The organism is Microbacterium sp. NPDC078428 (genome assembly GCF_044542535.1).
Classification (GTDB): domain Bacteria; phylum Actinomycetota; class Actinomycetes; order Actinomycetales; family Microbacteriaceae; genus Microbacterium; species Microbacterium limosum.
Genome location: NZ_JBITUP010000001.1, coordinates 401,512 through 512,730 on the forward strand (window position 1 = coordinate 401,512; position 111,219 = coordinate 512,730).

The window sequence follows — 111,219 nt, forward strand, 5'->3', positions numbered from 1 at the left end:
GTTGTTTGTGTTGCTGCAACTGGCGGGGCAAGTCGCAGGGATTGCCGTTTCGTATCATGCGCTCTTTCGGCGGTACCGGGGTCCACGACACCGGATCCGCGTTCAGGACGTTGTTGAGACTTATCGCACCGGCTTCTACGGTCTAGTCTCCTCCGCTGTGACGACCGCTTATCAGAACTCTCCGCTGCTCATTGCCGCGGCGGTGATTCCCAACGTCGTGACGGTCTTCGCCATGTGTGACCGGCTCTATCGCATCGCACAACTGTCGCTGGTCCCGGTCACTCAGATCGCCCAGGGGTACGTGCCGGCTGCCTCCAGTCCCCTCGAGTTGGTTCGCCGGATGAGGGTTGCGCTCTTCGCGTCCATCATGTGCGGGGTCGTTGCATGGGTAGCGTTCGCGGGGCTCGCTCGACCGGCTTCCTTGCTGCTGTCGGACAGCCAAATCGCGGTGCCTCCTGCTGCCGCGGTTTTTCTTGGCGCTTCCGTCGCGATCACACTGCTCTCATCCGTATCGAGTCGAGCGTGCCTAGTGGCAATCGGACGTGTAGGCGCAGTCGCTGCATCCGCTGTCGCGGGGGCTGCGGTAGCTATGGTCGGTGTTTATGTCGGTGCGGTGCTATGGGGGGTGGATGGCGCCGCACTCGGTGTCTTGGCAGCAGAAGCTGTGGCATTCTTCGTGCTGATCTCGACTCTGATCCGGGGAGCAAAGCAACTCTTGTCTGGCGCGACCGAAGGCAACCATGAAGCGTAACTATCGGCGTGACCTCGCTGTGATCCTGGCTGGGTTGGCGCTCTTGCCGCACAGGCTTCGCCCGCACGTCTTACGGCTGGGGGGAGTACGTATACCGCCAACAACGCTCATCTACGAGGGGCTACGTCTGACGGGCGCCGCTTCTGTGACAATCGGAACTGACGTCTTCATAAACGTCAACTGCTACTTCGATGTGGCCGCGCCGATTCGAATCGGGGCGGGGGCGCGGGTGGGGGATCACGTCCGCCTCATTACTTCGAGCCACCTTATCGGCGGTCCGGAACGACGAGGGGGAGCAGGGGTGGCTCGGGAGATTGAGGTAGGGGAGGGAGTCTGGCTGGGTAGCGGTGCCTCCGTCCTGGGCGTGAGTATCGCGCCGGGATGCATCATCGCCGCTGGCGCCGTCGTTAATCGGCCCACGGAGCGCAACGGCCTTTACGCGGGAGTGCCCGCAAGACGTATCCGAGACCTTCCGGAGGTTGGAGCCGGATGAGAACCACTTCGAGTCGAGCTTCTAGTGCGTCGAGGACACGTATGGCGTTCGTGGCGTTGGTTGCGCTTGCGGCATTCACCAGTTCATGGACGGGGATCGCGCTTGGCCCGTTGAAGGTATCCGACGCCTTCGCCGTGCTGGCACTGTTGCTCGGTGTGCTCGGCCCGTTTCGTCGGGAACTTAATGTACGGCCCTGGATGTTTGTGCCCATTGCGGGTGCCGCGGCGGTGCTTGTGGTTCATATCATTTTCGGGAGCGCGCCAGCCGAAGTAGGGGTCATCGACTTGGGGAGAACCTTCCTAGGCCTCACGGTCGTTGCGCTTCTTTCGCTGTCGCTCCACTACGCAGAAGCTGTGTTGACACTCAAGTTCTGGGTTCTTGGGGCCGCCGCCAACGCGTTGGCGATCCCCCTAACTAGCGCGGGGTTCTTGCCGGCGTCGGGTTTGGCAAGTGATATCGACATCTCGCAAAGGGCCGTTGGGTTAGCGTTTCACCCTAACTCTCTCGCTTTCTCCACAGTTGTTGCCATCCCGTTTGCCTGCATGTTGCTCTTCCGCCATTCGCGAGGATCTGAGCGTTTGGTGTGGACAGCGGTGCTCGCGCTGTACGTCAACGGGCTTATTGCCGCCGACTCTCGTGCAGGTTTGGGGATCGGGCTCACGGTGCTCTTCATATCGCTGGTCATCGCTATGGCAGCTACGCGCTGGGCGGCGCTAGTGGTCCCTATCGGTATCTTGTCACTAGTGGGTGTCATTGCCTGGCTCCTTCCTTACTTGCAATCGACCACCCGTTTGGGTGGGCAGCTCGGCCTACTGAGTGACGCCGGCAGGGACGCATATAACGCTGAAGGTATGCATCGATTCGCTCAGAACGTGTGGTTCGGCGCTGGGTTCGATGAGGCAATTGGCACCTCCATGTATGTTCACCTGTTGTCCAAATTCGGACTTGTAGGCGCGCTAAGTTACTTTCTTTTCATCGGGGCCGTAGTTGTATTGATGATCAGCTGTGCGCGCGGCGTAGATCGAGCGCTAGGGCTTCTCGGTGTCGTTGCCGCTCTGGCATTCGGTGTTCTCCAGCCGGGCGCGACGGAGCGAGCGACATACTGGGGCGCGATGTTGGTCATCGCTGCATGGCACAGTCGCCGCGATACAAGCTCTCCGTTGGCGCGGCTGCGGTCAGTTAGGCCTGATAGCCGCCAACTGATGCGGCGTGGTTTCGCTGGTGGTGTTTAGGTCTTGGCTCCTGACCGCGTAATCGTTCGCGCGGTTGCAGACTGAGACTAAGGGCAAAGGCGTCGGTGTCACTTTTTCGTGCAGGAACTTCCCGAGAAAACAGCGCGCGGCCTTCGATCCTCTGAATCGCCTCGAGTGTCCTCGCCGGTGAAAGATCGCCTCAGCGAGCGGTGGGGCCAGGTGCGCCGGCCGCCCTTGCCGTCTTGACGAGAATGAGTACGTCGCCGAGCATGTTCCAGTTCTCGACGTACGAGAGATCCAGCCTTACGGACTCCTCCCATGAGAGCGTCGACCGACCGCTCACCTGCCAGAGCCCTGTCACTCCCGGCTTCACGAGGAAACGACGGTGGACGTGGTCCGCGTACCGCTCGACTTCTGACGGAAGCGGGGGGCGCGGCCCCACGAGCGACATCGAGCCCGCGAACACATTGAACAGCTGGGGCAACTCGTCGAGGCTGTATTTGCGCATGAAGCGGCCCACCCGCGTGGCCCGCGGGTCATTGACCATCTTGAAGAGGATCTCGTTGCCGGCATCCTGCTTCGCCTGAAGGGCGGGCAGCAACGCCTCGGCGTTCTGCACCATGGAGCGGAACTTGAGCATGCGGAAGGTCTTGCCCGCGTAGCCGACCCGCGTCTGCATGAAGAGCACGGGGCCCGGGCTCGAGAGCCTCACGATGAGCGCCAGCACGAGCAGCAACGGGCTCAGCACGATGATGCCGAGGGCGCTGAGCACGAGGTCGGTCGCGCGCTTTGCGACGCGCTGCCCGCGGCTGAAGCGCGGGGTCTCGACGTGGATGAGCGGCAGACCCGCGACCGGCCGCGTGTGGATGCGGGGGCCCGCGATGTCGGCGATGCTGGGCGCGAGCACGAGGTGCTGCTGGCCCTGCTCGAGGCTCCACGAGATGTGCTTCACCTTGTCGGGCGGCAGGTCGTCGGTGCTCGTCACGACGACTGTGTCGGCCTGCGTGGCCTGCAGGGCTTGGTCGATCGCGTTCACGTTGCCCATGATCGGGATGTCGGTTCCCTCGATCGTGTCGGCGACGCGGCCGGTGGGCACGCAGCATCCCACCACCTGGTAGCCGGCGCCCCACGCGCGCTTGAGTTCGCGCGCCACCTGGGCGACCGACGCCTCAGACCCGACGAGCAGCACCTTCGCCGAGTACTCGCCCTGGGCGCGCTTGACCATGAGCCACTGGCGCCACATCCATCGGGAGAGGAGAAGGAAGAGGACGCCCATGGGCAGGGAGACGAGCAGGAACCCGCGCGCCACATCGATCTGCGCAAGGAAGGCGATGATGGCGATGCAGCCGAACAGCACGAAACTGGCGTCGAAGATGCGCTTGTACTCCTGCGATCCGCTGCCGATGACGCGGTAGCTGCGGGTGTCGTTGAGCATCAGGGCGCCCATCCAGAGCACGACGAGCAGGGTGGAGAAGATCCAGTAGTCGATCGCCGGGATGGGCGATCCCTCACGGGTGACGACGTTGGCCTCGAGACCGAGCCACGCAATCTGCGTGCCGAAGACGACCCACACGATGACGATGAAGTCGGTGACTGCGACGCGGCGGGCGTAGCGGCTGCGCCAGTCGTCGTGGGCTGGACGCGCGGAGGCGGCGCCCCCGGTGAACGCGGGGGAGAAGGAGCGCTGGTACTGCGCGACGGCGGGCGCGGCGTCGGTGTGCGGTGTCGCATCGGGCGGAAGGGCCACGGCAGGTACGTCGGTTCGCGGTGCCGCGATGGGCTCCGGTGTCGTTCCGATGTTCTGGGGATTCACGTGGCTGGGGACTTCCGCGTGCGAGGGTGGGGCCCCTCTTCGGGACGAGGGGCTCCCATCACCGTATCAGTGGTATATGACGCCTCTGTAAATCCCGGGGTGGTTCGGGGGTGTGGGGGGTGATGTTGGGTGCGGGCGACCGGACGAACCGCACACGCTACGGTCATGGTCATGGACAAGAACGAACCCGTCGTCGTGACCGCTGCCTTCCGTCCGCTCCCCGGGCACCGCGAGCAGGTGATGGAAGCTCTGCGGACCGCGATCCCGCGGGTGCACGAGGAGCCGGGCTGCGAGCTCTATGCGATCGTCGCGGCATCCGATGACGACATCCTCATGCTCGAGAAGTGGACGCGCGTCGCCGACCTCGACATCCACAGCGAGGGCGAGGCGGTCGCCGACCTGAAGCAGGCCATCGAGGGTCATCTGCGCGAGCCCATCGACGTCGCGTGGTACTCGCCCATCCCTCTCGGCCACGCCGACAAGGGTCAGCTGTAGGCCTATCCGGCGGGCTCGCCCGTGACTAGCCGCGCCTTTCGCGCGTGATGAGCCGCCCGGGGCCCTCAGATACCCCGCGCGGCCATTGCCTCGGGGGAGCCCGGGTCGAGGTGGTCGAGGCCGTCGACGCCGGCGAACGCGCGGTCAGCCGAGGCCAGAGCCGTCACGTGTTCGCGTCGCATCGCCGCGGCGGCCAGCACGGCATCGAAGGCGCCCAGACGCTCGTGCGTGCGGAAGAGTCGCAGGCCGTCGGCGAGGTCTGCTGCGTCGATCGAGACAAGCGGCGCCAGGAGTGTGGCGTAGTGGGCGGTGAGCTCTGCGGCATCCTGTCGCCCCCGGCGACGCGCGCGGACGTGGGCGAACTCTTGCAGCACCTCGACCGTGCTGGTGGCGGCCACGCGCCCGTCGCCCACCGCCGCGATGATCGAGCGGCACGGATCGCGGAGGGGATGATCGGTGCCGACGGCGTAGAGCAGCACCGTCGTGTCGAGCAGGATCACGCGCGACGCCCGCGCACATCGTCCAGTTCGGAGAGAAGTTCGGCGACGCTGGGGGCCGGAGTCGGATCTGCCGCGAGCAGGGCCTCGGCGGCCGCGGCGCGGGAGGTCGCGCGCGGCGGGTAGACGACGTCGATCGCTGTGCGCACGAGAGACGCCACAGAAACGCCCCGTTCCGCCGCCGCCCGCTCGAGCCTCTCGCGCTGGCCCTTATCGACGAGCACCTGCAGCCGCTCCGTCTTCATGTGCATACATTAGCATGTGCATGTTTGCAGCGGGCCCGGGTCAAGCCGTCTCCAGGGCCACCCCGCCGTCGCGCAGCGCGTCCCTGACCGCGCGGGCGAGTGCCGGGGCATCCGCGGTGTCGCTGTGCACGCACACCGTCTCGACCGCGTCGAACGCGGGGTCGGACAGCATCCGGGACACCCGCGCTGCCGCCCCCTGCACGCCGCCCAGCTGCTCGTACGTCCACCCGAACATCACCACGTCGGCGCCCTCGTAGGGCCGGTCGGCGAAGAACTCCCGCCGCACGGTGAGGCCGGCATCCGCGGCGGCGAGATAGGAGTGAGACCCCGGCAGCGCGTAGAGCGCGAGCGAGGGGTCGAAGTCGCGCACGGCGGCACTGATCGCCGCCGCGAGGTCGGGTCGCTCGGCCGCCATCATGTACAGCGCGCCGTGCGGCTTCACGTGCCGCATGCGCGCGCCCGCCGCCCGCACGAACCCGTCGAGCGCGGCCAGCTGGTACAGGCTGTACTCGTAGGCGTCGGCCGCGCTGATGGCCATCTCGCGGCGCCCGAACCCGAGCCGGTCGGGAAGCCCCACGTGTGCGCCGATCGCGACCCCGTGTTCGACCGCGCTCTGCACCGCCCGCCGCATGCTCGCCGGGTCGCCGGCGTGGAAGCCGCACGCGATGTTGGCGGACGTGATGAGCGGCATCAGCTCGTCGTCGTTGCCGTAGCGGTAGACGCCGAAGCTCTCGCCGAGGTCGGCGTTGATGTCCATCCGCCGCAGCGCCGGCCGCTCGGACGCGGCCGGCGGCTGCAGCGACGTCGCGTCAGTCAAGGACCGGCGCCCGACGCGCGTCGACCAGGGGAGCCAGCGCGGCCGCGAACTGCAGCAGGCGCGCCTCGGCGAAGGGCGTTCCCAGCACCTCGAGCCCGACCGCCAGCCCGCCCGGGGTGAACCCGACCGGGATGGAGATGGCGGGGAAGCCCGCCTGCGAGGCGATGACCGTGTTGGTCGGGAACGTCAGCGCCGTGTACTCGCCCGCACGGAGCCCCTCGTGCGTGGGTGCCGGGACCTGCACCGTCGGGTAGACGATGACGTCGGCATCCGCCCCCGCGAACAGCGTGCGCAGCAGCCGCCGGAAGTGCTCCTGGTTGAGGCGCAGCCGAGTGACCTCGGCGTCGCCCTCGATGTCTGCGGGCCCCTCGGCGATCGCGGGGATGAGGTCGTTGAGCGCCTCGAACCGCCCGGACTCGGTGAGCTCGTCGAAGGAGGAAACGGGCCCCTTGCGCGACCCGAGGAAGCGGTTGAGGTCGCTGCGCGACTGACGCACGTAGACGGAGGTGTCGGAGATCCACTGCGGCAGCCCGTCGATCTCGAGGCCCTCGACGATCGTCGAGCCGGCGGCCGCGATGGCGGCGATCGCCTCGCGCACCACGGCGTTGACCTCCTGCGCCTCCTCCCCGGCGCCGAACGCCGTCTCCAGCACGCCGACGCGCCACCGCGACAGGGGCGGGGCGTCGGCGACGGCCGCCGCGTACCCGCCGACCGCCGACTCCGTGGCCGCCACCGCCGTGTACTCGTCGGCGGGGTCGTAACCGACCATCACCTCGAGCAGGGTCGCGAGGTCGTCGACCGTGCGGGCCATCGGGCCCGGGGTGTCCTGGAAGTGCACGAGGGGGGAGAAGCCCGTGCGGCTGATCAGCCCGGTGGTGACCCGCAGGCCGTAGATGTTGTTGAACGACGCGGGGATGCGGATGGACCCGCCGGTGTCTTCGCCCACCCCGACCAGGCCGAAGTCGACCGAGACTCCCGCGCCGGTGCCCGCGCTCGAGCCGCCCGAGTCGCGCGACGCGTCGTAGGCGTTGAGCGTGTGCCCCGTGCGCGACGACGACGAGAACCAGCCGGCCGCGAAGTCGCACATCGCCGTCTTGGCGAGGATCACCGCGCCGGCCTCGCGCAGCAGCTCGATCACGCGCGCATCGGCCTCGGGGACGTAGTCGGCGAACGCCGCGGAGCCGAACGCGGTGGGGATGCCGGCGGTCTCCGCCTGATCCTTCACCAGCACCGGCACGCCGTGCAGCGGGCCGGTGAGCTGCCCCGAGGCGGAGAACGCGGCGTCCCGCGCCTCCGCCTCGGCGAGCGCCGACGGGTTGACCGTGACCACGGCGTTGATCGCGGCCCCGTCGACGTTGTGTGCCGCGATGCGGTCGAGATACCACCGGGTGAGTTCGCGGGAGCTCATCCGTCCCTCGCGCACCCCCTCGTGGAATCGAGCGATGGTGAGCTCTTCGACGTCGTGGTTCTCGGGCATCTGCGGAGTCCTTTCGGGAGTGGATCTGGGTCAGACCGCGGCGCGGGTGGGGGCCGGGGCCTCGGACGACGAGCGCGTCAGCATGCTGAGCGCCAGGTACGCGATCGCCGACACCGCGATGCCCACGACGACGGTCGACCAGGAGGGAGCTGCGATGTTCACCACGAGCGCCGCGCCCGAGCCGATGGCCCACGCCGCGAAGGGCTGCCAGCGGAAGGCGGCCACGGCATCCGTCGTCACGCCGCGACGCACCACGAGCTGGTCGACGATGATGATCGCGCCGATGGGCGGCACGATGACGCCCAGCAGGTTGAGCCAGTCGATGAAGAAGCCCCACACGCCCAGGGCCGCGGCGATGACGCCGACGGCGCCGAGGATGACGGTGAGCACGCGCATCTTGCCGCCGACGATCGTCGACCAGCCCACGGCGCCGTTGTAGAGGCAGTGCGTGCACACCGAGCCGAGGTTGATGACGAGGAAGGCGATCGCGATGATCGGGAAGATGCCGCCCTGGCCGGCGATGATGCCGAAGAGGTCGCCGGTGCCCGCGGTGGCGGCGGCGATGATGCCGCCGATGACCATCGCGAAGAGGTTGCCGACGGGGAACGCGGTGGATGTCGCGATCCACGCCTGGCGCGGGGTCTTCGCCCAGCGGGTGAAGTCGGCCGTCATGGTGCCCGAGTCGGCGAACAGGGCGAAGACCAGGGTCACTCCGACGCCCAGCGCGAGCGAGGTCGCGCCGTCGCCCTCGTAGCTCCAGACATCCACCCCGCCGGAGGTGGCCTGCGCCGCGGCATAGATGCCGAGCACGAGGAACAGCGGCACCGAGATCGCGCCGATGATGGCGAGGGCGCGGATGCCGAGCAGGGTGAACAGCGTGAAGAGAACGCCCGCGATCAGCGCGACGACCGCCGCGTTGAGGCCGAACGCGCTCTCCATGCTCGCGCCGACGAGACCGGTCTGCACGGCGAACCAGCCGATGACGAGCGTGGAGAGGAGGGCGGAGCAGACGATGTAGCCCGTGCGGCCGAACGTGCGGGAGGCCTGGAGCGAGAAGTTGAAGCCGGTCTTGGCGCCGAGGCCCGAGAGCAGCCCGACGTAGACGAACAGCAGCGCGTTGCCGATCAGCATCGCGACCAGGCCCCCGCCGAAGCCGAGGCCGTGCACGAGGGTCGCGCCGGTCATCGCGCCCGTGATGATCATGGGGAATCCGGCCCACACCGACGACACCGACAGCAGCGACTTGCGCTTGTCTGCGGGGACGGGGGTGGACTCGTACTCGTCTTGGAAGACTTCCTTTTCGAGCGTCTGAGACATGGTGACGTAAACCTCCGGTGGGCAGGCGGAACCTGCGAAGGGGTGGATGCGCTCACCCGCGGATGCGGGCGCAGCGGTGGAGCACGTGCCGGGTACGCCGCGCCGGCACGTCGGTGGTTCAGGAGACGGGTGGATCCTCCAGGGCGGAGACGACGGTCCTCGCCGTGTAATCCAGGTGGTGCGCGGTTGCGACGAGGAGCCCCGAGAGGTCGCCTCGCCGGATGAGATCGAGCATGAATCGGTGCTGCTGCTGCGCCTCGGCGAAGTCGTCGACCCGTGAGGCATAGATCGCCATGTAGGGCTCGACCTTGCTCCACACGTCGCGGATGAGCCTCAGCAGGTGGTCGCTTTCGGCCCTCTCGTAGAAGCGCAGGTGGAACCGCTGGTTGAGCACCCGCCACTGCTCGGCCGACAGGGCGGGCTCGTCCATCTGGGCGAGGATCTGCTCGAGATCGTCGAGATCGTGCGGTCCGATCCGGGAGATCGCCCACTCGGCCGCGAGCTGCTCCAGCCGCAGCCGGATCTGGAAGACCTGCTCGACCTCGTCAGGCGAGAGCAGGGTGACGGTCACGCTCCGGCGGCCGAACACGACGAGGCCGCTGGCCTCGAGTCGGCGCAGCGCATCGCGCACCGGCATCGTGCTGACCTGGAACGAATCGGCGATCGATCGGATCGTCAGCTTCATCCCCGGCATGAGCGCACCGCTCGTGATCGCCTGGTGCAGACGGGTGTAGACCTCGTCGTTGACCGTTGCGACCTTGATCGGCTGCGCGTCCATGTGACCTCCGTGATTTGTGATCACAAGTATCTTGTCGCGGACGTGCGACGCGCGCAGGTCGCGGTCGTTACGGTCGTGTTACGGGGTGGGGTGGCGGGGTCTCGGAGGCCGGGATTCGGGGTTTGGGGTGCGCCGCGGCATCCGCGTGAGGACTTCGCCGCCGCGTGAGGACTTTTCTTCGCGAAGAGTCCTCATGCCGGCGCGAAGTCCTCTTCCGGGTGCGGGGGGAGGGGGTGAAGGGGGTGCGGAACGGCGGCGCGCGCCCCGCTCAGCCCGAGCGGACGGCCCGCAGGCGCAGCAGCAGGTCGGGCGCGGTGCGGTCGAGGATGCGGCCGCCCACGAGGATGCCGGCGACGAACAGCGCCGTGCCCAGCACGAGGCCCGACGCCAGGGCCGCCCAGCCGAACGAGCCGCCACCGAGCACCGCCTCGAGGATCGCGAGCACGACCTCGGGTGCGGCCAGCGCCGCCGCGACGATCCAGATCACGAGGAAGGCCAGGAACACCTGGAACGTCGCGCCCGGAACCCGCTTGAACGGGCTGTCGCCGGGCGCCGGAACGGGCACCGTCAGCCACGCCGACGTCACCGCGCAGATGCCGTATGCCGTCATGAGCATGCCGTACGCCGCGCCGAGGATCGCGGGCAGCAGGTCCCACCGCCCGCTGATGCCGGAGGTGAGCAGCGCCGCAGCGACCACGACGGGCAGGCCGACGGTCGCGGCCCCCAGCATCCGTCCCGCCCGCTCGGCGCGGCCCCGCACCCCCGTCGCGAGCAGCGTGCCGAAGGCGGTGCCGTCGTAGGACACGTCGGCGTAGGGCACGATGCCGAGGAAGAACGCGATGAGCGGAGCGGAGAACAGGAGGGCGGGGTGCGCGGCATCCCCCTGCGTCCACACCCACACGAGCACCGGCAGGAGCGGCACGAACAGCAGCTGTCGCAGGTAGCGCGGGTCGTGCAGCCAATACGTCAGCGAGCGCGCCCAGCCGGCGCCCACCGGACCCGTGGGCATGCGGCCGAACCAGCCGAGCCTGCCCGCGGCGACGGTGCGTGCGGCGCGGGCCGGCGGGGCGACGAGGGATGCCGCGAGGCTGCGCCGCCACAGCAGCCAGAGCACGGCGAGGGTCGCCCCGGCGATCGCGAGCTTGGCCACCGCGGGGATCCACGCGCCGATCGCGACATCGCCGGGAACGGCCCACGCCGCGGCGACGGGCGTCCACGACGCGACCTCGACGACGCGCAGGATCGTCGCGCCCGCCGAGGTGCCCGCGGCATCCGCGACCGCCGAGACCAGCGCCTGCGCGCCGATCGCGATCGGTCCCGCGAGCACGAGCAGGGCGAAGACGACGGCGCCGATGATCTCGCGCGTGCGGCGGCCCCCCGTCACGCTCGTCGAGAGCGTGCCGAGGGTGCGCGATGCCACGACGCAGACGAGCACACCGACGGGTACCGCCACGACGGCTGCCAGTGCGGCGAGCGGCCACCGCCACCAGGCGGCGAAGGTGGCAAGAGCCGCCAGCGTCGTCGCGATGCCCGGCACGCCCGTGAGTCCCGCCGCCGTGAGCGCGAGCATCATGCGCTCCGTGCCGATGGGGAAGGGTGCGAGGCGTGACGGATCGAGGGTCGTGTCGAGGCCCGCCGCGAAGATGGGCGCGAGCACCCAGCCGAGGGTCAGCAGCGCGCCGCCGCCGATGATCGCCGCCCGCGTCGTCTCGGCCCCCGCGCCGCCGAGGAAGAACAGGGCGACCCCCACCATGAACAGCACCCCGGCCGCCCACAGCGAGCCGACGATGAAGCCGATCAGCTGCCAGACGGAGGTGGAGAGGGTGTTCGCGAGTACGCGCCAGCGCAGCCTCAGGAGAGTCGCAACCACGCCGGGCCCTCCGTGTGGTGGCGTCCGCCGACGAGCTCGACGAAGCGGTCCTGCAGGGTCGCCTCGCCACGGACTTCGGCCACGGTGCCCGCCGCGAGCACCCGCCCCGCCGCGAGGACGGCGACGTGGTCGCACATGCGCTGCACGAGGTCCATCGAGTGGCTCGAGACGATCACGGTGCCGCCGTCGCGCGTGTAGGCGCGGAGGATGTCCTCGATGTTGGCGGCGGACACGGGGTCGACCGACTCGAACGGCTCGTCCAGCACCAGCAGGCGCGGGGCGTGCACGAGGGCGCACGCGAGCGCGATCTTCTTCGTCATGCCGGCGGAGTAGTCCACCACGGCGGTGCCCGCGGCGGCGGTGAGGTCCATCATCTGCAGCAGGTCGGCGGTGCGGCGCGCGACCTCGGCGCGGTCGAGGCCGAACAGCATCCCCGTGTACGTCACGAGCTGCTCACCGGTGAGGCGGTCGAACAGGCGGATGCCGTCTGCCAGGTTGCCGATCATCGCCTTGGCCGCGACGGGGTCGGCCCAGACATCCACGCCGTGGATCGTCGCCGTGCCCGCGTCGGGCCGGAGCAGGCCCGTCGCCATCGACAGGGTCGTGGTCTTGCCGGCACCGTTCGGGCCGACGAGCCCGTAGAACGACCCGGCCGGCACCTCGAGGCTCAGCCGGTCGACGGCGAGCTTGTCGCCGAAGCGCTTCACCAGCCCGCTCAGGCTCATGGCGGGCCCGGCGGGCTCGGCGGCGGGCGGTCGGGACGGCTGGGGAAGGGGTGTCGTCACCGGCTTCAATATATCTCCGGGCCCTGTCGGGGGCGATCCCGGGCAAGCGCCGCCTCAGGGCCTCCTCCGGGAGGGTTCCTCAGGGCCTCCTTCGGGAGATTCCTCTGCCGAGCAGAGGGTGGATGCCGAGGAGAGGGCGCATTCGGCGGATTCGGTCCTCTGCCCGGCAATACCCCTCTGCCGAGCAGAGGATCGGCGACGGGGGCGGGCGGCCGAAGCGCGGCGTGCGGCCGAACCGCGGCGTGCGGAAGTGTCAAGGGCGTTCGCCGCGGGGGCGTTCGGGGGGAGGATGGAGGCATGGTCAGCATCCCTCAGGTCACGCTCAACGACGGCACGTGGTTTCCCCAGCTCGGGCTCGGCACGTACAACCTGCGCGGAGAGGAGGGGATCGACGCGATGGTCGCCGCGATCGAGGGCGGGTATCGCCTGCTCGACTCCGCCGTCAACTACGAGAACGAGGTCGAGGTCGGCGAGGCCGTGCGCCGGTCGGGCCTCGACCGCGACGAGCTGCTCGTGACCACGAAGGTGCCGGGCCGCCATCACGGCCGCGACGAGGTCACCGCGAGCGCCGCGGAGTCGCTCGAGCGACTGGGGCTCGATCGCATCGACCTGTACCTCATCCACTGGCCGAACCCGCGGGTGGACCGCTACGTCGAGACGTTCCGCGGGATGCTCGACCTGCAGGAGCGGGGCCTCGTGCGTTCGGTGGGCGTCTCCAACTTCACGATCCCGATGCTCGAGCGGGTCGCCGCCGAGACGGGCGTCACGCCCGCCGTCAACCAGGTGGAGCTGCACCCGTACTTCCCGCAGACGCAGCTGCGCGAGTTCCACGATGCCCACGGCATCCGCACGGAGAGCTGGAGCCCGCTCGCCCGCCGCAGCGAGCTGCTGTCGGAGCCCCTCGTGGAGGACCTCGCCGAGGCCTACCGCGTCACCCCCACGCAGGTCGTGCTGCGCTGGCACGTGCAGGGCGGCAGCACGCCGATCCCCAAGTCGGCCGACCCGGAGCGCCAGCGCGAGAACGCCGACGTGTTCGGGTTCGAGCTCGACGGCGAGGCCGTCTCGGCGCTGACGGCGCTGGAGCGCGGCCGGCTGTGGGACGGCGACCCCGACACGCACGAGGAGTTCTGAGCGAGATCATGACGCGGATGCCGGGGGCCCCGCGGCTGCTCGCGGCCACGCTCGGCGTGCTGGCGCTGACGGGCTGCGCGGGTGCGAGCGAGGACCCCGCCACGCCGCGGGTCGCTCCGGCGCAGACGGCGGTGCCGAGCGCGTCGGCCTCGATGCTGCCCGCGGAGCCGGCCGACGTGCTCACGGGGCTGTCGGCGCCGTGGTCGGTCGTCGTGCTCTCCGACGGCTCGGCGCTGGTCTCCGAGCGCGATTCCGCCCGCATCCTCGAGTTCGCGCCCGGGGGAGAGGTCCGCGAGGTCGGCATCGTCCAGGGCGTCGCGCCGGGCGGCGAGGGCGGCCTGCTGGGCCTCGCGGTCTCCGCCGACGAGAGCGCGCTCTACGCGTACTCGACCTCGGCGAGCGACAACCGCGTGCAGAGGTTCGCGCTCGAGGGCGGCGCGGGCGCGCGGGGCCTCGGTGCGGCGACGACCATCATCGACGGGCTGCCGCGCGCCGGCATCCACAACGGCGGGCGCATCGCCTTCGGCCCCGACGGGATGCTCTACGTCGCGACGGGAGACGCGGGGGAGCCCGGCGCGGCGCAGGACCGCGACACGCTCGCGGGCAAGATCCTCCGGCTCACGGCGGAGGGGGACATCCCCTCCGACAACCCCTTCCCGGGCTCGGCGGTCTACAGCCTGGGGCACCGCAACGTGCAGGGGATCGCGTGGTCGGCGGACGGCCGCATGTTCGCGAGCGAGTTCGGTCAGGACGCCGCCGACGAGCTCAACGTCATCGAGCCCGGCGGCAACTACGGGTGGCCGCAGGTGGAGGGCAGCGGCGGTGCCGCGAGCGGCTTCATCGACCCGGTGCAGGAATGGCCGACGGATGCCGCGAGCCCCTCGGGCATCGCCGTCATCGGCGACACCCTCTACATCGCGAACCTGCGCGGCCGCGTGCTGCGCGCCGTGCCGGTGGAGGACCCGTCCATCTCGACCGAGCACTACGCCGGCGCGTACGGGCGCCTCCGCGCCGTGACCGAGGCGCCGGACGGCGCCCTGTGGATCGTCACGAACAACACCGACGGCCGGGGCGATCCCCGGGACGGGGACGACCGCATCCTCGCCGTCGATCCCACCGTCGTGCGCTGACCCGGCGCCTACTCCTGCGGCGCGTTGAGCGCGACCATCCAGTCCACCCCGAACCGGTCGGTGAGCATGCCGAAGCGGCCGCCCCACGGGGGCGTGTCGAAGGGCATCGTCACGGTGCCGCCCTCGGTGAGACGATTCCAGTACCGGTCGAGGACGGCCTCGTCGTCGCCGCTGACGGAGACGGCGAAGCCCGCCGGCTCGCGGTAGGGCATGCTGCTCGGGGTGTCGGCGGCCATGAGGGTGAAGCCCTCGTCGGTCTCCAGCTGCGCGTGCATGACGAGGTCGTTCTCGGCGGGATCCTGACCCATGTCGAACGACCCGAAGGTGGAGACCGACAGCTCTCCGCCGAAGACGCTCTGGTAGAACTCCATCGCGGGACGGGCGGTGTCGCGGAAGCTGAGGGAGGGGTTCAGGCGGCTCAGTGTCCTCGCGGCCCCCGGCGTCCGCAAGGGGGCCGGTCAGTGCGGCGCGTGGTACTCCGCGCTGTCGCGCTTCCAGTAGCCCTTCACGACGATCTGCTCCGCGTCGAGCCCCCAGCGATCGAGGAGCAGCGCGCGGCCGGATCGCACGACGGACTGCTCGGCCGCGACGAACCCGAACACGTCGCCGGCGGGGCGCTCCGCGGCGGCGACGGCGTCGAGCCGCTCGATGAGGGCCGACCCCGGCGCCTCGGCACCGCGGTGCACGTACTCGACGGCGACGCCCGCGGGGGCCTCGATCGACACCTCGTGGGCGGCGCCGGGCACCTCGAGGACGACGCGGCCCGCGGCATCCTCGTCCATCTGAGCGCAGAAGCGGCGGACCGCGGGGATCGCGGTCTCGTCGCCCGCGAGGAACCACGCGTCGGGCCGACCCTCGATCACCATCGAGCCGCGGGGGCCGCCGACCCCGGCCTCCGACCCGAGGGGCGCCGTGTCGGCCCACACCCCCGCGACGCCGTGGGGGCCGTGCACGACGAACTCGAGGTCGAGCCAGTCGTCGCCCCATGCGAGGGGCGTGTACTCGCGGCTCGGCGCCGCGCGCATCTCCTCGACCGTCTCGACCGGCGCGGCGGGGAAGAACACCCGGATGTGGTCGTCGGCGCCCAGCGAGACGAAGTCGCGCAGCTGCTCGCCCTGCAGGCGCACCCGCACGTAATGGGGGGCGAGGCGCTCGCGCGACACGAGCGCCGCGCGCCGGAAGCGCAGGTCGAGCGGGCGGCGGGCCAGCGAGAAGGCGGCGGTCGCGGGGTTGGACGTGCTCATGGGAGTTAGGCTAACCTACCCACGGCTTCATTAGGTAAGCCTTACCTGCATCCGAGAAACCCTGGAGACAATCGATGAGAACCTCGCGCGCCCTGATCGCGACCTCGTTCACCCTCGCCGCCGGCGTCGCGCTGGCCGGCTGCGCAAGCGGCACCCCCGGTGCGTCCGAGAGCCCCGCGCCGGAGGACGAGATCCTCACGATCGAGCACGCGCAGGGCCAGACCGAGGTCGCCGCCGACCCCGAGACCGTCATCGTGCTCGACCTGGCGAGCCTCGACACGCTCGACGCCCTCGGTGTCGACGTCACGGGGGTCGCCAAGGGCAACCTGCCGAGCTACCTCGACGACTACGAGGGGGACGAGTACCTCAACGCGGGCACCCTCTTCGAGCCCGACTTCGCCGAGATCGAGGCGGCATCGCCCGACCTGATCATCGTGGCCAACCGCTCGAGCGAGGCGTACCCCGAGCTGGCCGAGATCGCCCCGACGATCGACCTCACGCTCGACTGGACCGACTACCTCGGCAGCTTCGAGGCGAACACGCGCACGCTCGGCGAGATCTTCGGCAAGCAGGACGAGGTCGATGCCGCGCTCGCCGAGATCGAGGACAAGATCGCCCAGACGCAGGATGCCGCGGCCGACGCCGGCACCGGACTCATCGTCCTCACGAGCGGCGGCGAGGTCACCGCGTTCGGCCCCGGATCCCGCTTCGGCTGGCTGCACGACGAACTGGGCGTCACCCCCGCCATCGAGGACGTCGAGGCGGCCACGCACGGCGACCCCGTCTCGTTCGAGTTCCTGCTCGAGACCGACCCCGACTGGCTCTTCGTCATCGACCGCGACGCCGCCACCGGCGAGGGCACGCAGAGCGCCGAGCAGATCCTCGACAACGAGATCGTCGCGCAGACCACCGCATGGTCGGCGGGCCAGGTCGTCTACCTCGACCCCGCCCCCTGGTACATCGTCATGAGCGGCCTGACCTCGGTGGGCACGATGATCGACCAGATCCAGGGCGGCCTGTCCTGACGCAGGTGCTCCACGCCGTCACCCCCGCCCCGGCGCGTGTCCGACGCCGCGGGGCGGGGGTGGCGGCCGTGCTCGTCGTCGCCGCCCTCGCCGCCCTGAGCGTGTTCGTCGGGGTCGCCGACGTCTCGCCCGCGGCGCTGTTCGCCGGCGGCCCCGACTCGGATGCCGCGCTGCTGCTGTTCGCCAGCCGCATCCCGCGCACGCTGGCGGTGCTGCTCGCGGGGGCGGCGATGGCGATCGCGGGGCTCATCATGCAGATGATCGTGCGCAACAGGTTCGTCGAGCCGGGAACGGCCAGCACGGGGGAGTCGGCGGCCCTCGGCATCCTGGCCGTCACGCTCCTCGCCCCCGGGATGCCGCTCGTGGGCAAGATGGCCGTCGCCGCCGTGTTCGCCCTCGCGGGCACCGCGCTGTTCCTCGCGATCCTGCGCCGCGTGCCGAGCCGCCAGATCATGCTCGTGCCACTCGTGGGCATCATGCTCGGCGGGATCATCGGCGCCGTCACGACCTTCCTCGCCTACCGCTTCGACCTGCTGCAGACGCTCGGCACGTGGATGACGGGCGACTTCTCCGGTGTCATGCGCGGCCGCTACGAGTTCCTCTGGATCGCCGCCGCCATGGTGGTCATCGCGTGGATCGCCGCCGACCGCTTCAGCGTCGCGGGGCTCGGGAAGGAGTTCACCACCAACCTCGGCCTGAACTACGGCAGGGTCGTCGCGACCGGACTCGTCATCATCGCGGTGATCACCTCGGCCGTCATCGTCACGGCCGGCATGATCCCGTTCCTGGGGCTCGTCGTGCCCAACATCGTCAGCCTCGTGCGGGGCGACAACGTGCGCCGCTCGCTGCCGTGGGTCGCCCTGCTGGGCGCCGGCTTCATCCTCGTGTGCGACCTCATCGGCCGGCTCGTGCGCTTCCCCTACGAGATCCCGCTCGGCGTCGTCGTCGGAACGGTGGGTGCCGCGCTCTTCCTGTGGCTGCTCCTTCGAAGGGGATCCCGTGCGCACTGACCTCGCCCCCGCCCGCGCCGGCACGCTCACCGGCGAGCGGATGCCGCGGCGCCTGGCCGCCCGCGCCGGCGCGCTCTGGCGGCATCCGTGGGCGCGCATCGCGCTCGCCGGGGCGATCGTCGTCGTGCTCGTCGGGCTGTACCTGTTCACCGACGTCCCCGGATCGCTCGACTACGCGCTGAAGATCCGCGGGCGCACGGTGCTGGCGATGCTCGTCGTCGCGGCCGCGATCGGCGCCTCGACCGTCGTGTTCCAGACGATCACCGACAACCGCATCCTCACGCCCGGGATCATGGGCTTCGACGCGCTCTACATCCTCATCCAGACCGTCGTCGTCTTCGTCTTCGGGTCCATGGCGCTCGCGACCGCCGACCCCGCGACGATGTGGATCGTCGAGATGGCCGTCATGACCGGCTTCGCGATGCTGCTGTTCCGATGGCTGTTCGGCGGGCGCCGGCGTTCGGGCGGGGCGGTGCGCAGCATCCACCTCATGCTGCTCGTGGGGATCGTGTTCGGGGTGTTCTTCCGCAGCCTCTCGCAGTGGATGCAGCGCATGATCGACCCCGCCGAGTTCGCCGTGCTGCAGGACGCGTTCTTCGCGAGCTTCTCCCGACCCGACCCGCAGCTGCTGGTGTTCACCCTCGTGATCGTCGCGCTCGCGCTCGCCGCCCTCGGGCCGCTGCTGCACGTCCTCGACGTCCTCGCCCTGGGCGAGGCGACCGCGATCGGGCTCGGCGTGCGGCACCGGGCGGTGGTCACCGCGCTGTTCGGGCTCGTCGCGGTCATGGTCGCGGCATCCACCGCGCTCGTCGGCCCGATCATGTTCTTCGGCCTGATCGTCGCGAACCTCGCCTACGGCCTCGCCGGGTCGTTCCGGCACCGGCACGTGCTGCCGCTCGCGATCCTGCTCGGGCTCGTGTGCCTCGTCGGCGGGCAGCTCGTGCTCGAGCGCATCTTCGCGCTGCAGACCACGCTGAGCGTCATCATCGAGTTCGCCGGCGGAATCCTCTTCCTCTTCCTCGTCCTCCGAAAGGGAGCCCGATGATCGAGCTGACCTCCGTGACCAAGCGCTATGGCACCACCGCCGTCGTCGACGAGGTGACGCTCGCACTCGGCGACGTCGGCGTCACGTCGATCATCGGGCCCAACGGCGCGGGCAAGTCGACGCTCTTCGGGATCGTCGGGCGGCTGCTCGCCCCGGATGCCGGGCACGTCACGATCGACGGCCTGCCCGCGGCATCCGCCCCGCCCGGCGAGCTCGCCCGGCGGATCGCCCTGCTGCGGCAGGACAACCACCTGACCGCGCGGCTGAGCGTCGCCGATCTCGTGGAGTTCGGCCGCTATCCGCACTCGCGGGGGCGGCTCGGGCCCGCCGACCGCGACGCCGTGGAGCGCGCGATCGCGTACCTCGACCTCGATGCGCTGCGCGGCCGGTTCCTCGACGAGCTCTCGGGCGGCCAGCGCCAGCGGGCGTTCATCGCCATGGTGCTCGCGCAGGACACCCGCTACGTGCTGCTCGACGAGCCGCTCAACAACCTCGACCTCAAGCACGCCGTCGAGATCATGCGGCTGCTGCGGCGCATGGCCGACGACCTCGGCAAGCGCATCATCGTCGTGCTGCACGACATCAACTTCGCCGCGACGCACTCCGACCGCATCGTCGCGATGCGAAACGGTCGCGTCGTGGCGGATGCCGCGGCATCCGCCGTCATGACGCCCGAGCTGCTCTCGGACATCTACGACCTGCCCGTGGACGTGCGCGAGATCGACGGCCGTCCCGTCGCGCTGTACTACGCCTGAGGCGGGGGCGTGCGACCCGGCTAGAGCTGGATGCCCTTGTCGTCGTCGTTCACGCCGACGTTGCGCCCGCGCCACGACTCGTAGGCGATCAGCCAGCCGAGGGAGACGACCACTCCGAGCGTGAGCCCGAGCACCCAGTTCTGCAGCAGCACCCCGACGACCAGGCCGGCGACGAGGAGGCCGGCCGTGCCCAGGAGCCAGGTGCGGCGGCCGCGGGGCCAGGGGGAGCGCTGCGTCATCCCGCCAGCCTACGTCCCCCGCCCACCCCGCCCACGCCGCCCCCCCCGCCCCGCCGAGACACCGTATCTGCGCCGACGCACCATCCGACGGATGGGGTTTCGCCGCGGATGTGGTGTCTCGGCGGGGGGTGCCCCTATGTGGTTAGTCAAGCGAAGTGTTCTAGAGCAGCGATCCGAGGTCGGAGCCGAGGGACGGGTAGGTGGCGGTGGCGGATTTGAGTTGCTGGGTGGTGAGGCCGAGCTTGATGGCGAGTCCGAAGGTGTTGATGAGTTCGGAGTAGTCCAGGCCGAGGAGATGTGCGCCGAGGATCCGGTCGGAGGCGGTGTCGATTATGATCTTCGCGGCCGCGGTGGTTTCGGCGACTCGGTAGGTGGAGTACCAGTGGCTGGTGTCGGTGAACCGGACCGCAATGTCGTGCCCGGCTTCGACCGCTTCGTGCTCGAGGAGTCCGACACGGCTCAGTTCGGGGATGGTGAACACAGTGGTGGGCACGCCGGTGTAGTCGGGAGCGATCGTGGTGCCTCTGATCATGTTGGATGCGGCTACTTTGCCTTCGAACACGGCAACGGGGGTGAGGGGGTGGCCAGGAGTGTCTGCGGCGTCGCCGGCGGCGTACACGGCCGGGTTGGTGGTGCTTTGCAGGTGGGGGGCGACCGTGACGCCGCGGCGGCCGCTGGCGATCCCGGCGGCGTCTAGATGCAGGCTGGCGAGGTTGGGGACCCTGCCGGCGCCGTGAACGACGAGGCCGGTGTCGATGCTGCCCGCGCTGCCGGTGGTGTCAATGCCGACCCGGTGGCCGGCCGGCGTGGCTTCGATTCCGGTGACGGTCGTGTTGCGAAGGACACGGATGCCGGCCTGCTCGGTTCGGCTGATGAGGAGTTCGACGAGGTCTGGATCGAACTGGCGCAGCGGGCGCGAACCTCGGTCGATGATCACGCAGTCGGCGCCCGCACGGGCGGCGATGTGGGCGAATTCGAACGAGATGAAGCCGCCGCCGATGAACACGATTTTTTGCGGTAGCTGATCGAGATCGAGGAACCCGGTGCTGTCGATGAGATTCCCGGCACCGGGGAAGTCCAGGGGGCGCGGGGTCGCACCGGAGGCGATGAGGAACCTGTCCGATCGATGGGCGGTGCCGTCGATGGTGAGCTCGTTGGCCCCGGTGAACTCGGCGTGCCCGTGGAAGGTGGTGACGCCATTGCCGGTGAGTTCGTTCTCCATCCGCTTCGGGACACGATCCGTGAAGCCGCGTTTCCGCTCCATCAGCGCTGGCCAATCCAGGGCCATCCCGTTCTGGTCGATACCGGTGCCGCTCATCAGCTGAGCTGAGTCGATGACCTCTGCGCCGCGGCGCAGGATCTTTTTCGGATCGCAGCCGCGCAGCGCGCATGTTCCGCCGTAGGGGAGTTCGTCGACGATCCCGACCCGCCATCCCTGCGCGGCGCACTTGTTGGCCGAAGCGATTCCCGCCATGCCCGCGCCGATCACGATTAGGTCGAACGTGTCGCTCATTCCGCAGCTGCTTCCGCGTGGGCGATCGCGTCGCGCAACTGTTCCAGCGTCGGGGATCCGGCAAGACCGTTCGGGGTCAGGTAGACCCGGCAGGACAAGCCCGGCGGCGCATCTGGTGCCGGGAACAAGGCCGCCCCGTCGAGGAGAAGCGTGGGGGAGCCACGGAAGTCCAGCGCTTCCGCGTCCGCCTGCGTGGCTACGCGCTGACGTTTCACCGTGAGCTCAGAACGCTCCGCGGCGATCATTGCCACGCGTTCCGCGGCGGTCTCCCAGTTCGGACAGCCGTCGAAGTACTGCACCGTGATTTCCATGCACCGACCCTAAACGTTGTAGTCAGATGCAAGGTCAAGTGGTGTGATGGAGACATGCGCATCGGAGACCTCGCCGAAATGTCCGGCGTCAGCACACAGACCATCCGGTTTTACGAACGCGAAGGTCTGCTGCCGGCCCCCCACCGAGAGAGCAACGGATACCGGTCGTACGAAGACCGTACGGTCGCACGAATAGGGTTCATCCGTGCTGCGCAGGCCGCCGGCCTCAAGCTGACCGATATCGCAGGAGTTCTCGAGCTGCGAGAGGCTGGACAAGCTCCCTGCTCACATGTGGAATTCCTGCTGGCCGAGAAGCTCTCCGAGGTCCGTGCGCGGCAGGAAGAGCTTGCCCGACTCGAAGCGGAACTTGTCGGCATGATTGCGGCAAGCCGGATGCTTGACCCGGCGGAATGCTCCGCAGGCAGCGTCTGCAACCTGATCCCGCAGTAACTGCCTGCGCCATACGACGCTCTCCACGTCGAGGCCATAGACCTGGCGCCGCCTCAGCTGGCGTCTTCCCGGAGCGAGCAGCCCATAGAGTCGCGAAGCATGCTGGCCGGTAGCATCTGGCTTGTGCAGAATGCCGATATCGATCCGAAGCCAGCGGTCGCACCATGGTGCTCATGCTGCGGCCGAAGCTATCAGCGTTCGAAACTTCACGCACTGGGGGACTCGGGGGCCCTCATCTGTCGGCGCTGCGGTCTATACGTCGCGCTCCGACTTAGACACGATCCCGTCCCGCGAGCGGACAAGTAGCCCACCGCTAAGCCGGATTGTCGTGACAACCATTGCATCTCACTGTAGGCGGCGGCCCAGCGGTGCGTCTGCAGTTGATGTGCCTCAGGCGACCAGTCTCGTCGGAGACGGCTGGTAGAGGCTCCCGTCCCGGAGCATCGCGTAGAGGACGTCGCATCGTCGGCGGGCGAGAGCGAGCAGCGCTTGGTTGTGGCGTTTGCCCTGGCTGATCTTGCGGTCGTAGTAGGCGCGGGATTCGGGGTCGCGTAGCGCGGCAAAGGCGGAGAGAAACATCGCGTTCTTGAGGATCTTGTTCCCGCGGCGCGATGAGTACTCACCCCGGATCGAGGACCCCGATCTTCGAGTAACGGGTGCCAAGCCGGCGTAGGCGGCGAGGTGTCCGGCGGTGGGGAAGTGTTTGCCGGCGACTTCGGTGAGGACTCTGGCTGCGGTCCTGACGCCGACTCCGGGCATGCTCGTCAGCACGGGCTGAAAAGGGTGCGCATCAACCATCTTCTCGACCTCCGCCGCGACATCGTCACGTTGCTTCCGCAACGTCGCGAGCTGCGCGGCCAGTCGCGGGACCACCATGGCTGCCGCGTTCGTGCCGGTGACCACGACCGTCTGCTCGCCGAGTGCGGCAATGATCTCGTGCGCCCAGTCGCGACCTTTGCGCGGTGCGTGTTTCAGCATTCGCGTAGCGACCCGTTTCTCGCCGGCGGCGCGCATCGCGGCCGGTGAGGGGTATCGCTGCAGGAGGTCGAGGATCGCGGGGTGATCGAGCCGTGGCCCGATGGCGCGTTCCAGTGCGGGATGGATCTGGGTGAGCAGCCCACGGACGCGGTTGCCGACTTGGGTGATCTGGGCGGCGAGGTCGTCGTCGAAGCCGCAGAGCATCGATAGTTCCGCGACCTGCTCGTCGGTGACCTGGATCGACCGCAGGGTGTGCGGCATCGTCCGCGCGGTCTCCGCGATGATCGCCGCGTCCCTCGCGTCGGTCTTCGCTTCGCCTGGGTGAAGGTCTGCGATGCGTCGCATCGCCAGTCCCGGCAGATATCCAACCAGCGCGCCTGCGGCTTGCGCGACCGCGACCGGCAACGCGCCGATCGTTGCCGGCTGATCGACGATCAAAAGCACCACGCCGTGCCCCTGCAGGTCGGCGAGCACCGCTCTGAGTCGGCGTTCGTCGTTGGGCAGGGGTCGGTCGTATAGCTTCTTCCCGGCCCGGTCCAGAGCGACCGCGTGGTGCTCGCCCTTGCCGACGTCGAGGCCGATGAACACGTCGACCTGGTCGTAGTTCTCGATCTGGGTGACCACAGCTCCTCCGTTCGCCCGGGTTGACAGCTGCGACGGTGCGTCTCGGCATCCACGTTACGAACGACCTCGAGCGTGCTCGGGCCTGGCCCCTATCAGCGATCACCCACCGCCAACCAGGCTCGGTGACAACACCCCCCGGATCATGCGTACGACAGGGGGGACCAATCATGCCGAGCCCGGCAGGCTGCCACCGCCCAGCATGCTCACCGAACGGCTACGAAGAAAGTAACGGGGGGGGGCAAGGGCTTGTCCGCCCGCCGGCGGAGGGGTTGAGTGGGATGCGGAGAGTGATGCCATGACACGCCACCTTCTGCTGCTCTCGCGCGGACTCGGCGCTCTGCCCGACTTCGTGCACTCGCGCGTGCGCAAGCATCCCGGCGCCGTGCGCGTCGCGTACGTTCCGACGGCGGCCCGGGCCTTCCCCGACCCGAGCGTCGCCGACCACGACCGTCTTGCCCTCCGCCGCATCGGGTACGACGTGCGCGACGTCGACATCGCCGAGGTCGTGGGCGAGCGGCTCGAGGCCGAGCTCCGCGACGCGGATGTGCTCTACGTCGCGGGCGGCGACGCGTTCTTCCTCCTGCACCACCTGCGCCGGTCGGGGCTCGCCGCGCGGCTGCCGGGCCTGCTCGACGACGGACTCGTCTACGTCGGCGCGAGCGCGGGGGCCGTCGTGATGGGGCCCGACATCGCCCCGCTCACCCCGCTCAACGACCCGGCGTGCGCGCCCGGGCTCGGCTCGACCGAGGGGCTGCACCTGCTCGGCGTCGTGCCCGTCCCGCACGCGGACGGGGCGATCTTCGGCAGCGAGGCGATCGAGCGCATCCGGGCACGGTACCGCCGTGACTTCCACCTCGAGATGCTCGCCGACGACCAGGCGATCATCGTCGAGGACGACGCCGCGGCCGTCGTGGAATCCGCGGTCGTGGACCTCGAATCGGTGAACGGCTGACGCCGGCTCCGGGGCGACGGGCGGCCGCTGCGCCGCTCCTTCTCCGGGTCAGCGCGAGCGGTGATCCTCCGGGTGCAGGCGGGGCCCCCGCCGCGGTTCGCGCACGCCCGAGGCGCCGATGAGGCGGATGACGCGCTGACGCTGCCCGGCCCAGGGGGCGAGCAGCTCGAGCATCCCGGCGTCGTCCGTGCGGCGACCCGCCAGGGCGTATCCGACCTCGTGAGCGAGGTGGAAGTCGCCGACGCTCACGGCATCCGGGTCGCCCAGGGCCCGGATGCGCGTTTCGGCGGCCGTCCAGACGCCCACCCCGCGGACGCTCGTGAGCACGCGCTCCACCGCCTCCCCGTCGGAGCCCTCGCCCACCGCCCGCACGAGGGAGCGGCCCACGCGGGCGGCCTCGACGATCGTGCGCGCCTGCGGCGGCTCGAGCCCGGCGCGGTGGAACCCCCACGAGGGGATGCCGCGCCAGCCCTCGATCGGAGGCGGGGCGAACATCGGGATGGGCGTCGGCCCGGGGGCGCGCTCTCCGAACCACGTGACGAGCCGGCGCCAGGCCGCGAACGCCTGCATGCCCGTGACCTTCTGCTCGATGATCGCGCACACGAGCGAGTCGAACAGGATGCCGGTGCGGCCGAGCCGGAGCGCGGGGTTGCGCCGATGGGCCTCCGCGACGAGCGGATGCGCGCCCGGGTCGAAGCGCTCGGGGCGGTCGTCGGCGCCGCACAGGGCGGGGAGCTGGCCGAGGGCCCACTCGGCGCCCGGCCCCCACGCCGCCGCGCGCACGGCGCCGCCGCCCACCGGCCGCATCGCGAGGGTCGCGACCCCCTCGGGGGTGCGGCTGGCCCGCCAGATGACCGGACCGTCGGCGAGCATCGTGGGGTCGTTGCGCCCCCGCCGCTGGAACAGCACCGTGCGGGCGATGTCGACCGGATGCCGCGGGCGGTACTCGCTCCCGCGTCCGCGCGCCGGCGTGCGCGCGGACGCGGGAGCGGCATCCGCGGTCATCGTCATGCCGACACCCTACGTGGGGCCGGCGACAGGCGAGTCGGCCCGCGCGGGTGAGATGCCCGGCCGTCCGGCTTCGGGATCAGAAGCGGTCGGGCGAGGGCGTGCCGTGGCCGTAGCGGATCGAGACGTCGGCGTGACGATCGAAGCGGTAGCCGACGCCGCGCACCGTGCGCACGATGTCCTCGTAGCGGCCGAGCTTGGCGCGCAGGCGCCGCACGTGCACGTCGATCGTGCGCTCGCCGGGAGCCTCCTCGTCGGTGCCCGCCGCCCACAGCGACGACACGAGCTCGGTGCGCTCGATCGTGCGGCCCTCGCGCAGCACCAGGTACTGCAGCAGCTCGAACTCCTTGTAGGTGAACGCGGCGGACTCGCCGTCGAGGAGGACCTTCTTGCGCGAGATGTCGACCACCACGCCCGCGGGGGCGCGGCTGGCGTCGTCGGCGTCGGACTTGTGGCGGGCGACAGCGCTCGGCTCGTGCAGGGCGAGACGCACGACATCCACGTCGCGACCGCCGGCGCCGCTCGGGGCGAGGGCGACCGTCGCGTAGGTCTCGGCGCCGGGAGCGAGGTCGGCGAGGGTGCGGCGCAGCGCGTCGACGAGGGAGCCGAGGCTGACGCCGGCCGCCTGTGCCTTCGCCTCGTCGAGGCCGACGTAGAGCGCGAAGCCGCGCGGCGAGGTGCCGGCGGGGACGGCACGCGCGGGGGCGGCGTCCGCCGCCGCTGCTGCGGGCGGATCGGGGATCGCGGCGCCGGCGGCGGCGGGCGAGGCGGGTCCGGCGACCGGGGGGACGGCGCGGAGGGCGGGGCGGGAGACGGGGCGCTCGAGAAGGGCGGAGTTCGACATGATGGCGGTGTCCTCGGAAGGAAGGGAACCCGTGGGGTTCGGGGGTGCTGCGATGTGCCGGTGTGCGGCCGGGGACGAGGCATCGTGCTCTGCGCCGTGCGGCGACGGGAGCGATGCTCGGGGGCTCATGCGGGCTCGCTCAGATGCGGGCGGTGAGCCGGGCGGGGGTCACGTAGCGTCAGCGACACATTCGACAACACAGGACAACACGGCCGGCCATCATGGAGCCGGCACTCCCGTTCGCCTCCCAGGCGGACAGAGGGCGTGCGTTGTCGGTCATGGGGCCGATTATGACCGAACGCGTCCGAATGTGTCAAACCGCACGGATGCCGCGGCATCCGTGGGCGGTGAACGAACAGATTGCTCAGGCGGCGCCGAATCGCTCCCCCAGCCACGCGACCTGCCGCAGCCACTGGTGATGCCCGCCGCCCTCGTGGCCGTTGTACTGGTAGACCTCGATGCTCTTGTCGGTGGAGCGCAGTGCGTTGTACGCCGCGAAGACGCTGCCGGGCAGCACGATCTCGTCCATCAGCGCCACGGAGAACAGGGCGGGGGCGGTGACGCGCCGCGCGAGGATCGCGCCGTCGAAGTGCGACAGCGTGCGCAGCACCTGGGCGGAGGCGTCGCGATGGATCGACAGATACCGCGTGATCTCGGTGAACGGCGCCCCGGGTGTCTTGACGATGGAGCGGGGGAAGTCGCAGAGGAACGGCACATCGGGCATGACGGCGGAGACGAGGGGCGACAGCGCGGCCGCGGCGATCGCGGTGCCGCCGCCCTGGCTGCCGCCGGTCACGGCGATGCGCTCGCGGTCGACGCCCTCCAGCCCCGCGGCGGTCTCGACGAGCCGCACCGCGTCGGTGAACATGCGCCGGTAGTAGTACTGCGCCGGATCGAGGATGCCGCGCGTCATGACGCCGGGCACGGCGCCGTCGCTGCCGTGCGGATCCGGGGTGTGGCCGCCCGAGCCCCACGTGCTGCCCTGGCCACGGGTGTCCATCAGAATGTGGACGTAGCCGGAGGCCGCCCACTTCAGGTGCTCGCCGGGGAGCCCCCGCCCGCCCCCGTAGCCGACGTACTCGATCACGGCGGGGCGCGGCTCGCCCGTGCGCGGGCGGGAGATCCACGCGCGGATCGGGTCGCCCGCGAACCCCGAGAACTCCAGGTCCTCGATGACGATCTCGGAGATCGGGCTCGAGGCCGGCGCGATGGCGGGGGCGGATGCCGCGGCGCGCGCCTGCTCGAGCGTCTCGCTCCAGAAGGCGTCCAGGCCCTCGGGCTCGACGAGCGCGGGGGAGTACGCCCGCAGGTCCTCCAGGGGCAGGTCGGTGAACATGAGCGCCATCGGGTCCTCTGTCCGTTCAGGGGTGTGCCCCCACCCTAGGGGAGCCCGGGCGAGCCCCGGCCTATAAGTTGCTTTCGTCTGCAAATTCCGCCGTGGGGCGCGAGCGGGCAGACTGGGGTGACCGCGACGACGCCCGGCGGGCGCGCCCAGGCTCGCGGCCGACCGGACGAGGGTGACGGAGAGAGCATGGCGAACCAGGGCAACGGCGACTACCGCGACGCGGGTCTCGTCTTCCCCGACGCGTTCACGTTCGGGTCGGCGACGGCGTCGTACCAGGTGGAGGGCGCGTTCGACGAGGACGGCCGCGGGCCCTCGATCTGGGACACCTTCAGCAAGACCCCGGGCAAGGTGTGGAACGGCGACACCGGGGACGTCGCCTGCGATCACTACCACCGCACGGGCGAAGACCTCGACCTCATGAGGGACCTGGGCCTCGGCGCCTACCGGTTCTCGATCGCCTGGCCGCGCATCCAGCCCGCCGGCACGGGCGAGGTCAACCGGGCGGGCGTCGACTTCTACTCGCGCCTCGTCGACGGGCTGCTGGAGCGCGGCATCCGCCCCGTCGCGACGCTCTACCACTGGGACCTGCCGCAACCGCTCGAGGATGCCGGGGGCTGGGCCTCGCGCGCGACCACCGACGCGTTCGAGCGCTACGCCGAGATCATGGGGGCTGCGCTGGGTGACCGCGTGCACACCTGGACGACGCTCAACGAGCCGTGGTGCTCCGCCTACCTCGGCTACGGCCAGGGCGGCCACGCACCGGGCCGTCACGAGCCGGCCGCGGCGCTCGCGGCGGTGCACCACCTCAACCTCGGCCACGGCCGCGCCGTGCAGGCGCTGCGGGCCACGTCGACGGGCGACCCCGACTACTCCGTGACCCTCAACTTCCACGTGCTCCGCGGGCAGGGCGACGGGGCCGCCGAGGCGATGCGCCGCGTCGACGCGCTCGCGAACCGCGCCTTCACGGGACCCATGCTGCGCGGGGAATACCCCGCCGACCTGCTCGAGGACACGGCATCCGTCACCGACTGGTCGTTCGTGCGGGAGGGCGACCTGCAGACGATCCACCAGCCGATCGACGTGCTGGGCGTCAACTACTACTCCACGGCGACCGTGCGCCTGTGGGACGGCGTCTCGCCCAAGCAGACCCACGACGGCCACAAGGGAGCGGAGGGCGGCACCGCGTGGCCCGGCAGCAGCGAGATCGTCGAGTTCGTCGAGCAGCCCGGCCCGTACACGGCGATGGGCTGGAACATCGCTCCGGAGGCGCTCGAGGAGCTGCTGCTGTCGCTGCGCGACCAGTTCCCCGACCAGCCGCTCATGGTGACCGAGAACGGGGCCGCCTTCGACGACGTCGTCGCCGAGGACGGGTCGGTGCCCGACACCGAGCGCCTCGACTACCTGCGCCGGCATCTCACCGCCGCGCACCGGGCGATGCAGGCCGGGGTCGACCTGCGCGGATACTTCGTGTGGTCGCTGCTGGACAACTTCGAGTGGGGATACGGCTACGCCAAGCGGTTCGGCATCGTGCGGGTCGACTTCGACTCGCTCGAGCGCACCGTCAAGGACTCCGGCCTCTGGTACCGCGACCTCGCGACCACCCGGGTGCTGCCGGAGTGACGCGCTCACAGCGCGCTCGCAGGCCCGATCCGCCGGCGGGGGCTTAGTCTTCCGGGGTGACAACCCTGACCTTCGAGAAGGAGCCCGACGCCTCGCGCTGGACGCTGCGCCGCGGCGACGACCTCGTCAGCGTGCTCGACTACCGCGACGACGGCCGCACGGTCGCGATGACCCGGGCCTACACCGTCCCCACGTTCCGCGGCCACGGCTACGCCGGCGAGGTCGTCGAGCGCGCCGTCGCCGAACTGGAGGCGACGGGCGACCGCAGCGTCAGCCCCGTGTGCTGGTACGTCGCGGAGTGGTTCGACGCGCACCCGGAGCGCCGCGGCATCCTCGCGCGGCGGCGCTCGGCCTGACGCCCGCACGGCCCTAGGCTGGCCGGGTGGACATGGAGCACGTCTTCACGGCGATCGCGGTGGGCTTCGAGGCGGCGGGGGCCGCCGCGATGATCATCGGGGCGATCATCGCCCTCGTGCTCGGCGCCCGTTCGCTCTCGCGCCGGGACGGCGGGCGCGCCGCGTTCCAGACGCTGCGCAACACGCTCGGCTCGGCGATCCTGCTGGGCCTGGAGATCCTCGTCGCCGCCGACCTGATCCGCACGATCACCTCCAAGCCCTCGATCGAGGACGCCGTCATCCTGGGGCTCATCGTGCTCATCCGAACGGTGCTGTCGATGTCGATCCAGATCGAGATCGAGGGCGTCGTCCCCTGGCGCCGCGCGCTGCTGACCAGCGGCGGCCAGCTCCTCGCGCGGAACATCCGCGACGACGCCCGCGCGGCGCGCGCCGCCGACGCCGGCGAGCGGTAGTCCGCGGCATCCGCCCCGTCAACCCCCTGCGGAGTGCGCCCGGGGCGCGAGATGCTGGGGCCGACGAAAGGGGTGCGCCATGACCGCGGACCACGACCGAGACCTTCCCGACGGCGTCATCGACGCCGACCCGCCCGGCGGCTGGGAGAGCGGCGAGACCGCCGACCAGGAGAGCGCGGAGCAGAACGCCGACGCCATCGGCTCGCCCCGCCTGACCGACGCGGGGGTGCCCGTCGAGGGGCCCGAGGCGACGCAGAACAGCGATCCCGACCTCATCCGGGATGACGACCTCTCCGAAGACGAGTCATGAGCGGGAACACGCAGGACGAGCCGGCGATGGCACAGCACGACACGACGGATGCCGCGCGCCTGGCCGGCGTCGTCGATCAGACCCGTGCCGACGTCGGCGGCAAGGACGCGGATGCCGTCGAGCACGTGCTGCGCGAGCGCCTCGCGCAGACCGGGATCGAGCTCCCCGACGCCGACGTGCACGACATCGCCGGGCGCCTCTCGCGGGGCGAGCGGTGGACGCCCGCCCAGACCAGCTCCTGACCCCTCACGCCGGAGTCGGTCGGTTCACCGCCCCAGCCACTCCCGGATGAGGCGGTGGGCGGGTGCCGCGTCCCTGATCATCGTCTCGTGCCCGTGACCGGGCACCTCCGCGTAGTTGCCCTGGGGCAGGGCCGCCACGACGCGGCGGCACCACGGCTCCGGCGAGACGGGGTCCTCCGCCCCACGGACGACGAGGGCGGGCACCGCCACGCGCGGGTAGGCGTCCTCGGGCCGGTGGACGATCATCGCGCGCGTCTTCCTGATCAGGTGCGGCCTCGCGCGCAGATACTCGCGAGCCCCGAGCAGGAGGACCTTCGGGCTCTCGTCGAGCAGATCCGCCGCGAGGCGGCGCAGCTGGGTCCGCGCCCTGCGCGCGGAGTCGTCGATCGTGGGCCCGACGAGGACCACGCGTGATCCGAGCCCGTGGCGGGCGGCGACCTCGACCACGACCTGCGTTCCCATCGAGTGGCCGATGAGCACGGCATCCGTCGCACCCTCGGCGCGCAGCAGGGCCGCGACGGCGTCGGCCATGCGCTCGATCGTCGGCGTGCGGGGCGGCTCCGGGGCCTCGCCGTACCCCGGCAGATCCACCGCCAGCACACGGGCGTCGCGGGAGAGGCGCACCGCGAGATCGCCGAAGACCTTGCGCCCCATGCCGATGCCGTGGACGAGGACGAAGGTGAGCTCCCCCTGGCCGCGCTCACCGACGACGAGCGTCGACCCGTCGTGATCGAAGCGGCGCGGGGGGCGCTCCGGTGCGGGCACGCCCGTCGCATCGTCGATGGCCCGGTCGATCTCCTCGACCATCCGCTCGAGGGGTTCGATGTCGCTCGCCACCCGACGAGATTACCGACAGGTGGGACATGCCCGCCCCGGTGCGGGCGGGGGCGATATCGTTGGCGGAATGCCGTCATCGACCCCGCGACCGCCCGACGAGCCGGGGGAGCCGACGAGCACCCGCAGCATCCCGCTCGACCCGAGCCAGCGGTGGCGTGCGTTCTGGGTCTGCGTCGCCGTCGCGGCCATCACGATCCTCGACCTGTCGAAGGTCAACGTCGCCCTGCCCTCCATCGAGACGGCGCTCGGATCGGGGCCGACCGAGCTCCAGCTCATCGTCTCCGGCTTCGTCCTGACCTTCGGCCTCGTGCTCGTGCCGATGGGGCGCCTGGGCGACCAGCGCTCGCGCCGGGCGCTGTTCATCGTCGGCCTGACGCTGTTCACGCTCACGAGCCTCGTCTGCGCGCTCGCCCCGAACTCCGAGGTGCTACTCGTCGGGCGACTCCTGCAGGGCGTCGCGGCGGGAACGCAGATGCCGCAGGTGCTGGGCATGATCCAGCAGCTCTTCCAGGGCAGGGAGCGGGGCCGCGCGTTCGGTCTCTTCGGCGCCACGATCGGCGTCGCGACGGCTTTCGGGCCGACCCTCGGCGGGCTCCTGATCGCGATCGGCGGCCCCACCGACGGCTGGCGCCTGATCTTCTGGATGAACGTCCCCCTCGGGATCGTCGCGATCGCGCTCGCGGCCTGGGTGCTGCCCAGCACGCGTCTCTCCGCCCCCGGGCGGCTCCAGCTCGATCCCGTGGGCGTCGTGCTGTTCGGGCTCACGGTGCTCGCCCTCATGTGGCCGTTCCTCTTCACGACGGGCTCGCCGGAGGACGACCCGGCCCGCTGGTGGCTGCTCGTGGTCTTCGCCGTCTTCGGTCTCGCGTTCGTGCTGTGGGAGCGGCGGTACGCCTCGCTCGGGCGGGCGCCCCTCATCCCGTTCTCGCTCTTCGCCATCACGTCGTTCCGAGACGGCACCCTCATCTCCACCGCGTACTTCGCGGCCCTTCCGGCGCTCTTCCTGCTCACGACGCTCTTCCTGCAGAGCGGGGTGGGGCTCGAGCCGGTTTTCGCCGGGATGGTCTCGATCGGATTCGCGCTGGCCAGCGCCGCGGCGTCCTGGGCCGGCGGGCTCCTCGTCGCGCATTTCGGGCGGCGCCTCGTCGTGATCGGCCTGGCGGCGATGCTCGCGGGGGTCATCGGGCTCGTGCTCGCGGCGGTCTTCGTGCCGCCGGGCGTCGTCGTCTACGTCATGGCGGCGATCATGGCCGTCGCGGGGGTGGGCGGCGGCCTCGTGGTCTCGCCCAACCAGACCCTCGCGCTGGCGGACGTCCCCGTGCGCGGGGGCGGACTCGCCGGCTCCGTCGGCCAGCTCGGGCAGCGGATCGGCACCGCCGTGGGCACCGCGGTGGGGCTGTCGCTGTTCTACGCCGCCGTGTACCGGGAGGACGGCTCTGGGCCGACCGACGTGATCTACCACGACGCCTACATGTACGGGATGGCCGCCGTCGGGCTGTTCCTCGCCGGGGCGTTCCTCGTGTCGGTCATCGACCTCTTCGGCCGCCGCCGCGGCGAGATCCCCGCGTTCGACCCCGTGGACTGATCAGGCGAGCGCGCAGCGCTCCTCCTCGACGACGGTCGCGAGGTCGGCGCCGAACGTGTATCGGGCCGCGACCGTGCCGCCGCGCAGGACGTCGGGGAGCCACCGGGCCGCGTCATCCCACATCCGGCCGTACGGCACGTCGTCGAGGGAGAACCACCGGGGCACGATCTCGTCGGTCTCGACGGGCTCCCCGTGCCACCGGGTGCAGGTGAAGACGTGCGAGCGCTGCGAGAGGGCGGGCTGCGCGGGGAAGAGGTAGTCCAGCACGCCCGCGGGAACGAGGTCGCCGGGAGCGAGGTGCAGACCGGTCTCCTCGTGCACCTCCCGCACGGCCCCGTCGCGGACGCTCTCGCCCGGCTCGATCTTGCCGCCGATCCCCACGACGCGCCCCAGGCGGGGGCCCTGGCGCTTGTACCCGAGCAGGACGTCGGTGCCGCCGGCGGCGCCGGGCCGGAGCAGGTAGACGGCGCTGACATCGGGCAGAGACATGCCCGCAGGCTACCCGGGCCGTGTTTCGCGGGCGTGTCGCGGATGCCGCGGCATCCGCTCTCGGCGAACCGCCCGCCCGCCTCACGGGCGATGTCGGGGGCCCGATCTACCGTGTGAGCATGCGCATCCTGCACACCTCGGACTGGCACATCGGGCGCACCTTCCACGGGCACTCGACGCTGCCGGCGCTGCGCACCGTGCTGGGCGCGCTGGCCGAGCAGGTGCGCAGCCACGACGTCGACGTCGTGATCGTCGCGGGCGACGTGTTCGACTCCGCCGCGCCCGCCGCCGACTGCTACACGCTCCTCGCCGACACGCTCGCCGAGCTGCGCGACGCCGGCGCCCAGGTCGTGCTCACGAGCGGCAACCACGACTCCGCCGCACGGCTGGGCTTCCTGTCCCGGTTCGTCGCGCTCGCCGGCATCCACGTGCGCACCCAGCCGCTCGAGGCCGCCGACCCCGTCACGGTCCACGACGAGCACGGCCCCGTGCATCTGTACGGCATCCCCTTCCTCGAGCCCGCCCTCGTGCGGCACCTGTGGCCCGACGCGACCCTGCGCACGCAGGCGCAGACGCTCGCGCACGTCATGGACCTGGTCGCCGCCGACCGCGCCGTGCGGGGTGGCCGCTCCGTCGCGATCGCCCACTGCTTCGCCGCCGACGTCGAGCCCACGCCCGGCGTCGAGCGCGAGATCCGGCAGGGCACGCTCGACGTCGTGCCGCTGTCGGTCTTCGGCGGCCACGACTACGTCGCGCTCGGCCACATCCACGGTCGCAACACCCTCGCCGAGGGCGTCCGCTACGCCGGGGCGCCCCTGCACTACTCGTTCGGCGAGCAGCACAAGCCGCGCGGCTCGTGGCTGGTCGACCTCGACGAGTCGGGGCTCGCGGGCACCCGGTGGCTCCCCCTCCCCGTGCCGCGTCGGCTCGTCACCCTCACCGGCACGTTCGACGACCTGCTCTCCGACGCGCGCTTCGACGCCGAGACGGATGCCTGGGTCTGCGCCCAGTACACCGACACCACCCCGCAGCCCGACCCCATGCGCCGGCTGCTCGCGCGCTTCCCGCACTGCGCGGCCGTCGTGCATCAGCCCGCCGAGCGCCGCGAGCGCGACGGGGTCAGCTACGCCGCGCGCGTGGGGGCGACCCGCACCGACGAGGAGCTCGTGGACGCCTTCCTCGCCCACGTGCGCGAGGGCGAGGGCGCGAGCGCCGCCGAGGCCGAGATCATCGCCGAGACCGTCCGCGGCCGCGTCGCCGCCGAGGTGCGGGTGTGAGAATCCACCGCATCGAGGTCGAGGGCTTCGGTCCGTTCCGTCAGCGACAGATCGTCGACATCGACGAGTACGCGGACGACGGCATCTTCCTCATCTCCGGGCGCACGGGCGCGGGCAAGTCGAGCCTTCTGGATGCGATCTGCTTCGCGCTGTACGGGGGCGTGCCGCGCTACGACGGAGGCGAGAAGCGCTTGCGCAGCGACCACTGCGCGCCCGCCGACGCGACGGAGGTCGCCCTCGAGTTCACGGCCGGCGACGCGCGCTGGCGCGTCGAGCGCTCGCCGGAGTACCAGAGGGCGAAGAAGAACGGCACGGGGATGACCACGGCGGCGCCCCAGGCGCGCCTGTTCCGGTGGGAGGACGGCGGCTGGCAGGGGGTCGCCGCGCGTCCGCGCGACGTCGGCGAGGCGCTGCACGAGATCCTGCCGCTCACGCAGGGTCAGTTCCTCCAGGTGATCCTGCTCGCGCAGAACCGCTTCGCCCGCTTCCTCCTCGCCGGCGGCGGCGAGCGCCAGGCCCTGCTGCGCTCGCTCTTCGACAGCGAGCGCTTCGAGCAGTACGAGGCCGACCTCGACGAGCGGCGCAGGCGTTCCGAGGCCCGCTCGAGCGAGAGCGTCGCCCTCCTCGATCGCGTGCTCGCCGAGGCCGAGCGGGTGTCCGCCGACCTCGCCGACGATGCCGAGGTCGATCCCGAGGGCGGCGCCGTCTCGGGCTCGGCCGGTGTCGCCACCGATCCGGCGTCGCGCATCGCGGCGCTCGAGCGGACGGTGGACCGCGCGCGGTACCGCGCCGAGACCACCGACAACGCCGTGGATGCCGCGGCCGCCGCTCGCGAGGCCGCCGAGACCGTCCACACCCGCGCCGAGCGGGCGCGCGAGAAGCAGGAGCGACGCGGCGCCGCCCGCGCGCGGCTGCGCGGGCTCGAGGAGCGGGGCGACAGCATCGACGAGGCCCGGGCGGAGCTCGCGGCCGCCCTCCGCGCCGAACCCGTCCGCACGGCGGCGACGGCGGCAGACCAGGCGCGCGACGCGGCGATCCGCGCCGACGCGGCGGCGGAGGCGGCGCTCCGGGAGGCCACGAAGGCTCGGATCGGCATCGACCTCGACGCCGGTCCCGCGGCGCTTTGGGCGGTCGCCGACGAGCGTGCCGGTGCGCTGCCCGCCCTTCGCGAGGCGGCCGAGGCCGAGCACGCGCTCCCGCGTCGCCGCGACGAGCGCGACCGCCTGCGCGACGAGGACGCCGACCGCGCGCGGGACGAGGCCGCCGCGGTGCGGCGCGCCGCGGAGCTCGACGCGCGCATCGCCGAGATCGACGCCCTGCTGCCGGCTCTGGGCGAGGCGGCGGCGCTGGCCGCCGCGGCGCGAGCAGACCTCGTCGATGCCGGCGAACGCCTCGCCGCGTGCGCCGAAGCGGAGGAGTGCGAGGCCCTCCGGGCGCAGGCCGACGCTCGGGCGCTGGCGCGTTCCGCCGAGCTCGACGCCGCCAACCGGGAGCTGCGCACCCTGCGCGAGCACCGGCTGCGCGGCAACGCGGCCGACCTCGCCGCGCAGCTGGTGCCGGGGGAGCCCTGCGCGGTCTGCGGGGCGACCGAGCACCCGCAACCGGCCGCGGCGGCAGACGATGCCGTGTCCGACGAGCAGATCGATGGCGCCGAGCAGCGCCTGGATGCCGCGATGGCGGCCCTGCGCGACGCGAACCAGGCCGCCGCGGCGCTGGCGGAGAACGCCGCTCGCGCGCGCGGGCGCGCGGGCGGCGAGACGGCAGATGCGATCGGCGCCCGCCGGGCGGAGGCCCTGACGCGCGTCGAGGCCGCCGAGGACGCCGCGCGCCGGCGGGACGCGCTGACGGCGGAGAAGGCGAGTGCGCTCGACGAGCGGCGGCGACTGCGCGAGCTGACGGACGCCTTCTCGGCCGAGCGCGCCGACCGCGCGAGCCGCATCGCGGTGCTCGACGCGTCGATCCGCGAGCAGGAACGCGCGGTCGAGGCCGCGCGGGGCTCCGCCGCCTCCGCCGCCCTGCGGGTGGCCGAGAGCGAATCCGCCGTGCGGCACCTGCGTGTTCTCGCCGACGCGCGCGCCGAGCGGGAGGCGCGCGCCGCCCTGCACGGGGAGGCGCTCGCGCGGCTCGCCGACGCGCTGGAGACGGCGGGGTTCGAGAGCGCGGATGCCGCGGCATCCGCGCTGCGGAGCGAGCAGGAGCGGGAGGCGCTGGCCGCCCGCGTGCGCGGCCACGAGGCGGCCCTCGCGGCGGAGAAGGCGACGCTGCTGGAGCTGGAGCTGGAGGCGCTGCCGGAGGAGCCGGTCGACACGTCCGAGACGGAGCGGGCCCGGGACGACGCGAGGGCGGCGTGGGCCGCGGCGGTGCAGGCCGCCCTCGCGGCGGAGCAGCTGGTGACGCGTCTGTCGCAGCTGCTGACCGACGCGCGCGCCGCGCACGCGACGCTCGGGGCCCTCGCGGAGGAGCACGCCGTCATCGTGCGGCTCGCCGACACCATCGCCGGGCGCGCCCCCAACACGCACCGCATGAAGCTCGAGACCTTCGTGCTCGCGGCCGAGCTCGAGCAGATCGTCGCGGCCGCCAACGTGCGGCTGGCCGACATGTCCGACGGGCGCTACCGCCTGCGGCACAGCGACGCGCTGGCCGCGCGCGGCGCCGCCTCGGGGCTGTCGATCGAGGTGTTCGACGCCTATACGGGGCTCTCGCGACCCGCGCAGTCGCTCTCCGGGGGCGAGACGTTCCTCGCCTCGCTCGCCCTCGCCCTCGGTCTTGCCGAAGTGGTCACCGCGCGGGCGGGCGGCGTGCGGCTGGACACCCTCTTCATCGACGAGGGCTTCGGCTCGCTCGACGCGGAGACCCTCGAGACGGCGATGCGCACGCTCGACGAGCTGCGCCAGGGGGGCCGCACCGTGGGCCTCATCAGCCACGTCGAGGCGATGCGCGAGCAGATCCCCGCGCAGCTGCGGGTCGAGGCGCTCCCCGGCGGCCCGAGTCTCGTGCACCAGACGGTTAGGCTCGAGGTATGAAAAGCGGCACGATCTGGACCGTCCTCGGCGTCATCGTCGCCATCGTCATCGCCTGGTGGCTCGTGAACATCCTGTTCTCGGTGCTGGCGTTCATCGTCAAGCTCATCGTCGTCGCGGTGGTCGCGGTGATCGTGTTCTTCGTCCTGCGCGCCGTCTTCTCGCGCTCGCGCGACTGAGCCGGCCCCGCAGAAGGGGGGCCCCGATCCTCAGGCGGCGAACTCCCGGGAGAAGCGGTCCCACAGCTGCGCACTGCACGCCGCGACCGTGGTGCGCCAGTCGGTGATCGCATCGTCCTGCGCCCGATCGGAGACGGACTTCAGGATGCGGATGGGCACGCCGTACTCCTGGGCCACCCAGATGTAGGCGTAGGTCTCCATGTCGACCATGCCCGCCCCGAGCGAGCGGATGCCGGCGACGGCGAGGGCGTCGTCGACGAAGTGGTCGCCCGTCGCGATCACGATGCCCTCGCCGGGAACGTCGACGCGCGCCGGCAGGGAGACGTGCTGCCCGACGATCCCGTCGATGTCGGTGACGTCGTGCTGGATCGCGCCCGTCACCTCGTACACCTCGGCCTCGAGCACGGGGTCGATGCCACCGCCCGTTCCCACCACGACGATCTCCTCGTACGTCCCGCGCTCGAGCGCGCGGGTGAGGGCGACGGCCGCCTGGAGCTTGCCGGGGCCGGTGACGAGGCGGTCGAAGCCGTCGAGTTCGGCGGGGAAGGCGACGAGTTCGGCGTCCAGCGCCGCCACGAGGAGTCTCACGAGGGACCATTCTCCCCCACCCGCCGTTACGGGCGGGAAACATGGGTGCGCCAGGGTGGAGGGATGGACCTGGCCTACTTCGCCACCGGGTACGACGTGCAGCTTCCCGAGTGGATCTCCGACGAGCTCGCCGGCGTGCCCGACATCATCCCCGACGTCGCCGAGCGCATGGCGCTCGTGCACCGCCTCGCCGATCGCAACTGGCGCGAGGGCAACGGAGGCCCGTTCGCGGCGCTCGTGGCCGAGACGGAGACCGGTCGGATCGTCTCCGTCGGCGTCAACGTCGTGCTCGGCAGCGGGGTCTCCTCGGCCCACGCCGAGGTCACCGCCCTCGGCACGGCGCAGCGCCGTGCCGGCTCGTGGGACCTGGGCGGCGACGACCAGCCCGAGCACGAGCTCGTGGTCAACTGGCGCCCCTGCGTGCAGTGCTACGGCGCGACGATGTGGTCCGGCGTCCGCTCGCTCGTCGTGGCGGGCTCGGGACCGGAGCTCGAGGAGATCACGACGTTCGACGAGGGCCCCATGGTGACCGACTGGGCCGAGCAGTTCGAGGCCCGCGGCATCCGCGTCACGCAGGATGTGCTGCGAGACGAGGCCCTGGCCGTCTTCCGCGCCTACCGCGCGGCGGTGGATGCCGCCGAGGTGACCGTCTACAACGCCCGGGCCGGCGACTGACCCGGGAGCCGGCATCCGCGTGTCACGACACGAGAACGATCGGCCGCGGTCACCCGCCGGCAACACGCCCCGACGTACGCTGGATCATGGCGCACAGCATCGACACCGACCCCTCGGGAACGGTCATCGCGATCGTCGGAGCGGCCGCGGAGGAGGCGATCGCCTCCCTGGAAGGGCTCGACGGCGTCGAGTCGCTCTCGCTGCGGGACAGCGATCCGCAGCTGGCCTCCCGCCGCATTGCGGCCTGCCGCACGCCCTGGATCGTGCACGACGCCGATCCGCTCGAGCACGTCGCCGCGGCGTGGGTGGAGCTGTTCGAGGAACGCGCGACGCTCGGCACCCTCGAGATCGAGGTGGACGTCGCCCTCGCGCACTTCCGCGACGACGGTGCGCTGATGCCGGACTACTACGTTGTGCTCGACCCGGACGGCGCGGAGGGCACCTGGCGGCACTGGTGGTGCGGGGCGCTCGGCCATCGCGCGCCCCGGCGGGTGCTTCCGGCGGCCCTGCCCGCGGGCGGCTCCGGCGAGGCGATGGGTGCCGCCCTGCGCCGGCTTCTCACGGCGCTGCCGACGTCGCGGCCATGGCCCGACCCGGGCACGTGGCTTCCCGGTCTCGCCTTCGAGATCCCCGACCGGGTGGGTCTGCGCGACCGGCGCGCGTAGGCGGAACCCGCACTAGCGTGGGTGGATGAGCGCACGCGAGTACGACGTCATCGTGATCGGTGCCGGCGCCGTCGGCGAGAACGTCGCCGACAGCGCCGTGCAGGGCGGCCTGTCGACGGTCATCGTCGAGGCGGAGCTGGTCGGCGGCGAGTGCTCCTACTGGGCCTGCATGCCCTCGAAGGTGCTGCTGCGCAGCGCCGCCGCCCTCCGAGCCGCACGCGCGGTGGACGGTGCCGCTCAGGCCGTGACGGGAGACGTCGACGTCGCCGCCGTGCTGCGGCGCCGCGACAGCTTCACCCACGACTGGAACGACTCCTCGCAGGTCGAATGGCTGAACGGCGCGGGCATCGATCTCGTCCGCGGCCACGGGCGCCTGACGGGCGAGCGAACGGTGCGGGTCGAGCAGGAGGACGGCTCGGTCGATCTCTCCGCCCGGCACGCCGTCGTCGTCGCGACGGGGTCCGCCGCGCTGCTTCCCCCGATCCCGGGCCTCATCGACGTCGACCCCTGGACCAGCCGCGACGCGACGAGCGTGAGCGAGCCCCCGGCATCCCTCGCGATCCTGGGGGCCGGCGTCGTGGGCGTCGAGATGGCCACGGCGTTCTCCGGATTCGGCACGCGCGTCACCCTGATCGCGCGGTCGGGGCTGCTCGGCACCGTCGAGCCGTTCGCGGGGGAGCTCGTGACGGAGGCGCTCCGCGAGCAGGGCGTCGAGATCCGCACCGGCGCCGGGGTGGACGCGGCGCGCCGCGACGAGGCGGGCGTCGTGCTCTCCCTCTCGGACGGCGGCGAGGTGCGCGCGGACGAGGTGCTCGTCGCGACCGGTCGCGTTCCGCACACGGGCGACCTGGGCCTGGAGAGCGTCGGCCTCGAGGCCGGCGACTGGCTCACGACCGACGACACCCTGCGTGTCGGGGGCTTCGAGTGGCTCTACGCGGTGGGCGATGTCACCCACCGCGCGCTCCTGACCCACCAGGGCAAGTACCAGGCTCGCGCCGCGGGCGATGTCATCGCGGCGCGGGCACGCGGGGGAGCCGTCGACGACGCGCCCTGGGGGGCGCACGTCGCGACGGCGGACCACTCGGCCGTGCCGCAGGTGGTCTTCAGCGATCCCGAGGTCGCCTCGGTCGGGATGACGCTGGCCCAGGCCGAGAAGGCCGGCATCAGGGTCCGCGCGCTCGACTACGACCTCTCCGCGGTCGCCGGCGCCTCGACGCGCAGCGACGACTACCGGGGTCGCGCGCTCGCGGTCGTCGACGAGGACCGCGGGGTGCTCGTCGGCGCCACGTTCGTCGGCCCGGACGTCGCCGAACTGCTGCACGCCGCCACGATCGCCATCGTCGGGGAGGTGCCGATCGACCGGCTGTGGCACGCCGTCCCCGCCTATCCGACCGTCAGCGAGGTGTGGCTGCGGTGGCTCGAGGCCTACAGGCGGCCCGCCCGCTGACCCGGGGCAACGGGCCGGGTCACTCCGACACGAGGTCGGGCAGCGCGCTGCGCAGCTCGTCGAGCCATGCCCGCGCGTTTCCGTCCGAGGGCGCGCGCCAGTCGCCGCGCGGCGAGAGGGAGCCCGCGGGCGACACCTTGGGGCCGTTGGGGATCGCGGAGCGCTTGAACTGCGCGAACGCGAAGTATCGGCGCAGGAACACCTCGAGCCACCGCACGATCGTCGGCAGGTCGTAGCTGTAGCGCTCGTCGTCCGGGAAGCCGGGCGGCCACGCCCCGGCATCCGCGTCGCGCCATGCCTCGTGCGCGATGAACGCGATCTTCGAGGGCCGCATCCCGTAGCGCAGGATGTGGAAGAGGGTGACGTCGTGCAGCGCGTACGGGCCGACCCTGTCCTGGGTCGACTGCATCTTCCCGTCCTCGCCGGCCGGGACCAGCTCGGGCGAGATCTCGGTGTCGAGGACGGACTGCAGCACGGCCGCCTCCGCGGCATCCACGCCCTCACCCGCCGAGATCACCCAGCGGATGAGGTGCTGCACGAGCGTCTTGGGCACACCGGTGTTGACGGCGTAGTGGCTCATCTGGTCGCCGACGCCGTAGGTGGCCCAGCCGAGGGCGAGCTCCGACAGGTCGGACGTGCCGATGACCATGCCGCCGTTCTGGTTGGCCAGACGGAAGAGGAAGTCGGTGCGCAGCCCGGCCTGCACGTTCTCGAAGGTCACGTCGTACACCGGCTCGCCGCCCGAGAACGGGTGGCCGATCTCCGCGAGCATGAGAGCGGCGCTCTCGCGGATGTCGATCGTCTCGATGCTCGCGCCCACCGACTCCGCCAGCGCGATCGCGTTCGACTTCGTGCGGTCGCTCGTGGCGAACCCCGGCATCGTGTAGGCCAGGATGTCGGAGCGCGGTCGCCCCATCCGGTCCATCGCCCGCGCGACGACGAGCAGGGCGTGGGTGGAGTCGAGCCCGCCGCTCACGCCGATGACCGGCTTGGGATCGCCGATGGAGCGCATGCGCTGCACGAGGCCCGAGACCTGGATGTTGAACGCCTCGTAGCAGTCCTGGGCGAGGCGCGCGGGGTCGTCGGGAACGAACGGGAAGCGGTCGATCGGCCGCCGCAGGCCGGTCGCGGAGCGGGGCACCCCCAGCGTGAACGGCACCGTGAAGAACTCGTCGGTGCGCGCGGCGTGCGTGCGACGGTTGTCGTCGAAGGTGCCCTGCCGGGCACGGTCCTGCCGCAGCCGGTCGAGGTCGACGTCGGCGATCGAGTGGCGCGGCCCGTCGGGGAAGCGCTCGGTCTCGGCGAGCAGGTTGCCCGCCTCGTAGATCATCGTCTGCCCGTCCCACGAGACGTCGTTCGTCGATTCGCCCGCGCCGGCCGCGGCGTACGCGTAGGCGGCGAGGCAGCGCAGCGACTGCGACTGGCAGAGGTCGGCGCGGTCCTCGGCCCGCGCGATCGTGATGGGGCTTCCCGAGAGGTTCAGCAGCACGGTCGCGCCCGCGAGCGCCGCCTCCGCGGAGGGCGGGATGGGAACCCACACGTCCTCGCAGACCTCGGCGTGCACGACGAGGCCCGGCACGTCCGTGGCGGAGAACAGCAGCTTGGGCCCGAACGGCGCCTCGAGCCCCGCGACGCGGATCCACCGGGCATCCGGCCCGTCGAGGTCGTCGCCGGGGGCGAACCAGCGCCGCTCGTAGAACTCCCGGTAGGTGGGCAGGTACGACTTGGGGGCGACCCCGAGCAGCTGGCCGCCCTGGATCGCGACGGCGCAGTTGTACACGCGGTTGCGGTGCCGCAGCGGGGCGCCGACGACGAAGAGCGGCGCGAGGTCGGCGGATGCCTCGACGAGCGTCTCGACGGCGGCCTCCACGGCATCCAGCACGGCGTCCTGCAGCACGAGGTCCTCGATGCTGTAGCCGCTGAGGCACAGCTCGGGGAACACCGCGACGGCGACGCCCTCGGCGGCGCACTCGCGCACGGACGCGAGCACCGTCTGCGCGTTCGTACGCGGGTCGGCCAGGGCGAGCGGGATCGTGCAGGCGGCGACGCGGGCGAACCCGTGCCGATACGGGTTGTCGAACGGCAGGCTCTCGGTCACCCGCCCAGTCTTGCATCGATGCCCCGCCGGAGATGTCGGATGCCGCGGCTAGCCTCGAAGCGATGCGATACACACCTCCCACCGCCACGTCGCCCGCCCGCCTGGTCACGAGCGCGAGCGATCTCAAGGCGGCGTCGGAGTGCGAGTTCGCGTGGCTCCGGGCGATCGACGCGAAGCTCGGGCGCACCGCCGCCGTCGAGGACCCCGACGACCCCACGCTCGAGCGCGCCGCGCGCCTCGGAGACCGGCACGAGGAGCGGATGCTCGAGGCCTACCGCGAGCGCTTCGGCGCGTCGGGCGTCGCCGAGATCGAGCGCGCCTCCTCGGCCGACGCGGCGGCGCTCGCCGAGGCCGTCGCCGCCACGGGGCGGGCCCTGCGCTCCGATGCCCGCGTGGTGTTCCAGGCGGCCTTCGCCACCGACGACTTCGTGGGCTTCGCCGACTTCCTCCTCCGCGACCCCGACGGCCGGTGGGTCGTGCAGGACACCAAGCTCGCCCGCCGTGCACGGGTGACCGCGCTCATGCAGCTCGCGGCATACGTCGATCAACTCGATCGACTCGGGGCGCCGCGCGCCGACCGCGTAGAGCTGCTCCTCGGCGACGGCACCACGAGCATCCACGCCGTCGACGACGTGCTTCCCGTGTACCGGCTCCGCCGCGCACGACTGGGCGAGCTCATCGCCGACCGCCGCATCGATCTCGGCGCCGGCGCGGCGGCCGTCGCGTGGGGCGATGACCGCTTCAGCGCGTGCGGGCGCTGCGCGACGTGTCAGATCGAGGTGGAGGCATCCCACGACCTGCTGCTCGTCGCGGGAATGCGGCCGCTGCAGCGCCGGCGCCTGCGCGCGGCGGGGATCGAGACGATCGATCGGCTCGCCGCCGCCGAGGCCGCGCCAGCCGGGATGAACCCCGAGGTCTTCGCCCTGCTGGCGACGCAGGCGCGGCTGCAACTCGAGGCCGATCCCGACGTCGCGCCGCCGTATCGCGTCGTCGAGCCGCGCGCCCTCGCGGCGCTGCCGCCCGCCGACCCCGGCGACCTCTTCTTCGACTTCGAGGGCGACCCGCTCTACACCGAGGGAGCGGGCTCGCAGTGGGGCCTCGACTACCTCTTCGGCTGGGTCGACGACCGCGAGGTGTTCTCCTCGCTGTGGGCGCACTCCTTCGAGGCCGAGAAGGCCGCGCTCGTGCGGTTCCTCGAGATCGTCGCCGCGCAGCGCGCCGCCCACCCCGGCATGCACATCTACCACTACGCCCCGTACGAGACGAGCCACCTGCTCGCGATGGCCGCGCGCTACGGCGTGGGCGAGGCCGAGGTCGACACCCTCCTGCGCGACGGAATCTTCGTCGACCTCTACCCCATCGTGCGGCGGGCGCTCCGGGTCGGGTCGCGTTCGTACTCGATCAAGAAGCTCGAGCCGCTCTACATGGGCGACGAGCACCGCTCGAGCGATGTGCAGCGCGGCGACGAGTCGATCGTGCGGTACGTCGAGGCGCGGGCGCTCGCCGATGGGGGGGACGACGCGGGCGCCGCGCGCATCCTCGACGACATCGCCGACTACAACCGCTACGACTGCGTCTCCACGAGACGCCTGCGCGACTGGCTGCGCGAGCGAGCGGCCGAGAACGGCATCGTCGCCGCCGCCGACCCCGAGGTCGAGGGGGCGGGTTACGCGCCGTCGGTACGGGCGGAGGCGCTGCTGCGTCGCGCCGAGGCGACCGCGGCGGGGCCGGTGCCGTCGGCGGATGCCGCCGCCGACGAGCGCGCGCTGCGCCTGGCCGCAGCGGCGATCGACTACTACCCGCGCGAGGCGAAGTCGTTCTGGGCGGCCCACTTCCTGCGGCTGCGGGAGCCGGTGACGGTGTGGGAGCACACGCGCGACGTCGTCGCCCTCGACCGGGCGCGCAGCGAGGTCGTCGAAGACTGGCACCGCCCCGAGCGGGCGCGCGTGGATCGCCGCGTGCTGCGGCTGCGCGGCGAGCCCGCCCCGGGCACGCGGCTCAAGGCCGGCACCGACCCGTTCGCGGTCTACGAGCTCCCCGCCCCCTTCCCGTTCGAGGCGTCACCGCGGTGGATCCACGCCGACCACCGCGTTCGGGTGATCGAGGAGACCGACGACGGGGCGATCGTGGAGGAGAGCGCGGTCGACGGGATGACGTGGGCCGAGCTCCCCGTCGCCCTCACCCCCGCAGCCCCCCCGCGCGCCGGCAACCAGCAGGCCGCGATCGACGCCTGGGCCGATCGGGTGCTCGAGGAGGGCGACGGCCTGCCGCCGGGGCCAGCCGCCGACATCCTGTGCCGCCGCGCGCCTCGCGGCGTCGGGGGCCTCCCCGAGCCGGGCGCCCCGGTGGATGCGGCCGAGATCGCGCGGGCTCTGCGCGCGCTCGATCGCAGCTACCTGGCCGTGCAGGGCCCGCCGGGCACCGGCAAGACCTACATCGGCTCGCACGTCGTCGAGGCCCTCGTGCGCGAGCACGGGTGGCGCGTGGGCGTCGTGGCCCAGTCGCACGCGGTCGTCGAGCACATGCTCGATCGCATCGTGGATGCCGGGGTCCCCGCCCGGCTCGTCGGCAAGGCCCCCAAAGACGACGCGTCCGAGGTGGCGTTCACGGCGCTGCCGAAGAACGGCGTCGCGGCGTTCGCCGCCGAGAACGCCGCGACCGGCTACGTCCTCGGCGGCACCGCGTGGGACTTCAGCCACGAGGGGCGCGTGCCGCGGGGATCGCTCGATCTCCTCGTCATCGACGAGGCCGGTCAGTTCTCGCTCGCCTCGACGATCGCGGTCTCGCTCGCGGCATCCCGGCTGCTCCTCCTCGGCGACCCGCAGCAGCTGCCGCAGGTGAGCCAGGGCACGCATCCCGAGCCCGTGGACACGTCGGCGCTCGGGTGGCTCATGGACGGCGAGGCGGTGCTGCCGGCCGGGCGCGGCTTCTTCCTGCCCGAGAGCAGGCGGATGCATCCCGCCGTCGCGGAACCCGTGTCGCACCTCGCCTACGCGGGGCGCCTGGCCTCGCATCCCTCGGCCGCCCGCCGCCGCATCGACGGGGTCGAGCCGGGCCTGCACGTCGTCCCGGTCGTGCACCACGAGAACACGACGGCGTCGATCGAGGAGGCCGCCGAGGTCGTGCGTCTCGCACGTTCGGCGATCGGTCGCCCCTACGACGACGGCGCGGGGGAGCGTCCGCTCGCGCCGGAGGACGTCATCGTCGTGGCGCCGTACAACGCCCAGGTCGCGGAGATCCGCCGCGCGCTCGACGCGGCCGGGCTCAGCGGCATCCCCGTCGGCACGGTCGATCTCTTCCAGGGACAGGAGGCGGCCGTGTCGATCCTCAGCCTCGCGGCCTCGAGCGCGCGCGACGCCCCTCGCGGTATTGACTTCCTCCTGCTGGCCAATCGCCTCAACGTGGCGATCTCCCGCGCGAAGGTCGCGGCGTACCTCGTGCACTCCCCTGGTCTGCTCGACGACCTGCCGCATACGCCCGAGGGGGTGGCGCGCCTCAGCGCGTTCAGCCGGCTGGTCGGCGGCGGGCGTGGGCCCGCGGCCCGTCAGACCGTGCCGTAGAGGCGGTCGCCGGCGTCGCCGAGGCCCGGGACGATGTAGCCCTTCTCGTTCAGGCGCTCGTCGATCGCGCCGAGCACGAGGGTCACGTCGCGGCCGTCCACCTGCCTCTCGATCGCGGCGACCCCCTCGGGTGCGCCGAGCAGGCAGATGGCGGTCACGTCCTGCGCACCGCGGCGGAAGAGGAACTCGATCGCGGCACCGAGCGAGCCGCCCGTGGCGAGCATCGGGTCGAGCACGAAGCACTGGCGGTCGCTGAGGTCCTCGGGGAGACGCTCGGCGTACGTCTGCGGCTCGAAGGTCTCCTCGTTGCGCACCATGCCGAGGAATCCGACCTCGGCGGTGGGCAGCAGTGTCACCATGCCCTCGAGCATGCCCAGTCCCGCGCGAAGGATCGGCACGACGATCGGGCGCGGATCGGCGATCCGCACACCCGTCGTCGTCGTGACGGGGGTCTGGATCTCGATCGGCTCGACCCGCACCTGGCGGGTCGCCTCGTACGCGAGCAGGGTGACCAGCTCCGAGGTCAGCTGACGGAACACCGGCGACGAGGTGCGCGCGTCGCGCAGGACCGTCAGCTTGTGGGTGATGAGGGGGTGGTCGGCGACGTGCACACGCATAGGCTCAATCTAACCGTTCCCCTCAGGAGTGCCGATGCCCGCCTTCCCGCCCGACGCCGACGATCGCGGGCTGCGGCGCGCGCTCGAGCTCGCCGGCGAGGCCGCCGCGGCGGGGGAGGTTCCCGTCGGAGCCGTCGTGATGGATGCCGCCGGCCGCGTCGTCGGTGAGGGCCGCAACGAGCGGGAGGGCACGAGCGACCCCACGGCGCACGCGGAGGTGCTCGCGCTGCGCCGGGCCGCGGCATCCACCGGGTCGTGGAACCTCGAGGGCGCGACGCTCGTCGTGACGCTCGAGCCCTGCGTCATGTGCGCCGGCGCCCTGCTGCAGGCCCGCGTCTCGCGCCTCGTCTTCGCCGCGTGGGACGAGAAGGCGGGGGCCGCCGGATCACAGTACGACCTCGTGCGCGATCGGCGGCTGCCGTACCGTGCCGAGGTCGTCGCGGGTGGGCGCGAGGAGGAGTCGCGCGCGCTGCTGCAGCGGTTCTTCGCGCCGAAGCGCTGAACGGCCTCAGTCGGCCGATCGGAGGATGATCGCCTCGGTCGGCGGGGCCGGGTCGGCCGGCATGTCGACGTACCCGATGATCTGCAGGAGCGCCCGGCGCACCTCGGCGGGACGCTCCAGGTGAGCGGAATGGCCGACCCCGTCGAGCGCGAGCTCGCGCACGACGCCGCCGTTCGCGGCGTACCGCGCGAGCACGTCCCGCGTCTGCGAGACCATCGGCTGGGCGGGGGCGACCTCCTCGCCCGGCCATTCGGGAACCACGCCGAGGGCGCCCAGGTGGTTCAGGTCGAAGAACGACGCGTCGGAGACGATCGCGTCGGCCGTGCCGTGCACCCACAGGACGGGGGGCTTGTCGGGGAGGTCGGCGATGCCCGAGACGTCGAAGTGCTTCGGCGCCATCGTGTTGAGCACGCCGATGCCGCCGGGCGCGAAGCCCGGCCAGTTCTCGCTCGAGACGGAGTCGCCGGGGTAGTTGCCCGTCGCCGTCGAGGTGGTGAGCATCGACTCCACCCAGACGTCCTCGTGCTCGCTCGTGTAGCCGGGCGCGACGTAGGAGGTGCGGAACACGCTGCGGGGCGAGGTCTGCGCCTCGTCGGTGGTGTCCTTCGCCGTGAGGCGATCGACGAAGTCGGGGTTGGCGCTGCCGGCGCCGGTGCCCGCGTCGTCGTCGGTGAGGCGGGTGCCGTCGCGCCGGGTGCCGCCGAATCCGTACGGGGAGACCGGCGACTGCAGCGTGAGGCTCAGCGCGGGGTGCTCGAGGGCGTACTGCATGATGACGCCGCCTCCCATCGCCCAGCCGACGAGGTGCGCGGCCGGGATGCCGAGGGCCGTGAGCGTCGCATGCAGGTCGTCGCTGTAGTCCCGCAGCCCGCGGGTGGCGTCGACGGGGGCGTTCTCGGTGCCGCCGAATCCGCGCAGATCCACGGCGATGACGCGCAGGTCGCCCGGCAGGTCCTGCATGATCTCCTGCCAGAGGAGGCTCGAGGCGAGGTTCCCGTGCACGAACACCACGGTGCGCTCGGGCGAGGTCTCGGGGTCGTCGGCCGTGCGCTCGAGGATGTTCACCGCGAGGCTCGGGGTCTCGACCGTGCGAGCGGCGATTCCGTCGAAGAGGGTCATGCGTTCCTCCCGTTCCTGGGGCTGCGGCACCCACACCTGCCGATCCTAGACCCGCGCGGTGAGCCCTTCCTTAGGATGGGGCGCATGAGCGTTCCCGATGCCACCCCGCCGTCCGTCGCGATCCTCGGGGCGGGGTCGATGGGGGGAGCGATCCTCCAGGGCGTCGTCGCCGCGGGCGGTGCGCGCGAGGTCGTCGTGACCAACCGCACCGCCGCCAAGGCGCGCGCGCTCGCGGGGATGCCGGGGCTCACGAGCCTCGCGCTCGAGGACGACCCCACCGCCAACGTCCGGGCCGCCGCCTCCGCCGACATCGTGCTGGTGGGGGTGAAGCCGGCGATGGTGCCCGACCTGCTGCGCGAGATCGCGCCGGCGCTTCGTGCGGGCGCCGTCGTCGTGAGCCTTGCGGCGGGGGTCACGCTGGCGACCTTCGCCCGGGAGCTCGGACCCGACCGCGCCGTCGTGCGCTCGATGCCGAACACCCCCGCGCTCGTCGGCAAGGCCGTCACGGGCCTCGCGGCGGGCGAGCGCGTGAGCGCGACTCAGCGGGCAGCGGTGCGCGCCCTCTTCGAGACCTGCGGCTCGGTCATCGAGGTGCCCGAATCCGACATCGATGCGCTCTCGACGATCTCCGGTTCCGGTCCCGCGTACGTCTTCCTGCTCGTCGAGGCGCTCACCTCCGCCGCCGAGGAGAAGGGCTTCGCGCGGGAGGACGCGAGGAGGATGGCGGAGCAGACGTTCATCGGCGCCGCGGCGCTGCTCGAGGCATCCGGGGAGGACCCGGCCGAGCTGCGCCGACGCGTCACGAGCCCCAAGGGAACGACGGAGCGGGCCGTGACGGTGCTGCAGGAGGCGGACCTCCCGCGCCTGTTCGGCCGCGCCACCGACGCCGCCCTCGCGCGAGCGAGGGAGCTCGCCGCGGGCGGCTGAGCGACGCGCTGCGCGCGCCGTCGCGGGGGCTTGCGCGCCGCCGCGGCAGGCGTAATGTACTCGTTCGTGCCCACACGCATAGCGGCCGCGGGAGAGCGGCTGCGTCGCTCCCGGCGCCTGCACCCCGCCCAAGCCATCGCCGTCGGATTCGCCGGCGCCATCGCCGTCGGCACGGTCGCCCTCATGCTGCCGATCTCCTCCCGGAACGGCGGATGGACCGACGTCTTCGACGCGCTGTTCACGGCGACCTCCGCCGTGTGCGTGACCGGGCTGACGGTCGTCGACACCCCGACGCACTGGAGCGATGTCGGCCTCGTCGTCATCATGGTGCTCATCCAGCTGGGCGGTCTCGGCATCATGCTCTTCGCGTCGCTGATCGGGCTCGCGGTCGCGCGGCGCCTACGGGTGCGCTCGCGGCTGAACGCGGCCGCGGAGGCCAAGGCATCCGGCATCGGCGAGGTGAAGGGCCTGGCGCGGCGCATCCTCACGATCTCCCTCCTCATCGAGGCGGTCGTGTTCGCGTTCCTCTTCCCCCGCTTCGCGCTCGGCTACGGGTACGACATGGGCGAGGCCGCCTGGCATGCGCTGTTCCACGCCGTCTCCTCGTTCAACAACGCCGGTTTCGCGCTCTACAGCGACAACCTCATGGGCTTCGCCGCCGACCCCTGGATCTGCCTGCCCATCTGCGCCGCGGTCATCCTCGGCGGCCTGGGCTTCCCCGTCATCATGCAGCTGCGGCGGGAGCTCCGCCGCCCCCTGCACTGGAGCATGAACACCCGCATCGTCATCTGGGCGACGCTCGTGCTGCTGCTGCTCGGCACGATCTACATCACGCTCCTGGAGTGGGACAACCCCGCCACGCTCGGGGCCTTCGACCCCGCCTCCCGCCTGCTCATCGGGTTCTTCCATTCCGTGCAGACCCGCACGGCGGGGTTCAACTCGGTCGACATAGGTCTCATGCACGACGAGACGTGGGTCGGCATGGACGTCCTCATGATGATCGGCGGGGGCCCGGCGGGCACGGCCGGCGGCATCAAGGTGACGACGTTCGCCGTCCTCTTCTTCATCCTCGTCGCGGAGCTGCGCGGCGAGGGGGCCGTGTCGATCTTCGGCAAGCGGCTCTCCCGCGCCGTGCACCGCGAGGCGATCACGGTCGTGCTCATCGCGCTCGCGGCGGTCATGGCCGGCACCGTATCGCTGATGCTCATCACAGGACAGGCCCTCGACCGCGCCCTGTTCGAGGCGGTGTCCGCGTTCGGCACCGTCGGGCTCTCCACGGGGATCACGTTCGACCTGCCCCCCGCCGCCGAGGTGGTCCTCGTCCTGCTCATGTTCCTCGGCCGCATCGGGCCGCTCACCCTGGGTTCCGCCCTCGCCCTGCGCACGCGCCGCGTTCTCTACGAATACCCCAAGGAAAGGCCCGCCATTGGCTAGGTTCACGATCTTCGGCGACACGTCCCGGCGCATCGCCGAGGCGGACTCCGTGGCCGTCATCGGCCTCGGACGCTTCGGCACCTCGCTGGCTCTCGAGCTGATGGCCACCGATCGCGTCGAGGCGTTCGCGCAGCTGCGCTAGGGATCAGCGGTCGGCGCCCGGCGTCGATCCGAACCGGGCGCGGTACGCGCGGTGGAAGGTGCCCACGTCCCGGAACCCCGACGTGCGGGCGACCCATGCGACCGACCGTGCGGCGTTGGAGGGCGCACTCAGGAGCTCGCGCGCGCGGTCGAGCCGCTCGTCACGCAGCCATGCGGAGAACGTCTGACCCTCGCCCGCGAATGCCGACTGGATCGTGCGCGGAGTGCGCGCGAAGGCGCGCGCGACGGCACCCACGTCGAGCGCGGGATCGCCCAGCCGGGAGCGGGCGTACGCGCGATACGAATCGACCCGTGCCGGCGGGGGAGCGTCCGGGTCGTCCGCGGCGATCGCATCGAGCAACTCGACCGCCGCGGAGGCCATGGATCGCGCCGCAGCGGTCACCCCGGATCGCAGCGCCCGGGAGAGCAGTCCCATCTGGGCGCCGAGCAGCGCACCCGACCGGCTCGCGGCGAGCCGGTCGTCGAGGTCGGGCAGCAGGCTGACCGTCTTCGGGGCCAGCATCCCGCGCGGCACCCGCAGGGACAGCAGGTCGAGTCGCCGTCGAGGATCGACGACGACGCTGAACGGGCGGGCGTTGTCGAGCACGACCGCCGACCCGCCGGCCACCCGGTGCTCGCGCCGGTGCTGGCGCAGGGCCCAGGACCGAGGGCTGTAGTTGACGAAGAGACCGTCATCGGCGACGCGCGCGAGCGAGCCGCGGTCGCGGTGGGCGCTCACTCCCGGGGTGGCGATGATCCCCACCGCGAGGTCGTCGAGTGCGTAGAGGGCGAAATCGGCCGCGAAGGCCCCGCCCGCGGGTCGCTCCGGACGCACGCCGACATACACGTCGGCGATGCTCTCGCAGAAGTGCTCGTAGTCGGGGCCCGGCAGCAGCCCGCGGGTCGTGCCCCGGACGACGGGACCGAGCGGAGCTTCACCGATTGACATGGGATTTCATCGAGCGCCGGTGCTCGATCCTTTCGCGTGTTCCTATCGTGGTGCTCTCAGGGGCGGGATTCAACCGCGACCCGCGCGAGCGCGCATCGATGAAGGAGGACGACGATGTCTGATCGGACCACGATCCTGTTGGTTCACGGAGCATGGCACGGGGCATGGTGCTGGGGGCCCGTGCGGGAGCGTCTCGAGGCGAAGGGGTGGGATGTCGTCGCCATCGACCTGCCCACCGTGCACGCCGCGGACAAGGCGGAGCTGGGCATGGCCGACGACGCCGCCGCCGTCGCCGAGGCGATCGCTTCGATCGAGGGAGGGGTGACGGTCGTCGCCCACTCGTACGGCGGTGTACCCACGACGCAGGGAGCGCTGGATCCCTCCGTGCACCACATCGTCTACATCGCCGCGTTCGTGCTGGACGAGGGGGAGACGCTCCTGGCGAGCGTGGGAGGGGTCGAGCCGGATTGGTGGCACATCGAGGGGCCGCTCGCGACGGCGGGCGACGAGTCCCACCCGTCTCGCGACCTGTTCTTCGGCGATCTCGATCCCGCGCAGGCCGCGTGGGCGAGCGCGCAGCTCGCCTCGCAGTCGGCGAGGGCGTTCCGAGAGCCCCTCACGCGGGTCGCGTGGAGGGACACGCCGAGCACCTACGTCATCACCGAGCAGGACGCGATCTTCCCGGTCGTCGCCCAGGAGGCCCTCGCGGCGCGTTCGGGTTCCGAGGCCCACCGGCTGGCGACGAGCCATTCGCCGTTCCTGTCGCAGCCCGACGCCGTCGTCGACATCATCGAGCGTGCCGCCCGGGTGTGATCCCGGGCGGCCGCCCGCTCAGCGATCGAGGGCGGCGAAGCGCTCGACGTCCTGATTCGTGCCCGAGACGATGATGAGGTCGTGGTTGGTCACGACGGTGTTGGCCTCGGCGTAGCGGAACGGCTTGCCGGGGCTCTTCACCCCGACGACCGTGACGCTGTACTTCGAGCGCACGCCCGATTCGTTCAGGCCCACGCCCCGGATGAACTTCGGCGGGTACATCTTGGCGAGCACGAAGTCATCGTCGAAGCGGATGAAGTCCAGCATCCGCCCGCTGACGAGGTGGGCGACGCGCTCGCCCGCCTCTCGCTCGGGGTAGATCACGTGGTTGGCGCCCACACGGGCGAGGATCTTGCCGTGCGACTGCGACACGGCCTTCGCCCAGATCTGCGGCACCTTGAGGTCGACGAGGTTCGCGGTGATGAGCACGGATGCCTCGATGCTCGACCCGACCGCCACGACCGCTACCTGGAAGTCGGCCGCGCCGATCTGCTTGAGGGCGTCGACGTTGCGCGCATCGGCCTGCACCGTGTGGGTGACCCGTTCCGACCACTTCTGCACGAGGTCGAGGCTCTCGTCGATCGCGAGCACCTCGCGGTCGAGGCGGTCGAGCTCCCCGGCGCACGCGGCGCCGAACCGACCGAGTCCGATCACCAGGACGGGTGCGTCGCCGCGGATCTGCTCAACCAACGATGGGCCTTTCCACGGGCAGCGAGTACAGCTGCGAACGGGATGTCGCGGCCACCGCCGCGGCGAGAGTCACTGTACCAATGCGGCCCATGAAGATCGTCAGCGCCATGACATAGGCGGCGGGGTCGGGCAGCTCGGCGGTGAGTCCGGTCGAGAGCCCGACCGTGCCGAACGCCGAGATGACATCGAACAGGACCTCCTGGATGGGCGCCTTCGTCATCTGCGAGATGGTGATCGTCGACAGTGCGACGATCGTCGCGCCCCACGCGACGACGGAGAGCGCGACCCGCTGCACGTCGCTCGGGATGCGGCGGCCGAAGGCCTCGACCGAGGCGCGCCCCTTCGCCTCGGACCAGACGGCGAGGGCGAGGATGGCGAGCGTCGTGACCTTGATCCCCCCGGCGGTCGAGGCCGAGCCGCCGCCGACGAACATGAGCATCGATCCGACGACGAGGGACGATCCGTACAGCTCGCCGACGTCGACGACGGAGAATCCGCCCGAACGCGTCATCGCCGACAGGAAGAACGCCTGGAACGTGGTGTCCCATGCGTCAAGCGATCCGAAGGTGCCGGGGTTGTCGTATTCGAGCCCGAGGAAGGCGAACGCGCCGGCGACGAACAGCAGCATCGTCGTGATGAGCGTGAGCTTGGTGTGCAGCGACCACTTGCCGACGTGCCACAGGTGCCTCGAGAGCGTGTAGATGACGGGGAAGCCGATGCTGCCCAGGAACACGCCGATCATGAGCACGGTCAGCATGAAGTAGTCGTCGGCGAAGGGGGCGAGGCCGCCAGGGTTGGGGGTGAACCCCGTGTTCGTGAAGGCCATCGCCGCGTAGAAGGGGGCCTCCCAGAGCGCCTCGAGCGCGCCGATGCCCGCCATCAGCAGGGAGGGGTAGAGGAGCAGGGCGAGCACGCCCTCGATCACGAGGGTCGACAGCGCGACGGTCCGGAGAAGCTGGCCGACCTCCCCGAGGCGCACCGTCTGCCCCTCGTTCACGGGGCCGCCGTGGGCGCGCAGGGGGTTCGAGTCGCCGGCGGCGATCAGCTTCGCGCGGAGCCCGAGCCGCTTGGAGATGATCAGCCCGAGGATCGACGCGAGGGTGAGTACACCCATGCCGCCGATGTTGACGCCGACGAAGATGATGACCTTGCCCAGCGGCGACCAGAACGTCGCGATGTCCACGGTCGTCAGCCCCGTCACGCAGATCGTCGATACGGCGGTGAAGAGGGCGTCGGCGAGGGGAGCCCGTGTGCCGGAGGCGGATGCCGCGGGCAGCGAGAGCAGCGCCGTGAAGATCAGGATGAGGCTCGTGAAGACCACGATCGCGAATCGCGCGGGGGACGACGTCGTGAAGTCCCGGAAGAAGTGCCCGAGCTCGCGAAGGCGGCTGCGCCACGCCTCGGCGCGCGCCGAGCGGCGGCTGGTCGCCATGTACCGCCCCCTCACGCCGAAGACGACCTCATGGTACTCCGCGCATGGCGGGGCTAACCTATGGGGCATGGCCGACATCTTCGACGTCATCGCGGACGGCACGCGGCGCGAGATCCTCTCGATCCTCCTCGCGCGTTCCTCGTCAGGGGGGTCCGGCACGTCGGTATCCCAGATCGTGCATGAGCTGGGCGTCAGCCAGCCCACGGTCTCGAAGCACTTGAAGGTGCTGCGCGAGGCGGAGCTCGTGACGGTGCGCGAGGAGGGTCAGCACCGGTACTACAGCCTTCACCACGAGCCGCTCGAACAGGTCGACGATTGGCTGATGCCCTTCCTCGTGGGGGATTCCACCGCCGGCATCCTTTCGGAGCTGGACGCGGCGCTGCCCGAGCCCGCCGCGCAGGCTGCCGACTTCGTCGGACGCGCCGCGGCATCCGCGAAGCACGCCGTGACCTCGGCGCTGCGCAAGTTCGGCAGCTGACGCGCGGCGTCTCACCGGCCCCACGATTCACAGCGGTTTACACGAGACTCGGCCAGCCCCTAGAGTGAGGGCAGCGGCCGCCGTGGGGATCGGCCCACGACGAATGGGGACCGAAATCATGGCCGATCTTCCCGAGGTGCGCTTTCTGACCGTCGCCGAGGTCGCCGACATCATGCGCGTGTCGAAGATGACCGTGTACCGCCTCGTGCACTCGGGCGAGCTGCCCGCCGTGCGCTTCGGGCGGTCGTATCGCGTGCCCGAGCAGGCGGTCACCCAGGCCCTGCAACGGCCGATCGCCGACGTCGGCTAGACTGTCCCGAGGCATTTTCCGCTTTTGCCCGTTCCCGGGCGTGTTCGCGCATGCGCGCGAGGGCGCCCAGACCCCGACTTAGTGAGGTTTTCCGTGGGTTCAGTCATCAAGAAGCGCCGCAAGCGCATGGCGAAGAAGAAGCACCGCAAGCTGCTTCGCAAGACTCGCCACCAGCGCCGCAACAAGAAGTAGCGGCCGGCCCCTCGGGGCCATCCACACCGAGCGCCTGTCCGAAGGACGGGCGCTTCGTGTTGTCCGCGACGAGTTGCCGTGGTACCCCCGGGGGTATATGATCCTCGTCATGACCACAGAGAAGAAAGCGTCGGACGAGCTCCACGTCGACATGACGGGTGTGCTCCCGCGCCTCAAGCGCGCCCATGGCCAGCTGGCGGGAGTCATGGCGATGATCGAGTCGGGCCGCGACTGCAAGGACGTCCTGACGCAGCTCGCCGCCGTGTCGAAGGCGATCGACGGCGCCGGCTTCACCGTGATCTCGAGCGGGCTGGAGCAGTGCATCGCCCGCGGCGAGGCCGGGCAGGCCGACCGTGCCCGGCTCGAGAGGCTGTTCCATGCCTTCGCATGACGCGGCCGAGGCCCCGCGCCGCATCGTCGTGGTGGGCGGGGTCGCCGCGGGGATGAGCTTCGCCGCGCGTGCGCGCCGGCTCGATGAGCGGGCCTCCATCGTCGTGCTCGAGCGCGGCGAGCACGTCTCGTTCGCCAACTGCGGCCTGCCCTACTTCGTGGGCGACGAGATCACCGAGCGGTCGGCTCTGCTCGTGCAGACGCCCGAGAGCCTGCGCCCCGCGCTCGATCTGGACGTGCGCACGGGTCACGACGTGACGGCGATCGACGCGGAGCGGAAGATCGTCGTGGCAACCGCCGCCGGCGAGCGGGCCGAGTTCGAGTACGACGAGCTCATGCTCGCCCCCGGGGCCTTCGCGCTCCGCCCGCCGATCCCCGGTCTCGACGATCCGCGCGTGCGCACCCTGCGCACGGTGGGCGACGCCGCCTGGATGAAGGATGCCGCCGGCTCCGCCCGCCGGGCGGTCGTGCTGGGGGCGGGTTTCATCGGGGTCGAGGCCGCCGAGGCGCTGCGGCACAGGGGGCTCGAGGTCGACATCGTCGAGTTCGCGCCGCACGTGCTGCCACCGCTCGAGACGGAGATGGCGAGCCTCGTCACCGCCGAGCTCCGGCGGCACGGCGTGCGCGTGAACGCGGGTGTCGCGGCATCCGCCGTCGAGGACGCGGGAGACCACGCCATCGTCCGGCTCTCGGACGGACGGGGACTTCCCGCCGATCTCGTGGTGCTCTCGGTCGGGGTGCGCCCCGACACCGCCTTCGCCGAGGCCGCCGGGGTCGCGACCGAGCGCGGTGCGATCGTCGTCGACGAGCACGGCCGCACGAGCGTTCCGCACATCTGGGCCGCCGGCGACGCCGTCGCGAAGACCGACCCCGTCACCGGGGCCCGTCGCCCCGTCGCGCTCGCGGGCCCGGCCAACCGCGAGGGGCGGCTCATCGCCGACGCCATGCTGGGCGAACGAGCGCCCCGCCCCATGGCGGCTCCGCTGGGCACCGCCATCGTGCGCGTGTTCGGTCAGACGGCGGCCCTCACGGGCGCGAACCGGCGGGCGCTGGATGACGCGGGCATCGACCACGAGACGATGCATCTTCACCCCGGCTCGCACGCGGGCTACTTCCCGGGCGCCGAGACGATCCACCTCGTCGTGCACTTCGCTCCGGCGACCGCCGACGAGCCCGGACGGATCTACGGGGCGCAGGCGGTCGGCGCCGACGGCGTCGACAAGCGCATCGACGTGATCGCCACCGCGATGCGCGCGGGCCTCGGCGTGGCCGACCTCATCGATCTCGACCTCTCGTATGCGCCGCCGTACGGCTCGGCCAAGGACCCCGTCAACATGGCGGGCCTGCTCGGGCAGAACGTCGTGGAGGGCGTCACGCGCCTCTGGCAGCCGCAGGATCTGCCCGATGTGCTCGCGAACGCCCTCGTGCTCGACGTGCGGCGCCGGGACGAGTGGGAGACCGGCTTCCTGCCGGGCGCCCTGCACATCCCGCACACCGAGCTGCGCGACCGCCTCGACGAGGTGCGCGAGGCCGCCGCCGGGCGTCCCGTGCGCATCCACTGCGCGTCGGGGGTGCGCTCCTACCTCGCCCACCGCCAGCTCGCCGCGGCGGGCTTCGATTCCGCCACACTGTCCGGGGGGATGCAGACGCTTCTCGCCTACCACGGAAAGGATATCCTGACGTATGAAGTCGATCACCGTTCAGCAGCTGCGTGACCGCGAGGGCGTGCCGCTCATCGACGTCCGCGAGGAGGACGAGTTCGCCGCCGGCCACGTGCCGGGCGCGGTGAACCTGCCGATGTCGCGCATCGGCGACCTGCTCGACCGGCTCCCCGAGGGGCCCTTCGACGTCATCTGCCAGGTGGGCGGCCGCTCGGCGCGTGTCGTGGAGGCGCTCGAGGCGCGCGGCCACGACGCCACGAACGTCGAGGGCGGCACCGGGGCGTGGGTCTCCTCCGGCTACGCCGTGGAGCGCTGATCCCCGGCATCCTCGGCGTCCACTGACCGATCCCCGTCGTCGCGACCACCCGCGACGACGGGGATCGCCTGCGTGAAGCTGCTGCGGCGCTCCTCCGCCTCGGCGCTGCCGGTGAACAGGCCGTCGTTGTCGCCGCGGGGCTCCTCGAGCTGCGGCTCGGTGGACTCGGCCGTCATCATCACGCGCTGCACGGGCAGGGCGGCGGGCATCGTGCGCTGCATCCACGAGACCATCGCCTCGCGCACATAGCAGCGCAGATCGAACAGCGTGCCGGCGTCGGCGGCGGAGACGAGGATGCGCACGCGGACGAGACCCCCCGTCGCCTCCGTCACCTGCAGCACCGACGCACGGTTGTCCCACAGGGCCGTCTCCGCGAGCACCTCGGCGAGGTGCTCCCGCATGCGCGACGGGGAGACCCGCCAGTCCACATCCAGCTCGATCGCCCCCAGCAGCTCGCTGCCCTGCCGGGTCCAGTTCTGGAAGGGCTGCGTCGTGAAGTAGGTGCAGGGAAGCACGAGTCGCCGGTCGTCCCACAGGTCGAGCACGACGTAGCTGAGCGTGATCTCGCCGACGCGGCCCCACTCGCCCTCGACGACGACCACGTCATCCACGCGGAGGGCGTCGCTGAAGACCAGCTGCACCCCCGCGAACATGTTCGCCAGCACCGACTGCGCGGCAAGGCCGGCGACGATGGAGGCGATGCCCGCCGACGCCAGCAGGCTCGCGCCGACGGTGCGCACCGCGGGGAAGGTCAGCAGTGCGGCGCCGATCGCGATGACGACGATGACGGCGATCGCGAGCCGGCGCAGGATGAGCGTCTGGGTGCGGATGCGGCGGGCGACCCGGTTGTCGGGCACGTCGATCCGGTAACGGCCGATGGCCAGGTCGGTGCCGAAGCGCACGAGCGCGACGGCGAGCCACGCGCCGGCGGCGATGACGACCATCGTGAAGATCTGGTCGATCGTGTCGATCCAGTCGCGGTCGGGGAAGGCGAGGCTGAAGGCGATCCACAGCGAGACCAGCAGCAGAAGCGCGCGGAAGGGCCGGCGCGCGTAGCCGATGAGCCGCCTGGGCCAGGACTTCTTGCGCGCGACCAGCCGTACGGCGAACGAGACGGCGGCGGTGATGACGATCGCGACGACGATGCAGACGGCGACGGTGATGGCGAAGCCGAGCCACGGATCGAGCATGGGTCTCCCTTCTGAGGCGGGCGGGTCTGACACGATACGGCGCCCGCCTGAACGTCGGCGCCGCGTGGATATGCCGCGCCTAGAATGGGAGGGTGCCCACGCTCACGCTGATCGGGAAACCCGACTGTCACCTCTGCGATGTCGCGGAGGGCGTGATCGAGCGCGTCCTCGCCGAGCTTCCCGACGAAGCCGCCGACCGCGTCCAGCTGGTGCAGTCGTCGATCCTCGACGATCCCGCCCTGTACGAGCAGTGGTGGGAGAAGATCCCCGTCGTCCTCATCGACGGCGACCTGCACGCCCACTGGCGTGTCGCCCCCGACCGGCTGCGCGATGCATTGCTCGCCGCCGACGACCGATCGAAAGAAGCCACCGCATGAGCCTGCGCCACATCGTCATGTTGACCCTCTCGGCGCAGGACGAGCAGCAGCGCGCTGCCGATGCCGCGGAGATCAAGACGCAGCTCGAGGCCCTCGTGGGCCTGGTCCCCTCCCTCCGGGCGATGTCCGTGGGCGTGAACTCGCTCTACCCCGAGGAGAACTGGGACGTCGTGCTCATCGCCGATTTCGACGACGCCGAGGGGCTCGCCGCCTACGTCACGCATCCCGCCCACGTCGCGGCGGCAGAGGTCATCGCCCGCGTGCGCGGGGACCGCGCCGCCGTCGACTTCGAGGTCTGAGACCCGCTCGACGCCTACGGGGCGAGGCGCGTCGGACCGCGGAAGAGGTACGTGACCTCGCGGATCGACGACTCGCCGAGCAGCAGCATGAGCAGTCGTGCCAGACCCATGCCGAAACCGCCGTGCGGCGGGGCGCCGTACCGGAAGAAGTCGAGGTAGAAGTCGAGGTGCTCGGGGTCGAGCCCCTTCTCCTTCGCCTGCTCGACGAGCACGTCGACGCGGTGCTCGCGCTGCGCGCCCGTCGTGATCTCGACGCCCTTGAACAGCAGGTCGTAGCTCTTGGTGAGGCCGGTCTCGGCGTCGCGCATGTGGTAGAACGCGCGGATCTCGGGGTGGTAGTCGGTGATGAAGACGAACTGGTGGCCGTAGGTCTCCTCGACGTGGGCGGAGATCTGGCGCTCGCCCTCGGGGTCGAGGTCGCCGTCGGTGCGGGGGATCTCGTAGCCGCGGGCCGCGACGATCTCGCGCGCCTCGGCGAGCGGGAGGCGCGGGAACGGAATGGCGGGGACCTGCACCTCGATGCCGAACAGCTCCGCGATCTCGTCGCCATGCTTGTCCTTGACCGCCTGGATCGCGGTCTGCAGCAGCTCCTCCTGCATCCGGGCGACGTCCTCGTGGGAGTCGATCCAGCTGATCTCGGCGTCGATCGAGGTGAACTCGGTCGCGTGGCGGCTCGTGAACGACGGGTCGGCGCGGAAGGCGGGCGCGATCTCGAACACCTTGCCGAAGCCGGCGGACTGCGCCATCTGCTTGAAGAACTGAGGGCTCTGCGCGAGGTACGCCGTCTTGTCCTCGAAGTACTCGAGCGAGAACAGCTCGGCGTTGGACTCCGACGGGCTCGCCATGAGCTTGGGGGAGTGCATCTCGATGTAGTCTCGCTCGACCCAGTAGGAGCGCATCGCGTGCTCGAGGGTCGTCTGCACGCGGAAGATGAGGTTGTTGCGGGCCTGTCTCAGGTCGAGGAAGCGCCAGTCCATGCGCTTGTCCATCGAGGAGTCCGCCGCGATCGGGGTCTCGGGCAGCGCCTCCGCGGCGATCTCGAGCCCGGCGATCTTCACCTCGACGCCGCCGAGCTTGACGCGCTCGTCGTGCTTGAGGTGCCCCCGCACCGTCAGGAAGGTGCCGGTCGCGAGGGCCGAGATGGTCTCGGTCAGGGCGAGCGCGGCGGATGCCCCGGCATCCGCGCCCTCGGCCAGCTCGCGCGTGGCGGGGTTGACCAGCTGCACCGCGCCCGTCTCGTCGCGCAGGATCACGAACTGCACCTTCTTCTGATCCCGGACGGTCTCGACCCACCCGGACACCTCGACGGGGCCGTCGGGAAGGGACTGAAGCTGCTTGACCAGGACGCGTTCGCTCACGAGCGCCCAGTCTACGTGCGCCCCCGCCCGCCCGTTGCGGCGGCTGCTCAGCCGGCGGGGCGGCCGGTCGCGTAGCCTGCGCGCATGGCATCCGACGGCTCCTGGCTCACCGCGCTGATCGACTGGGTGGTCTCGCTCATGGAGATCATCGGACCGATCGGCGCCGGCATCGCCATCGCGCTGGAGAACATCTTCCCGCCGCTGCCCAGCGAGGTGATCCTCCCGCTGGCGGGCCTGACCGCCAGCCGCGGCACGTTCACGCTCTTCGAGGCGCTGTTCTGGACCACGGCCGGATCCGTCGTCGGCGCGCTGCTGCTGTACGGAATCGGCGCCGCCCTCGGCGTGCGCCGCCTCCGGGCCGTCGCGGGGAAGGTGCCCCTCATGCACCCCGAGGACATCGACCGTACGGTGGCGTGGTTCCACCGCCACGGCGGGAAGGCCGTCTTCTTCGGCCGCATGCTCCCGATCTTCCGCAGCCTGATCTCGATCCCCGCGGGGGTGACCCGGATGCCGCTGTGGAAGTTCGGCCTCCTCACGGCGGCCGGCAGCCTGGCCTGGAACACGATCTTCGTGCTCGCCGGCTACCTCCTGGGGGAGTCGTGGCACATCGTCGAGCAGTACGCCGAGATCCTGCAGTACGTCGTGATCGCCGTCGCCGCGGCCGCGGTCGCCTGGTTCGTGTACGTGCGCGTCCGGTCGCTCATCGCCCAGCGCCGCGGCGACGACGACGGCGGTCACGAGCCGGCCTAGGACCCCGTCGCGGTCCCGCGCCCCGACCCGCGTAGCCTGAAGGGCATGACGACGCCCGCTGCGCCGCCCCGCCGCGCCCCGCTCCTGATCGTCGCCAACGCCCTGCGCGGCGCCCTCATCGGCACGGCCGAGCTGCTGCCGGGCATCTCCGGCGGCACGATCGCCCTCATCACGGGTGTGTACGAGCGGCTCATCGACTCCGCCGCCGCCGTCGTCTCCGCCGTGAAGGCGCTGCTGTGGGGGCCGGGACGGCTGGCGGGCTTCCGTGCCGAGATCCGCCGGGTGGACGGCTGGCTGATCGTGCCCCTCCTCGTGGGCATGGCGACGATCGTGCTCACGCTCGCCGGCCCGATCGAGGGTCTCGTCGCGGCGTACCCCGAGGAATCCCGCGGGCTGTTCTTCGGGCTCGTCGCCGCGAGCATCGCCGTGCCGATCGGTCTCGTGCCCCGCGTACTGCGCAGTCGCTCGTCGCGGGCGGCCGGCCTGCTCGTCTTCCTCGCGGCCGCCGCGGGCGCCTTCCTGCTCGTCGGCCTCGCGGGCGGGGGAGCGTCGGTGGACCCGCCGCCGCTGTGGTTCGTCTTCGTGGCCGCCGCGATCGCCGTGTGCGCGCTCGTCGTCCCGGGCGTCTCGGGGTCGTTCTTCCTCCTCGCGGTCGGGCTCTACTCGCCGACGCTCGTGGCGGTCGACGAGCGCGATCTCGGCTACATCGCCGTCTTCGCCGCCGGCGCGCTCCTGGGTCTCGTGACGATCGTGCGGGTCATGAAGTGGCTCCTCGACGCCTACCGGCGCCTCACCCTGCTGGCGATGGCGGGCCTCATGCTCGGCTCGCTGAGGGCCCTGTGGCCCTGGCAGGTCGGCGAGTCCGGCGAATCCTCGGCTACGGGCGTGCCCGTCGCGCCCTTCGAGCCCGTGCTCGCGCCGATCCTCTTCGCGGTGCTCGGGGCGGGCGTCGTGGTGGCGCTCATCCTCGTCGAACGCGCCTACGCGCGGCGGCTCTCAGAGGCCGTCCAGATCCCGGCCCCGTAAACTGTGCGGGTGCCCGCCGATCGCCTCCATCTCGTTCGCCACGGTGAGGTCGACAACCCGCGGCGCATCCTCTACGGCCGCATTCCCGGTTACCGACTGAGCGCCGATGGCCGCGACATGGCGCGACGCGCCGCCGAGCACGTCGAGCAGCAGGGGCGCCCCGTCGCGGCGCTGGTGTCGTCGCCGCTCGAGCGCGCCCGCGAGTCGAGCGAGCCGTTCACCGAGATCTTCGGCCTCGAGCCCGTCGTCGACGACCGGGTGATCGAGCCGACCAACGTCTTCGAGGGCCGGCGCATGAGCCGCGCCCTCGCGAATCCGCTCAACTGGCGACACCTGCGCGATCGCGACCTGCCCAGCTGGGGCGAGCCCTACGCGCACGTCGTGTCGCGCATGCGGCAGGCGATGAACGCCGCCTGGGATGCCGCGGCATCCGGCGACGTCGTCGTCGTCTCCCACCAGCTGCCGATCTGGGTCACGCACCTTGCCGTCGCGGGCGAGCCGCTGCGTCACGACCCGCGCCGGCGCCGGTGCGCGCTCTCGAGCGTCACGAGCTTCGCGCGCGAGGACGGCCGCTGGCGTGAGGTCTCCTATGCCGAGCCCGCCGACCTGGCCGGTGCCGTGGACGTGGGGGCGGTATGAGGCGGGTCATGGCGGCCGCGGCGGCGGCCCTGCTCGCGCTCGGCCTGACCGCGTGCTCGGTCAACGACGATCTCGCGCAGCAGTACCGCGAGGGCAACGACAAGGGCTTCATCGCGGGCGAGTTCCAGGTGGTCGAGATCGCCGAGGCCGATCGCGGCGAGCCGGTGGTGTTCGAGGGCGTCACCGAGCACGGCGACGCCGTCTCGAGCGACGACCTCGCGGGCGAGGTCACGGTGGTGAACTTCTGGTACGCCGCATGCGGGCCGTGCATCGCCGAGGCGCCGCTGCTGGAACAGGTGTGGCAGGAGCACGAGGGCCAGGGTGTCCAGTTCCTCGGCGTCAACATCTACGACCAGCCCGCGACCGCCCGCTCGTTCGCCGTGGAGAACGGCATCAGCTACCCGAGCGTGATCGACATCGAAGACAAGGCCGTCTCGTTCGCGTTCGCGCAGGCGACGCCCATCCAGGCGACGCCCACGACTCTCGTGCTGGATGCCGAGGGTCGAATCGCTGCGCGCATCATCGGACAGCTCGAGTCGGCGTCGATCCTCGACACGCTCGTCGCCGCCGTCGTCGCGGAGAGCGCGTGAACCCGGGCCTGGCCGTCGTCGACGGCGCGCTGTGGCTCGCCCTGCCGATCGCCCTCGCCGCGGGCCTGGTCTCCTTCCTCTCCCCCTGCGTGCTGCCGCTCGTACCGGGATACCTGGGGTTCATCGGCGGGGCGGTCGCGCCGCGCCGCTCGGGCACCGCGACCGTCGGGCGCGGACGGCTGCTGGGCGGCGTGCTGCTGTTCATCGCGGGATTCACCCTCGTGTTCATGACGGTCAACGTGCTCGGGGGCACCGTCGGCGGCTTCTTCATCCGATACGCCGATCCGATCATCCGCGTCATGGGGGTCGTGATCATCCTCCTCGGCCTCGTCTTCATCGGGCTCTTCGGCATCGCCCAGCGCACCTCGCGCCCTCGCGTGCCCTCCCGCGTGGGCCTCGTGGGCGCGCCTCTGCTCGGCATCGCGATGGGCATCGGCTGGACGCCCTGCATCGGGCCCACGCTCGCGGCGATCTTCTCCATCTCGTGGAACCTCGGCGACCCGGGGCGCGCGGCGCTGCTGGGCCTCGCCTACTCCGCCGGCCTCGGCATCCCGTTCGTGCTGCTGGCGCTCGGGCTCGGCTGGGCGACGCGGTCGGTGGGGTTCCTGCGCCGCCACATCCGCGTCGTGAACATCATCGGAGGCGCCCTGCTGATCGCCCTGGGCCTGCTCATGGTCACGGGCGTGTGGGGTCGACTCATGTCGCAGCTGGGGGCGGTGATCGGCGGTGTCGAACTCCCGCTCTGACCAGATGACATCCGACCCGCTGCGGCCGTCGGATCACGCCGACGGCACCGACGTCGAACAGCCCCGGCTCGGGCTCTCCGGCTGGGTGCGGTGGGGATGGCGGCAGCTGACGAGCATGCGCACCGCCCTGCTGCTCCTGCTGCTGCTCGCGATCGCGGCGATCCCCGGATCCCTCGTGCCGCAGCGCAGCGCCGACCCCAACGGCGTGACGCAGTACTTCCGCGACCACCCCGAGCTCGCGCCCGTGCTCGACGGTATCCAGATGTTCGACGTCTACACGTCGGCGTGGTTCTCGGCCATCTACCTGCTGCTGTTCATCTCGCTCATCGGCTGCGTCATCCCCCGCACGCAGCACCACGCGAAGGCCCTGCGCTCCCGCCCGCCCCGCACGCCCGTGCGCCTGTCGCGGCTCGCCGACCACGAGGAGCACCGCGTGCCGGTGCCCGCGGGCACCGATCCGGAGGCCGCGGCATCCCGCGCCATCGACGACGCCACGGCCCAGCTTCGCCGCGGCGGGTACCGCGTCGAGCGCTATGACGACCGCGGCACGTGGTCGGTGTCGGCCGAGCGCGGATACCTGCGCGAGACCGGCAACCTCGTCTTCCACGCCTCGCTCGTCGGCGTGCTCATCGCCGTCGGCTTCGGCGGCGGGTTCGCCTACACCGGTCAGCGCGTCGTCGTGGAGGGGACCACCTTCGTGAACACCCTGGGCGAGTACTCGTCCTTCAACCCGGGTCGCTTCGTCGACGGAACGAACCTGTCGCCCTACGCCCTCACCCTCGACGAGTTCGAGGTCACCTACGAGGCGCCCGGCACCACCGCGGCGGGCCAGGCGGGCGACTTCGCCGCCGTCGTCACGACCCGCGTCGCCGGCGAGGATCCCCGCCCGGACGAGGTGCGGGTGAACCATCCGCTGCGCATCAACGGCGACCAGGTGTACCTGCTGGGCAACGGGTACGCCCCGACGATCACGGTGCGGGACGCCGAGGGCGAGGTCGTCTTCAGCGAGTCGCAGCCGTTCCTGCCGCAGGACGCCAACATGACCTCGCTCGGGATCCTGAAGATCCCCGACGGCATGCCCGAGCAGCTGGGGCTGGTCGGCTTCCTGTATCCGACGCAGGGCACGCTCGCCTCGGGGGCGTACGCCTCCATCTTCCCCGACCTGATCAACCCGGTCATCACCCTCAACGTCTTCGCGGGCGACCTCGGCATCGACGACGGCACCCCGCGCTCGGTGTATGCGCTCTCGACCGATGGCATGGAGCAGCTGACCGGCGGCGACACGGGTACGGAGTCGATCGAGCTCGCCCCCGGGCAGACGGCCGACCTGCCCAACGGCTGGGGGACGGTCACGTTCGAGAACCAGGCCGCGGGTGCCGAGGACGACACCGTCAAGCGCTTCGCGTCGCTGCAGGTGCACCGGGACGTCTCGGCGCCGTGGGTGCTGGCGTTCGCCGTGCTGGCCCTGCTCGGCCTGCTGACGGCCCTGTTCGTGCCGCGCCGGCGCATGTGGGTGAAGGCGAGGGTGGATGCCGACGGCGCCGCCGGTCCCGAGCTCGTGCTCGAGTACGCCGGTCTGGCCCGGGGCGAGGACCCGGGGCTCGCCGTCGCCGTCTCGCAGCTGGCGGAGCGGCACCTGCGCGCACGCGCGGGCACCCCGGCTGACGCATAATCCCGCGACATAGACTGGAAGACATGCCCGCCACCGAGTCCCTCTCGCTCGACGCCGTCTCGATCCTCAGCATCTGGACGGCGATCGCGATCTACGCCCTGGCGTTCGTCGCCTACGCGTTCGACCTCGCCAGGCGCTCCGCCGACGCCGCGACGGCCAAGGACGCGGCGCAGGTGGCCGAACGCGAGCTCGTGGGGGCGTCGGTCGGCGGCTCTTCGGCGCGCCCCGCGGCATCCGGCGCCTCGGCTTCCGGGCCGACCCGTCGCCCCCGGCAGGTCTGGGCGCGCATCGGCACGTCGCTGACCGTGCTGGCCTTCCTCTTCCACCTCGTCGCCACGGTGCTGCGCGGCATCGAGGCCGAGCGCGTGCCCTGGTCGAACATGTACGAGTTCGCGATGACGGGCACGCTCCTCATCATGGCGGTGTATCTCGGGGTGCTCTTCCGCTACGACCTGCGCTTCCTCGGCACCTTCGTCACGGGGCTCATCGTCGTGCTCCTCGCGGGCGTCATGCTCGGCGGCCTCTACGTCGAGGTCGTGCCGCTCATGGACCCGCTGAAGTCGGTGTGGCTCGTCATCCACGTCTTCGTCGCCTCGCTCGCGACGGCCTTCTTCGCCCTCGCCTTCGCGCTCAGCGTGCTGCAGCTCCTGCAGGCGCGTCGCGAGGCGAACGCCGTCGCCGACGCCGAGGCGGGCCGCGACCGCATGCGCTTCCTCCGCACGCTGCCCACCGCCGAGAGCCTCGAGAGCCTCGCGTACCGCTTCGCGATCATCGGCTTCATCTTCTGGACCTTCACCCTCATCGCGGGCTCGATCTGGGCGCAGGACGCGTGGGGCCGCTACTGGGGCTTCGACACCAAGGAAGTGTGGACCTTCGTCATCTGGGTGCTCTACGCCGGCTACATCCACGCGCGGGCGACCCGCGGGTGGCGCGGCAACCGCTCGGCGTGGCTGTCGATCATCGGCTTCGCGGCCGTGATGTTCAACTTCACCGTCGTGAACATCTTCTTCAAGGGTCTGCACTCGTACTCCGGCCTCAACTGAGCCGCAGCGCCCGCCCTCCGGGGCGCCCGGGCGGGATCAGGCGGATGCCGCGAGCGCCGCGCGTGCGGAGGTCGTGCGTCGCCGGGCCACCGCCAGGGTCGTCGCGACGAGCGCGAGCAGCGACCAGATGAGCAGCGCCGCGACCCCCGCGCCGACGCCCTCGATGCCCGCGAGGGCGCCGAGCATCGCGTGGTAGGCGGGTGAGGTGGGCATGAGCCCCGCGACCGTGGCGAGCACGCCCGGCACGGTCGAGACGACGCCGGTGGCCATCGCGAGCACGCCCACGAGCGCGGCGATCCACCGGCCGGCGCCGCCGAAGACCGCGACGAGCGCCTGGTTGACGGCCGCGAACGCCACGCCGGCGAGCACGGCGACGGCGGCGAAGCCGAACCATTCGCCCCACGTGTACGTGGCCGCCAGCTGCACGACCGCGGCGACGAGAACACCCTGCACGGCGCCGATGAGGGCGGCGGGGGCGAACGAGCGCAGCGCGAGCACCGCCGACGGCCGCCGCGCAGCCAGGGCCCGCGTCGTCAGCGCGCCGAGCGCCACGAAGGTCGCCAGGGCGCCGAACCACAGCACGAGCATCGACAGCAGCGGGATCGCCGACGCCCCGAACAGCGAGGTGCCCACCCCGTCGGCCGCGACCGGATCGCTCACGACCTCGGCGAGATTCTGCGCCTCGGTGTCGGTGTAGGAGGGCAGCGACGCGGATGCCTCGGCGAGGCCGTCCGCGAGCTCCCGCGAGCCCCCGGCGAGCTCGCGCAGGCCGGTCGCGAGCCCCTCGGTGCCCGTCTGCAGCTCGGCGAGCCCGCCCGCGAGCTGGTTCGCGCCGGACTGCAGCTGCGCCGCGCCGGAGGCCGACTGGTCGACGCCGCCCGCGAGCTGGTCGAGCCCGTCGGCGAGCTGACCGACGCCCGAGCCGAGCTGGCGGAACTGGCCCGCGATCTGCGACGTCGCGCCGGCATCGAACTGCTCGAGCCCGATGCGCGTCGACGACGCGCCGGTGGCGACGGCTCCGACGGCCTGAGAGGCGATCTCCGTCTGCTGCGCGGCCTGCGCGAGCTCGGTGCAGAAGTCGGGGTCGTCGACGGGGTTCTCGCAGCGTGCCACGAGGCCCGTCACGGTCGTGGCGGCGCCGCCGGCGGCCTGGGCGGCACCGAGGGCGCCCTGCTCCAGCTCGGTCGTGCCGTCGATCAGTTGCTGCGGCACGAGGCCCTGAGCCTCCAGCTGGGCGGCGCCGGCGTTCGCGCCGTCGGCGATCTGCCGCGCGCCGTCGCCCGCCCCGCGGGTCTCGTCCGCGATCGTGCCGAGACCGCCCGCGAGCGAGCCCGCCCCCGAGGCGAGGCCGGATGCCCCCTCGCCGAGCTGCGCGACGCCGCCCGGCAGCTCCGCAGCGCCCGCCGCAGCCTCCTCCGTGCCCTTCGCGAGCTGCGATGCGCCGAGGGCGGCCTCGCCGAGCTGGTCTCCGATCGTCGTGAAGCCGAGGAAGACGTTCTCGAGCGTGAGGGACGACAGCTGCTCGCCGAGCACGGCGGCGGCGGTCTGCGTGATCTGCGCCGTGATGGCATCGTCGACGATGAGGGCGTCGGACGGGGTGGCGACCTCGATCACGGCGCGCTGGGCCGTGACGCTCGCGGCATCCGCCCCCGTCGCCGCGAGGGACTGCCCCGACGAGGTCGCCGCGGCGGAGAAGTTCGCGGGGATCGTCACGACCGCCTGGTAGGCGCCGTCCTCGAGGCCCTCGGCGGCGTCGTCGGCGTTGGAGAGCACCCACGTCAGGTTCGACCCGACGTCGTCGGAGCCCTCGACCAGCCCCGCCGAGAGCTGGCGGCCGAGGGGCGTGAGCTGCCCGTCGATCTCGACCGCCTCGTCCTCGTTCACGATCGCCGCGGTCATGGCGTCGAGCCGCTCGGTGGGGTTGTACAGGGCCGAGACGAGGATGCCGCCGAGCACCGCCGGCAGCAGCAGGACCCCCAGCACGGTCAGCCACGTGACGGGCTTGCGAGAACGCGCGCGTTCGATGGGCAGGGTCATGCGATCACCTCGGTGGAGGTCGTGGGGAAGGGGGATGCGGGAACCGCGGCGGCGGGGGGAGCCGCGGCGGGCGGGTCGGCCGCGAGGGTCAGCCCGGCCACGTCCCTGCGTCGAGCGTCGCTCAGGAGGGCGAGCGCGGGCGCCTCGCGCCGGGCCGACGCGACGAGCGTCACATCGCCCGCGTCGCGCAGCAGCGCCGCCGCCTGGTCGCGCAGGCCCGGTTCGAAGAGGGCGTCGAGCCCGTCGACGACGACCGTGCGCGGCGAGCCCGCGAGGGCGGCGCGCAGCTCGGCGAGCGGGGCGTCGGAGCCGCCCAGCAGGGCCACTCCCACGTGGGCGCGCACCCACGCCGCCCGGCCGGGCAGCAGGTGGCCGCCGACCTTCAGCAGGCCCTCGCTCGGGGGGATGCGCCCCGCGAGCGTGAGCAGGAAGACACGGGATGCCGCGGCATCCGCCCCCGATACCAGCAGGGTGCCCGCCGGCTCGACGCGGAACGTCGCACCCGAGAAGACGGCGCGCTCGTCGTCACGCACCGCGACGTTCTCGCCCACGACGGCGGCGGTGGAGCCGGGCTCGGGCCAGTCGGCGAGCTCGAGCTCGCGGCGCACGGCGTCGCCCTCGACATCGAGCACGGGCAGGGCGCGCTCGAGCCACCGCGGCATCCACCACGCCTTGTCTCCGAGCAGCGCCATGAGGGCGGGGATGAGGGTCATGCGCACGAGGAAGGCGTCGACGGCGATGCCGACCGCGAGTCCCAGGGCGATGGGTTTGATGGAGGAGTCGCCCTCGGGCACGAACGCGGCGAACACGCCGAACATGATGAGCGCGGCCGCCGTGACGACGCGGGCCGACGCCGTGAAGCCCGACCGGACGGCGTCGACGGCGATCCGGCGCGCCGTGCGGCCGTCGCGGCGGGCGTGGACGAAGTCCTCGCGCATGCGCGTGACGAGGAACACCTGGTAGTCCATCGCGAGCCCGAAGAGCACGCCCATCAGCACGATCGGCATGAAGCTGATCACGGGGCCCACGCGGGCGACGTGCAGGAGGTCGGCGAACCAGCCCCACTCGAACACCGCCGCGACGACGCCGAACGCGGCAGCGACCGAGAGGAGGTAGCCGAGGGCCGCGGTCAGCGGCACCGCGATCGAGCGGAAGACGATCATCAGCAGCAGGAAGGACAGGCCCACGACGAAGACGCCGAAGGGGATCAGCGCCTCGCCGAGCCTGTCGGAGATGTCGATGCCCACGGCCGTGAACCCCGTGACGACGAGGTCGATGCCGTACTCGTCCGAGATGCGCTCCGCCTCGGCGCGAAGGTCGCGCACCAGCTGGGCGGTCTCGGGCGAATCCGGCGCGGTCCCGGGGATGATCTGGATGATGCCGGTGTCGGCCGTCTCGTTCGGGGTCGCCAGGGCGATCTCCTCGACGCCCGGCACGCGCTCGATCTCGGCGGCGAGGTCCTCCATGAGCCCGAGCGGGTCGGTCGAGGTCACGATCGTGCCGGTCATCACGAGGGGGCCGTTGAACCCGGGGCCGAACTCCTCGGCCGTCAGGTCGTAGTTGATGCGCGCCTGCGAGGACTCCGGCAGCCCTCCGGCGTTGGGGAGGGCGAGCGCGAGGCTCCCCGACGGGATCGCGACGACCCCGAGACCGATGACGACGGCGAGCGTCGTCACGAGCGGATGCCGTGTCACCGTGCGCACCCAGCGGTTCTCGCGCGGGGCGGATGCCGGGGCCGCCCGACCGCCCCCCGCCTTCGGGGCCCGCGGCATCCGCCCGCGCACGCGGGAGCCGATGAAGCCCAGCATCGCGGGGGTGAGGGTTATCGCGACGGCGACGGCGATCGCGACGGCGACGGCGGCGGCGATTCCCATCGTGGTGAGGAACGGGATGTTCGCGAACGAGAGCCCGACGAGCGCGATCAGGACGGTGATGCCGGCGAAGACGACCGCCGAGCCCGCCGTCCCGGTGGCACGGGCGACCGACTCCTCGGGATCGACGCCGCCGCGCACCTGGTCCTGGTGGCGCGCGACGATGAACAGGGCGTAGTCGATGCCGACCGCGAGCCCGAGCATGAGGGCCAGCAACGGTGTCGTGGAGGAGATCGGGGCGAACACCGTCGCGAAGAAGATGAGGGCCATCGACAGCGCGACGCCGATGAGCGCCGTCAGGAGCGGCAGACCCGCCACGACGAAAGAGCGGAACGTCACGATCAGCACGAGCAGGGCGATGATGAGGCCCACGACCTCGGTGATCGTCACGCCCGGCACCGACGTCGAGAACAGGTCGCCTCCGAGGGCCGCCTGCGATCCTTCGGGCAGGGCGTCCTCCAGCACGGCCACCTCGTCCTCGAGGGCCGTCTTGGCGGCCGCGGGCACGTCGGTCGCCTGTCCGTCGAACTGCAGCCGCACGATCGCCGCGGAGGCATCCTCCGTGACGAGCCCCGAGACCATCTCGTCGAACGGGTCCGTGACGGCGAGTACTCCGTCGATGTCCTCGAGCGCCGCGATGGCATCGGCGATGGCGCCCGAGTAGGGCTCCCCGTCGACCCGGTCGCCCTCGGCGGCGACGACGATGAACTGCGCGCTCGTGCCGGAGGCCTGGGGGAAGGTGCGGCTCAGCTGCTCGAGGCCCTCCTGCGCCTCCGTGCCGGGGATCGAGAAGGAGTTGTCGGTGCCCTGCCCCAACAGCACCGCGCCGCCGCCCGCGAGCCCCACGACGAGGAGCCAGCCGATGAGCACGCGCCACGCGTGGCGGAAGGACCAGCGGCCGAGCGAATAGAGGAGAGTGGACACGGAGCCTCCTGTGAGACGGATGCATCGAGGACGATACGGCGCTGTATCCGATACACAGGTGTATCGTATGGGTCGGTCGCGCCGCAAGGCTGGGCGCGCGGTGTGAATCGAGGGAACGATGAGCGACGAGACGGTGGCCCCGACGCGGCGGCGCGAGAACACGCGCCAGCGCCTGCTGGATGCCGCGGCGCAGGTGTTCGCCGAGGTGGGGCTGGACGCGGCATCCGTCGAGGCGGTGTGCGAGCGCGCGGGGTTCACTCGCGGCGCCTTCTACTCCAACTTCGACTCCAAGGAGGAGATGTTCCTCGAGCTCGCCGGCCGTGTGGCCGACGAGCGCGTGCTCGCCGTGCGGGCGCGGGTGGCGGAGCTCGAGTCCCAGGGCGCGTTCCCCTCCGCAGCGACCGACGCGCTGGCGATCGTGCAGCGCGTCATCGACATGTCGGCCGAGGACCGGCTGGGCGTCCTGCTCATGAGCGAGATCCGCATCCACGCGCTGCGCTCGCCGGCGCTCGCCGAGGCGTACCTCACGCAGGAGGAGCAGATGCGCGAGAGCGTCGCGCAGATCATCGACGACATCGCGCGCGCGGGACAGATCAGTTTCCGGGTGCCCGCGCGGGAGGCGGCGGACCTCATGCTCATGGTGTGGGAATCTGCCTCCGTGCGGGCCGTGATGTCGGGCGAGGGTCAGGCGGGCTCGGTCCGGCGCACGAGCGAGAAGCTCGCGGCCGTGGCCCGGCTGATCATCGAGCCGCGCGAGCCGTGAGCACCTCGTAGCACCGCTCCAGGCGCGCGATCCACCACGCGCGGCGGTCGGCGGCCACGGCGTACGCGTCGAGCAGAGCGGGATCGGGCACGACCCGGCGCACGGGGATCGAGCCGCCGACGGGGCGCAGGGGTTCGGCGGTGACGTCTGCGGCGAGCAGCGCCGCGGTGCCGAGGCCGCAGTCGTAGTCGAGCGTCGGCAGGGCCGCGGCGAGGGCCGCGCCCATCGCGAGCCCGACGGAGGAGTCGAGGGCGCTCGAGACAACGGCCGGCAGGCCCGCGGCGGCGACGATGGCAGCCGCGCGACGCGGTCCGCCGAGCGGCTGCGCCTTGATCACCAGCAGGTCGGCCGCGCCGGCGTGGGCGACCGCGAGGGGGTCATCGGCCTTGCGCACCGATTCGTCCGCCGCGACGGGGATGCCGAGGTATCGGATGCGCCGGCGCAGCTCCGCGAGCTCGTCGAGTCCGGCGCAGGGCTGCTCCACGTACTCGAGGTCGAACTCCGCGAGGGCGTGGACGGCGTGCTCGGCCTCGTCGAGGTTCCAGGCGCCGTTCGCGTCGAGGCGGATCCGGCCCTCCGGCCCCATGATCTCGCGCACGGCCCGCACGCGCGCGACGTCGTCGGCCAGGCGCTGGCCGGGCTCGGCGACCTTCACCTTCGCCGTCCGGCAACCGTCGAAACGCGCCAGCACGCCCGCGACGGCGTCCGCCGCGACGGCCGGCACGGTCGCGTTGACGGGGATCGAGTCGCGCAGGGGCTCGGGCGCCGGGTGCCAGCCGAAGTCGATCGCGGCCTCGAGCCACGCGGATGCCTCGGCATCCCCGTACTCGGGGAAGGGCGAGAACTCGGTCGCCCCCTCCGGGCCCTCCAGGATCATCACCTCCCGCACGTCGATCCCGCGGAAGCGCGTGCGCATCGGCAGGGCGACCACGTGCGCGCGCTCGCGCAGCTCGGACAGCGAGGGCGGGGGAGGGGTGTCGCCAGTCACGCCCCCATCCTGCCCCCGGCTCTAGGCTGGCCGCATGCTTCTCGAGACCCCCGTCACACTCGGCGTGCAGCTGCAGCCCCAGCACACCCCCTACCCGGCGATCCGCGAGGCGGTCGCGCGCGCGGAGGGGATGGGGGTGGACATCCTCTTCAACTGGGATCACTTCTTCCCGCTCTCGGGGGATCCCGACGGCATGCACTTCGAATCCTGGACCGAGCTGGCGGCATGGGCGGAGCAGACCGAGCGAGTGCAGTTCGGCGCGCTGGTCAACTGCAACAGCTACCGCAATCCCGACCTGCAGGCGGACATGGCCCGCACGATCGACCACATCAGCGCCAAGGGCGGCGAGACGGGCCGCTTCATCTTCGGCACCGGATCGGGCTGGTTCGAGCGCGACTACACCGAGTACGGCTACGAGTTCGGCACGGCGGGTTCGCGGCTCGACGACCTCGCCGCGGGGCTCTCGCGCATCGAGGCGCGGTGGGAGGTGCTCAACCCCGCCCCCACGCGGCGGATCCCCGTGCTCATCGGCGGCGCGGGCGAGAAGAAGACGCTGCGCATCGTCGCACGGCACGCCGACTACTGGCACAGCTTCGTCGGGCCCGACGACCTCCCCCGCAAGATCTCGATCATCGAGGACTGGGCCGCCCGCGACGGCGGCGACGCGAGCCGACTCGTCGTCTCCAACGAGATCGCCCGCCGCAGCGGCGAGGAGGTCGACGCCCTGTACGACAGCGGCGTGCGCCTGTTCACGCTCGCGCTGCGGGGGCCCGACTTCGACTGGGCATCGGTCGAGCGCTGGCTCCGCTGGCGCGACGAGCGAAACGCCGCCGGCGCATGACCATGGTCTCCGAGCTCTTCGACGCCGAGGCGTGGGCCACCGCACCCGGTGCCGACGCCTACACCGACATCACGGCGCACCTCTCGCTCGACGGCCGGATCGCCCGCATCGCGTTCGACCGCCCCGAGGTGCGCAACGCCTTCCGCCCCCGCACGGTCGACGAGCTGTACGACGCGCTCGATCGCGTGCGACAGGACCCGAAGGTGGGCGTCGTGCTGCTCACGGGTAACGGGCCGAGCCCCAAGGACGGGGGATGGGCGTTCTGCTCGGGCGGCGACCAGCGCATCCGGGGCCGCGACGGATACACCTATGCGGCCGACGAGGCGACCGCCCCCGACCCCGCGCGGGCGGGGCGGCTGCACATCCTCGAGGTGCAGCGCCTCATCCGCTTCATGCCCAAGGTCGTCATCGGCGTGATCCCCGGCTGGGCCGCGGGTGGAGGACACAGCCTCCACGTCGTGTGCGACCTGTCGATCGCGAGCGCCGAGCACGGCCGCTTCAAGCAGACGGATGCCGATGTCGGCTCCTTCGACGCCGGGTACGGCAGCGCCTACTTCGCCCGCCAGATCGGGCAGAAGTTCGCCAGGGAGGTGTTCTTCCTGGCAGAGGAGTACTCGGCCGAACGGGCCTACGAGATGGGCGCCGTGAACCGCGTCGTCCCCCACGCCGACCTCGAGCGCGAGGCGATCGCGATGGCGCGCACGATCCTCACGAAGTCGCCGACCGCGATCCGCATGCTGAAGTTCGCCTTCAACGCCGTCGACGACGGCATGGTGGGCCAGCAGGTGTTCGCGGGGGAGGCGACGCGCCTGGCGTACGGCACCGACGAGGCCGTCGAGGGGCGCGACTCGTTCCTGCAGAAGCGCGACCCGGACTGGTCGCCGTACCCGTGGCACTACTGACCCCGGGCGACCCGGCCGATCCGCTCGCCCTGCAGGGGGCTCTCCTGCGGGCGATGGATGCCGAGGGCCCCGCCGTCGTCGTGGGGGTCGACCCCGCGCGGCTCGACCGGGACGCCCTGCCCGCGGGCACCGCCCTCGTGCTCGCAACGAGCGGATCGACGGGCGTGCCCAAGCGGGTCGCGCTCTCGGCGGCGGCCCTGCGGGCGAGCGCCGCCGCCACGGCCGCACGCATCGGCGAGGGCGCGTGGGTGCTGGCGCTCCCGGCGTCGCGCATCGCCGGCATCCAGGTGCTCGTGCGCGCGGCGCTCGCGGGCGCCCCCGTGCAGCCGGCCGCGTCGGGCGGAGCCGCCGACGTCGCGGCCGCCGCCGCGGCGCTCCCCGACGGCGCGCCGGCCTACACGTCCCTCGTCCCCGCACAGCTGCGCGCCCTCCTGCGCGACGCCCCCGACGCGCTCGCCCGCTTCGAGGCCGTGCTGGTGGGCGGTCAGCGCACACCGCCCGACCTGCTCGAGGAGGCGGCGGAGCGGGACATCCGGGTCGTGCGCACCTACGGCTCCACCGAGACCGCGGGAGGCTGCGTCTACGACGGGGCACCGCTGCCCGGGGTGATGCTGCGCATCGAGGCGGGCGAGGTGCTCGTCGCGGGCGAGGTGCTCGCGGACGGGTACGTCGGCGATCCGGCCGCGACGGCGGTCTCCTTCCCCGTGCGGGACGGGCGGCGGTGGTACCGAACGGGCGATCGCGGCGCACTCACGACGGACGGAGCGCTGCAGGTCACCGGCCGGGCCGACAACGTCATCGTCTCGGGCGGCGTGAACGTCAGCCTCGACCTCGTCGAGGCCGCCGTGCACACGGTGCCCGCGCTGCGCGATGCCGTCGTGATCGGGGCGGCCGATGAGACGTGGGGCGAGGCATCCGTCGTCGTGACGGCGCAGGGGGACGCGCGCGACCTGGCCGACGCCCGTGCCGCGGTCGAGCGTGCGCTCGGGGCGGCGGCGCGCCCGCGGGAGGTCGTGCGGGTCGGGGCCGTTCCGCTGCTGGCCTCCGGCAAGCCCGACCGGGTGGCGCTGCGCGAGCGATTCGGCGGCCGACGCCCGGGATGATCCCTCGTGGCAGCACGGGCGCTTACCGGTCGGGGTCGACGTCGGCCGGGGTTGCCCCCCCCCTGCGCGCCCGCATGGACGCGCGCGCTGCGTCGGCTCAGAAGGGGGCGTCTTGGAGGTCGGGGACGAAGCCGACGGTGACCGGTGGTGGGGTGTCGGTGTAGCTGGCTCCGCCGGGGGAGGTCCATTCGATGACGCCGCCGGGATGGTGTCTCACGCGCCAGGGTGTTTCGCCCTTGAGGGTGTGATGTCGTCGGCAGAGCGCGGCGAGGTTTCGGTGGTCGGTTTGCCCGCCGAGGGCGTAGTCGTGGCCGTGGTCGATGTCGCACCGGTGGGTGGGCTTGCGGCACCCGGGGAATCTGCAGTGCGGATCTCGCACCCGAAGATATCGGGTCAGATCTGCGGATCTGGTGTATCGGTCGACCGCAAGGACGCCTCCGGTGATGGGGTTGGCGAGCACCCGCTCCCATCCCGGCGCCGTCAGCGCGAGCAGTCGGGCGGTGTCGAGGTCGATCGGCGTGCGACCGACCAGTTCGGCGGGGTCTTCCGTGACGCCTGCGAGCGCGAGGGCGGGGACGGTGACGTTGACGGTCGCGCGGATGGATGCGAGGCCGCCGTGTCCGTCGCCGAGTCCGTCACCGGTCTCCGCGTCGATGCGGTGGGTGAGGACGATTTCGGTGAGCACGTCGGCGCGCACCTGATCCATCGTACGGGAGTCGGCGGCATCCATGGCTTCGGCGTCGGTGTCGCCGTTGTTGAGGACTTCGCGGGCGATGCGGGTGATCGTGTCGTGGATGCCGTGCACCGGTACGGCCGGGCCGCGCAGCAGCAGTTCGGTCATCCCGTCGGCGACGTCGCGCACCCACACGCCCCGGCCCTCCCGGGCGGCTTGGTGCCGTTCGGTGAAGGTGGTGGGTTGCGCCTGCTCGACAAGCCGCGCGAGCTGCGGTCCGAGTCGTCCGGGCGTGGTCGACGCCGCCCGTTCGAGCGCTTCGCCCTCGAACGCGGCCCGGATGCCGGGGTCGGTGAGTTTCACCCCGTGCTCCACGATCGCCCGCACATGGCCGACCGACACCCGCCCTGCGGCCAGTGCCTCCCACGTGGCCGCGAACCGGGTGACGACCGTGTGGGCGTCATCCATCCGGCGTTGCACCGAGCGGTCGGGCTGTCGGGCATGCGCCCCGAGCTCGGCGGCGAGTGCCCGCAGCGGCAGGTCGGCCTCGCGGCCGGCGGTGCGGGGGATCTCCGCCATCCGCTCCAGCCCCACCGCCTGCGCACGTGCCAGCACCGCCATCGCTCGAGCTTCTGCCGCCGCGATGGCTGCCACCGCCGCCGCGTACTCCGCCGCGAGCTCGGCGGCGACGGCGTCGACCTCGTCGTCGCGCCTACCACCACCAAGCTTCGCATTCATGTTCGAAACCCTACGCGGGGCCTCCGACATCGCTCCGACATCGATTCGAAGATTGACCGCGCAGGTCCCGGTTCGAGACTTCCCGGGTGAGGCATCTCCCATCCTCGAAAGCTCCGCCCCAGCCCCGCCCGCTGACGCCCCCGCCCGCTCTCCCCGCCCGCAACCTCCGTGGGAAGAACACCTAGGATGATGCCTCGTGGCAGGCACCCCCTCGAAGAAGCGCAAGAACCACGGCACCCGTCCCCGCTCCGGCGGGCACCCGGCGGGGCGCCGACCCGCGAAGGGCCCCGCGAAGCCGGCGCCCGCGACGGCGCGTGACTGGATCGGCGCGGCGCGGCTGCGCACGCTCCCCCTCGCGATCGCGCCGGTCGTCGTCGGCACGGGAGCCGCCGTGCTGGCGGAGGGGCTGTTCCACTGGGTCATCGCGCTCGCGTGCCTCGCGGTCGCGGTCTTCCTGCAGATCGGCGTCAACTACGCCAACGACTACTCCGACGGCGTGCGCGGCACCGACGACCACCGCGTCGGCCCCGCCCGGCTGACCGCCTCCGGCAGGGTCGCACCGCGCGCGGTGCTCACGGTGTCGCTCGTCTTCTTCGCGCTCGCCGCCCTCGCGGGCCTCGCCATCGTCGTGCGCACGCAGCAGTGGTGGCTCCTGCTCGTGGGCGCCGCCTGCATCGTCGCGGCGTGGTTCTACACCGGCGGCAAGCGGCCCTACGGCTACATGGCGCTCGGCGAGGTGTTCGTCTTCGTGTTCTTCGGCCTCGTGGCCACCGTGGGAACCACGTGGGTGCAGGCGGGTGCGATCCCGCAGGAGGCCTGGTTCGCCGCGGTCGCCGTCGGTGTGCTGGCCGTCGCGGTGCTGCTGGCCAACAATCTGCGCGACATCGATCAGGACCGCGTCGCCGGCAAGCGCACGCTCAGCGTCCTCGTCGGGCGGCGCGCGACCCAGGTGCTCTTCACGGTCTTCGTGCTGGTCCCGTTCGCGATCTCCGCCTATCTCGCGCTGTTCTACCCGATCGCGTGGCTGACGCTCCTGGCGCTGCTGGCCGGGCTGCCCGCCATCCTCATCGTGTGGACGTACCGGACGCCTCGGGAGCTCGTCACCGCGCTCGCGCTGACGTCACTGACCTCGCTCGGCTACGCCGCCCTGCTCGCCTGGGCCTTCGTCGGCTGAGGCGTCGCCGGCGGGTGTCGCATCGGCCTCGGCATCCTCTGCGTCCTCGTCGCGTTCCGCTCGGCGGCGGCGCCGCGCCTGGATCTCGGTGCTCACCTGCTCGAGCGGGCGGCGCAGGAAGATGAGCGAGAGGCTCAAGCCGATGAGGGCCGCGAAGACCACCGCCAGCAGCCAGTTCTGGCGGAAGATCGGCAGCAGCAACAGCAGGCCCAGGGGGACCAGGAACGCCAGCAGCCGCAGGATCGTGTAGACGAGGACGGGCGGCAGTTTCACCGTCTCATCCTAGGTCGGCCCCTCCTGGACGCTCGCCCACAGTTGTACGGGCACGAACCCCGGCGACGCGCTCGCGCCTAGGATGGGGGCATGCCCCGCGTGCTGCTGATCCTGGCGGTCCTTGCGCTCGTGTTCTACGTCGTGAGCATCGTCGACTGCGCGGTGCAGCCCCCCAACCGGCACCGCGGAGTGCCGAAGTCGGCGTGGCTGGCGATCATCGTCGTGCTGCCGGTGCTCGGCGGCATCCTCTGGTTCGTCATCGGACGCGGTCGCAGGCAGACGGCGGCGGCCCGACGGGCGCCGGACGACGACCCGGTCTTCCTCGGCAGCATCGGCTCGATCAGCGACCAGGACGAGCGCATCCGGCGCCTGGAGGAGGAGCTGGCCCAGCTCGACGCCGAGGGCGTCGACCCCGACGGTCCCGCCGCGGAGCCCACCGACACGACGGCGCCCCCCGCGGGCAAGGCCGATCCCGACTCCGACGACCCGCGCCGCGGGTCGGCCGGCTGATCGCCCGTGTCATGACGCGCGCTTCGGCGAGCCCGGCGACCGATGCGATGGCCGCCCTCCTGGCGGAACTGGTCGGCCGCGGGCTGACCGACATCGTGCTGAGCCCCGGCTCCCGCTCGCAGGCCCTCGCCCTGGCAGCGGCGGCATTGGAGCGCGCGGGCAGGACCTCCCTGCACGTGCGCATCGACGAGCGCGTCGCGGGTTTCACGGCGCTCGGGATCGCCCGGGAGACCCGCCGGCCGGTGGCCGTCGTCTGCACGTCGGGCACCGCCGTCGCCAATCTGCTGCCGGCGGCGCTCGAGGCGCACCACGCCGGGGTTCCGCTGCTGCTGCTGACCGCCGACCGTCCCGGCGAGCTGCGCGGCGTCGGAGCCAACCAGACCACGCGTCAGCCGGGGCTGTTCGGCCCGGCGGCGAGGTATGCCATCGACGCGCCGGTGCCCGACGAGACGGACGACACCGGCGCGTCCGCGCAATCCGCGACCTTTCGGGCCATCGCGGCGGATGCGTGGGATGCCGCGGCCGGCCGCGGATCCCGCACTCCCGGGCCCGCGCACGTGAACCTGCCCGTGCGCGAGCCCCTCGCGGGCGCCCTGCCGGGATGGTTCGGCCGCCCCGACCGTCAGTCCGGCGAGGAGCCCGTCGACGAGGCATCCGGAGCGCTGTACCAGGGCGGCGGGGGCATCGGCGACGCCGGTGCGGCCGGGTCCGTGGCGGATCCCGTCGTCCTCGAGCGAGGGCCGCGCACCGTCGTCGTCGCGGGCGCCGATCCGGGAGCGGACGCCGAGCTGATCGCGCACGAGGGCGGCTGGCCGCTCATCGCCGAGGTCGTCAGCGGTGCGCGCTACGGTCGCCATCTCGTGCACGGGTACCGTGCCCTCCTGCGCGACGAGACGCTCGGGGGCCGCATCGAGCGGGTCGTCCTGGTGGGGCGGCCGACCCTCAGCCGCGAGGTGACGGCACTGCTCTCCCGTGAGGACATCGAGGTCGTCGCCGTGCGCGGGCCCGCGGAGCGGGTCACGTTCAGCTCCCGCACGCAGAGCGTGGATGCCGTCACCGTCGCCGCCGGGCAGCCCGACCGCGAGTGGCTCGGGGCATGGCTCTCCGCATCCCGCGACGCGGCCGTCGACCTCGCGCCCGCCGCGCCGGACGCGCAGGCCCTGGCATCCCCCGACGCCCTGACGCGGCGCGCGGCGGTCGATGCCGAACTCGCGGCCGTGCGGCGCCCGCTCGATCGTGCCGCGCTCGTCGACGCCGTCTGGAGGGCGACGTGGCCGCACGACCGGATCGTCTTCGGGTCCTCGCGGCTGGTGCGCGTGGCGGATCAGGTGCTCGGGGGCAAGAAGGTGCCGGTGCACGCCAACCGCGGGGTCGCGGGCATCGACGGCACGGTCGCGACGGCCACGGGGATCGCGCTGGCGAGCCAACGGGGCGGCGGACCGGGCGTGACGCGGCTCGTCCTCGGCGATCTCGCCCTGCTCCACGACGTCGGGGCGCTCCACCTCCCGGGCGCCGAGCGGGAGCCGCGCCTGCAGGTCGTCGTCGGCAACGACGGCGGGGGCACGATCTTCGACGGCCTCGAGGTGGCCGCCGCCGCGGATGCCGCGGACATGACGCGCGTGCTCTACACGCCCCACGACGCTCGGCTCGAGCACCTCGCGCTCGCCTATGGCTGGGAGTACCACCGGGTCACGACGCGGGCGGCGCTCGACCAGCTGCTGACGGCGCCCGGGGGCGGCCGTCAGCTCATCGAGGTTCCGCTGGAGCGCTGACGCGGCGCGTCGCGGCGGGTGCCCACCTGCCCGGTGACGACGCCGGTGCGGCAGGATGAGCGCATGACCGCGAAAAGCCAGCACAACTGGGCCGCCGACCCCGCTCACGTGCTCAGGGCCGGGCCGGGCTTCGTGCTCTCGGGAAGGGATCCGCAGTCGACCCCGGGCTACGAGGGCATGAAGGACGACGGACGCGCCGACCTCGAGTCGGGGCTCGAGGAGCTCGCGGAGTATCAGGAGCGGCTGTTCGCAGCGAGCAGGGGCGGCGCGCAGGATGCCGTGCTGCTCGTGCTGCAGGCGATGGACACCGCCGGCAAGGGCGGGATCGTCCGCCACGTGGTCGGCGGCGTCGACCCGCAGGGCGTGCAGCTGGCCGCCTTCAAGAAGCCCACCGAGGAGGAGCTCGCGCACGACTTCCTCTGGCGGATCCAGAAGCGGGTTCCCGAGCCCGGCATGCTCGGCGTCTTCGACCGCTCCCACTACGAGGACGTGCTCGTCGCGCGGGTGCACCGCCTCGCCGACGAAGCCGAGATCGAGCGCCGCTTCGACGCGATCAACGAGTTCGAGGCGGGGCTCGTGGCCCGCGGCATCCGCATCGTCAAGGTCATGCTGCACATCTCCTACGAGGAGCAGGCGTCCCGGCTGCGCGAGCGGCTGGACCGGCCGGAGAAGCACTGGAAGTACAACCCCGGCGACGTCGACGAGCGCCTGCGCTGGCCCCACTACATGTCGGCGTACCAGAGCGTGTTCGAGCGCACCGCCACGGAGGCGGCGCCGTGGTTCGTCGTGCCGGCCGACCGGAAGTGGTACGCGCGGCTCGCGGTGCAGGCGCTGCTGCTCGACGCGCTCGAGGGGATCGACCCGCAGTGGCCGGCGCCCACCTACGACGTCGAGGCGGAGAAGAAGCGCCTAGCGGCGACGTAGCCCTCCCCATCCCCGCCGCGACACCACATCCGCAGCGAACCACCATCGGACGTGTGGTGCGTCGACGCGAATGTGGTGTTTCGGCGTGGGGAAGGGGCGGGGGTCAGGCTAGGGCGTCGACGATCGGGCGGAACTTCACCCTCGTCTCGAGCAGCTCGGACTCCGGGTCGCTGCCGGCGACGATTCCCGCGCCCGCGTGGGCGATGACCTGCCGGGTCCTCTCGAGCTGCCACGAGTGGCCGTCGGTCCGGGCGGAGGGGCCGAACTGCGCGCAGCGCAGCGCGATGGCCCACTCCCCGTCGCCCGCGGCGTCGATCCAGCCGACGGGGCCCGCGTAGCGGCCCCGGTCGAACGGCTCCAGGCGCTCGATGGCCGCGAGGGCCGCGGGCGTGGGGCTGCCGGCCACGGCCGCCGTGGGGTGCAGCGCGCCGACGAGTTCGAGCGCGGATGCCCCGTACGAGAGCTCGCCCTCGATGTCGGTCGCGAGGTGCCACACGTTCGGGAGCTTCAGCGTGAACGGCGTCTCGCCCGACGCGAGGGCGGTGGTGTGGGGCCGGAGGGAAGCCAGCACGCTGCGCACGGCGTACTGATGCTCGTCCTGATCCTTGGCGCTCGTGGCCAGATCCAGCGAGGCGCGCGTATCCGCGTCGGCGTCGGCGCCCCGCGAGGCCGTCCCGGCGAGCACGCGGGCCGTGACGGTGCCGCCCGTGACGGTCACGAGGGTCTCGGGGCTCGCGCCCACGAGCCCGTCGACCGCGAAGGTCCAGACGTCCGGGTAGCCGCTCGCGAGCGCCCGTACGAGGCGCCGCACGTCGGCGCCCGCGGGCACCGTGCCGACGAGGTCCCGCGCGAGGACGACCTTGGAGACCTCGCCCTCCCCGATCGCCGCGAGGGCGGCGCGGACGGCCGCCTGGTAGCCCGGGGCGTCGAGGACGCCGGGTCCGAGCGTCGCCGACCAGTAGGGCCCGAACGCGCGGGGCTCGGGCGCGGTCGCGGGCTCCGCGGCATCCGCCCAGCGCACGGTCGTGACCCAGGAGCGGCCGTCGCGCCGGCCGACGACGGCCCGCGGGACGATGATGGTGCTGGTGGATGCCGAGCCGTCGGCGAAGGCGAGGGCTCCGAACCCGACCAGACCCGTGCCCGGGAGGCCCACCTCGTCGCGGACGTCGGCGGCGTCGGCTACCGCACGCCACGCCTCCGCGAGGGCGGCGGCGCGGGTACCCTCCTCCGGCTCGGGCCGGCGCCCTCCCACCTCGAGGGCCGTGATCATGCCGATGCCGACGAAGCCGTCGCCGCGGCGCTGCCAGACCAGTGGATGCGCCGGATCGGCGTAGGCGAGCACGTCTTCGATGTGCGGGGTCTCGCGGGTGTGGACCACCAGCCTGCGCGCACGCGGGGAGGCGGGGTCGGTCACCCCTCCAGCCTAGACTCGCACCGTGATGGCTCGGCCCGCCGCGGGGAAGCGGCTCTCCTTCCGGTGGCGGAAGTGGGACGGCGGCGTGCACTGGGTGCACGAGTGCGTCTACCTCGGGTCGGACGAGCACGGCGACTGGTTCGGCCAGCGGGCGGGGTGGCAGAGCGTGCGACCCGGCCGGGACGTGCTGGCGCCGCAGGACAACGTGACGCTGATGCCGCCCTCGGGCGACCACGCGCTGACGATGAACGCCCCGCCGCACCGCACGCGCGTCTACATCGACCTCGCGTGGGATGTGCGCTGGTCGCCAGAAGGCGAGCCCTCGGGGATCGACATGGACCTCGACGTCGTGAACCACTCGGAGCGCGGCGTGTACATCGACGACGTCGACGAGTGGGAGGAGCACCGGGCGCGCTACGGCTATCCCCGCGACGTCGTCGAGCGGCTGGAGGCGCTCGCCACCGATCTGGAGCGGCGGGTGCGCGCCCATGAGGCCCCGTACGAGGCCTCGACGGCCGCCCGTTGGCTCGCCGTGCTCGCGGAACTCGCGCCTAGACTCGACGGGTGACCGCCGCACCCGAACCCGACCGCACGCGCGCCGACCTCGCGAAGGATCCGCGTGCCGTCAGCGGCATGTTCGACGGCGTCGCGCGCGGATACGACCGCACCAACACCGTCCTCAGCATCGGGAACGACCGCCTGTGGCGGGTCGCGACGACGCGCGCCGTCGGGCCGCGGGCGGGGGAGCGCGTGCTCGACCTCGCCGCGGGAACCGGGGCATCCTCTGTCTCCCTCGCCCGCAGCGGCGCCGACGTCGTCGCGGCGGACTTCTCGCCCGGGATGATCGCGGAGGGCCGGCGGCGGCACTCCGGCGTGCCGAACCTGGAGTTCGTGGAGGCGGACGCCACCGACCTGCCGTTCGCCGACGACGAGTTCGACGCCGTCACGATGTCGTTCGGGCTGCGCAACGTCAACGAGCCGAGGAGGGCCCTCGCCGAGCTCTGGCGGGTCACCAAGCCGGGCGGCCGGATCGTGGTCTGCGAGTTCTCGCACCCGCCTTCGCCCGCCTTCGCCGGGCTCTACCGCTTCTACAACGATCGGGTGCTGCCGATCGTGGCGCGAGCGGTCAGCTCGAACGCCGACGCCTACGACTACCTGAACGAATCGATCCGCGACTGGCCCGACCAGACGACCCTCGCCCGCTGGATGCGCGAGGCCGGATGGGCGCAGGTGGAGTACCGCAATCTCTCCTTCGGGATCGTCGCCCTGCACCGGGGGGTCAAGCCCGCCGGTAGGCTGAACGGGTGACCCCGAGCCCCTCCGCCCCGGGCTCGCGCCTTGCGAGCCGCCTCGGCATGACCGAGCGCGTCTTCGCCGGTCCCCGCTCGCGCAAGCTGTTGCGCACGATCGAGGAGGGCCTCGATCTCGTGGAGGCCGCCCTCGCCGATGAGCTCCGCGTGTCGGACGCGCTGGCCGACACCACCAGCCGCTACCTCTACGAGGCCGGCGGCAAGCGCATCCGCCCCATGCTCGCCCTCCTGAGCGCCCAGCTGGGCGAGGGGACGACGCAGGATGTCGTGGAGGCCGCTGCCGCGCTGGAACTCACCCACCTCGGCTCGCTGTACCACGACGACGTCATGGACGGCGCCGATGTGCGGCGCGGGGTCCCGAGCGCGCACGCCGTGTGGGGCAACAACGTCGCGATCCTCACCGGCGACCTCCTCTTCTCCCGGGCCAGCCAGATCATGGCGCGGTACGGCGAGCGGGCCATCAAGCTGCAGGCCGACACGTTCGAGCGACTCGTCCTCGGGCAGATGCACGAGACCGTGGGGCCGCAGTCCGGCGACGACCCCGTCGTTTTCTACCTGCAGGTGCTCTCGGACAAGACGGGCTCTCTCATCGCCGCGTCGGCGGCGTCCGGCATCGTGTTCTCCCACGGCCCCGCCGAGCTGGAGGAGCCGATGGCTCTGTTCGGCGAGAAGGCGGGCGTGGCGTTCCAGCTCCTCGACGACGTGATCGACCTCTCCGCGGACCCCGACGAGACGGGGAAGGTGCCCGGCACCGACCTTCGCGCCGGGGTGCCGACGATGCCCTACCTGCTGCTCGGCCGGATGCCGGATGACGCGTCGGTCGCGCTCCGCGCCCGGATCGACGAGGGTGTGGCGAGGATCGCCGACGGCGCGGACCCCGGCATCCTGGATGCCGACCTGGCGGCGCTTCGCGATCACCCCGCGACGGCGGACACGCTCGCGCTGGCCCACGAGTACTCGCGCGCGGCGATCGACGCGCTCGAGCCCCTGCCCGCCGGGGCGGTGCGGGAGGCGCTCACGCGCTTCGCGCAGGCCGTCGCCGACCGCAGCAGCTGAGCCGGCTCGCCCGTCTCCTCCTCACCCGAAAGGACCCCCACGTGGCGGACACTCACGCGACGAACACCCACGCGCCGGCCTCCCACGACACCAAGCTCCGGCTCGCCATCGTCGGTGCCGGGCCGGCGGGCATCTACGCGGCGGACATCCTGCTGAAGGCCGAGCGCAGGTTCGACGTCTCGATCGACCTCTTCGAGCAGCTCCCCGCGCCCTACGGGCTCGTCCGCTACGGCGTCGCGCCCGACCACCCGCGCATCAAGGGCATCATCACCGCGCTGCGCGAGGTGCTCGACCGCGGCGACATCCGCATCTTCGGCAACGTGCGCTTCGGCGAGGACATCACCCTCGACGACCTCAAGCGGCACTACCACGCGGTCATCTTCGCGACGGGTGCGATCCGGGACACCTCGCTCGACATCCCCGGCATCGACGCGGCCGGCTCCTACGGCGCCGCCGACTTCGTCAGCTGGTTCGACGGACACCCCGACGTGCCGCGCACGTGGCCCCTCGAGGCGGAGTCCGTCGCCGTGATCGGCAACGGAAACGTCGCGCTCGACGTCTCGCGCATGCTGGCCAAGCACGCCGACGACCTCCTGCCCACCGAGGTGCCCGACAACGTCTACCAGGGTCTGAAGGCATCGCCCGTGACCGATGTGCACGTGTTCGGTCGCCGCGGCCCCGCTCAGGTGAAGTTCACTCCGCTGGAGCTGCGCGAGCTCGGCGAGCTGCGCGATGTCGACATGGTCGTCTACGACGAGGACTTCGACTACGACGACGCATCCCGCGCCGCGGTCGCGAGCAACAAGCAGGTCATGGTCATCGACCGCGTCCTGCAGGCCTGGCGCAAGCGCCCGTCGGTCAACAATGCGGGAGGCGAGGCGTCGCGACGCCTCCACTTCCACTTCTGGGCGAGGCCCGTCGAGGTCAGAAAGGATGCCGACGGCCGCGTGTCCTCGTTCGTGTACGAGCGCACCCGCCCCGACGGGCAGGGCGGCGTGACCGGCACGGGAGAGCTGCGCGAGGTGCCGATCCAGGCGCTGTACCGCGCCGTCGGGTACTTCGGCTCCCCGCTTCCCGGGGTGCCGTTCGACAAGCGTCACGGCATCATCCCCAATCACGAGGGCCAGGTGCTTCACAAGGATTCCAACGAGCGCGTGCCGGGCGTCTACGCGACGGGCTGGATCAAGCGGGGCCCCGTCGGGCTCATCGGTCACACGAAGTCCGACGCGATGGAGACCGTGCGTCACCTCATCAACGACCAGGCGTCGTGGTGGCAGCCCGCCGACCCCTCGGAGTCGGCGATCCCCGATCTCCTCGCGTCCCGGGGCGTGGCCTGGACCGACCTCGAGGGCTGGCACCGCCTCGACGAGCACGAGGTCGCCCTCGGCAGGCCGCACGAGCGTGCCCGCATCAAGGTGGTGCCGCGCGAGGAGATGGTGCGCATCTCCCGCGGCGAGTGAGGCGCGAGCCTCGTCTCACCCCGGCGCTGCTGACGGCGCTGGGGTTCATCACCGCGGTCGGCCCCGTGGCGGTCGACTTCTACCTGCCGTCGTTCACCGACATCGGTTCGGACCTCGGGGCGAGCGCCTCTGCGGTGCAGCTGACGCTGACGGGCTTCCTCGTCGGCGTCGCCTGCGGGCAGCTCCTGCTCGGTCCGCTGTCCGATCGGCTCGGCCGCAGGCGGGTGCTCGTCGCGGGCATGGCCGTCTTCGCGCTGGCATCCGCCGCGATGGTCTTCTCGCCGTCGATCGAGGTGTTCGTGGCCCTGCGGGCCGTGCAGGGGTTCGCCGGCGCCGTCGGGATGGTGCTCGGCCGCGCGATCGCGGTGGATCTCGCGGGACCGGCGAAGGCGGTGCGACCGCTCAGCCTCATCATGACGCTCGTGGGTCTCGGTCCCATCGTCGGTCCTCCCGTGGGCGGGATCCTCGCGGGGGTATGGGGCTGGCGGGGCACCCTCGGGGCGATGGCGGTCTTCGCCGCGATGATGTTCGTCCTCGCGCTCGTCGTGATCCCCGAGTCGCTGCCGCCCGACCGGCGCGCGCGGGGCGGCGTGGGCGCGGTGGTGCGCGGCCTCGGCGGGTTGCTGCGCGAGCCGGGCTTCCGCGGCTATCTCGTCGCGTTCGCGCTCGGGTTCGGCGCGCTCATGGCCTACCTCTCGGCATCCCCGTTCGTCGCCCAGGTGGTGCTGGGCCTCGACCCCGTCGAGTACGGGCTGACGTTCGCGATCGGGGCGTCCGGCATGGTCGTGGCCAACCTCGTCAACGCCGCGATCGCGCCCCGCGTGGGCCCGCGCCGGATGCTCGCGGTCGGCCAGGGGATGCTCCTCGGCGCCGGGGTCGTCCTGGTGGTCCTCTCGGCCGCCGGCATCCTGCAGGTGTGGTCGTTCCTGGCCCTCGTCATCCCGCTCTGTGCGGGCTCGGGGCTGATCATGTCGAACGCCACGGCCCTCGCTCTCGCCCGCGCCGACGGGCGCCGGGGTGCTGGCTCGGCCCTCCTCGGGGCGGGGCAGTTCACGACCGCGGCCGCGCTCTCCCCGCTGGTGGGGCTCGCGGGGGAGGGGACGGCTGTCCCCATGGCCGTGATCGTCGTGACCTGCGGGGCCATCGGCATCCTCGCGGCGGCCCGCGCCGCGCGCCCGCGTCCGCTCGCCTGACGCCCCCTCGCCCTTCCCTCCCGGCGAACGGTCGCGACACGCCGTGCGGCACACTCCCGTCGCGGCGTGTCGCGACCGTTCGCGGCCGGCGAGGCGCCGTTCACGCGGCCAGCGCCGAGCGCATCGTGTCGAGAAGCCACGCGGTCGACGACGTCGCACCCGCGTCGTTGTGGGAGATGAGGTGCACGGAGGTGGTCGGGGAGGGGAACGGGAGTTCGAGCAGCCTCACCCCCGCGGGCAGGGCGAGCGCGGCGAAGGCATCGATGGGAACGATCGCGACGTATCCGCAGCGTGCGACGATCCACGGCAAGGACGTGAAACGCGGGACTTCGACCTGGGGGACGCTGGACATGACCCCCGCGCCGAGCGTGGTGACCGCCTCCGTGATGGCCCGGTGCCCCGCCGCCGCCCCGACCCGCGCTTCGGGCAGCCTTCGCAGATCCTCGACCCGTATCCGCCCGTCATCGTGGTCGAGATCCGACGGGGCCAGGCAGGCGTAGCGATCCTGGAACAGGATCTCCTGGTGCACGGGGCCGATCACCGGCGAACTCGTGATGGCCGCGTCGATGTCGCCCGACAGCACGTCGTGGGCGACGGATTCGATGTCGAGCGGCACCACCTCGATGGAGATCCCCGGCGCCACCTCCGCAGTTGCGAGCAGGATGCGCGGCAGCAGCCCCGCCTCCCCGAGGTCGGTGAGCGCGATGCGGAACCGGCGGCGGGAGGACGAGGGGTCGAAGCGGGTCCCGTCCTCGGTCCGCGCCACGATTCGCGAGAGCGGACCGCTGACGTCGGCGTACAGGTCCACCGCCAATCGCGTCGGGCGCACCCCCGTCCCGGTGCGGACGAAGAGCGGATCGTCGAAGTGGGTGCGCAGACGCTTGAGGGCGTGGCTGACGGCGGGCTGGGAGACCCGCAGCGTCTCGGCGGCCGAGGTGAGGTTCCTCGCTCGATACACCTCGACGAAGGTTCGGAGCAGGTTCAGATCGATGGTGGCGAGCATGCCTCCATTATTACCCCGGCGAATATCGCAGATGTTGATCATTCATTGGACGAAGATCGGGCGCGAACCTAGCGTGGAGGAAGGTCGCCGATGACCTGAGAAACGGAATCAGTGCAGTGACGCAGATGATGAAGGTTGCCGACGCCGTCGGCCGGATGCTCGCCGAGTTGGGCGTATCGCAGGTGTTCGGGGTGGTGGGAAGCGGGAACTTCCGGGTGACGAACGCGCTCATCGCGTCGGGCGCATCCTTCGTCGCGGCAAGACACGAAGCCGGTGCGGCATCCATGGCCGACGCCTACTCTCGGATCACCGGCGACGTCAGCGCCCTCAGCCTGCACCAGGGGTGCGGGCTCACCAACGCGCTCACCGGCATCACCGAGGCCGCGAAATGCCACACCCCGCTGCTGGTCCTCGCCGCCGACACCGCCGTGGGAGACGTCACGTCGAACTTCCACATCGACCAGGATGCCGCGGCACGCTCCGTCGGCGCGACGCCGATGCGCATCCACTCGGCCCGCACCGCGCTCGCCGATGCCGCTCGCGCATTCCGGGTCGCCCAGGTCGAGCGCACCACCGTCGTGCTGTCGCTTCCCGTAGACCTGCAGGAGCGCGAGATCGCGTATCCCGGCCCCCGGCCCGCGTCCAATCTCCGTGTGCCCACGCCGATCGTGGCGACCGCCGATGCGTCCGAACTGGGCGAGATGCTCGCGAGGGCGGATCGCCCCGTGATCATCGGCGGCCGGGGTGCGCGTGTCGCCAAGCGAGACCTGCGTGAGCTCGCCGCGGTGACGGGCGCGCTGCTGATCGCCTCGGGCGGTGGGCGGGGCGTCTTCGAGGGCGACGAATGGGCGCTCGATGTCGTAGGCGGGTTCGCGACCGACAGTGCGGCGGAGCTCGTCCGCGACGCGGATCTGATCGTCGCTTTCGGCGTCGCTCTGAACAACTGGACGACGCGCGGGGGGACGCTGCTGGAGAAGGCGACGCTCGTGCAGGTCGACGACCGCGTCGAGGCCATCGGGAAGCACCGCCTGGTCGACCTCGGCATCGTCGGCGACACCGGCGCGGTCGCCCGAGCGGCCGTCGCCGCGCTGGCAGCCTCGGGGACGACGAACACCGGGTACCGCACCCCCGCCGTCGCGGAGCGGATCCGCGGGGCTCGCTACTGGTCGGACCAGGCGGTCGAAGCGGTGGATGAGGAAGGCTTCGTCGATCCCGCCGCCCTCATCAATGCGCTCGACGCGATGCTGCCCTCCGAACGCGTCGTCGTGGTGGACGGCGGCAACGTCAACGCCTACCCGGGCGCCCACCTGCGTGTCCCCGACGACGAGGGCTACGTCCTGCCTCTCTCCTTCCAATCCATCGGGCTGGGGCTGGCCAGCGTGATCGGTGCCGCGGTCGCGCGTCCGGATCGGATGGCGGTGCTCGGCACGGGCGATGGATCGCTGCTCATGGGGGCGGTGGAGTTGGAGACGGCGGTGCGTCTGCAGCTCGGCCTGATCGTCGTCGCCTTCAACGACAGCGCGTACGGCGCCGAGATCCACCTCTTCCCCGACTCCTCACCCGCGGAGCAGGAGATCGTCCGCTTCCCCGACACCGATATCGCCGCAATCGCGCGTGGCTACGGTTGCGACGCGGTGACCGTGCGCTCCCTCGACGACCTGGGCGGAATCTCTGCTTGGCTGGAGTCGGATCGCACCCGCCCCCTCGTGATCGACGCGAAGATCACCGGCCGCCCGTCCTGGCTCATGGCACGGGAACACGGTCACTAGAAGGAGCGGCCTCGAATCGACGCGGCCGTTCGAGTACTCGATCGCAACAGAAACAAGGGAGTTTCACCATGATGCACAACACAGCAATCCGTTCCCGCAAGGCGCTCGTCGCCACCGGTGCCGCCGCCGTCCTGGTCCTCGCGGGCTGCGCGGCCGATCCCGAGGGCGCCACGTCCGGCAACGACGACGCCGGCGGCGAAGGCGGCACGATCCGGGTCGCCTACCTCGCGACCGGCTCGTCGCTGCCCCTCTTCGTGACGGCCGAGAAGTACGCCGAAGAGGTCGGCATCGACGTCGAACTCGTCGAGGTCGCGAGCGGAAACGAGTCGATCACCGGCGTCGCCACCGCCCAGTACGACGCCGGGTTCGCCGGCATCGGCTCGGCCGCGTACAACGCCGTGGACGAGGGCCTGCCCGTGCGGTACGTGGCCCCGATGCACGCCGGCTACATCGAGGACTACTTCATCGTCTCGTCGCAGCTCGCGGGCTCGTCGGAAGAGGCGGCCGCCGTCGCGGAGGACATGTCGCAGCTCGCGGGGCAGACGTTCGCCGTCAACGCGCCCGGCGTCGTGACCGAGGCGCTGCTCGGCTTCGCGCTGGAGCGCGGCGGGCTGTCGATGGATGACATCGCGCTGGAATACATCCCGTTCCCCGACCAGGTCCCGGCGCTCGCGAACGGGGGCATCGCGGCCGGCATCCTCTCGGAGCCGTTCCCCACGCAGGCAGAGGGCAACGGGTCGGGTTACCGCCCGTGGGAGACGCCGACGGATGAAGAGCCGCTGCCGTTCACCGGGATCATCTACAACACGGACTGGGCGGAGGCGAACCCGCAGGTGGCGGAGGACTTCATGCGCGCCTATGCGATGGCCGCGGAAGACCTCGCCGCGAACGGATGGGACACCCCCGAGATGCTCGAGCTCGTGGAGCAGTACACCGGTGCCGACCCGGCCGTCGTCGCCGCCTCGCGACAGCACCACATCCCGGCCGACCTCAGCGTGGACTTCGATGTGCTGCTGCGCTACCAGGAGTTCTTCATGGAGCAGGGGTCGCTGAACTACGACGAGATCATCCCCGAGGAGGACATCTGGGACTTCAGCTGGCGCGATGCCGCCCTCGAGAACTGACGCGGAGCCGATGAGCGTGCAGATGCAGCCGAAGGTCAGGCTCACCGACGTGAGCAAGCGGTTCCCGGGCAAGGAGCAGGTCACCGCACTCGAGGATGTCTCGCTCGACATCGCCGAAGCGGAGTTCGTCTCGATCGTCGGGCCGTCGGGCTGCGGCAAGTCCACCCTGCTGCGTCTCGTCGCGGGTCTGTACGAACCGTCATCGGGCACGGTCGAGATCGAGAGCTCCCAGCCGGATCGTCCCAAGACGGCGATGGTGTTCCAGGAGCATGCGCTCTTCCCGTGGATGTCGGTGCGCGAGAACGTGATGTTCGGTCCGCGTAACCGCAACGTCCCGAAGAAGGATGCCGCCGGGATCGCGAACGAGCAGCTGGCGCGCCTCGGCCTGGCGCGCTTCGGCGACTTCTATCCGCATCAGCTCTCCGGCGGGATGAAGCAGCGGGTCGGCATCGCCCGGGCGCTCGCACAGGATGCCGAGGTGCTGCTGATGGACGAACCGCTCGGTGCTCTCGACGCGCAGACGCGCACGCTGCTGCAGGAGCAGATCCTCGAGCTGCGGCAGCAGACGAAGCCGACGGTGCTCTACATCACGCACGCCATCGACGAGGCGGTGTTCCTCTCCGATCGTGTCGTGCTGATGTCGGCTCGCCCGGGCCGGATCCGGGACATCGTCGAGCTCGACTTCGGGCCGGACCGCACGCCCGAACTGCGGGGCACGCCGGAGTTCGCCGCCCTGTCGCAGGACATCTGGAACCATCTGCGCGACGAGGTGCAGGCGGCCATGGCGGTGGACGACAGGTGAGCTGGCGTGGCCTTCGCGACAAGTGGGCCCTGTTCGTCGGTCCGGTGGTCATCCTTCTGGCATGGGAGATCCTGAGCCGGACGGGAGTCATCCGTGCCACGTTCTTCCCGCCGCCGACCGAGATCATCGCCCGCAGCGTCATCATCTTCGAACCCGATTCCGGGCTCGGGGGCGACATCATCGCGACCGTGCTGCGCGTGCTCGTCACGATCGTCTTGGCCGTCATCCTGGGAGTGGGTGTGGGGATCGCCATCACCGCCTCCCAGTGGATGGACCGCGGCGCGCACACGATCCTGGCGTTCCTTTACCCCATCCCGGGAGTGCTGTTCTTCCCGTTCCTGACGTTCCTGCTCGGGCGTACCGAGATGGCGATCATCCTGACCGCGCTCGTCACGCCCCTCATCGTCATGATCCTGTACACCGTCGCGGGGGTGCGCAGCATCGACCGCACGCTCCTCGAGGTGGCCGACAACTACGGCTCCCGCGGGGCCAAACGGTTCTTCGGCATCCTCGTACCGGGATCGCTGCCATCGATCGTGACCGGTATCAGGGTGTCGCTCGGGTTCACCCTGATCGCCGTCATCGCGATCGAGATGGTGGGCGCCCCGAACGGTCTCGGTCAGTTCCTATGGTCCAACTGGCAGATCCTGCGTGTCACCGACATGTATGTGGCGCTGCTGATCATCGCGGTGATCGGACTGATCAGCAGCGTCGGATTCGACGCCGTGGCCGACCGTCTCCTGCCGTGGCGACGCGATGTGCGAGGAGCACAGATATGACCCCGACGGTTCGGCGCTGGGCGCAGTCCTGGGCCATCCCCATCGCCGTGATCGTGGTGTGGGAGCTGGTCACACGCACGGGCCTGCTCGACCCCCGGTTCTTCCCGCCGCTCAGCGACATAGTCGCGACGGCGTTCGAGCAGCTCGTGAACGGCCGGCTGGGGCTCGACCTCGTGCTCACCGTGCAGCGCCTGATCGTGGCGTTCGCGCTCGCCGCGGTCTTCGGCGTCGCGATCGGTGTCGCATCGGGCCGGTGGCGGACCGTGGAGCTTCTCATCCGTCCCATCACGGACACCCTCTATCCGCTGCCGAAGATCGCGCTTCTCCCGCTCTTCATCATCATCGTCGGGCGGGGCGAGGTCGCGTACATCATCACCGCGTTCGCGACCGCGTTCTTCCAGATCATCATCAGCACGCGCGGCACCGTCCGCGACGTGCCGACGGATCTGATCGAGGCGGGCCGCAATTTCGGGGCCACCGGCATCCGCTTCTTCACCCGGCTGCTGTTCCCCGCGATCGCGCCGGGCCTGTTGAACGGGCTGCGTCTGGGGATGGCGACCTGCCTTATCACCCTGATCGCCGCGGAATTCGTCGGCGCCGAGTTCGGTCTGGGCGCCGCCATCCGCCGGGCGGGTCAGCAGTTCGCGATCGACGAGGTCTACGCGGGCATCCTGATCGTCGGGCTGCTGGGCCTGCTGATCAATGTGCTCTTCCGCCTGGTCACTCCGCTGGTGCTGCCGTGGCAGAGAAGGACGCGACCGGCGGCTGCCCGCTCAGTCGCCGGACGGTGATCTCTCGAGTGCTCGGTGAGTCTCGGAGCGTTCGGGCGATGGCGACTGCTCGACCTCGCGGCTTGGTCGAGCCCGACCTGCTCGCCCGGGTCGCCGCCCCGACGACGCCGTGGTGTGGGTCGGTGGGGCGAGCACGGCCCGCATCCGGGGGAGCGTCCTGATCTAGCACACGGTACGGTTGCGGCTATGCCGACGCTCGATCCGCTGCCCGATCGTCCCGCGCCCGACAACCCGTCGGGAAAGCTGGTGCTCCTGCGACACGGCGAGACGGAGTGGTCGAGAACCGGACGGCACACGGGGCTGACCGACATCCCGCTCACGGCTCGTGGGGAGGATCTCGCCCGCGGCGCCGGCGAGCTGGTCGCGGACTACGACTTCTCGCTCGTGCTGACGTCGCCGCTGGAGCGGGCGCGCCGGACTGCGGAATTGGCGGGCCTGGATGCCGAGGTCGATCCGCTCCTCGTGGAGTGGGATTACGGCGGGTATGAGGGGCGCACGACGCGCGACATCCGTGCCGAGCTCGGCTACAACTGGAGCACGTTCACCCACGGGGTGGTTCGGGGCAAGACACCCGGCGAGACGGTGGAAGAGGTCGCCGGGCGCGCATCGCGTGTGCTCACACGCGTGCTGCCCGCAATGGCGGAGGGCGATGTCGCGCTGGTGGCGCACGGGCACTTCCTGCGCATCCTGACGGCGGTGTACCTGCGGATGGCGCCCCGTTTCGGCGCACAGATCACCCTGGATGCCGGGTCGGTGTCGGTGCTGAGCTTCTACCGCGAGCAGCCGGCGATCCTCTCCTGGAACTACGGCCGCGAGCTGCCGCTGGTGCCGTCGGAGTCGTGATGCGTCGCGGGGTCTCATGAGAGCGTCGGGTTCCGAGGAGAACCCCGCGTCCTGCGCTGTCTACAATCGCAGGGGCGGGTCGAGATCGTCCGCACGTCGAATCCAGGGAACTCATGCACAAACCAGCCCGTACCGCGCTCGCATCGCTGATTGTCAGCACCGTCATCGTCCTCGGCGGCTGCTCTGCCGAGAGTGGCGAGGGAGCTGCGGTGGATGCCGACTCCACGCCTGCCGCCGTCGAGGTCGAAGAGGATCTGGTTTCGGTCGACGTGCGCGTGGCCCGGTCTCTCGTCGACCCCGACGGCGCGCTGACCGACGACGACATCGTGGCGGCCGCTGACGCGCAGGGCATGGCGGCCGTCGTGGACGGTGACTCGGTCGTCTACACGATGAGCAAGCCGCAACGCGACGAGATGTTGGCAGAGATGCGCTCGTCCGCGCAGGATTCCATCGATGACATGGTCTCCGATACGTCGAACTCCGTCACGGACGTGGAAATCGACAACGCGATGACGAGCTTCCGTGTTTCGGTCGACCGTCAGCAGTTCTCGCCGCTCGAGAGCATGCTCGTACTCGGCTTCTACATCCAGGGAGCGCTGTACCAACAGTTCGCGGGAGCCTCCCCGGATGATGTCGAGGTGACGGTCGATTTCATCGATGACGCGACCGGCGAGGTGCTCGAATCGGGTTCCTACCAGGAGTGGCGCAAGAACCTCGAACAGTGATGCCGCTGCACCTGCCTGCGCCGCGCGGCGAGGCCAACGGACACGACGTCACCGTCCTACCCCTCGGCTAGCGTGGAACGTTGTACGCGCGACGGGAGATGGTGTGGTCACAGGTGAGTTGAAGCGCCAGGTCGACAAGGTCTGGGATGCCTTCTGGTCAGGCGGCATCGCCAATCCCGTCGAGGTGATCGAGCAGATCACCTACCTGCTGTTCATCAAGCGCCTCGACGACCTGCAGCTTCTCGCCGAGAAGAAGGCCGCGCGGTTCGGTGACGAGGTCGAGAACCCGGTCTTCCCCGACGGCTACGACAGCGACCTGTCGAGCCGGCGCCCCTACCGCGACCTGCGCTGGAGCCAGTTCACCAATTTCGCACCCTCCGAGATGTTCGAGGTCGTCTCCGAGCATGTCTTCCCGTGGCTGCGACGGCTCGGCGCCGAGGGCTCGAGCTACGCCCGTAACATGCGCGACGCGCGGTTCACGATCCCGACGCCCGCGCTGCTGACGAAGGTCGTCGACCTCCTCCACGACATCCCGATGGAGGATCGCGACACCAAGGGCGACATCTACGAGTACATGCTCTCGAAGCTCGCCACCAGCGGCACCAACGGGCAGTTCCGCACGGCGCGGCACATCATCCAGCTCATGGTCGACCTGCAGCGCCCGCGCCCCGACGACCTCATCATCGACCCGGCCGTCGGCACCGCCGGCTTCCTCGTCGCGGCGGAGGAGTACCTGCGCGACCACCACCCCGAGATGTGGTCGGATGCCGCGACCCGCGCCCACTTCAACGGACCCATGTTCACCGGGTACGACTCCGATGCGGCGATGGCGCGCATCGCGAGCATGAACATGCTGCTGCACGGCGTCGAGAACCCGACGATCGAGCGCGCCGACTCGCTGTCGGAGGGGCATCCCGGCGACGATCGCTACACACTGGTGCTCGCCAACCCGCCGTTCGCGGGCTCGCTCGACCAGGAGACGGTGTCGAAAGACCTGCAGAAGCTCGTCAAGACCCGCAAGACCGAGCTGCTCTTTCTCGTGCTCATGATCCGGATGCTGCGCAACGGTGGTCGCGCGGCGGTCATCGTGCCCGAGGGGGTGCTGTTCGGATCGTCGAACGCGCACAAGGCCGTGCGCAAGATGCTCGTCGACGACCACAAGCTGGATGCCGTCATCAAGCTCCCCTCCGGAACCTTCAAGCCCTACACCGGGGTTTCGACCGCGATCCTCCTCTTCACGAAGACCTCATCCGGCGGCACCGCCAACGTGTGGTTCTACGACGTGCGCGCCGACGGCATGACCCTCGACGACAAGCGCACCCCGATCGAGGCGAACGACCTGCCCGACGTTCTTGCCCGCTGGCAGGCGTTGGATGCCGAGGCGTCGCGGGCGCGCACCGATCAGAGCTTCCTCGTGCCGCGCCAGGAGATCGTCGACAACAACTACGACCTGAGCCTCAGCCGCTACAAGGAGATCGAGATCGAGGAGGTCGAGCACCGCTCGCCGACCGAGATCCTCGACGAGCTCGACGCCCTCGAGGTCGAGATCCAGGACGGCCTCAAACGCCTGCGGGAGATGCTCGCGTGAGCATGGTCCCCCTGAACCAGCTGATCGCGCCAGTACAAGGTCGCGCCGGAGCAGCGGAGCTCCCGGTGTACTCAGTGACTAAGCGCGCAGGCTTCGTGCCCTCTGCCCAATACTTCAAGAAGCAGGTGTTCTCTAGCGATCTCTCGACATACAAGGTCGTAGACAAGGGCCAGTTCGCGTACGCAACCATTCACCTCGACGAGGGATCGATCGGTATCGCACCGACCAGGTGCGTGATCAGTCCGATGTACACCGTGTTCTCAACCGATGAGTCGCGGGTGTCCGCTGAGTACCTCATCCGCTTCCTGAAGTCCCCGCGCGCACTAGCGTCGTACCCGCGTCTTGGCCGTGGAACGGCAGAGCGCCGCAAGTCGATATCGCTGGATGCGCTCGGGCGCCTTGAGGTCCCCCTCCCACCCCTCCCCGAGCAGCGCCGCATCGCCGCAATCCTCGACGAGGCCGACGCCCTCCGATCCCGCGCGCGTGCCCAGTTGAAGTCGTACGACGAGGTCGAGGATCTAGCATTCGTGGAGCTGGTTGGTTGCCACCTGCGCGACTCCCATGTAGCACTCGGCGACCTGGTAGAGGAGTTCCGCTACGGGACTTCTGCGAAGTCTGGCTCCAGCGGCTTCCCCGTTTTGCGCATTCCGAATGTGACGGGGCGAGGCCTGGACCTGGACGGACTGAAGACCGTCCACCTCCCCGACGCTGAAATCGATCGTCTTCGTCTCAACGAACGAGACGTGCTGTTCGTTCGCTCGAACGGAAACCCCGACGTCGTCGGGAGGTGCTCTGCTTTCGCTTCCCTGAGCAAGCAGGTGCGTCAGGGCGCCGACTGGGTCTTTGCGTCGTACCTCATTCGAGCGCGACTGCGCCCGGGAATCGAACCGGAAGCGATCGCCGCGCTGGCGCGGTCGAAATTCGCCAGGGGTCACCTTCGCCGAGGGGCCGCGACATCTGCGGGCCAGTACAACATCAACACGACGGTACTGCGGTCGATGCCTGCGTTCGACCCGTCGAATCCGGGGCAGTTCGAGTTCGCCCAAGTCGCGAAGAGCATTGCCTCCCAGCGAAATCGAGCGCTCCGGCGCATGGCTAGCCTCGATGCTCTCTTCGCATCCCTCCAGCACCGCGCCTTCCGGGGAGAACTCTGAGCAGCATGCCGAGAATGGCTTCGGCGTCGGTGCACATGCATGCTCTTCAACTGGTGAGGTCATCCTCGCCCAGCAGGTAAGCGAGGGAGTCGAGCTCGTTCCGAAGTGCCCACTCGCGGCTGGTGAGGATTTCTGCATCGGCGCGTTCACGGAACTCCTCGTAGGAGTCGAGGTTAAGTGCATGGAGCAACTCGCTGCGTCGGGCGAGGAGTTGCTCGGTAGTCACCATAATGATGTGCTCCATTGAGCGGATCCTTTCGCCGTTCAGGGAGTACATCACCAGTCACCGACAGCGCCGCGCGCCAGCGAACCGAAGCGGCGGCGGACCTTCCCCCAAGATGTCCGCCGCCGCAGTCTCAGTGGCTCGCTCGGCTCAGTAGCCGACGGCGGCGAGCGCGTGGTTCGCCTGGTCGGGGGTGAAGCCCTCGCCGTATTCGCTGGTCAGCTGGTCGAACAGTCCCTGCCGAGAGAACGAGGTGAACTCCAGATACGACTCCGCCGACTCCACGGCTTCGGCGTTCCAGTCGACGAGCCCGTTCTGCTCCAGGTGCGCCAGGGCGAACTCGGCATCGGCGGCCTCGAATCCTTCGCCGTATTCGCTGGTCAGCTGCTGGAACAGGCCGGCGCGCGAGAACCCGGTGAAACTCAGGTATGACTGCGCCGACCGGATCGCGTTCTCCTGACCGAGCGTGAGCTGCGGCTTCTCCTCGAGCGTGAGAGCGATCGTCGAGCCCTCTTCCATCTCGGTGCCCTCGGCGACGCCCTGGGCGATGACCGGCATGGTCTCGTCGCCGTCGAACGTCGTGTCGAAGCCGAGGGCCTCGAGCGCGGCGCGGGCGCTCGCTCCGTCCATGCCGACGACGTTCGGCACCATGACCATCACGGGCTCCGGCTCAGCCTCGGGCTCGGGCTGCGAGACCAGGGACTCGTCGGTCTGTACGACGGATGCCGCGTCGGCCACCTCGTCATCGCCGCCGCCCATCGCGCCGCCGATGCCGGCGATCATGATGAACCCGCCGACCACGGCCGCCGGGATCACGATCGCCTTGCGGGCATACCACGGCCGCTTCACTGCCGCGCCCGCCGTCGCGCCGTCCGCGGCATCCTGCGCCGCCGCTTCACGCGCCGGGGCATTCATAACCGCCGTCGGCGAGACGGCCACCCCATCCCGGCGCACCATTGCGGTGCGCCACTGCGCACCGTCCCAGTACATCTCGGTGCCCGGCGCCGCGTCGGGCGAGGGGTGGGGGAACCAGCCTGCGGCCGGTGTCGCGGGCGTGGTGTTGCTGCTGTTGTCAGACATGACAGAACCTTCCGGATCGAACGGGCACGCACCCCCAGGCGCATGCCACCGGCCGATGGCCAGTAGGACAGGACACACCATGCCTCCGACATCGCCGTGTCGGGTCGCCCGATCGGGGCCTCTGGCCGCCGGCTCAGGGCGCGGCCGTCTCCCGCGTTCGCAGGCGATTGCGCATCCGGATCGGGGATGTCGTCACCGCGCGCCAGCTCGCCGATCGGTCCCACCAGGAGGGGCCGCGCACCTCGGGCAGGCCGTTTCGCATGCGCACGTGCCATCCGCTCGAGTCGAGTGTGCGGTGATGGTGCCAGCAGAGGAGCACGCCGTTGTCGGTGTGCGTCGGGCCGCCTCGCGAGTGTTCCTCCACGTGATGGATCTCGCACCACGCCGCCGGCACCTGGCAGCCGGGAATCACGCAGCCGCCGTCGCGGAGCACGATCGCGCGGCGCTGGTGCTGGTCGAAAACACGCTCCAGCGTGTGGATCGCCCGGATGCGGCCGGCACTGTCGGTGACGACGCGCTGCACGCCGCCCGTGCAGGCCACCTGGCGAGCCGCCGCGAGCGAGACGGGCTCGTCGTAGCCGTCGATGTGTGCGTGCCCACGGCCGGACCGCAGGTCATCGGCCGTGACCGAGACGACGAGGGTCGGTGCGGCGCCGCCGATCGTGGGAACCTCGCCCGAGCGAGCGGCGACGGAGAGGATCGACGCCAGCGCGTCGTGCTGCTGCTGCGCCCGGGTGCGAGTGTCGGCAGGGGGCGCGAGCGACTCGCCGACGTCGCCGGCGCGGTCGTCGTCGCCGACGAAATGCGGGCCCGAGGGCGCGTCGGGACCGCCCACCTTGGGATTCAGCATCGCGTGCAGCAGCGTGGTGAACTGCCCCGCCACCTCGGGCAGCAGCTCGCCGCGCACCGGCACCAGCCCATCGCGGCAGACGCCGAGAGTCACACCGCGCCCCCGCATCGCGCGCGCCTCGCGCGGCTCGGCGCCGTCTTGGTCGAGATACATCGCCCACACCTGCGCCTGCAGGCGCAGCTCGTCGACACACGGTGGCGGGCATCCGTCGCTTCCCGCACCCCGGGCGGATGCCGCGAGTTCCGCGTCGGCGGCCAGGCGCGCCTCGCCGCTGCAGGCGGCGCCGTCGAGCGAGCCCGCGACCGCGGCGAGACCCTCCGCGCCGAGCGCTCCGTCGGCGAGGGCCTCGCGCATCGCGGGATAGCGTGCCGGCAGCCGCTCGCCCGTCGTCAGGGCCCCGGGCTCGGCGACAGCTCGCGCCGCGCGCAGCACCTCGCCCGCCGAACGCGACGACCCATGGGTCAGCCGCTGCACCAGCTCCTTCATCGACCGGCAGCCGTGTGTCGTCGTGATGCGCTCGGCGTGGGGCGCGGCATCCGCTCTCTCCTGCACATGACCGGCCGCCTCGACGAGCACCGCATCGACCAGCCGCGCGACCTCGGCCGACACAGCGATCAGCGACAGCAGCGACTCGTCGTCGACCGCCCGAAGAGCGCCCCCGCGCACGGTCTCGGCAACTGCCCCGCCGAGCGCGCGCCGCACCTCGTCGAGGGTGCGGGCGAGCTCTTCCATACCCCTCATTCTGCCGGGGGCCTCCGACATTGACGGGCGTTCAAAATCCAGATCAAGGTCACAAAAAAGGATGCCGAGACCGGCGCCATGACCGGGTCTCCGCCACGCCGGGCGTCGAGGTCGCCGGGCGCTCCGGGCGGCTTGGATAGCATCGGTTCGGGGCCGGACGTCGGCCCGTCAGAGGAGCGGTTCGGTGGGGAACTTCGACTTCGTCGCGCAGACGTGGCCGCAGCTCGGCGAGCCCGCCGTGCGCGCCGAGGGCTATCTGCGCGCCGACCCCCGCGCCGCGGCGACCTACGCGCGCCGCGCGGGCGAGCTGCTGACGTCGTGGATCTTCGCGGTCGAGAACCTGCCGCGCCCCGACGACGAGTCGTTCTCCAACCTCACCCGCCAGCGGGAGTTCCGCGACTGTGTGGGCGAGTCCGTCGCCGGCAGCCTGCGCATCGTACGTCTCGTCGGCAACGACGCCGTGCACCGGGAGGAGGAGGTCGGCCTCGACCGTGCCCGCGGGGCTCTCGAACAGCTCCACCGCGTCTTCCGGTGGCTCGACCACCGCTACGGCGATCCCGCCGCGCCGACGCCCGGTCCCTTCGTGTTCGACCGCGTTCCGCCGGCGCCCGCGACGGTGGTGCGCCGCGCCCGCGCCGACCTCGAGAAGATGCAGGCCGAGTTCGACGCCACGCGCTCACGTCTGGCCGAGGCCGAGGCCCTCGGCATCCAGGCCAAGGGCGAGATCGAGACGCTGCGCGCCGAGCTCGCGCGGGTGAAGGCCGAGAACGCGGCACGCAACACCCAGCTGAACATCCCCGACCCCGTGGCGATCACCGAGGCCGAGACGCGTCATAAGCTGATCGATGAACTGCTCCACCGGGCGGGGTGGAGGCTCGACGAGGCGCGTGATCGTGAATGGCCGGTCACCGGCATCCCGAGCCCGTCAGGCGCCGGCAACGTCGACTACGTGCTGTGGGGGGATGACGGCGCGCCGCTCGCGGTCGTCGAAGCGAAGCGCTCGTCTAAGAGCGCGAAGGAGGGGCGCGAGCAGGCGCGGATCTATGCGGATGCGCTGGAGCGCGACTTCGGGCAGCGGCCGCTGATCTTCTACACCAACGGCTACGACACCTGGTACTGGGACGACCGGCGCTACCCGCCGCGCGCGGTCGCCGGGTTCCTCACCAAAGACGAGTTGCAGCTCGCTGTGCAGCGCCGCACCATCCTCAAGCCGCTCGACGCCGTCGACGTGAACCGGACGATCGTCGAGCGGCCCTACCAGCTGCGCGCCATCCGCGCCGTGAGCGAGGCGCTCGAGCAGAAGCGGCGCCGCGCCCTGCTGGTCATGGCCACCGGCACGGGCAAGACCCGCACGGTGGTCGCGCTGGTCGACCTGCTGCAGCGGGCGAACTGGGTCAAGCGCGTGCTGTTCCTCGCCGATCGCACGGCGCTGGTGAAGCAGGCCGTCGGCGCTTTCAAGGAGCACCTGCCCGACGCGTCGCCGGTCGACCTGCTCACCGACCGCGACAGCGAGGGCCGCGTCTTCGTCTCCACCTATCCCACGGTGATGAACCTCATCGATGCGGGCGACGATGACCTGCGGCGGTTCGGGCCCGGCTACTTCGACCTCATCGTCGTCGATGAGGCGCACCGCTCGATCTACAACCGCTACGGCGAGATCTTCGACTACTTCGACGCGCTCGTCGTCGGGCTCACCGCGACGCCCCGTGCCGACATCGACCACAACACCTATCGCCTGTTCGAGCTCGAAGACGGCGTGCCGACCGACGCCTACGAACTCGACGACGCCATCGCGAGCGGCTACCTCGTGCCCCCGATCGCGCGGGTCATCGACCTCGGATTCATGAGCCGCGGCATCCGCTATGCCGACCTCAGTGACGCCGAGCGCGCCGAATGGGACGCGCTCGAATGGGTCGACGGCGAGATTCCCGACGAGGTGGATGCCGCGGTGATGAACCGGTGGCTGTTCAACGAAGACACGGTCGACAAGGTGCTCGAGATCCTGATGACCGAGGGGCGCTACGTTCAGGGCGGTGATCTGCTCGGCAAGACGATCGTCTTCGCGAAGAACCAGCATCACGCCGAGTTCATCCAGAAGCGCTTCGACGATCATTTCCCCGAGCGTCGGGGCGGCTTCGCCGAGATCGTCACCCACGCCTCCGGCCCCTATGCGCACACGTTGATCGGCAAATTCTCGACCCCCGGCGCCGAGCCGCACATCGCGATCTCGGTCGACATGCTCGACACCGGGATCGACGTTCCGGATGTCGTCAACCTCGTCTTCTTCAAGCCCGTGCATTCGCAGACCAAGTACTGGCAGATGGTGGGGCGCGGCACGCGGCTGCGGCCAGACCTCTACGGGCCGGGCATGCCGAAGACCGACTTCATCATCTTCGACGTCTGCGGCAACATCGAATACTTCAACGCCGACCTGCCCGAGGTTGCCGGCGGGCGCGCGCCCTCGCTGTCGGAGCGGTCCTTCCTCGCGCGGCTGAACCTGCTCGGGCTGCTCGGCGGGCGGGATGACGAGGATGCCGCCGGGCTGCGCGCGACCCTGTCCACCCGCCTCCACGCCGCGGTGGCGGGAATGAACCGCGACAACTTCCTCGTGCGCAAGCACCGGCGCACGGTCGACCGATTCGCCGAGCCGGAGGCCTGGCAGCAGTTCGGCGCCGCCGACGTGGACCCTGCTGCCGAACTCGCCGGACTGCCCTCGGCGGCCGAGTCCGACTCCGACGAAGCCGCCAAGCGGTTCGACCTGCTCCTGCTCCAGGCCCAGCTCGCCGTCGCTTCCGGGCAGATGCCACCCCGCACGGTCGTGCCCCGGGTCATCGACCTGGCGGCCGCGCTGGGCGAGCGCCGCGGCATCCCGGCCGTCGACCAGCAGGCCGCACTGATCGCCGCAGTCGGCGACCCGGAGTGGTGGAATGCCGCGACCCTGACGCTGCTCGAGGCAGTGCGGGTGCGCCTGCGCGGACTAATGCGTCTCATCGACAGGGCGGGGCAGGCGCCGATCTACACCGACTTCACCGACTCCGTCGACGGCATGCGCGACGTCGAGATCGCGCGCGTGATGCCCGGCCTGAACCGACGCGCTTTCCGCGAGAAGATCCACGGGTTCCTCGCCGCGCACGACGACAATCTCGCGCTGCGCAAGCTGCGCACGGGTCGCGAGCTGACCTCGATCGACCTCGCCGAGCTCGAGTCGATCCTCGCCGGGGCCGGGGGAGTGGATGCCGGGCAGCTGCGCACGCAGGCGGTCGAGGCCGGCGGACTGGGGCGCCTCATCCGCTCGATCGTGGGACTCGACCGCTCCGCCGCCGAGGAGGCCCTTGCCGACTTCGTCTCCGGCCCCGGCTTCGGCCACCGGCAGCACGTCTTCGTCGACCTGGTCGTCGAGCAGCTCACGATCGCCGGGTACCTCGACCCGCGGCGACTCTACGAAGACCCCTTCACCGGTGTTGCGCCGGAGGGTCCGGATGCCCTTTTCAGCGACGCGCAGGTCACCGACCTGATCGCGCGCCTGCGCCGGATCGACGAGACGGCCGAGCCGCGGGAGTCGGCCAGCGCCTGAGCGCCGCGTCAGCGGTAGTTGACGAACTGCAGGTCGACGTCGAGGTCGGCGGCCTTCAGCACGCGGATGACCTCTTGCAGGTCGTCGCGGCTCTTGGACTGCACGCGGAGCTCGTCGCCCTGGATCTGCGACTTGACGCCCTTCGGGGCCTCGTCGCGGATGATCTTGCCGATCTTCTTGGCGTTCTCCTGCGAGATGCCGTCCTTCAGGGTTGAGACGATGCGGAACTCTTTGCCGCTGGCGAACGGCTCACCCGAGTCGAGGCTCTTCAGCGAGATGCCCCGCTTGATGAGCTTGGACTGGAAGACATCCAGGATCGCCTTCGCGCGCTCTTCGCTGCTCGCCTTGATCAGGACGGACTCGCCGCTCCACTCGATGGATGCCCCGGTGCCCTTGAAGTCGTAGCGCTGCTCGATCTCCTTGCGCGCCTGGTTCAGGGCGTTCTCGGCCTCCTGGTGGTCGACCTTACTGACGATGTCGAAAGATGAATCGGCCATGCGCCCAATCTACTCTGGGTGCGTGCGAGGTTTTCATGCGGTGGGGGTGCTTGGTTGCATCGGGGTCGGGGTGGTCACCCTGTCGGGATGCTCGACAGATGTCCTCATCTGGGGTAGCGACGGCGCTCGCGTCATCGAGGTGACCGATCAGCTCATTGGTGAGGTCGCGGCGGACGGGCGATCGGTGCTCGTGTGTGCCAACGCCGACGTTCAGCTCGGCACGCCGGCGGACTGGGAGGGCCGGTCGGCGGGTGAGCCAGAGCGCTTCACTGGACAGTTCTGGGCAGAGCAGGTTCCGCTCGATCCGCACTGGAGCATCAATATCGAGGGTCTCCCCGAGGGGGCGAGTCCCGGTGACCAATTCCCCGGGGATGTCTTCTATCGCGAGAGCGGGGACGGGCTTTGCGTCATCGACGTCGTGTGGGCGACGTTGGCGTCGCGGGGTTGAGGTCCTCAGCACCATGCGCAAGGTGACCGCCAGCCCTACCCTGGTTGGCTGCCGACTTCTCGGCGCGGCCGATGAACACCGTTGCGGCAGCTCCCGCTATCGGCGCGGCGATGGCAAGGACGATGCCTATCAGCGCGAACCCCGACCATGACCAACCGGTCGGGCTGGTCAGGCCGTTGGCGATCGCACAGCAATGTCGTGCCCGCAGCGGCGCCGAGAGCCCCCGCTGCCTTCCGCGGAATTCTCGACCTCGTCAGGTGTCGGTTCCACGCCAGGAGTGTGACGAGGCTTCCCAGGGCCGCCGCCGCTGCAGTCGTCGCGCCCAATACACCCCCGACGGCGATCATGTACAGAAACGCTCCCCAGCCGCCGGTCTCTCTGTAGTCGGGGTTCCCCGCCAGGTACACGACCAGGCTTAGCAGGATGCCGATCGCTGCGCCGGTGGGGACCGCCCACGCTAGCGCTCGCCAGTACCTCCGCCACACAGTGCCCAGGCTATCCTTCCGCTTCAGCTGGCCCCGGAATGGCCGGGTCCGGATAGCCGGGCGCGCTCCGATTGATATATGGAGACGACGCCGGCCACACCTGACGTCCCGAGAAGTAGCGTTCCCAAAATGGCCCAACCGGTGCCCATGTCATGGACGACGTCGATGTGGGTCGGCCCTGTCGCATCGCGGAGCTGCGGCGCGGCGGGATACCGCCAGACGAGCGTGATCGGCATACCGGCGGATCTTGTGTGGAAACGCTTGCAGATGCACCCATCGACCCGTGCCGAGAGTTGGTGGAATCCACGAGCAATGTCACGGATTCGTTTCGAGGTCGGATCACTGTTTGACGAATCGAGTGCGCAGAGTGACACTGTAAGCGCTTGCAATAAAGCCACGGCCAGCGGCGACCGCGATGGTGCCGCGACCGACACCACTTCAGAGAGGCACACACACCGATGAGGGTGAACCACAGGGGAGCGCTGGCATTCGGCGCCATAGTCACAGGCGCAGCACTGGTGCTCGCAGGATGCTCGGGCGGCGGCGGGGACGCCGGCGAGGAAGAAACCGGCTCGGACAGTGCGCTGACCGTCTGGGTCGACGCCGACCGGGCGCGGGCGCTCGAGTCCGTCGCCGCCGACTTCGAGGAGGACCGAGGCATCGCGGTCGACCTCGTCGTCAAAGAGTACGAGGACATTCAGCAGGACTTCACGACCCAGGTGCCCACGGGCGAGGGCCCCGACATCACGATCGGCGGCCACGACTGGACGGGCGCCTTCGTGCAGGACGGCGTCGTCGCGCCGGTCGAGCTCGGCGACAAGGCCGCAGAGTTCGAAGACGTCGCGGTGCAGGCCGTGACCTACAACGGCAACACCTACGGGCTGCCGTACGCGATCGAGAACATCGCCATGCTGCGCAACGCCGACCTCGTCGCCGAACCCGCGACGAGCTTCGACGACATGATCGCGAAGGGCCAGGCCGCCGGCACGCAGTACCCGTTCGTCGTGGGGCTCAACCCCCAGAACTCCGACCCGTACCACCTCTACCCGTTCCAGGCGTCGTTCGGGAACTCCGTGTTCGCGCAGAACGCCGACGGCTCCTACGACGCAGCCAACCTCACGATCGGCGACGAGGCGGGCCAGCAGTTCGCTGCATGGCTCGGGCAGCAGGGCGCCGCCGGCATCCTGAACCTGAACCTCGACTCCGACCTGGCGAAGGAGGCGTTCAACGCGGGGCAGTCGCCGTTCTACCTCACGGGGCCCTGGAACGTCGCCGACGCGCAGGCGGCGGGTGTCAACGTCGCCGTCGACCCGATCCCGTCGGCCGGTGGCCAGACGGCGACGCCGTTCGCCGGCGTCCAGGTGTTCTTCGTCAGCGCGCAGTCCGAGAACGCACTCGCGGCGAACGAGTTCCTCGTCAACTACATCGCCACCCCCGAGGTGCAGACGGCGCTGTTCGAGGCGGGCGGCCGTGCCCCGGCCCTCACCGAGTCATTCGAGGCAGCCCAGTCCGACCCGATCGTGGCGGGCTTCGCCACCGTCGGCGCCGAGGCCGTGCCGATGCCGAGCATTCCGCAGATGGCGGCGGTGTGGGACGACTGGGGCACCACCGAGGTCGCCAT

Annotated in this window: 108 protein-coding genes and 1 pseudogene (2 of these 109 cut by a window edge); 69 read left to right on the forward strand and 40 right to left on the reverse strand. The window is 71.3% G+C overall.

What is annotated here, in order from left to right:
- Together ACIGCK_RS01890 and ACIGCK_RS01895 are read left to right on the forward strand one after the other, a co-directional pair.
- Positions 1 to 751, forward strand: the 3' portion of a protein-coding gene (locus tag ACIGCK_RS01890; RefSeq protein ID WP_396663362.1) for a hypothetical protein. The gene continues 29 nt to the left of window position 1, outside the view; 751 of the gene's 780 nt are visible here — the last part of the coding sequence; the start codon falls outside the window, past its left edge; the stop codon is at positions 749 to 751.
- 534 nt (positions 752 to 1,285) lie between these two features.
- Positions 1,286 to 2,476 carry a hypothetical protein gene (locus ACIGCK_RS01895; protein WP_396663364.1) on the forward strand — a complete coding sequence of 397 codons (1,191 nt, stop codon included), beginning with the start codon at positions 1,286 to 1,288 and terminating at the stop codon, positions 2,474 to 2,476.
- 160 nt (positions 2,477 to 2,636) lie between these two features.
- Here the strand turns inward: ACIGCK_RS01895 and ACIGCK_RS01900 are convergent, their stop codons facing one another.
- Complete coding sequence (locus ACIGCK_RS01900; RefSeq protein WP_396663365.1) at positions 2,637 to 4,184, reverse strand: sugar transferase; 1,548 nt, start codon at positions 4,182 to 4,184, stop codon at positions 2,637 to 2,639.
- Between the two features lie 237 nt (positions 4,185 to 4,421).
- Between ACIGCK_RS01900 and ACIGCK_RS01905 the strand changes: the two genes are divergently transcribed.
- Entirely contained in the window at positions 4,422 to 4,745 is a 324-nt protein-coding gene (locus ACIGCK_RS01905; RefSeq protein WP_396663367.1) for a putative quinol monooxygenase, read from the forward strand.
- A gap of 65 nt (positions 4,746 to 4,810) precedes the next feature.
- On the opposite strand, the gene ACIGCK_RS01910 is transcribed toward ACIGCK_RS01905, so the two are convergent.
- The 8 genes from ACIGCK_RS01910 to ACIGCK_RS01945 all read right to left on the reverse strand — a co-directional run bounded on the left by ACIGCK_RS01910 (position 4,811) and on the right by ACIGCK_RS01945 (position 12,471).
- Positions 4,811 to 5,245, reverse strand: a complete 435-nt coding sequence (locus tag ACIGCK_RS01910) for a type II toxin-antitoxin system VapC family toxin (protein ID WP_396663369.1) — start codon at positions 5,243 to 5,245, stop codon at positions 4,811 to 4,813.
- The gene (locus ACIGCK_RS01915) at positions 5,242 to 5,487 is read right to left on the reverse strand and encodes a hypothetical protein (RefSeq protein ID WP_396663371.1); all 246 of its coding nucleotides are present in this window, start codon (positions 5,485 to 5,487) and stop codon (positions 5,242 to 5,244) included. The genes ACIGCK_RS01910 and ACIGCK_RS01915 overlap by 4 nt, the downstream gene beginning before the upstream one ends.
- 40 nt (positions 5,488 to 5,527) lie before the next feature.
- Positions 5,528 to 6,304 (reverse strand): LamB/YcsF family protein, encoded by a 777-nt coding sequence (locus ACIGCK_RS01920; protein ID WP_396663373.1) that lies wholly within the window; start codon positions 6,302 to 6,304, stop codon positions 5,528 to 5,530.
- Complete coding sequence (locus tag ACIGCK_RS01925; RefSeq protein ID WP_396663374.1) at positions 6,297 to 7,781, reverse strand: amidase; 1,485 nt, start codon at positions 7,779 to 7,781, stop codon at positions 6,297 to 6,299. The genes ACIGCK_RS01920 and ACIGCK_RS01925 overlap by 8 nt, the downstream gene beginning before the upstream one ends.
- A gap of 30 nt (positions 7,782 to 7,811) precedes the next feature.
- Complete coding sequence (locus ACIGCK_RS01930) at positions 7,812 to 9,098, reverse strand: cytosine permease (protein WP_396663376.1); 1,287 nt, start codon at positions 9,096 to 9,098, stop codon at positions 7,812 to 7,814.
- A gap of 118 nt (positions 9,099 to 9,216) precedes the next feature.
- Entirely contained in the window at positions 9,217 to 9,876 is a 660-nt protein-coding gene (locus ACIGCK_RS01935; RefSeq protein ID WP_396663377.1) for a GntR family transcriptional regulator, read from the reverse strand.
- A 268-nt stretch (positions 9,877 to 10,144) separates the two neighbouring features.
- Positions 10,145 to 11,746, reverse strand: coding sequence for a hypothetical protein (locus tag ACIGCK_RS01940; protein WP_396663379.1), 1,602 nt, complete (start codon positions 11,744 to 11,746; stop codon positions 10,145 to 10,147).
- Positions 11,728 to 12,471: an ABC transporter ATP-binding protein gene (locus ACIGCK_RS01945; protein ID WP_396663982.1), complete on the reverse strand. Its 744-nt coding sequence runs from the start codon at positions 12,469 to 12,471 to the stop codon at positions 11,728 to 11,730. The genes ACIGCK_RS01940 and ACIGCK_RS01945 overlap by 19 nt, the downstream gene beginning before the upstream one ends.
- A 357-nt stretch (positions 12,472 to 12,828) precedes the next feature.
- On the opposite strand from ACIGCK_RS01945, the gene ACIGCK_RS01950 reads away from it, so the two are divergent.
- Together ACIGCK_RS01950 and ACIGCK_RS01955 are read left to right on the forward strand one after the other, a co-directional pair.
- Positions 12,829 to 13,662, forward strand: a complete 834-nt coding sequence (locus ACIGCK_RS01950) for an aldo/keto reductase (protein ID WP_396663380.1) — start codon at positions 12,829 to 12,831, stop codon at positions 13,660 to 13,662.
- A 17-nt stretch (positions 13,663 to 13,679) separates the two neighbouring features.
- Positions 13,680 to 14,792, forward strand: a complete 1,113-nt coding sequence (locus ACIGCK_RS01955; protein ID WP_396663382.1) for a PQQ-dependent sugar dehydrogenase — start codon at positions 13,680 to 13,682, stop codon at positions 14,790 to 14,792.
- An 8-nt stretch (positions 14,793 to 14,800) separates the two neighbouring features.
- Here ACIGCK_RS01955 and ACIGCK_RS01960 read toward each other — a convergent pair whose 3' ends face one another.
- Positions 14,801 to 15,214, reverse strand: a complete 414-nt coding sequence (locus tag ACIGCK_RS01960) for a VOC family protein (RefSeq protein WP_396663984.1) — start codon at positions 15,212 to 15,214, stop codon at positions 14,801 to 14,803.
- 36 nt (positions 15,215 to 15,250) lie between these two features.
- Positions 15,251 to 16,036, reverse strand: a complete 786-nt coding sequence (locus ACIGCK_RS01965) for a siderophore-interacting protein (protein ID WP_396663384.1) — start codon at positions 16,034 to 16,036, stop codon at positions 15,251 to 15,253.
- A 74-nt stretch (positions 16,037 to 16,110) separates the two neighbouring features.
- Between ACIGCK_RS01965 and ACIGCK_RS01970 the strand changes: the two genes are divergently transcribed.
- From ACIGCK_RS01970 to ACIGCK_RS01985, 4 genes are read left to right on the forward strand one after another with little or no spacing between them, the layout of a single operon-like run.
- A complete protein-coding gene (locus tag ACIGCK_RS01970; RefSeq protein WP_396663386.1) occupies positions 16,111 to 17,061 on the forward strand; it encodes a siderophore ABC transporter substrate-binding protein in 951 nt (316 codons plus the stop codon).
- A 5-nt stretch (positions 17,062 to 17,066) separates the two neighbouring features.
- Positions 17,067 to 18,071 carry an ABC transporter permease gene (locus tag ACIGCK_RS01975; RefSeq protein WP_396663388.1) on the forward strand — a complete coding sequence of 335 codons (1,005 nt, stop codon included), beginning with the start codon at positions 17,067 to 17,069 and terminating at the stop codon, positions 18,069 to 18,071.
- Entirely contained in the window at positions 18,061 to 19,116 is a 1,056-nt protein-coding gene (locus tag ACIGCK_RS01980; protein ID WP_396663389.1) for an iron chelate uptake ABC transporter family permease subunit, read from the forward strand. The genes ACIGCK_RS01975 and ACIGCK_RS01980 overlap by 11 nt, the downstream gene beginning before the upstream one ends.
- Positions 19,113 to 19,871, forward strand: coding sequence for an ABC transporter ATP-binding protein (locus tag ACIGCK_RS01985; protein ID WP_396663390.1), 759 nt, complete (start codon positions 19,113 to 19,115; stop codon positions 19,869 to 19,871). Before ACIGCK_RS01980 ends, ACIGCK_RS01985 begins: the two co-directional genes overlap by 4 nt.
- A gap of 20 nt (positions 19,872 to 19,891) precedes the next feature.
- Here ACIGCK_RS01985 and ACIGCK_RS01990 read toward each other — a convergent pair whose 3' ends face one another.
- From ACIGCK_RS01990 to ACIGCK_RS02000, 3 genes are all read right to left on the reverse strand, one after another.
- Positions 19,892 to 20,110: a hypothetical protein gene (locus ACIGCK_RS01990; protein WP_396663392.1), complete on the reverse strand. Its 219-nt coding sequence runs from the start codon at positions 20,108 to 20,110 to the stop codon at positions 19,892 to 19,894.
- A 160-nt stretch (positions 20,111 to 20,270) separates the two neighbouring features.
- Positions 20,271 to 21,623 carry an NAD(P)/FAD-dependent oxidoreductase gene (locus ACIGCK_RS01995; RefSeq protein ID WP_322604149.1) on the reverse strand — a complete coding sequence of 451 codons (1,353 nt, stop codon included), beginning with the start codon at positions 21,621 to 21,623 and terminating at the stop codon, positions 20,271 to 20,273.
- On the reverse strand, positions 21,620 to 21,934 hold the full coding sequence (locus ACIGCK_RS02000) for a thioredoxin family protein (RefSeq protein WP_071044127.1): 315 nt from the start codon (positions 21,932 to 21,934) through the stop codon (positions 21,620 to 21,622). Before ACIGCK_RS02000 ends, ACIGCK_RS01995 begins: the two co-directional genes overlap by 4 nt.
- A gap of 54 nt (positions 21,935 to 21,988) precedes the next feature.
- Here ACIGCK_RS02000 and ACIGCK_RS02005 point away from each other — a divergent pair, with 54 nt between their 5' ends.
- On the forward strand, positions 21,989 to 22,384 hold the full coding sequence (locus ACIGCK_RS02005) for a heavy metal-responsive transcriptional regulator (RefSeq protein WP_071044126.1): 396 nt from the start codon (positions 21,989 to 21,991) through the stop codon (positions 22,382 to 22,384).
- Between the two features lie 390 nt (positions 22,385 to 22,774).
- On the opposite strand, the gene ACIGCK_RS02010 is transcribed toward ACIGCK_RS02005, so the two are convergent.
- On the reverse strand, positions 22,775 to 23,974 hold the full coding sequence (locus ACIGCK_RS02010; RefSeq protein ID WP_396663986.1) for an IS110 family transposase: 1,200 nt from the start codon (positions 23,972 to 23,974) through the stop codon (positions 22,775 to 22,777).
- A gap of 307 nt (positions 23,975 to 24,281) precedes the next feature.
- On the opposite strand from ACIGCK_RS02010, the gene ACIGCK_RS02015 reads away from it, so the two are divergent.
- Complete coding sequence (locus ACIGCK_RS02015) at positions 24,282 to 24,938, forward strand: Type 1 glutamine amidotransferase-like domain-containing protein (protein ID WP_396663395.1); 657 nt, start codon at positions 24,282 to 24,284, stop codon at positions 24,936 to 24,938.
- A gap of 48 nt (positions 24,939 to 24,986) precedes the next feature.
- Here the strand turns inward: ACIGCK_RS02015 and ACIGCK_RS02020 are convergent, their stop codons facing one another.
- The 3 genes from ACIGCK_RS02020 to ACIGCK_RS02030 all read right to left on the reverse strand — a co-directional run bounded on the left by ACIGCK_RS02020 (position 24,987) and on the right by ACIGCK_RS02030 (position 28,135).
- Complete coding sequence (locus ACIGCK_RS02020; RefSeq protein ID WP_396663987.1) at positions 24,987 to 25,943, reverse strand: DNA-3-methyladenine glycosylase family protein; 957 nt, start codon at positions 25,941 to 25,943, stop codon at positions 24,987 to 24,989.
- An 82-nt stretch (positions 25,944 to 26,025) separates the two neighbouring features.
- A complete protein-coding gene (locus ACIGCK_RS02025) occupies positions 26,026 to 26,790 on the reverse strand; it encodes a winged helix-turn-helix domain-containing protein (protein WP_396663397.1) in 765 nt (254 codons plus the stop codon).
- Between the two features lie 364 nt (positions 26,791 to 27,154).
- Complete coding sequence (locus tag ACIGCK_RS02030) at positions 27,155 to 28,135, reverse strand: acetylxylan esterase (protein ID WP_396663399.1); 981 nt, start codon at positions 28,133 to 28,135, stop codon at positions 27,155 to 27,157.
- 186 nt (positions 28,136 to 28,321) lie between these two features.
- Here ACIGCK_RS02030 and ACIGCK_RS02035 point away from each other — a divergent pair, with 186 nt between their 5' ends.
- The 5 genes from ACIGCK_RS02035 to ACIGCK_RS02055 all read left to right on the forward strand — a co-directional run bounded on the left by ACIGCK_RS02035 (position 28,322) and on the right by ACIGCK_RS02055 (position 31,115).
- Positions 28,322 to 29,755, forward strand: a complete 1,434-nt coding sequence (locus tag ACIGCK_RS02035) for a GH1 family beta-glucosidase (protein WP_396663401.1) — start codon at positions 28,322 to 28,324, stop codon at positions 29,753 to 29,755.
- Positions 29,756 to 29,811: 56 nt separating this feature from the next.
- Positions 29,812 to 30,111, forward strand: a complete 300-nt coding sequence (locus ACIGCK_RS02040) for a GNAT family N-acetyltransferase (protein ID WP_396663402.1) — start codon at positions 29,812 to 29,814, stop codon at positions 30,109 to 30,111.
- A 32-nt stretch (positions 30,112 to 30,143) separates the two neighbouring features.
- Positions 30,144 to 30,563: a DUF1622 domain-containing protein gene (locus ACIGCK_RS02045; RefSeq protein ID WP_396663989.1), complete on the forward strand. Its 420-nt coding sequence runs from the start codon at positions 30,144 to 30,146 to the stop codon at positions 30,561 to 30,563.
- A 79-nt stretch (positions 30,564 to 30,642) separates the two neighbouring features.
- Complete coding sequence (locus ACIGCK_RS02050; protein ID WP_396663404.1) at positions 30,643 to 30,873, forward strand: hypothetical protein; 231 nt, start codon at positions 30,643 to 30,645, stop codon at positions 30,871 to 30,873.
- Positions 30,870 to 31,115: a hypothetical protein gene (locus ACIGCK_RS02055; RefSeq protein ID WP_396663406.1), complete on the forward strand. Its 246-nt coding sequence runs from the start codon at positions 30,870 to 30,872 to the stop codon at positions 31,113 to 31,115. Before ACIGCK_RS02050 ends, ACIGCK_RS02055 begins: the two co-directional genes overlap by 4 nt.
- Positions 31,116 to 31,139: 24 nt before the next feature.
- Here ACIGCK_RS02055 and ACIGCK_RS02060 read toward each other — a convergent pair whose 3' ends face one another.
- On the reverse strand, positions 31,140 to 31,952 hold the full coding sequence (locus ACIGCK_RS02060) for an alpha/beta fold hydrolase (protein ID WP_396663408.1): 813 nt from the start codon (positions 31,950 to 31,952) through the stop codon (positions 31,140 to 31,142).
- Positions 31,953 to 32,019: 67 nt separating this feature from the next.
- Here ACIGCK_RS02060 and ACIGCK_RS02065 point away from each other — a divergent pair, with 67 nt between their 5' ends.
- Positions 32,020 to 33,537 carry an MFS transporter gene (locus ACIGCK_RS02065; protein WP_396663410.1) on the forward strand — a complete coding sequence of 506 codons (1,518 nt, stop codon included), beginning with the start codon at positions 32,020 to 32,022 and terminating at the stop codon, positions 33,535 to 33,537.
- Here the strand turns inward: ACIGCK_RS02065 and ACIGCK_RS02070 are convergent, their stop codons facing one another.
- Positions 33,538 to 34,026, reverse strand: coding sequence for an 8-oxo-dGTP diphosphatase (locus tag ACIGCK_RS02070; RefSeq protein ID WP_330171133.1), 489 nt, complete (start codon positions 34,024 to 34,026; stop codon positions 33,538 to 33,540).
- Positions 34,027 to 34,145: 119 nt separating this feature from the next.
- Here ACIGCK_RS02070 and ACIGCK_RS02075 point away from each other — a divergent pair, with 119 nt between their 5' ends.
- Genes ACIGCK_RS02075 through ACIGCK_RS02085 form a run of 3 tightly spaced genes read left to right on the forward strand, consistent with a single transcriptional unit; the run spans position 34,146 to position 38,502 of the window.
- Positions 34,146 to 35,303, forward strand: coding sequence for an exonuclease SbcCD subunit D (locus ACIGCK_RS02075; RefSeq protein ID WP_396663991.1), 1,158 nt, complete (start codon positions 34,146 to 34,148; stop codon positions 35,301 to 35,303).
- A complete protein-coding gene (locus tag ACIGCK_RS02080) occupies positions 35,300 to 38,326 on the forward strand; it encodes an AAA family ATPase (RefSeq protein ID WP_396663412.1) in 3,027 nt (1,008 codons plus the stop codon). Before ACIGCK_RS02075 ends, ACIGCK_RS02080 begins: the two co-directional genes overlap by 4 nt.
- Complete coding sequence (locus ACIGCK_RS02085) at positions 38,323 to 38,502, forward strand: hypothetical protein (RefSeq protein WP_330171135.1); 180 nt, start codon at positions 38,323 to 38,325, stop codon at positions 38,500 to 38,502. Before ACIGCK_RS02080 ends, ACIGCK_RS02085 begins: the two co-directional genes overlap by 4 nt.
- 30 nt (positions 38,503 to 38,532) lie before the next feature.
- On the opposite strand, the gene ACIGCK_RS02090 is transcribed toward ACIGCK_RS02085, so the two are convergent.
- Entirely contained in the window at positions 38,533 to 39,090 is a 558-nt protein-coding gene (locus ACIGCK_RS02090; RefSeq protein WP_396663414.1) for a nucleoside phosphorylase, read from the reverse strand.
- A 63-nt stretch (positions 39,091 to 39,153) separates the two neighbouring features.
- Between ACIGCK_RS02090 and ACIGCK_RS02095 the strand changes: the two genes are divergently transcribed.
- From ACIGCK_RS02095 to ACIGCK_RS02105, 3 genes are all read left to right on the forward strand, one after another.
- Positions 39,154 to 39,765, forward strand: a complete 612-nt coding sequence (locus tag ACIGCK_RS02095) for a hypothetical protein (protein WP_330171137.1) — start codon at positions 39,154 to 39,156, stop codon at positions 39,763 to 39,765.
- 86 nt (positions 39,766 to 39,851) lie between these two features.
- A complete protein-coding gene (locus ACIGCK_RS02100; protein WP_396663415.1) occupies positions 39,852 to 40,430 on the forward strand; it encodes a hypothetical protein in 579 nt (192 codons plus the stop codon).
- A gap of 25 nt (positions 40,431 to 40,455) precedes the next feature.
- Positions 40,456 to 41,877, forward strand: a complete 1,422-nt coding sequence (locus ACIGCK_RS02105) for a dihydrolipoyl dehydrogenase family protein (RefSeq protein WP_396663416.1) — start codon at positions 40,456 to 40,458, stop codon at positions 41,875 to 41,877.
- Positions 41,878 to 41,896: 19 nt separating this feature from the next.
- Here ACIGCK_RS02105 and ACIGCK_RS02110 read toward each other — a convergent pair whose 3' ends face one another.
- Complete coding sequence (locus tag ACIGCK_RS02110; RefSeq protein ID WP_396663418.1) at positions 41,897 to 43,975, reverse strand: NAD(+) synthase; 2,079 nt, start codon at positions 43,973 to 43,975, stop codon at positions 41,897 to 41,899.
- 62 nt (positions 43,976 to 44,037) lie between these two features.
- Between ACIGCK_RS02110 and ACIGCK_RS02115 the strand changes: the two genes are divergently transcribed.
- On the forward strand, positions 44,038 to 47,535 hold the full coding sequence (locus tag ACIGCK_RS02115) for a TM0106 family RecB-like putative nuclease (protein WP_396663420.1): 3,498 nt from the start codon (positions 44,038 to 44,040) through the stop codon (positions 47,533 to 47,535).
- Here ACIGCK_RS02115 and upp read toward each other — a convergent pair.
- On the reverse strand, positions 47,520 to 48,152 hold the full coding sequence (gene upp, locus ACIGCK_RS02120; protein WP_396663422.1) for a uracil phosphoribosyltransferase: 633 nt from the start codon (positions 48,150 to 48,152) through the stop codon (positions 47,520 to 47,522). The two genes, ACIGCK_RS02115 and upp, sit on opposite strands and share 16 nt — an antisense overlap.
- A gap of 34 nt (positions 48,153 to 48,186) precedes the next feature.
- Between upp and ACIGCK_RS02125 the strand changes: the two genes are divergently transcribed.
- Complete coding sequence (locus tag ACIGCK_RS02125) at positions 48,187 to 48,654, forward strand: nucleoside deaminase (RefSeq protein WP_396663423.1); 468 nt, start codon at positions 48,187 to 48,189, stop codon at positions 48,652 to 48,654.
- Between the two features lie 6 nt (positions 48,655 to 48,660).
- Here ACIGCK_RS02125 and ACIGCK_RS02130 read toward each other — a convergent pair whose 3' ends face one another.
- Positions 48,661 to 49,773 (reverse strand): alpha/beta fold hydrolase, encoded by a 1,113-nt coding sequence (locus ACIGCK_RS02130; RefSeq protein WP_396663992.1) that lies wholly within the window; start codon positions 49,771 to 49,773, stop codon positions 48,661 to 48,663.
- Between the two features lie 84 nt (positions 49,774 to 49,857).
- Between ACIGCK_RS02130 and proC the strand changes: the two genes are divergently transcribed.
- From proC to ACIGCK_RS02145, 3 genes and pseudogenes are all read left to right on the forward strand, one after another.
- A complete protein-coding gene (gene proC, locus ACIGCK_RS02135) occupies positions 49,858 to 50,700 on the forward strand; it encodes a pyrroline-5-carboxylate reductase (RefSeq protein ID WP_396663425.1) in 843 nt (280 codons plus the stop codon).
- Between the two features lie 183 nt (positions 50,701 to 50,883).
- Positions 50,884 to 52,134 carry a TrkH family potassium uptake protein gene (locus ACIGCK_RS02140; protein ID WP_396663994.1) on the forward strand — a complete coding sequence of 417 codons (1,251 nt, stop codon included), beginning with the start codon at positions 50,884 to 50,886 and terminating at the stop codon, positions 52,132 to 52,134.
- Positions 52,127 to 52,240 (forward strand): annotated as a pseudogene (locus tag ACIGCK_RS02145) (TrkA family potassium uptake protein); the annotation flags it as partial. The gene ACIGCK_RS02140 and the pseudogene ACIGCK_RS02145, both read left to right, overlap by 8 nt.
- 39 nt (positions 52,241 to 52,279) lie before the next feature.
- Here the strand turns inward: ACIGCK_RS02145 and ACIGCK_RS02150 are convergent.
- Complete coding sequence (locus tag ACIGCK_RS02150) at positions 52,280 to 53,224, reverse strand: helix-turn-helix transcriptional regulator (RefSeq protein WP_396663427.1); 945 nt, start codon at positions 53,222 to 53,224, stop codon at positions 52,280 to 52,282.
- Between the two features lie 114 nt (positions 53,225 to 53,338).
- Here ACIGCK_RS02150 and ACIGCK_RS02155 point away from each other — a divergent pair, with 114 nt between their 5' ends.
- Positions 53,339 to 54,037 (forward strand): alpha/beta hydrolase, encoded by a 699-nt coding sequence (locus ACIGCK_RS02155; RefSeq protein WP_396663429.1) that lies wholly within the window; start codon positions 53,339 to 53,341, stop codon positions 54,035 to 54,037.
- An 18-nt stretch (positions 54,038 to 54,055) separates the two neighbouring features.
- Here ACIGCK_RS02155 and ACIGCK_RS02160 read toward each other — a convergent pair whose 3' ends face one another.
- Both ACIGCK_RS02160 and ACIGCK_RS02165 read right to left on the reverse strand, forming a co-directional pair.
- Positions 54,056 to 54,727: a potassium channel family protein gene (locus ACIGCK_RS02160; protein WP_396663430.1), complete on the reverse strand. Its 672-nt coding sequence runs from the start codon at positions 54,725 to 54,727 to the stop codon at positions 54,056 to 54,058.
- Positions 54,720 to 56,159 (reverse strand): TrkH family potassium uptake protein, encoded by a 1,440-nt coding sequence (locus tag ACIGCK_RS02165; RefSeq protein WP_396663431.1) that lies wholly within the window; start codon positions 56,157 to 56,159, stop codon positions 54,720 to 54,722. Before ACIGCK_RS02165 ends, ACIGCK_RS02160 begins: the two co-directional genes overlap by 8 nt.
- A 67-nt stretch (positions 56,160 to 56,226) precedes the next feature.
- Here ACIGCK_RS02165 and ACIGCK_RS02170 point away from each other — a divergent pair, with 67 nt between their 5' ends.
- The 6 genes from ACIGCK_RS02170 (at position 56,227) to ACIGCK_RS02195 (ending at position 59,506) form a co-directional block, all read left to right on the forward strand.
- Complete coding sequence (locus tag ACIGCK_RS02170) at positions 56,227 to 56,637, forward strand: ArsR/SmtB family transcription factor (RefSeq protein WP_396663432.1); 411 nt, start codon at positions 56,227 to 56,229, stop codon at positions 56,635 to 56,637.
- A gap of 118 nt (positions 56,638 to 56,755) precedes the next feature.
- Entirely contained in the window at positions 56,756 to 56,947 is a 192-nt protein-coding gene (locus tag ACIGCK_RS02175; RefSeq protein ID WP_330171171.1) for a helix-turn-helix domain-containing protein, read from the forward strand.
- A 93-nt stretch (positions 56,948 to 57,040) separates the two neighbouring features.
- Complete coding sequence (locus ACIGCK_RS02180; protein ID WP_003792170.1) at positions 57,041 to 57,139, forward strand: 30S ribosomal protein bS22; 99 nt, start codon at positions 57,041 to 57,043, stop codon at positions 57,137 to 57,139.
- 109 nt (positions 57,140 to 57,248) lie between these two features.
- On the forward strand, positions 57,249 to 57,530 hold the full coding sequence (locus ACIGCK_RS02185) for a metal-sensitive transcriptional regulator (protein ID WP_330171172.1): 282 nt from the start codon (positions 57,249 to 57,251) through the stop codon (positions 57,528 to 57,530).
- Positions 57,517 to 59,244: an FAD-dependent oxidoreductase gene (locus ACIGCK_RS02190; protein ID WP_396663434.1), complete on the forward strand. Its 1,728-nt coding sequence runs from the start codon at positions 57,517 to 57,519 to the stop codon at positions 59,242 to 59,244. The genes ACIGCK_RS02185 and ACIGCK_RS02190 overlap by 14 nt, the downstream gene beginning before the upstream one ends.
- Complete coding sequence (locus ACIGCK_RS02195; RefSeq protein WP_396663435.1) at positions 59,213 to 59,506, forward strand: rhodanese-like domain-containing protein; 294 nt, start codon at positions 59,213 to 59,215, stop codon at positions 59,504 to 59,506. The genes ACIGCK_RS02190 and ACIGCK_RS02195 overlap by 32 nt, the downstream gene beginning before the upstream one ends.
- Here ACIGCK_RS02195 and ACIGCK_RS02200 read toward each other — a convergent pair.
- A complete protein-coding gene (locus tag ACIGCK_RS02200) occupies positions 59,488 to 60,696 on the reverse strand; it encodes a mechanosensitive ion channel family protein (protein WP_396663436.1) in 1,209 nt (402 codons plus the stop codon). The two genes, ACIGCK_RS02195 and ACIGCK_RS02200, sit on opposite strands and share 19 nt — an antisense overlap.
- Before the next feature lie 92 nt (positions 60,697 to 60,788).
- Here ACIGCK_RS02200 and ACIGCK_RS02205 point away from each other — a divergent pair, with 92 nt between their 5' ends.
- Both ACIGCK_RS02205 and ACIGCK_RS02210 read left to right on the forward strand, forming a co-directional pair.
- Entirely contained in the window at positions 60,789 to 61,073 is a 285-nt protein-coding gene (locus ACIGCK_RS02205; protein ID WP_396663437.1) for a glutaredoxin family protein, read from the forward strand.
- Complete coding sequence (locus tag ACIGCK_RS02210; protein ID WP_396663439.1) at positions 61,070 to 61,372, forward strand: Dabb family protein; 303 nt, start codon at positions 61,070 to 61,072, stop codon at positions 61,370 to 61,372. Before ACIGCK_RS02205 ends, ACIGCK_RS02210 begins: the two co-directional genes overlap by 4 nt.
- 14 nt (positions 61,373 to 61,386) lie before the next feature.
- Here ACIGCK_RS02210 and aspS read toward each other — a convergent pair whose 3' ends face one another.
- Positions 61,387 to 62,730, reverse strand: a complete 1,344-nt coding sequence (gene aspS, locus ACIGCK_RS02215; RefSeq protein ID WP_396663441.1) for an aspartate--tRNA(Asn) ligase — start codon at positions 62,728 to 62,730, stop codon at positions 61,387 to 61,389.
- A gap of 84 nt (positions 62,731 to 62,814) precedes the next feature.
- Between aspS and ACIGCK_RS02220 the strand changes: the two genes are divergently transcribed.
- From ACIGCK_RS02220 to ccsB, 7 genes are read left to right on the forward strand one after another with little or no spacing between them, the layout of a single operon-like run.
- On the forward strand, positions 62,815 to 63,480 hold the full coding sequence (locus ACIGCK_RS02220; protein ID WP_396663442.1) for a DedA family protein: 666 nt from the start codon (positions 62,815 to 62,817) through the stop codon (positions 63,478 to 63,480).
- Positions 63,481 to 63,525: 45 nt separating this feature from the next.
- Positions 63,526 to 64,506 (forward strand): DUF368 domain-containing protein, encoded by a 981-nt coding sequence (locus ACIGCK_RS02225; protein WP_396663443.1) that lies wholly within the window; start codon positions 63,526 to 63,528, stop codon positions 64,504 to 64,506.
- Positions 64,507 to 64,515: 9 nt separating this feature from the next.
- Complete coding sequence (locus ACIGCK_RS02230; protein WP_396663445.1) at positions 64,516 to 65,145, forward strand: histidine phosphatase family protein; 630 nt, start codon at positions 64,516 to 64,518, stop codon at positions 65,143 to 65,145.
- An 8-nt stretch (positions 65,146 to 65,153) separates the two neighbouring features.
- Positions 65,154 to 65,735, forward strand: coding sequence for a TlpA family protein disulfide reductase (locus ACIGCK_RS02235; RefSeq protein ID WP_396663447.1), 582 nt, complete (start codon positions 65,154 to 65,156; stop codon positions 65,733 to 65,735).
- A complete protein-coding gene (locus ACIGCK_RS02240; protein ID WP_396663448.1) occupies positions 65,732 to 66,481 on the forward strand; it encodes a cytochrome c biogenesis CcdA family protein in 750 nt (249 codons plus the stop codon). Before ACIGCK_RS02235 ends, ACIGCK_RS02240 begins: the two co-directional genes overlap by 4 nt.
- A 4-nt stretch (positions 66,482 to 66,485) precedes the next feature.
- Positions 66,486 to 68,153 carry a cytochrome c biogenesis protein ResB gene (locus ACIGCK_RS02245; RefSeq protein WP_396663450.1) on the forward strand — a complete coding sequence of 556 codons (1,668 nt, stop codon included), beginning with the start codon at positions 66,486 to 66,488 and terminating at the stop codon, positions 68,151 to 68,153.
- A 23-nt stretch (positions 68,154 to 68,176) separates the two neighbouring features.
- Entirely contained in the window at positions 68,177 to 69,196 is a 1,020-nt protein-coding gene (gene ccsB, locus ACIGCK_RS02250; RefSeq protein ID WP_396663452.1) for a c-type cytochrome biogenesis protein CcsB, read from the forward strand.
- Between the two features lie 36 nt (positions 69,197 to 69,232).
- Here ccsB and ACIGCK_RS02255 read toward each other — a convergent pair whose 3' ends face one another.
- Together ACIGCK_RS02255 and ACIGCK_RS02260 are read right to left on the reverse strand one after the other, a co-directional pair.
- Entirely contained in the window at positions 69,233 to 71,233 is a 2,001-nt protein-coding gene (locus ACIGCK_RS02255) for an ABC transporter permease (protein ID WP_396663453.1), read from the reverse strand.
- The gene (locus ACIGCK_RS02260) at positions 71,230 to 74,028 is read right to left on the reverse strand and encodes an efflux RND transporter permease subunit (protein WP_396663455.1); all 2,799 of its coding nucleotides are present in this window, start codon (positions 74,026 to 74,028) and stop codon (positions 71,230 to 71,232) included. Before ACIGCK_RS02260 ends, ACIGCK_RS02255 begins: the two co-directional genes overlap by 4 nt.
- Positions 74,029 to 74,146: 118 nt before the next feature.
- Here ACIGCK_RS02260 and ACIGCK_RS02265 point away from each other — a divergent pair, with 118 nt between their 5' ends.
- Positions 74,147 to 74,791, forward strand: coding sequence for a TetR/AcrR family transcriptional regulator (locus ACIGCK_RS02265; protein ID WP_396663456.1), 645 nt, complete (start codon positions 74,147 to 74,149; stop codon positions 74,789 to 74,791).
- Here ACIGCK_RS02265 and ACIGCK_RS02270 read toward each other — a convergent pair.
- Entirely contained in the window at positions 74,769 to 75,779 is a 1,011-nt protein-coding gene (locus ACIGCK_RS02270; protein WP_396663458.1) for an o-succinylbenzoate synthase, read from the reverse strand. The genes ACIGCK_RS02265 and ACIGCK_RS02270 overlap by 23 nt on opposite strands.
- Before the next feature lie 34 nt (positions 75,780 to 75,813).
- Between ACIGCK_RS02270 and ACIGCK_RS02275 the strand changes: the two genes are divergently transcribed.
- Genes ACIGCK_RS02275 through ACIGCK_RS02285 form a run of 3 tightly spaced genes read left to right on the forward strand, consistent with a single transcriptional unit; the run spans position 75,814 to position 78,625 of the window.
- On the forward strand, positions 75,814 to 76,620 hold the full coding sequence (locus ACIGCK_RS02275; RefSeq protein ID WP_396663460.1) for an LLM class F420-dependent oxidoreductase: 807 nt from the start codon (positions 75,814 to 75,816) through the stop codon (positions 76,618 to 76,620).
- Positions 76,617 to 77,522 (forward strand): 1,4-dihydroxy-2-naphthoyl-CoA synthase, encoded by a 906-nt coding sequence (locus ACIGCK_RS02280; RefSeq protein ID WP_396663461.1) that lies wholly within the window; start codon positions 76,617 to 76,619, stop codon positions 77,520 to 77,522. The genes ACIGCK_RS02275 and ACIGCK_RS02280 overlap by 4 nt, the downstream gene beginning before the upstream one ends.
- On the forward strand, positions 77,510 to 78,625 hold the full coding sequence (locus ACIGCK_RS02285) for an AMP-binding protein (protein ID WP_396663462.1): 1,116 nt from the start codon (positions 77,510 to 77,512) through the stop codon (positions 78,623 to 78,625). Before ACIGCK_RS02280 ends, ACIGCK_RS02285 begins: the two co-directional genes overlap by 13 nt.
- A gap of 97 nt (positions 78,626 to 78,722) precedes the next feature.
- Here the strand turns inward: ACIGCK_RS02285 and ACIGCK_RS02290 are convergent, their stop codons facing one another.
- Entirely contained in the window at positions 78,723 to 80,036 is a 1,314-nt protein-coding gene (locus ACIGCK_RS02290; protein WP_396663464.1) for a DUF222 domain-containing protein, read from the reverse strand.
- Between the two features lie 196 nt (positions 80,037 to 80,232).
- On the opposite strand from ACIGCK_RS02290, the gene ACIGCK_RS02295 reads away from it, so the two are divergent.
- Complete coding sequence (locus ACIGCK_RS02295) at positions 80,233 to 81,210, forward strand: 1,4-dihydroxy-2-naphthoate polyprenyltransferase (protein ID WP_396663466.1); 978 nt, start codon at positions 80,233 to 80,235, stop codon at positions 81,208 to 81,210.
- On the opposite strand, the gene ACIGCK_RS02300 is transcribed toward ACIGCK_RS02295, so the two are convergent.
- The gene (locus ACIGCK_RS02300) at positions 81,157 to 81,483 is read right to left on the reverse strand and encodes a DUF4229 domain-containing protein (RefSeq protein WP_330171194.1); all 327 of its coding nucleotides are present in this window, start codon (positions 81,481 to 81,483) and stop codon (positions 81,157 to 81,159) included. The two genes, ACIGCK_RS02295 and ACIGCK_RS02300, sit on opposite strands and share 54 nt — an antisense overlap.
- Positions 81,484 to 81,573: 90 nt before the next feature.
- Here ACIGCK_RS02300 and ACIGCK_RS02305 point away from each other — a divergent pair, with 90 nt between their 5' ends.
- From ACIGCK_RS02305 to ACIGCK_RS02315, 3 genes are all read left to right on the forward strand, one after another.
- A complete protein-coding gene (locus ACIGCK_RS02305; protein WP_330171195.1) occupies positions 81,574 to 81,993 on the forward strand; it encodes a PLD nuclease N-terminal domain-containing protein in 420 nt (139 codons plus the stop codon).
- An 11-nt stretch (positions 81,994 to 82,004) separates the two neighbouring features.
- Positions 82,005 to 83,765, forward strand: a complete 1,761-nt coding sequence (gene menD / locus ACIGCK_RS02310; protein WP_330171196.1) for a 2-succinyl-5-enolpyruvyl-6-hydroxy-3-cyclohexene-1-carboxylic-acid synthase — start codon at positions 82,005 to 82,007, stop codon at positions 83,763 to 83,765.
- Between the two features lie 63 nt (positions 83,766 to 83,828).
- A complete protein-coding gene (locus tag ACIGCK_RS02315) occupies positions 83,829 to 84,689 on the forward strand; it encodes a polyphosphate kinase 2 family protein (RefSeq protein WP_396663469.1) in 861 nt (286 codons plus the stop codon).
- A gap of 103 nt (positions 84,690 to 84,792) precedes the next feature.
- Here the strand turns inward: ACIGCK_RS02315 and ACIGCK_RS02320 are convergent, their stop codons facing one another.
- On the reverse strand, positions 84,793 to 86,103 hold the full coding sequence (locus tag ACIGCK_RS02320; protein ID WP_396663470.1) for an isochorismate synthase MenF: 1,311 nt from the start codon (positions 86,101 to 86,103) through the stop codon (positions 84,793 to 84,795).
- A gap of 25 nt (positions 86,104 to 86,128) precedes the next feature.
- On the opposite strand from ACIGCK_RS02320, the gene ACIGCK_RS02325 reads away from it, so the two are divergent.
- From ACIGCK_RS02325 to ACIGCK_RS02345, 5 genes are read left to right on the forward strand one after another with little or no spacing between them, the layout of a single operon-like run.
- Positions 86,129 to 86,671, forward strand: a complete 543-nt coding sequence (locus tag ACIGCK_RS02325) for a DUF402 domain-containing protein (protein ID WP_396663996.1) — start codon at positions 86,129 to 86,131, stop codon at positions 86,669 to 86,671.
- Entirely contained in the window at positions 86,668 to 87,411 is a 744-nt protein-coding gene (locus tag ACIGCK_RS02330) for a demethylmenaquinone methyltransferase (RefSeq protein WP_396663471.1), read from the forward strand. Before ACIGCK_RS02325 ends, ACIGCK_RS02330 begins: the two co-directional genes overlap by 4 nt.
- Positions 87,408 to 88,469, forward strand: a complete 1,062-nt coding sequence (locus tag ACIGCK_RS02335; protein WP_396663473.1) for a polyprenyl synthetase family protein — start codon at positions 87,408 to 87,410, stop codon at positions 88,467 to 88,469. The genes ACIGCK_RS02330 and ACIGCK_RS02335 overlap by 4 nt, the downstream gene beginning before the upstream one ends.
- A 41-nt stretch (positions 88,470 to 88,510) precedes the next feature.
- A complete protein-coding gene (locus ACIGCK_RS02340; RefSeq protein WP_396663475.1) occupies positions 88,511 to 89,929 on the forward strand; it encodes an FAD-dependent oxidoreductase in 1,419 nt (472 codons plus the stop codon).
- Positions 89,926 to 91,122, forward strand: a complete 1,197-nt coding sequence (locus ACIGCK_RS02345; protein ID WP_396663476.1) for a multidrug effflux MFS transporter — start codon at positions 89,926 to 89,928, stop codon at positions 91,120 to 91,122. Before ACIGCK_RS02340 ends, ACIGCK_RS02345 begins: the two co-directional genes overlap by 4 nt.
- A gap of 100 nt (positions 91,123 to 91,222) precedes the next feature.
- On the opposite strand, the gene ACIGCK_RS02350 is transcribed toward ACIGCK_RS02345, so the two are convergent.
- Positions 91,223 to 92,125: a LysR family transcriptional regulator gene (locus ACIGCK_RS02350; RefSeq protein ID WP_330171202.1), complete on the reverse strand. Its 903-nt coding sequence runs from the start codon at positions 92,123 to 92,125 to the stop codon at positions 91,223 to 91,225.
- Between the two features lie 125 nt (positions 92,126 to 92,250).
- Here ACIGCK_RS02350 and ACIGCK_RS02355 point away from each other — a divergent pair, with 125 nt between their 5' ends.
- The 9 genes from ACIGCK_RS02355 to ACIGCK_RS02395 all read left to right on the forward strand — a co-directional run bounded on the left by ACIGCK_RS02355 (position 92,251) and on the right by ACIGCK_RS02395 (position 101,700).
- A complete protein-coding gene (locus tag ACIGCK_RS02355) occupies positions 92,251 to 93,894 on the forward strand; it encodes a thiamine pyrophosphate-binding protein (RefSeq protein WP_396663478.1) in 1,644 nt (547 codons plus the stop codon).
- A 68-nt stretch (positions 93,895 to 93,962) separates the two neighbouring features.
- On the forward strand, positions 93,963 to 95,018 hold the full coding sequence (locus ACIGCK_RS02360) for an ABC transporter substrate-binding protein (protein WP_330171204.1): 1,056 nt from the start codon (positions 93,963 to 93,965) through the stop codon (positions 95,016 to 95,018).
- Between the two features lie 10 nt (positions 95,019 to 95,028).
- Complete coding sequence (locus ACIGCK_RS02365) at positions 95,029 to 95,820, forward strand: ABC transporter ATP-binding protein (protein ID WP_330171205.1); 792 nt, start codon at positions 95,029 to 95,031, stop codon at positions 95,818 to 95,820.
- A complete protein-coding gene (locus ACIGCK_RS02370; RefSeq protein ID WP_330171206.1) occupies positions 95,817 to 96,599 on the forward strand; it encodes an ABC transporter permease in 783 nt (260 codons plus the stop codon). Before ACIGCK_RS02365 ends, ACIGCK_RS02370 begins: the two co-directional genes overlap by 4 nt.
- Positions 96,596 to 97,390: an ABC transporter permease gene (locus tag ACIGCK_RS02375; RefSeq protein ID WP_396663482.1), complete on the forward strand. Its 795-nt coding sequence runs from the start codon at positions 96,596 to 96,598 to the stop codon at positions 97,388 to 97,390. The genes ACIGCK_RS02370 and ACIGCK_RS02375 overlap by 4 nt, the downstream gene beginning before the upstream one ends.
- Positions 97,391 to 97,576: 186 nt before the next feature.
- Positions 97,577 to 98,233, forward strand: a complete 657-nt coding sequence (locus ACIGCK_RS02380) for a histidine phosphatase family protein (protein WP_330171208.1) — start codon at positions 97,577 to 97,579, stop codon at positions 98,231 to 98,233.
- Positions 98,234 to 98,442: 209 nt separating this feature from the next.
- A complete protein-coding gene (locus tag ACIGCK_RS02385; protein ID WP_396663484.1) occupies positions 98,443 to 98,958 on the forward strand; it encodes a hypothetical protein in 516 nt (171 codons plus the stop codon).
- Between the two features lie 103 nt (positions 98,959 to 99,061).
- Positions 99,062 to 100,546: an N-6 DNA methylase gene (locus ACIGCK_RS02390; protein ID WP_396663486.1), complete on the forward strand. Its 1,485-nt coding sequence runs from the start codon at positions 99,062 to 99,064 to the stop codon at positions 100,544 to 100,546.
- Positions 100,547 to 100,548: 2 nt separating this feature from the next.
- Complete coding sequence (locus tag ACIGCK_RS02395) at positions 100,549 to 101,700, forward strand: restriction endonuclease subunit S (RefSeq protein WP_396663998.1); 1,152 nt, start codon at positions 100,549 to 100,551, stop codon at positions 101,698 to 101,700.
- A 46-nt stretch (positions 101,701 to 101,746) separates the two neighbouring features.
- Here ACIGCK_RS02395 and ACIGCK_RS02400 read toward each other — a convergent pair whose 3' ends face one another.
- From ACIGCK_RS02400 to ACIGCK_RS02410, 3 genes are all read right to left on the reverse strand, one after another.
- Complete coding sequence (locus ACIGCK_RS02400) at positions 101,747 to 101,944, reverse strand: hypothetical protein (RefSeq protein WP_396663488.1); 198 nt, start codon at positions 101,942 to 101,944, stop codon at positions 101,747 to 101,749.
- Between the two features lie 129 nt (positions 101,945 to 102,073).
- Entirely contained in the window at positions 102,074 to 103,003 is a 930-nt protein-coding gene (locus tag ACIGCK_RS02405) for an Ltp family lipoprotein (protein ID WP_396663490.1), read from the reverse strand.
- A 133-nt stretch (positions 103,004 to 103,136) separates the two neighbouring features.
- Positions 103,137 to 104,585, reverse strand: coding sequence for a DUF222 domain-containing protein (locus ACIGCK_RS02410; RefSeq protein WP_396663492.1), 1,449 nt, complete (start codon positions 104,583 to 104,585; stop codon positions 103,137 to 103,139).
- A gap of 193 nt (positions 104,586 to 104,778) precedes the next feature.
- Here ACIGCK_RS02410 and ACIGCK_RS02415 point away from each other — a divergent pair, with 193 nt between their 5' ends.
- Positions 104,779 to 108,168 (forward strand): DEAD/DEAH box helicase family protein, encoded by a 3,390-nt coding sequence (locus ACIGCK_RS02415; RefSeq protein WP_396663494.1) that lies wholly within the window; start codon positions 104,779 to 104,781, stop codon positions 108,166 to 108,168.
- An 8-nt stretch (positions 108,169 to 108,176) separates the two neighbouring features.
- On the opposite strand, the gene ACIGCK_RS02420 is transcribed toward ACIGCK_RS02415, so the two are convergent.
- Positions 108,177 to 108,665 carry a YajQ family cyclic di-GMP-binding protein gene (locus ACIGCK_RS02420; protein WP_396663496.1) on the reverse strand — a complete coding sequence of 163 codons (489 nt, stop codon included), beginning with the start codon at positions 108,663 to 108,665 and terminating at the stop codon, positions 108,177 to 108,179.
- 22 nt (positions 108,666 to 108,687) lie between these two features.
- Here ACIGCK_RS02420 and ACIGCK_RS02425 point away from each other — a divergent pair, with 22 nt between their 5' ends.
- Both ACIGCK_RS02425 and ACIGCK_RS02430 read left to right on the forward strand, forming a co-directional pair.
- Positions 108,688 to 109,113, forward strand: a complete 426-nt coding sequence (locus tag ACIGCK_RS02425) for a hypothetical protein (protein ID WP_396663498.1) — start codon at positions 108,688 to 108,690, stop codon at positions 109,111 to 109,113.
- 943 nt (positions 109,114 to 110,056) lie between these two features.
- Positions 110,057 to 111,219 carry the 5' portion of an extracellular solute-binding protein gene (locus ACIGCK_RS02430; RefSeq protein WP_396663499.1) on the forward strand. It continues 70 nt past the right edge of the window, so the window shows 1,163 of its 1,233 coding nt (coding positions 1-1,163); the start codon lies at positions 110,057 to 110,059; the stop codon falls past the right edge of the window.

Excerpts from the sequence above, each read along its gene's own strand:
- ACIGCK_RS01895 (WP_396663364.1), top strand. The coding sequence starts at position 1,286 with ATGGCGTTCGTGGCGTTGGTTGCGCTTGCGGCATTCACCAGTTCATGG.
- ACIGCK_RS01905 (WP_396663367.1), top strand. The coding sequence starts at position 4,422 with ATGGACAAGAACGAACCCGTCGTCGTGACCGCTGCCTTCCGTCCGCTC.
- ACIGCK_RS01915 (WP_396663371.1), bottom strand. The coding sequence starts at position 5,487 with ATGAAGACGGAGCGGCTGCAGGTGCTCGTCGATAAGGGCCAGCGCGAG.
- ACIGCK_RS01925 (WP_396663374.1), bottom strand. The coding sequence starts at position 7,781 with ATGCCCGAGAACCACGACGTCGAAGAGCTCACCATCGCTCGATTCCAC.
- ACIGCK_RS01930 (WP_396663376.1), bottom strand. The coding sequence starts at position 9,098 with ATGTCTCAGACGCTCGAAAAGGAAGTCTTCCAAGACGAGTACGAGTCC.
- ACIGCK_RS01935 (WP_396663377.1), bottom strand. The coding sequence starts at position 9,876 with ATGGACGCGCAGCCGATCAAGGTCGCAACGGTCAACGACGAGGTCTAC.
- ACIGCK_RS01945 (WP_396663982.1), bottom strand. The coding sequence starts at position 12,471 with ATGAGCCTGAGCGGGCTGGTGAAGCGCTTCGGCGACAAGCTCGCCGTC.
- ACIGCK_RS01950 (WP_396663380.1), top strand. The coding sequence starts at position 12,829 with ATGGTCAGCATCCCTCAGGTCACGCTCAACGACGGCACGTGGTTTCCC.
- ACIGCK_RS01955 (WP_396663382.1), top strand. The coding sequence starts at position 13,680 with ATGCCGGGGGCCCCGCGGCTGCTCGCGGCCACGCTCGGCGTGCTGGCG.
- ACIGCK_RS01965 (WP_396663384.1), bottom strand. The coding sequence starts at position 16,036 with ATGAGCACGTCCAACCCCGCGACCGCCGCCTTCTCGCTGGCCCGCCGC.
- ACIGCK_RS01970 (WP_396663386.1), top strand. The coding sequence starts at position 16,111 with ATGAGAACCTCGCGCGCCCTGATCGCGACCTCGTTCACCCTCGCCGCC.
- ACIGCK_RS01985 (WP_396663390.1), top strand. The coding sequence starts at position 19,113 with ATGATCGAGCTGACCTCCGTGACCAAGCGCTATGGCACCACCGCCGTC.
- ACIGCK_RS01990 (WP_396663392.1), bottom strand. The coding sequence starts at position 20,110 with ATGACGCAGCGCTCCCCCTGGCCCCGCGGCCGCCGCACCTGGCTCCTG.
- ACIGCK_RS01995 (WP_322604149.1), bottom strand. The coding sequence starts at position 21,623 with ATGAGCGACACGTTCGACCTAATCGTGATCGGCGCGGGCATGGCGGGA.
- ACIGCK_RS02000 (WP_071044127.1), bottom strand. The coding sequence starts at position 21,934 with ATGGAAATCACGGTGCAGTACTTCGACGGCTGTCCGAACTGGGAGACC.
- ACIGCK_RS02005 (WP_071044126.1), top strand. The coding sequence starts at position 21,989 with ATGCGCATCGGAGACCTCGCCGAAATGTCCGGCGTCAGCACACAGACC.
- ACIGCK_RS02015 (WP_396663395.1), top strand. The coding sequence starts at position 24,282 with ATGACACGCCACCTTCTGCTGCTCTCGCGCGGACTCGGCGCTCTGCCC.
- ACIGCK_RS02020 (WP_396663987.1), bottom strand. The coding sequence starts at position 25,943 with ATGACCGCGGATGCCGCTCCCGCGTCCGCGCGCACGCCGGCGCGCGGA.
- ACIGCK_RS02025 (WP_396663397.1), bottom strand. The coding sequence starts at position 26,790 with ATGTCGAACTCCGCCCTTCTCGAGCGCCCCGTCTCCCGCCCCGCCCTC.
- ACIGCK_RS02030 (WP_396663399.1), bottom strand. The coding sequence starts at position 28,135 with ATGGCGCTCATGTTCACCGACCTGCCCCTGGAGGACCTGCGGGCGTAC.
- ACIGCK_RS02035 (WP_396663401.1), top strand. The coding sequence starts at position 28,322 with ATGGCGAACCAGGGCAACGGCGACTACCGCGACGCGGGTCTCGTCTTC.
- ACIGCK_RS02045 (WP_396663989.1), top strand. The coding sequence starts at position 30,144 with ATGGAGCACGTCTTCACGGCGATCGCGGTGGGCTTCGAGGCGGCGGGG.
- ACIGCK_RS02050 (WP_396663404.1), top strand. The coding sequence starts at position 30,643 with ATGACCGCGGACCACGACCGAGACCTTCCCGACGGCGTCATCGACGCC.
- ACIGCK_RS02055 (WP_396663406.1), top strand. The coding sequence starts at position 30,870 with ATGAGCGGGAACACGCAGGACGAGCCGGCGATGGCACAGCACGACACG.
- ACIGCK_RS02065 (WP_396663410.1), top strand. The coding sequence starts at position 32,020 with ATGCCGTCATCGACCCCGCGACCGCCCGACGAGCCGGGGGAGCCGACG.
- ACIGCK_RS02070 (WP_330171133.1), bottom strand. The coding sequence starts at position 34,026 with ATGTCTCTGCCCGATGTCAGCGCCGTCTACCTGCTCCGGCCCGGCGCC.
- ACIGCK_RS02075 (WP_396663991.1), top strand. The coding sequence starts at position 34,146 with ATGCGCATCCTGCACACCTCGGACTGGCACATCGGGCGCACCTTCCAC.
- ACIGCK_RS02085 (WP_330171135.1), top strand. The coding sequence starts at position 38,323 with ATGAAAAGCGGCACGATCTGGACCGTCCTCGGCGTCATCGTCGCCATC.
- ACIGCK_RS02095 (WP_330171137.1), top strand. The coding sequence starts at position 39,154 with ATGGACCTGGCCTACTTCGCCACCGGGTACGACGTGCAGCTTCCCGAG.
- ACIGCK_RS02100 (WP_396663415.1), top strand. The coding sequence starts at position 39,852 with ATGGCGCACAGCATCGACACCGACCCCTCGGGAACGGTCATCGCGATC.
- ACIGCK_RS02105 (WP_396663416.1), top strand. The coding sequence starts at position 40,456 with ATGAGCGCACGCGAGTACGACGTCATCGTGATCGGTGCCGGCGCCGTC.
- ACIGCK_RS02115 (WP_396663420.1), top strand. The coding sequence starts at position 44,038 with ATGCGATACACACCTCCCACCGCCACGTCGCCCGCCCGCCTGGTCACG.
- upp (WP_396663422.1), bottom strand. The coding sequence starts at position 48,152 with ATGCGTGTGCACGTCGCCGACCACCCCCTCATCACCCACAAGCTGACG.
- ACIGCK_RS02125 (WP_396663423.1), top strand. The coding sequence starts at position 48,187 with ATGCCCGCCTTCCCGCCCGACGCCGACGATCGCGGGCTGCGGCGCGCG.
- ACIGCK_RS02130 (WP_396663992.1), bottom strand. The coding sequence starts at position 49,773 with ATGACCCTCTTCGACGGAATCGCCGCTCGCACGGTCGAGACCCCGAGC.
- proC (WP_396663425.1), top strand. The coding sequence starts at position 49,858 with ATGAGCGTTCCCGATGCCACCCCGCCGTCCGTCGCGATCCTCGGGGCG.
- ACIGCK_RS02140 (WP_396663994.1), top strand. The coding sequence starts at position 50,884 with ATGCTGCCGATCTCCTCCCGGAACGGCGGATGGACCGACGTCTTCGAC.
- ACIGCK_RS02150 (WP_396663427.1), bottom strand. The coding sequence starts at position 53,224 with ATGTCAATCGGTGAAGCTCCGCTCGGTCCCGTCGTCCGGGGCACGACC.
- ACIGCK_RS02155 (WP_396663429.1), top strand. The coding sequence starts at position 53,339 with ATGTCTGATCGGACCACGATCCTGTTGGTTCACGGAGCATGGCACGGG.
- ACIGCK_RS02165 (WP_396663431.1), bottom strand. The coding sequence starts at position 56,159 with ATGGCGACCAGCCGCCGCTCGGCGCGCGCCGAGGCGTGGCGCAGCCGC.
- ACIGCK_RS02170 (WP_396663432.1), top strand. The coding sequence starts at position 56,227 with ATGGCCGACATCTTCGACGTCATCGCGGACGGCACGCGGCGCGAGATC.
- ACIGCK_RS02175 (WP_330171171.1), top strand. The coding sequence starts at position 56,756 with ATGGCCGATCTTCCCGAGGTGCGCTTTCTGACCGTCGCCGAGGTCGCC.
- ACIGCK_RS02185 (WP_330171172.1), top strand. The coding sequence starts at position 57,249 with ATGACCACAGAGAAGAAAGCGTCGGACGAGCTCCACGTCGACATGACG.
- ACIGCK_RS02190 (WP_396663434.1), top strand. The coding sequence starts at position 57,517 with ATGCCTTCGCATGACGCGGCCGAGGCCCCGCGCCGCATCGTCGTGGTG.
- ACIGCK_RS02195 (WP_396663435.1), top strand. The coding sequence starts at position 59,213 with ATGAAGTCGATCACCGTTCAGCAGCTGCGTGACCGCGAGGGCGTGCCG.
- ACIGCK_RS02200 (WP_396663436.1), bottom strand. The coding sequence starts at position 60,696 with ATGCTCGATCCGTGGCTCGGCTTCGCCATCACCGTCGCCGTCTGCATC.
- ACIGCK_RS02210 (WP_396663439.1), top strand. The coding sequence starts at position 61,070 with ATGAGCCTGCGCCACATCGTCATGTTGACCCTCTCGGCGCAGGACGAG.
- ACIGCK_RS02220 (WP_396663442.1), top strand. The coding sequence starts at position 62,815 with ATGGCATCCGACGGCTCCTGGCTCACCGCGCTGATCGACTGGGTGGTC.
- ACIGCK_RS02225 (WP_396663443.1), top strand. The coding sequence starts at position 63,526 with ATGACGACGCCCGCTGCGCCGCCCCGCCGCGCCCCGCTCCTGATCGTC.
- ACIGCK_RS02235 (WP_396663447.1), top strand. The coding sequence starts at position 65,154 with ATGGCGGCCGCGGCGGCGGCCCTGCTCGCGCTCGGCCTGACCGCGTGC.
- ACIGCK_RS02245 (WP_396663450.1), top strand. The coding sequence starts at position 66,486 with ATGACATCCGACCCGCTGCGGCCGTCGGATCACGCCGACGGCACCGAC.
- ccsB (WP_396663452.1), top strand. The coding sequence starts at position 68,177 with ATGCCCGCCACCGAGTCCCTCTCGCTCGACGCCGTCTCGATCCTCAGC.
- ACIGCK_RS02255 (WP_396663453.1), bottom strand. The coding sequence starts at position 71,233 with ATGACCCTGCCCATCGAACGCGCGCGTTCTCGCAAGCCCGTCACGTGG.
- ACIGCK_RS02265 (WP_396663456.1), top strand. The coding sequence starts at position 74,147 with ATGAGCGACGAGACGGTGGCCCCGACGCGGCGGCGCGAGAACACGCGC.
- ACIGCK_RS02275 (WP_396663460.1), top strand. The coding sequence starts at position 75,814 with ATGCTTCTCGAGACCCCCGTCACACTCGGCGTGCAGCTGCAGCCCCAG.
- ACIGCK_RS02280 (WP_396663461.1), top strand. The coding sequence starts at position 76,617 with ATGACCATGGTCTCCGAGCTCTTCGACGCCGAGGCGTGGGCCACCGCA.
- ACIGCK_RS02290 (WP_396663464.1), bottom strand. The coding sequence starts at position 80,036 with ATGAATGCGAAGCTTGGTGGTGGTAGGCGCGACGACGAGGTCGACGCC.
- ACIGCK_RS02305 (WP_330171195.1), top strand. The coding sequence starts at position 81,574 with ATGCCCCGCGTGCTGCTGATCCTGGCGGTCCTTGCGCTCGTGTTCTAC.
- menD (WP_330171196.1), top strand. The coding sequence starts at position 82,005 with ATGACGCGCGCTTCGGCGAGCCCGGCGACCGATGCGATGGCCGCCCTC.
- ACIGCK_RS02315 (WP_396663469.1), top strand. The coding sequence starts at position 83,829 with ATGACCGCGAAAAGCCAGCACAACTGGGCCGCCGACCCCGCTCACGTG.
- ACIGCK_RS02325 (WP_396663996.1), top strand. The coding sequence starts at position 86,129 with ATGGCTCGGCCCGCCGCGGGGAAGCGGCTCTCCTTCCGGTGGCGGAAG.
- ACIGCK_RS02350 (WP_330171202.1), bottom strand. The coding sequence starts at position 92,125 with ATGCTCGCCACCATCGATCTGAACCTGCTCCGAACCTTCGTCGAGGTG.
- ACIGCK_RS02355 (WP_396663478.1), top strand. The coding sequence starts at position 92,251 with ATGATGAAGGTTGCCGACGCCGTCGGCCGGATGCTCGCCGAGTTGGGC.
- ACIGCK_RS02360 (WP_330171204.1), top strand. The coding sequence starts at position 93,963 with ATGATGCACAACACAGCAATCCGTTCCCGCAAGGCGCTCGTCGCCACC.
- ACIGCK_RS02365 (WP_330171205.1), top strand. The coding sequence starts at position 95,029 with ATGAGCGTGCAGATGCAGCCGAAGGTCAGGCTCACCGACGTGAGCAAG.
- ACIGCK_RS02375 (WP_396663482.1), top strand. The coding sequence starts at position 96,596 with ATGACCCCGACGGTTCGGCGCTGGGCGCAGTCCTGGGCCATCCCCATC.
- ACIGCK_RS02380 (WP_330171208.1), top strand. The coding sequence starts at position 97,577 with ATGCCGACGCTCGATCCGCTGCCCGATCGTCCCGCGCCCGACAACCCG.
- ACIGCK_RS02395 (WP_396663998.1), top strand. The coding sequence starts at position 100,549 with ATGGTCCCCCTGAACCAGCTGATCGCGCCAGTACAAGGTCGCGCCGGA.
- ACIGCK_RS02400 (WP_396663488.1), bottom strand. The coding sequence starts at position 101,944 with ATGGAGCACATCATTATGGTGACTACCGAGCAACTCCTCGCCCGACGC.
- ACIGCK_RS02405 (WP_396663490.1), bottom strand. The coding sequence starts at position 103,003 with ATGTCTGACAACAGCAGCAACACCACGCCCGCGACACCGGCCGCAGGC.
- ACIGCK_RS02410 (WP_396663492.1), bottom strand. The coding sequence starts at position 104,585 with ATGGAAGAGCTCGCCCGCACCCTCGACGAGGTGCGGCGCGCGCTCGGC.
- ACIGCK_RS02420 (WP_396663496.1), bottom strand. The coding sequence starts at position 108,665 with ATGGCCGATTCATCTTTCGACATCGTCAGTAAGGTCGACCACCAGGAG.